Below are 115,343 nucleotides of genomic sequence, written 5' to 3'. Positions count from 1 at the left end.
AGAACAACATCTGGGGCGTGACCGCGCGCAACCGCGAGCAGAACTTCGCGCTCAACCTGCTGATGAACCCGGAGTGCGACTTCGTGACGCTGCTCGGCCAGGCCGGCACCGGCAAGACGCTGCTCGCGCTCGCGGCCGGCCTCGCGCAGTGCATGGACACGCGCCGCTACAGCGAGATCATCGTGACGCGCGCGACCGTGCCGGTGGGCGAGGACATCGGTTTCCTGCCCGGCACCGAGGAGGAAAAGATGGCGCCGTGGATGGGCGCCTTCGACGACAACATCGAGGTACTGCTCGGCGGCGGGTCGGCGGGCGGCAGCGGCGCGGGTGGCGGCTTCGGCAACACCTACAGCAGCGGTGCTGGCGGCGAATGGGGCAAGCAGACCAGCGCCGACCTGATCCGGTCGAAGATCAAGATCAAGAGCATGAACTTCATGCGCGGCCGCACCTTCGTCAGCAAGTACCTGATCATTGACGAGGCGCAGAACCTGACGCCCAAGCAGATGAAGACGCTCATCACCCGCGCCGGTCCGGGCACCAAGGTGGTCTGCCTTGGCAACATCGCGCAGATCGACACGCCCTACCTCACCGAAGGGTCGAGCGGCCTGACCTACGTGGTCGACCGCTTCAAGGGCTGGCCGCATTCGGGCCATGTGACGCTGGCGCGCGGCGAGCGTTCGCGGCTGGCGGATTACGCGAGCGACGCGCTGTGATGGCGTGCGTGGCGGCGCACGGCTTGGCGCTTCGGATGATGCGCCTGTCGAGGCGCCACCGGGCCACGCCGGGCCCGAGGCGCTGGCGCCGACGATGAGCGCATGAGCCTGCGCCGGCCAGCCCGGCGCGCATGCCGCACGAAGGGCCGACGGAGCGATCCGCCGGCCCTTCGTGCATTCAGCCCGGCAGCACGAGCCAGTCGCCGATGAAGGCAGCGTCGAGGCCGCTGTCGAGCAGGCAGTCGATGCAATCGCTTGCAGTAAGCACCATCGGCTTGCTGCGGGTGTTGAGCGAGGTGTTGAGCACGAGCGGCAGGCCGGTCAGGCGCGCAACCTCGCTGATGAGCGCGTGATAGCGCGGATTGTCGCGCGCGGTCACGGTCTGCACCCGCGCGCTGCCGTCCACGTGGACGATGGCTGGTACGGCCAGGCGCTTTTCCGGTCGCACCTTGAAGGTGAGCAGCATGTGCGGCGACGGGCGCGCATCCACGAACCAGTCGGCGGCGCATTCAGCGAGTACCGACGGCGCGAGCGGGCGCCAGGCCTCGCGCCGCTTGATCGCGTTGACGCGGTCGCGGCGGGCGGCGGTGTCGGGCAGCGCGACGATGGAGCGGTTGCCGAGCGCGCGCGGGCCGAATTCCGCCCTGCCGTGACACCAGCCGATCACCTCGCCGGCGGCGATGCGCGCGGCGGCCTCGGCGGCGGCATCGGCGACGCAGCGGGCGTGGACGCGACCCTCGCGCACGGCACGCCCGACGGCGCCGGCAATGTCGGTATCGCTCAGGTCGGGGCCGAGACGCACCTGTTCGCGCACCACAGGTGCGATCCCGCGTCGGCGCAGGAAATGCGCGGCGGCGCCCGCGGCTGTGCCCGCGTTGTTGGCGGCCGGCTGGATGTGGAGCGCTTCCAGCCCGGGCAGGGCCGCGATCGCAGCGTTGGCGTTGCAGTTGAGCGCCACGCCGCCGGCGAGGCAGAGCCGGCGCGCGCCCGTGAGCGCAAACGCACGACGCGCGGCGTCGAGCATGAAGCGCTCGATCTCGCGCTGGGCGGCGAAGGCAAGGGCACGCGAGGCTGGACCGAAAGGTTCGTGAGGTGTCGTGCTGGCCATCAGCGCCTCGGGCAGCACGGGCGGGCGGAGCGGTGCGTCTGGCACCGCAGGCGCGATGGATGCCGCATCGGACGGCTCGGCGGCCGCGTGCACGTAAGCCGCATCCACCGCTGTCCCCCAGGGGGCGAGCCCCATGAGCTTGCCTTCCTGTCCGGATCGGGTCGCAAGCCCGCAAAGCGCCGTCGCGCGCGAGTAGAAGTCGCCGGGCGACTGGGCACAGCCGAAGCCGGCCAACTGCACGACACCCCTGGCGTCGGCGTGGAAGATCGCCACCGCGTCGCCGTGCGCATGGCCGTCCGCCACCAGCACCGCCGCCGACGCAAAGCCGCTGGACGCGAACGCGCCCTCAGCATGGGCCAGCGCATGCGGCACCGGAAAAGGCTCGGGCAGCCCCAGCGCGGCGAGCGCCGCACGGTCCGCCTCGGTGATGCGGTCATCACCTACGGCCAGCCCTGCAAGCGCTTTCACATCAAGACCGGCCTGCGCCAGCACGAAGCGGACCGCGTCGGTCGGAAAGGCCGCCGAATGCCGGTCGGCATCGAAGCGCTCCTGCTCGACCGCCGCGACCAGTTCGCCATCGACGAACAGCGCCGCCGCCGCGTCCTGCCCGAGATTGAGGCCGAGTACCGCCGTGGTCATCGCGCGGCTTCGTAGAGTTCGAGCGGCAGGTCGTCCGGATCGCGGAAGAAGAAGAAACGCCGCCCGGTCAGGTCGTCGAGACGGATCGGCTCATGCGCGACGCCGGCTGCCTCAAGCGCGCTCGCCGCGCGTTCGATGTCGGCGACCGCGAATGCCAGATGCCTCAGCCCTTGTGCCTCAGGTCGGCTCGGGCGCGGCGGCGGATCGGGAAACGAAAAAAGCTCGATCTGGCAGCCGCCGGCGACGGCCAGATCGAGCTTCCACGAGTCGCGCCCGGGGCGATGGGTTTCGGCGATCACCTCGCAGCCCAGCACTTCGGTGTAGAAGCGCTTCGACCGCCCGTAGTCGGAACAGATGATCGCGATGTGATGAACCGCCTGGATGTCGAGCACCTTGCTTGGCTCCGCATTAAGATGCGGGCGATGGTACAGGCGGCCTGTTCGGTATTCGCGCGACCCTCAGTGCGAGGTGCGCGGCCGGATCTGGCCGGCGGCGGCGCGGGCGGTGTCCTCGGCGATGTGCTTGCGAACGAAGTTCACGAAGAAGCCGACGCCGAGCAGGCAAAAGGCGATGACCACCGCGCTCATCAGGCCGTAGTCGGTGGTGAGGAAATCGGTCAGGGCTTTCATGAAGGTCTCCTTGGTTGAGAGCCCTCATGTCACTCCTTGTCACAAGGCGCGGGCCTGATTTGGGTCAAACCGCGCACCTCGCTGAAGGCCCGCCGCAAGCCGGCTTGAGCGCGCTCAAGTCCGGCGTTGCGACGGGCCGGCGCAAGCTCAGTGCTTGCTTGCGGCCGCTGCGCCAAGACCGGTCTGGGCGCGCACGAACTGGTCGTCGAACGCGGCCTTCTCGGCGCGCGACCGGGCGCTGCTCTCGCTCACCGAGAAAAAGATCGCGAGGCCGAAGGCGATCGGCATCGCGAACAGCGCCGGCTGCTCGTAGGGGAAGATCGGCGCCGGATTGCCGAGCACCGTCACCCACACCGACTTCGACAGCACGACGAAGGTCACGGCGGACACGAGGCCGCCGTAGCCACCGGCGAGCGCGCCGCGCGTCGTCAGACCCTTCCAGTACATCGACAGGATCAGCACCGGGAAGTTGCCCGCCGCCGCGATGCCGAAGGCGAGGCCGACCATGAAGGCGACGTTCTGCTTCTCGAACAGGATGCCGAGCAGCACCGCGATCACGCCGAGGGCGAGCGTGGCCATGCGCGAGACCTTCATTTCTTCCTTGTCGGTCGCCGTGCCCTTCTTGATGACGCGCGCATACAGGTCATGCGAAATGGCCGAGGCGCCTGCGAGCGCGAGGCCCGACACGACCGCGAGGATGGTCGCGAAGGCCACCGCCGCCAGGAAGCCCAGCAGCAGATCGCCGCCCACGGCCTTGGCCAGATGCATCGCGACCATGTTGCCGCCGCCGGTCAGCTTGCCGCCCGTGAAGAACTGGGTGTCGGTGCCGACGATCGTGATCGCGCACAGTCCCATGATGAAGATCACGTTGAAGAAATAGCCGATGAAACCCGAGGCGTAGAGCACCGACTTGCGCGCTTCCTTGGCGTCGGTGACGGTGAAGAAGCGCATCAGGATGTGCGGCAGACCGGCGATGCCGAACATGAGGCCGAGGCAGAGCGACACCGCATTGACCGGATCAGCCATCAGCGCGCCCGGCGCCATGAGCTTGTCGTGCAGCTTGTGCGCCTCGGCCGCGCGGGCGACGAGCGTCGTGTACGAGAAGTCGAACTTCGAGAACGCCAGGATGCCGACCGCCGTGCCGCCCGCGAGCAGCAGGCAGGCCTTGATGATCTGCACCCAGGTGGTGGCGATCATGCCGCCGAAGATCACGTACACCATCATCAGCGCGCCCACCACGACGATTGCCAGTTCGTAGTCGAGGCCGAACAGCAGCTTGATGAGTTGGCCCGCGCCGACCATCTGCGCGATCAGGTAGAAGGACACGACCACCAGCGACGAGATCGCCGCCATCGTGCGCACCTTGCCCTGGTCGAGGCGATAGGAAGTGATGTCCGCGAAGGTGAAACGGCCCAGGTTGCGCAGGCGCTCCGCCATCAGGAACAGGATCATCGGCCAGCCGACGAAGAAGGCGATCGTGTAGATGTAGCCGTCATACCCCTTGTCGAACACAAGGGCGGTCAGGCCGAGCAGCGTGGCGGCCGACATGTAGTCGCCCGCGATCGCAAGGCCGTTCTGGAAGCCGGTGATGCCGCCGCCCGCCGTGTAGAAGTCGGCGGCCGATTGCGTCTTGCGCGAGGCCCAGTAGGTGATGCCCATCGTCATCAGGACGAAGAGCAGGAACATGCCGATCGCATGCAGGTTCAGCGGCTGCTTCTCGGCGGCCTCGACGGCGGGGCCGGCAAAGGCGATGGCCGGCGCGGCGATCGCGGCAGCGGCGAGCAGGGGACGGCGCGGGAGGAAGTTCATCGGCGCGGCTCCTTCGCGGCTTCGGCCAGGACTTGGGCCGTCAGGGCGTCGAATTCGCCGTTCGCGCGCTTCACGTACAGACCGGTCAGCGTCAGGAACAGCGCGAACATGAGCAATTCGGCCACCACGCCGACGGTCAGCGCGGAACCGTCGGCCACGGGCTTGCCGAGCGTCTGCGGGTCGAGCGCAACCACCAGGACGAATGCGTAGAAAACGATGGCGGTGATGCCGGCCATCGTTGCGGCGTAGCGGCCGCGCTTGGCGCACAGCTCCGCGAACTTGGGGTTCTCTCGAACCCGTGCATAGACCTTGTCGGTCATGGTCTTCCTCCCCGGTACTTCCTTGTTGTCGAATCAATTCGCCCGCACCCATTCGGCTGCGTATGGGCAAGGCTGCCCGATCATTCGTACCGAGGCTTAAGGAATGCTTACAACGCCGTACCTTTCAGTATGGGGTCAGTAGAAACCCCAGCCCAAACAGCAAGGGAACCGCGAGAGTGAGCGCCACATTCAAGGCCATCGCGGGCTGCAGGCGCTCCGGTGAATCGCAATCGGCCAGCACCATCGGCACGAACCGGAAGGCGAGGCCGAACGACAGCAAGCTCGCCAGGCAGGCGCTCGGCAATCCACCACCGAACACAGCGGCAACAACCGACAAGACGGCCAGCGCCAGCAGCGCCACGAACATTCGTGCCGATGCGCGCAGTCCGAACGCGACCGGCAGTGAACGCCGACCGACCACGCGATCCGGCTCGACATCCGGAAACTGGTTCAACAGCAGCAACCCGTTCACCAGGAAAAAGCCCGGCAGGCTCGCGAGCAGACCAGCCATCGACATCCGCCCAGCAAGCACGAGTTCGGTACCGAGCACCATCAGCGGTCCGAAGGCGAGCCCGGGCGCGATCAGGCAGAACCACGGTGAACGCGTGACGAAGCAGGTGTAGCCCACCACCAGCAGCACGCCGGCCAGACCGATCGGCAGCAGCGCCATACCACGACTCGCCACGAAGCCCAGGCCGATCGAGATGCAGGCGAGCAGGCCGAGCAGTGCGATCACCAACGCGGCCGGCGCAAGCTCAGGCCGCGCCGGCAGGCTGCCGCTACCGCCGCTGAATGGCGTGCGCCGCGTCATCCCGTCCAGCCCGCTGCGGAAGTCCCACCACTCGTTGAAGGCGTTGACGCTGACATGCGCCGCCAGCGCGCCGATCAGCACCAGCAGCGCATCGGCTCGGAAGTCCGCATCGGGAACTCGCTCCGTGACCGCAACGCCGACGCCCTGACATCCGGGTGTCGCCCGGGCTCCGGCATAGACACGGTTTGCGGCAGGTCAATCAGTCACAAGACCCTGCCACGCAGGTGGGCATGCGCGCGCGTGACACTGCATCGCTCTATCGCTCCGCATATTCCGCTTGCCGGTCAACGGCAGGGATCAGCGGCCATAAAACGACCTGCGCGAACATTCCATGAACACCGCCAACCCGGCCGACGCCGGCCCCCTGGCCTTCTTCAAGGCCCTGCACGACGCCTATTCCCAGACCATCGCCCGCTTCCGCGAAGGCCCCAAACTCGTCGATGCCCTGCTCTCGCAAGCCTTCGACAGTTTCGAGGGCAATGTGGCGATCCAGTCAGAGGGCCAACCGACCATCGCCTGCCACAAGGGCTGCGCTACCTGCTGCACCCTGCGCGTCACCGCCACCTCGCCGGAGATCCTGCTGATCGCGCGCTACATGCGCATGGCGCGTGCTGCGCTTGCGAAGATGGGCATAGACCTCGAACAGCGCGTGATCGACGCCGACAAGGCGACTCGCGGCCTGAGCGAGCAGGAGCGCGTCAAGCTTCGCCGGCGCTGTCCCTTCATCGAGAAGGGCGCCTGCCTCATCTATCCGGTGCGCCCGCTCGCCTGCCGAGGCCACGCCTCGCATGACGTCAAGGCCTGCGTCGATGCCGCCTCCGGCCGGGCCGACAGCGTGCCCTACTCCGAACCGCATCTGATCGTGCGCAGCCTCGTGCAGAACGCGATGCAGTCGGCTCTGCGCGATGCCGGCTACGTCTGGTCGATCCACGAACTCAACCACGGACTCGTGACCGCGCTGGCGGATGATCTCGAACCGGCCTGGCTAGCGGGCGGCGAGCCGCTAGCCGGGTCTGCGGTCGCGGACGATGTCGGCCAGTCCGAAATGGCGCGCACCTTCGACGCAATCAAGGCCGCCTGAATCCCCAAGTTCGCCCGCCGCCGCGCTCGGTCGCGGCGGCAGGTCGACCGACGCAGTACGCCCGGCTCCGACGCAGTGCAAAATTCCGGGGAATGCAGTCGGATTCATGCGTATAATCCGCAGCTTGCGCGAAAGTCACCGACCAGACGCGCAATTCCCATCCCCTCCGGCCTTTCCCCCCTTCCTTCGGTCCATCCACGGCGTTCGCACCATTGGCGAACCGACAAGCTCCGTGGCACAGACACCGAACCCGGGCACGCAGGTTGCAGGCGATGCCTCGCCACCACGGCTCACTTCTCTTCGTTCCGCGAGAGTTCATGTCCTTTGACACGCTGGGATTGCATCCCGCTTTGCTCAAGGCCGTTCAGGCTTTGGGTTTCACCGACCCGACCCCCGTTCAGCTGCAAACCATTCCCGTCGCCATGACCGGCGTCGACCTAATGGTTTCCTCCTCCACCGGCAGCGGCAAGACCGCCGCCTTCATGCTCCCGGCGCTGCATGCCATCGCCGAAGCCGGCAAGCCCGAAGGCCGCGACCGCCCCGAGCCGCGTGAAGACCGCCGCTTCGGCGACCGTCGCGGCAGCCGTGACGGCGACCGCGGCGAGTACCGTCCGCGTGAACCGCGCGACCGCAACTTCAAGGTGCAGACGCCGCGCATCCTGGTGATGGCACCCACCCGCGAACTTGCGCAGCAGGTCGCGCAGAGCACCTTCGAGCTCACCTCCGAGCTGCGCTGGCTGCGCATCGCCACCATCGTCGGCGGCGTGCCCTACGGCCGTCAGCTCCAGCAGCTGCGCGGCCACCTCGACATCGTGATCGGCACGCCCGGTCGCCTGCTCGACCACATCCGCAACGGCAAGCTCGACCTGAGCAACGTCAAGACGCTCGTCCTCGACGAAGCCGACCGCATGCTCGACATGGGCTTCATCGACGACATCCGCGAAGTCGCCGATGCGACCCCGGCCGATCGCCAGACGCTGCTGTTCTCGGCCACCTTCGCCGGTCCGGTCGCGCGGCTCGCCGAAGGCCTGATGCGCGAACCCCGCCGCATCGAGCTGGCCACGCACCGCGACGTGCACACCGACATCGCCCAGCGCCTGCACTGGGCCGACGACATCGAGCACAAGAACGCCCTGCTCGACCACCTCCTGCGCGGCGTGGACGTGCAGCAGGCCATCGTCTTCACCTCGACGCAGCGCGACGCCGACTGGCTCGCCGAGCGCCTCGAAGACGAAGGCCATGCCGCCGCCGCCCTGCACGGCGGCATGCCCCAAGGCATGCGCAATCGCACGCTGAGCAAGCTGCGCGAAGGCCGTCTGCGCATCCTCGTCGCAACCGACGTGGCCGCGCGTGGCATCGACGTGCCGACCATCAGCCACGTCATCAACTACGGTCTGCCCATGACCGCCGAGGACTACGTTCACCGCATCGGCCGTACCGGTCGCGCGGGCCGCTCGGGCCAGGCCGTGACGATCGTCGAGCACCGCGACGCCGGCGCGATCCGCCGCATCGAGCGCTTCACCTCGCAGCCGATCCCCGTCGAGACCATCGCCGGCCTCGAACCCAAGCGCCAGCCGCGCCGTTTCGACGGTAAGCCGGGCGAGCGCCGTCCGGGTTCAGGCGGTCCGCGCAAGCCGGGTGGCGGTGGTCGTCCGGGTGGCTCGGGCTACGGCAAGCCGCGCCGCGAGGGTGGCCATGCCAACCCGGACCGTCGCGAAGGCAGCTTCCGCCCGCGTCGTCCGGACTGAATCCGGCAGCCGGGCGATCCCTCGCCCGGCTCCGCAGACCGGCAGGCGGCCATGAGCCGCCCATGAAAAACGCCGGCCTCTCCCTTTTCGGAGAGGCCGGCGTTTTTCATGGGCGACCGGCCCGGAGGAACCGGCGCGGCAAGCACGCTCAGTGCTGCTGCACGCCGTCATGCACGCGCGCGCCGGTGGTGACGGGCGCGAGCCAGGCAAATTCCTCGGTGGCCGACGCCGGCGTGATCGACTGCTCGGCGAACAGCTTGTCGACGAGCTTGCAGAGCATCGTCTCCAGCGCGTCGTCCGGGTTGTTGTCGGCATCCTCGAACCGGTCGATCGAGATCTCGGGGCCTTCCTCGTCGTCGACCATCATGACGATGAAGATTTCTTCCTTGCCCGGACGGCCATGAACCGTCGCGCGGAAGGCTTCGCCGCGATAGGTGAATCCGCGAACCATGTGTTGCTCCTTGGCTTTGTAGATGGTGTGCAGGAACTGCGTTGACGCCGGTGGCAGCCAGCGACCGAAAACCATTTCGGCGGGGCGGATTCTAGACAAGACCCTTTTACCTGCCCGGAAATGCTTCTCATGGGAAACCCTTGATGGCCGGGGGTTTCGTGACAGGCCGACAGGCATAATCGCGGGCCGGTCGACGCAGCCACGTCACCCGCAGTCACGAACGCCTCCAAGTAGAAACATGCCCATCAGTCCCGCCCGCACGGCCGTCGTGGTCCGTGCCCGGCGCAGCGCGATCGCGGCGGCCGCCGCCGCGATCGGCTTCGGCAACGCGCTTGCCGCCCCGCCTGCCCTCCTCCCCGTCGCCGACACCGAAACCCACATCCTCACCGTCGAGCGCGGCGACACCCTCATCGGCATCGCGCGCCGTCTGCTCGCCAATCGGGGCGGCTGGCGCGAAATCGCCAGACTCAACCGCATGGCCGATCCCGACGTGCTGCCCACCGGCAGCCAGCTGCGGATTCCGCTCGACCGCATGGCCGCGCGACCCATGACGGTCGAGGTGATCGAAACCGTCGGCCACGCGAGCCTCGTGCGGCCCGACGGCAGCACCAGTCCGCTCGCGCGCGGCACCAGCCTCGGCGAAGGCGACCGCATCGACACCGGCGCCGACGGCTACGCGACCCTCAGACTCGGCGACGGATCGCTGCTGCGTGTCCAGGCCGAATCGAGCGCCGAGGTGGCGCGCGCCCGCAACTACGCCGCCGCCGATACCGCCGCCGCGTCGCTGCGACTGCTGCGCGGCCGGGTCGAGGCGCTGGTAGCGCGACTGCGTGGCGGCCAGCCGCATTTCGATGTGCGCACGCCGCAGGCGACGCTCGCGGTGCGCGGCACCGAATTCCGCGTCAGCAGCGGCGCTGAGACGCATGGCGAGGTCGTGCACGGACTCGTCGACGCGCGTGGCGGCGCCGAAGGCAAGGCGCTCGCGGCCGGCTACGGGACGGTCATCGGCGCCGACGGCCGCGTGGCCGAGCCGGTTGCGCTGCTGCCGGCGCCCGATCTGTCCGGCCTGCCCGCGGTGTTCGAACGCAAGCTGCTGCGCATCAGCCTGCCGCCGCTCGCGGGCGCCGCCGGCTGGCGCGTGCAGGTCGCGCGTGACGCCGGCTTTGGCGCGGTCGAGCATGAATCGGTCAGCGCCACGCCCGAGCTGCGCATCGCCGGCCTCGGCGACGGCAGGTGGCAGCTGCGCGTGCGCGCCATCAATGCGCAAGGGCTCGAAGGGCTCGATGCGGTCGGCAGCTTCGAGCTGCATGCCGAGCCCGAGCCGCCCTTCCTCAACGCGCCCGCGCCTAGCGGCAAGCTGCGCGCGACCGGCGTCCGCTTCGCCTGGACCGCCAATCCAGCCGCGACCGGGGGCTACCGATTCCAGCTCGCGCCCGCCGACGGCAGCTTCGACGCACCGATCGCCGAGCGCGCCGCGAACGGCAACGACGTCACGCTCGACCCGCTCGCCCCCGGCCGCTACCGCTGGCGCGTCGCCAGCCTGCCGGCCGACGGTCGTCCCGGCCCCTGGGGCGACGCGGTCGAGTTCACGCTCGCGCCGCCACCCGCTGGCGCCCAGTCCCCCGAGGTCGATGACGACGAGATGCGCTTCGCCTGGGCCGGCGAGCCGGGCCAGACCTTCGACTTCCAGCTCGGCCGCGATGCCGCGATGGCCAGCCCCGAGGTCGTCGCCCACCTCGACACGCCGCGCCTGAGTCTGCCGCGCCCCCACGCCGGCGGCCGCTTCTACCTGCGCTACCGCGCGATCGACGCCGACGGCTTCATCGGCCCCTGGACCGCGATCCAGAGCTTCGATGTCGACGGCTGCATCGAGGGCGGCGCCGACCAGTGCTGGCGCAGCGGCGCCGGCCTGCTCACCCGGCGCTGACCCGCATGCCGCACGCCGCCCAGGCCCCGCGCCTCGCCCGCGAACGCAAGCGGCTCGCGCTCGCGCTGGCCCTGTTCACCCTGGTGCTCGGCCTGAGCGGCCTGCTGCGCGGCAGTGACGACGCCCTCTACGACATCGGTCTCACGATCGACGCCCGGCCCACGCCGCCCGACGACATCGTCATCATCGCGATCGACGACGCCAGCCTCGCCGTGATGGGCCGCTGGCCCTGGTCGCGCGCGACCCACGCGCGGCTGCTCGAACGCATCGCGCCCGACCGGCCGCGCGCCGTACTGCTCGATCTGCTGCTGTCCGAACCCTCCGACCTGCCCGAGGACGATGCCGAGCTGGCCACCGCCATGGCACGGGTCGGCCCGGTCGTGCTGCCGGTCGTGCCGGTTGCCAGCATCGGCGGCGAGCGCCTGACCGAACTGCGGCCGGCCGAAAGCCTCGGCGACGCCTACCGCCTCGGCCATGCCGATGCCGAACTCGACCCCGATGGCATCCTGCGGCGCAGCTATCTGCATGCCGGCCTCGGCGCGCCGCGCCATCCGCATGTCGCGCTCGCCCTGCTAGACGCTAGCGCCGGCAGCGGCGATCCGGCGCCAGACACCACCGTCACGGCCGACGAACCCATCGCGCCCGATCTGCCCCCCCGGCCACCGCGCCGTGCCGACACCGGGCCGCAGTTCCCGAGCCAGGCCGCCGACGGCCGCTGGCGCCGCGCCGACCCGATCCTGCTGCGCCACCGCGGCGGTGCCGACCACTACGCCCACGTCAGCTATGCCGACGTGCTGCTCGGCCGCGTGCCGCCCGGCCGCTTCCACGACCGCTTCGTGCTCATCGGCGTGACCGCCACCGGCCTCGGCGACGGCTATCCCACGCCGCTGTCGGGCAGCAACCGCATCACGCCGTCCATCGACATCATCGCCACCCTGCTCGACAGCCTGCGTCGTGGCGACGCGCCCTGGACGCCGCAGCCGCTGCCCGCCGCCGCCTTCGGCGCGCTGATCGCCGGCCTGCTCACGCTCGGCATCACCCGCCTGCCGCCGCGCGCCGCGCTCGTCTTCGGTCTGGGCAGCGCGGCCGGCGCGGTCGCCCTCGCCTGGGTGCTGCTCGGCGTCGCCAGCGTCTGGCTACCGCCGGCCGGCATCGCCATCGCAGCGCTGCTCGCCTGCCCACTCTGGAGCTGGCGCCGACTCGAAGCCGCGAGCCGCTTCGTCGATGACGAACTCGACACCCTCGCCCACCGCACCGGCCCCGAACTCGGCCTCGCCGACGGCCTGCGCAGCCCGCGCGCGCTGCGCCGCGCCATTGCCGCGAGCCGCGCCGCCGGCCACGCCGCGAGCGCCCGCCCGGCCACGCCGGCACCGGGCACCGAGCCGCTCGAAGCCCGGCTCGACGCGCTCGCCGCCATCTCGCAAAGCCTGCGCGACGGCCGCGACCTGCTCGCCGAGGCGCTTGCCGCCCTGCCCGAACCGGTGTTCGTGACCGATCCGCGCGGCCTCGTGCTGCTGGCCAATCCGCCCGCGGCCCGGTTTGCCGCCCGCCTTGCCGGCGACGACGCCCTTCCGCCCGCGACCCTGGCCGGCCGCCAGCTGCCCGAGCTGCTGCGCGAACTGGCACCCGGCGGCGCAAGCGCCTGGACCGCGCTGCTCGACGAGGTGGGCCTGGACGCCCGCCCGCGCCACCTCATCGGCCGGCATCCGCGCCTCGCGCCCCAGCGCATCCATGTGAGCCCGCTCGGACGGCAGGCGCGGCCCGACGCGCTCGTGGTCTGCCTCAATTCCCTCGGTCGCGCGGTGGCCGAACCCGCATTGGCCGGCACCGACGCCGACCACACCGGCCCGCGCACCCGCCCGCTCGGCGCCTACACGCCGCCCTCCTTCGTTGACGGTCTGCTCACCACCGTCACCCAGACCGATGTGCCCGCGCCACCGCCCACCGTCCCGCGCCCCGACAGCCGACCCATGGTCAGCACCCAGCCGCTGTCCGGCGATTTCGTGCAGGCGATGCGCCTCGAAAGCGGCGGCACCGTCTCGATCGGCTTCGACCTCGCCGCGCTGCTGTCCGACGCCATCGCCGAGATCCGCGCCGAGCCCGGCGGCCAGCGCCTGCCCGTCAATGCCGACGCCCCCGCCGGCGCCGCGATGAAGGGCGACCCCGCGCTCATGCGCCGCGCGCTCGCCGGCCTGGTCGCGCATGCGGTGCGGGCCGGCGGCGACGACCCGATCGCCATCCGCCTCGCCATCGACGGCGATCACTGGCGGCTCGCGCTCGCGCCGGCCGCGCCCGGCATGCCGTCCGCCTTCGTCGAGCGCGTGGTCGAGCATCACGCCGGCCGCATGGTTTCGGCGCCGCTCGGCCCCGACCGCGCCCGGCTCGATCTGCTGCTGCCCACCGGCGCGAACTGAGCGCCAGACAGACGCCGGCTGAACGGCTTCAGCCAGCGTCGTGCATCAAATCGCACAGACTTGATGACTCCCGGTCATCAAGACATGGCGCAATCGTCGTTCCTTGCATTAGCGCGCGTCCTTACCTTGCGCATCACGCCAATTCCAACAGGACCCGCGCGATGCCCATCGTCTTCATCTCCGGCAGCCCCCAGGCCCGTTCCCGCTCCAACGCCCTGCTCGACGTCGTGCGCAACCACGTCGTCGCCCATGGCGCCACCGTCGAGGACGTGCGTGCCCGCGAACTGCCGCCCGACAGCCTGCTCAACCTCGAATTCGACGCGCCGCCGGTCAAGGCCGCGCTCGGCCGCGTCGAGCGCGCCAATGCCGTGGTCATCGCCACGCCGATCTACAAGGCGAGCTACACCGGCCTGCTCAAGAGCTTTCTCGACCTGCTGCCGCAGGATGGCCTGAAGGACAAGGTCGTGCTGCCGATCGCCACCGGCGGCTCGCCCGCGCATCTGCTCGCGATCGACTACGCGATCAAGCCGGTGCTCACCGCCCTCGGCGCGCGCTGGATCGTCGGCAGCGTGTACGCGAGCGACGCCCAGATCGCCAAGCGCGACGACGGCGGCTACCAGCCCGACGCCGAGATCGCCGCCCGCCTCGCCGAAGCCTCGTCGCTTCTGCTCGAAGCCATCGAATGGCCGCGCGCCAGGCGCGAGCGCGCCGCCGGCCTCGCGCTCGAACTGGCCGCCTGACCGGCCGCGAGCGATCGGCGGCCAGCCACCGCGAGCGCCAGCCACCACACGCCACCGCGACGGTCCGCGACGCCGGACCGTCGCCACCCACACCAACAAGAACTCATCCGGTGCCGCCGCGCGGCCGCACCGCGGGCCCGTTCACGCCCGCGCTGCCCGACCCGCGCTGCAAGCCCTTGCAAGGACCGACCGCCATGACCCGCAAGACCTCCGCCCTTCCCGCCTCGCCGCTGCGCCGCCGCGCCCTCGCCGCAGGCATCGCCGGCCTGCTCGGCACGACCGCCGCCAGCCTGCTGCCCGGCCGCGCCTTTGCCGCCGGCACGCTGCGCATCGGCTTCCAGAAGTACGGCACGCTCAACCTGCTGCGCGCCCGAGGGACGCTCGAAACCGCGCTCGCGCCGCAGGGCGTGAAGGTGACGTGGAGCGAATTTCCGGCTGGCCCGCAGATGCTCGAAGCGCTCAACGTCGGCTCGATCGACTTCGGCAACGTCGGCGAGGCACCGCCCATCTTTGCCCAGGCCGCCGGCGCCGACCTGCTCTACGTCGGCAACCAGCCCGCCGCGCCGAAGGGCGAGGCCATCGTCGTGCCGAAGGATTCGCCGCTGAAGAGCGTGAGCGAGCTGAAGGGCAAGCGCGTCGCGCTCAACAAGGGCTCGAACGTGCACTACCTGCTCGTCAAGGCGCTCGAGAAGGCCGGCGTCGCCTATGCCGACATCCAGCCCGTGTTCCTGCCGCCGGCCGACGCGCGCGCCGCCTTCGAGCGCGGCGCCGTCGATGCCTGGGCGATCTGGGACCCCTTCCTCGCCGCCGCCGAGAAGCAGCTCGGCGCCCGCGTGCTGGCCGACGGCACGGGCATCGTCTCGAACCACCAGTTCTTCCTGTCGTCGCGCGGCTATGCCGAACGCGAGCCGGTGGTGCTGCGCGCCCTGCTCGACGAGCTGGTCAAGCTCGACGTCTGGGCCGAGCGCAACGCGAAGGAAGTCGTGAGCCTGCTGCAACCGCTCACCGGCCTCGACGTGCCGACGCTCGAGCTGTCGGCCAGCCGCTACAGCTACGGCATCGCGCCGCTCACGCCCCAGGTCACGGCCGAGCAGCAGGCGATCGCAGACACCTTCAGCTCGCTCAAGCTCATCCCCAAGCCGATCCGCATCGCCGACGTGGTGTGGAAGCCGGCCGCCGCGCGCTGAATCCGGAGGCCGTCATGGACCGTCGTCACTTCCATCGGCTGCTCCTGCTGGCGGGGGCCGGTCTCGCCGGCCACGGCCTGCCGGGCGGCGCGCTCGCGGCGCCCGGCAGGCCCGAGGCCGCCGAGGCGTCGCCCGAGGCAATCCGTGTCGGCTTCCAGAAGAGCTCGGTGCATTTCGTGCTGCTGCGCCAGCGTCGCCAGCTGGAGCAGCGCTTCCCGTCGACCCGCATCACCTGGAACGAGTTCCCGGCCGGGCCGCAGCTGCTGGAAGCGCTCGCCGTCGGCAGCGTCGACATCGGCATGACCGGCGACGCGCCGCCCGTTTTCGCGCAGGCCTCGGGGCGCGACATCGTCTATGTCGGCGCCGAGCCGCCCAAGCCTCGCGCCTCGGCCATCCTCGTGCGCCAGGACTCGCCGCTGCGCGCGCTGGCCGATCTCAAGGGTCGGCGCATCGCGCTGCAGAAGGGTTCGAGTGCGCATTACCTCGTGCTGCGCGCCGTCAAGAAGGCCGGCCTCGCCTGGAGCGACATCGAGCCGATCTGGCTCGCGCCGGCCGACGGCCATGCCGCGTTCAAGCGCGGCGCGGTCGATGCCTGGGCGATCTGGGACCCGTACTACGCCGCCGCCGAACTCGATGGTGGCGACGAAAGCCGCCCACGCGTGCTGCACACCGGCGAGGGCCTGTCGAGCAACAACAGCTTCTACCTGTCGTCGAGCAGCTTCACGCAGCGCTTTCCGGCCGCCGTGCTCGCGCTGCTCGACGAACTGACGCGCGCCGACGCCTGGGCGCAGACCGACCGCAAGGCCGCCACCCAGCTCGTCGCCGACGCGACCGGCCTGCCCTTCGGCACCGCCTTCCGCTTTCTCGACCGCCGGCCGCCCGCGCCCGTGCGCCCTCTCACGCCGGAACTCGTGGCGGACCAGCAGCGCGTGGCCGACGCCTTCGCCGAACTGGGACTGATCCCGCGCCCGGTGAAGGTGGCCGACATCGTCTGGAAGCCCGCCGGCCGCGGCGCCGCCTGATTTCCGGAGCCTCCCCGGGCCGGTCTGCCAGCCGCCCCGGTCGCCCGAACCGACCGACATCACGACCCGAAAGATTCCGACCATGAACATCTTCTGGTTCATTCCCACCCACGGCGACAGCCGCTACCTCGGCACCACCGAAGGCGCCCGCGTCGCCGACTACGACTACTTCCGCCAGGTGGCGATCGCCGCCGACACCGCCGGCTACACCGGCGTGCTCATCCCCACCGGCAAGAGCTGCGAAGACCCGTGGGTGACGGCCTCCAGCCTCATCGGCGCGACGCGCCAGCTCCGCTTTCTGGTGGCGCTGCGCCCCGGTCTCATGACGCCGACGCTCGGCGCGCGCATGGCAGCCACCTTCGACCGGCTCTCGGGCGGGCGCTGCCTCGTCAACCTCGTGACCGGCGGCGACGTGGCCGAGCTGGAAGCCGACGGCCTTTTCCTCGACCACGCCGAGCGCTACGAGGCCAGCAGCGAGTTCATCCACGTCTGGCGCGAAATCCTCACCCGCAGCCACACCGGCGAGGCCTTCAGCTACGAGGGCAAGCACATCAGGGTGAAGGACGCGAAGCTGCTGTTCCCGCCGGTGCAGAAGCCGCATCCGCCGGTGTACTTCGGCGGTTCGTCGCCGGCCGCGATCGACCTCGCCGCCGAGCAGACCGAACTGTTCCTCACCTGGGGCGAGCCGCCCGCCGCCGTCGCCGAGAAGGTCGCGGCCGTGCGCGCCGCCGCCGCGAAGCACGGCCGTCAGGTGCGCTTCGGCATCCGGCTGCATGTGATCGTGCGCGAGACCGAGGCCGAAGCCTGGGCCGATGCCGAACGCCTCATCAGCAAGGTGGACGACGCCGCCGTCGAGAAGGCGCAGGCCGCGTTCTCGAAGATGGATTCGGTCGGCCAGCGCCGCATGGTCGAGCTGCGCCGTGGCAAGGGCCGCACGCGCGCCGACCTCGAAATCAGCCCCAACCTCTGGGCCGGCGTCGGCCTCGTGCGTGGCGGCGCGGGCACGGCGCTGGTCGGCTCGGCCGAGCAGGTGGCCGAGCGCATCCGCGAGTACGAGGCGCTCGGCCTCGACAGCTTCGTGCTCTCGGGCTATCCGCATCTGGAAGAAGCGCGCCGCACGGCCGAGCTGCTGTTTCCGGTGCTCGGCTTCAAGGGCAACGCGGCCGAAGGCACGGCCGCGAAGCTGAGCGGCCCGGTGGGCGAGATCATGGCCAACAACATCGTGCCGGCCGCCGCCAACGACCGCCTCGTCTCGGCGGGCTGAACCATGAGCCAAGCCTACGCAAGCCGACCGCCGGCAGGCGCGGTGGCCTCGGCCGGCAGCACGCCGGACGCGGCGGCCGCCCGCCCCGCGGAGGACGGCAACGCCGCGGCGCGCGCCGACGCGCGCTCGCGCATCGCCCTCGCGGCCGAGATCGCCGATGCCGGTCCGGCCGGCGTGCTGGCCGATCCGGCCGCCTGGCTGCCCGCCGGCGCGCCCGCCGACGACCGCTTCGACGAGGGCCTGCGCGCGCTCGGCCAGCGGCTCGCGGCGCTCAAGCCCTGGATCGTGCCGGTGCTGCTCATCGCGGTCTGGCAGTTCGCCTCGCAATCGGGCTGGCTCTCGACCCGCGTGCTGCCCGCGCCCTCGGCCGTCGCCAGGGCGGCCTGGGAACTCGCCTTCACCGGCGAACTGTGGGGTCACGTGGGCACCAGCACGCTGCGCGCGCTGAGCGGCTTTGCCGTGGGCGGCGGCATCGGCCTCGTGCTGGGCCTGCTGACCGGCTCGCTGCGCACGGCCGAGACGCTGCTCGACACCAGCATCCAGATGATCCGCAACATCCCGCCGCTGGCACTCATCCCGCTCGTGATCCTCTGGTTCGGCATCGACGAGGGCGCCAAGCTCTTTCTCGTGTCGCTCGGCGTGTTCTTCCCGGTGTACGCCAACACCTTCCACGGCATCCGCTCGGTCGATCCGCAGCTCATCGAGATGGCGCGCAGCTACGGCCTCACGCGCTGGGCGCTGTACCGGGAGGTGATCCTGCCCGGCGCGCTGCCGAGCATCCTCGTCGGCGTGCGGTTCTCGCTCGGGCTGATGTGGGTGATCCTCATCGTGGCCGAGACCATCTCGGCGCAACGCGGCATCGGCTACATGACGATGAATGCCCGCGAGTTCCTGCAGACCGACATCGTGCTCGTCGGGATCCTGCTCTACGCCCTGCTCGGCAAGCTGGCCGACCTCATCGCGCGCGCCCTCGAACGACGGCTGCTGCGCTGGAACCCGAACTACCGCAGCGCCTGACGCGCCGCCCGTTCCTTCCACCCACACGAGAACAACATGAAACGACGCGAACTCCTCAAGGGCGCGGCGGTGGCGGCGTTCGCCTCCGCCCTGCCGCAAGCCCGAGCCGCCGCCCTCGACGAACTGCGGCTCGACTACGCCTACTACTCGCCGCTAAGCCTCGTGCTGCGCCGCTTCGGCTGGCTCGAAGACGCCCTCAAGGCCGACGGCACCAAGGTGAAATGGGTGTTCAGCGCCGGCAGCAACCGCGCGCTCGAATACCTGAGCGGCAACAGCATCGACCTCGGCTCCAGCGCCGGCCTCGCCGCCCTGCTGTCGAAGGCCAACGGCAATCCGATCCGCACCGTCTACGTCGGCTCGCGGCCCGAATGGACCGGCCTGCTCGTCGCCAAGGATTCGCCCATCAGGACCGTGGCCGAGCTGCGCGGCAAGAAGGTGGCCGCGACCAAGGGCACCGATCCCTATCTCTTCCTGCTGCGCACGCTGCGCGAATTCAAGGTGCCGAAGAGCGAGGTGGAGATCGTCCACCTCCAGCATCCGGACGGCCGCGCCGCGCTGGAACAGGGCAAGGTCGATGCGTGGGCCGGCCTCGATCCGCACATGGCCGCGAGCGAGCTGGATGCCGGCTCGCGCTTCCTGTACCGCAACGTCGGCTACAACACCTACAACTTCCTGAGCGCGCGCGAAGCCTTCCTCGCCGAGCATCCGCAGGTGGTCGCCAAGGTCATCACGGCCTACGAGAAGGCGCGCGCCTGGACGCTCGCCAACCTGAGCGACGCAGCCAAGATCCTGGCCGAGGAAGCCAAGGTGAGCGTGCCCGTCGCGCTGCTGCAGGTGAAGCTGCGCACCGACTTCAGCAACCCGCTGCCCTCGGCCGAGCATGTGAACGCGCTGCGCGCCGCCGCGCCGATCCTGCGCGAGGAAGCACTGGTCAAGCCGGGCACCGATCTCGACAAGACCGTCGCGGCGCTGATCGACACCGGCTTCGCGAAGTCGGTCATCGGCGGCAAGGCGGCCTGAGGCGGATGCGATGAACACGCGAGCGATTTCAGTCGCGCCGTCGCCGGAAGGCATTCCGGCCGGCGCGCGCGCCGCGCTGGCATCGAACGCGGCGGGCCGCAACGCACAGCCGGGCGCGCCGCGCGAGCGGTCATCCGGCCCGCGCCACCTCGCCGCGCGCTGGGCGCGCCCGGCCGCCGGCCTGCTGCTGCCCGTCGCGCTGCTCGCTACGGCCGAGATCGGCGTACGCGCCGGCCTCGTCCAATCGCGCTTCCTGCCCGCGCCGAGCGAGTTGCTGCAAACGCTTGCGGAACTGGCCGGCGGCGGCGAACTCGCGCGCCACATCGGTGTCAGCCTCGCGCGCGTGCTCGCCGGCTTTGCCATCGGCAGCGCACTCGCGGTGGTGCTCGGCGCGCTCGTCGGCCTGAGCCGCCGCGCCGAGGCGCTGCTCGACCCCACGCTGCAAGCCCTGCGCGCGATTCCGTCGCTCGCCTGGGTGCCGTTGCTGCTGCTCTGGCTCGGCATCGACGAGTTGCCGAAGGTCACGCTGATCGCGATCGGCGCCTTCTTCCCCGTGTACCTCGGCGTGACCTCGGGCATCGCCGACGTCGATCGGAAGTTGGTCGAGGTGGGCACGATGGCCGGTCTCGGCCGGCTCGCGCAGGTGCGCCGCATCTTCCTGCCGGCCGCGCTGCCGGCGCTGATGACGGGCCTGCGCGGCGGCCTCGGCCTCGCGTGGATGTTCCTCGTCGCGGCCGAGCTGATTGCCTCGACGCGCGGCCTCGGCTATCTGCTGAGCGACGGCCGCGAGACCAGCCGCGTCGATGTGGTGCTAGCCGCGATCCTGCTGCTCGCCCTGCTCGGCAAGGCCGGCGATTCGGTGCTGCTGCGCATCGAGCGCCGCGCGCTCGCCTGGCGCGACACCCACGACCGCCGCGCCGATTGAGGGGATGACGATGACCACCGCCTCCCTCGCCGCAAGCGCCGCCGGCACGCATCACGCCGATGAAGCCCGGGGCCGCGCCACCCTGCTCGACGTGGACCTGCGCGCCAAGCACTACGGCCCGCGCCGCATCCTCGACGCGATCCGCTTCTCGATCGCGCCCGGCGAGGTCGTGAGCCTCGTCGGCCCGAGCGGCTGCGGCAAGAGCACGCTGCTGCGCCTCGTCGCCGGCCTCGACCGCGATTACGACGGCCGCATCGCGCTGGCCGGCAGCACGCTGCGCGGCGTCACGCGCGAGATCGGCTTCGTGTTCCAGGAGCCGCGCCTGTTCCCGTGGCTGAGCGCGGCCGACAACGTCGCCTTCGACTCGGGCCGCAAGGGCCGCGACGACGCCCACGCGCTCGGCCTGCTGCGCGAGGTCGGCCTCGACGGCCATGCCGACGCGCTGCCGCGCTCGCTCTCGGGCGGCCAGGCCCAGCGCGTGGCGATCGCGCGCGGCCTCTACACCCGGCCGCGCCTGCTGCTGCTCGACGAGCCTTTCAGCGCGGTCGATGCCTTCACGCGCATGAAGCTGCAGGACCTGCTGCTCGGCGTCGCGCGCCATCACGGCATCGCGCTGCTGCTCGTGACCCACGACCTCGACGAAGCCATCTACCTCAGCGACCGCGTGCTCGTGCTCGACGCCGATCCCGGCCGCCTGCGGCGCGAACTGCGCGTGCCGCTACCCCATCCGCGCGACCGGCGCGACCTCGCCCTCGCCGCGCTCAAGGCCGAAGCCCTGACCGAGCTTCACGCCATCCATTCCTTCTGACCCGCAAGGACACACGACCATGACCCTGGCCCAACCGGCAACGCGGCCCGCCTCCGAGACCCGCACCGAACCGGCAACGCCCGACCTCCGCGCCGTCGCCGGCAGCTCCGTCAACGCGCCGGCGAACGCCGCCGCGCCGTCCGACGCTGGCCACGCGGCCCACCCGGCCGCCCACGCCGCCGAGCTGCCCGCCCGCGCCCGCCTCATCCCGCCGGCCGATCCGCTCGCCGCCGCCGACGCCCTCGCCGCCGACCTCGCGCGCACCGCCGTCGAGCGCGACCGCGCGGGCGGCCATGCCGCCGCCGAGCGCGACCTCATCCGCGCCAGCGGCCTGCTCACGCTGTCGGTGCCCACGGCCTTCGGCGGCGCGGGCAGCGACTGGCCCACGATCTTCGACACGCTGCGCCGCGTCGCGCGCGCCGACAGCGCGCTCGGCCATGTGTACGGCTTCCACCACCTCCAGATCGCCGGCCTCTTCCTCTACGGCGACGAAGATCAGCAGGCGCTGTGGCTGCGCCGCACGATCGAGCACGGCCTGTTCTGGGGCAATGCGCTCAACCCGCTCGACAAGCGCACTGTCGCCACCGACACGCCCGAGGGCTTCACGCTCCACGGCAGCAAGACCTTCTGCTCCGGCTCGGTCGGCTCGGACGCGCTCACCCTCTCGGCCTGGCACCCGCCCACCGACTCGCTGCTCATCGGCGTGCTGCCCACGCGGCGCGCCGGCATCACCGTCAATGCCGACTGGGACGCCTTCGGCCAGAAGCAGACCGACAGCGGCACCGTCGATTTCGACCACGTCCGCATCGCGCATGACGAGGTCACGCAAAAGCCCGGCATCGTCGCCACGCCCTGGAGCACGCTGCGCTCCTGCATCGCCCAGCTCGTGATGGCCAACCTCTACACCGGCATCGCCGAGGGCGCCTTCGCCGCCGCCACCGGCTACAGCCGCGACCGCGCCCGGCCCTGGTTTGCCTCGGGCGTCGCCGCCTCGCTCGACGACCCTTTCATCCAGCGCCGCTACGGCGAGCTGTGGAGCCTGCTGCGCCCGGCCCAGGTGCTGAGCGACCTCGCCGCGCGCAAGTTGCAGGACGTGCTCGACCTCGGCCCCGCGCTCGTCACCGCCGCGCATCGCGGCGACATCGCCGTCGCCGTGGCCGAAGCCAAGGTCTGCGCCCACCGCGCCGCGCTGGAGATCGGCACCCAGATCTTCGACATCACCGGCGCCAGCGCCACCTCGGCGCGCAACGGCTTCGACCGCTACTGGCGCAACGCCCGCGTCCACACGCTGCACGACCCGCTCGACTACAAGCTGCGCGACCTCGGCCGCTACGCGACCACCGGCCGCGTGCCTGATCCGACCGCGTACTCGTGAGGCGAGCCATGCACATCTGCCAATCCGCCCCGCGCCGCGCGGCCAGCGCGCGCCACGCCCGGAGGCCCGCATGAGCGCCGCCTTCATCCACCTCGACCACGTCTCGAAAGCGTTTGCACTGCCCGGCGGCAGGCGCTTCGACGCCGTGCGCGACGTGAGCCTCGACATCGCGCGCGGCAGCGCCTTCGGCGTCATCGGCATGAGCGGCGCCGGCAAGTCCACGCTGCTGCGGCTCGTCAACCTGCTGGAGCGGCCCGACGCCGGCCGCGTCATCGTCGATGGCGTGGACCTGACCGCGCTGTCGCGCTCGCGGCTGCGCGCCGCGCGCCGTGGCATCGGGATGATCTTCCAGCAGTTCAACCTGCTGCTGAACGCGACCGTCGAGGCCAACGTCGCCTTCCCGCTGGAGATCGCCGGCGAGCCGAAGGCCGCCATCGCGCGCCGCGTGGCCGAATGCCTCGACATCGTCGGCCTGGCCGACAAGGCGCGCAGCCATCCGGCCCAGCTCTCGGGTGGGCAAAAGCAGCGCGTCGCCATCGCCCGCGCGCTCACGACGCGGCCCGGCGTGCTGCTGTGCGACGAGCCCACGTCCGCGCTCGACCCGCAAACCACGCGCTCGGTGCTCGACACCCTCGCCACCATCAACCGCGACCACGGCGTCACGCTCGTGATCGTCACCCACGAGATGGAGGTGGTGCGCCGCCTTTGCGACGAAGTGGCGGTGATGGAAGACGGCCACCTCGCCGACCGTTTCGCGCTCGACGACGACGCGCATCAGCCGGCCACCGGCCTCGCGCGCGAACTCGTCGCGAGCCTGCGCCAGCCGGCGCTCGCCTGAAGGAGCCCGCGATGAACTTCGACAACTTCATCGAGGTGCTGCCCGAGCTGTGGGTGGCCGTGGGCCAGACGGCGGCGATGCTGGCGATTGCCGTGGGCGCGGCAGTGGCGATCGGCGGGCCGCTCGGCGTGCTCATCGTGCTGACGGCGCCGGGCCAGTCGCTCGCGCAACCGGCGGTGCACGCGGTGCTGAACTGGGTCGTGAACGTCGTGCGTTCCTTCCCTTTCATCATCCTGCTGGTGGCGCTGGTGCCGGTCACGCGGGTGATCGCGGGCAGCAGCATCGGGCCGGTCGCGGCGGCGGTGCCGCTGAGCTTCGCGGCCATTCCCTACTTCGCGCGGCTGGTCGAGCAGGCGCTGCGCGAGGTGCCGCGCGGCGTGATCGAGGCCGCGCATGCGATGGGGGCGAGCGAATTGCAGATCGTGCTGCGCGTGCTGCTGGTCGAGGCCCGGCCGGCGCTGGTGCTGGCGCTGACGGTGCTGGTCGTGAGCTTCCTGTCGTACTCGGCCGTGGCCGGCGTGGTGGGCGGCGGCGGCATCGGCGACATCGCGATCCGCTACGGCTACTACCGCTTCCAGACCGACGTGATGGTCGGCACGGTCGCGCTGCTGGTGCTGATCGTCCAGCTCATCCAGTGGGGCGGCAACCGGCTCGCGCGCCGGCTCGATCACCGCTGAACGGCGGTGGGCCGGGACGCGCGGCGCGCGGCCGGGCCGCATGCCATGCGGCACGGGCCGGCGTGCCTCACCCCGCCGGCCCCATAAGTTCATTTCTCCTGAATCTTTTCCATGGATGCCACGAGCGTCCAGGCTCCCGTCTCGTCACAAGGAACACAAGCCATGAACGCGCAAACCCGCTCCTCCCGCACCGCCGTCTCGGGCCACAAGCCCGCCGCCGCGCGCCGCCGCTTCACCGCCCTGGCCGCGACGCTCGGCGCCGCGCTGGCCCTCGGCGCCTTCGCGCCGGCCGCGCACGCGGTCGATCCGCAGAAGAAGGAACTGGTGTTCGGCGCCACCGCCGGCCCCTACGCCGACCAGGTGAAGTACGGCATCAAGCCCATCCTCGAAAAGCAGGGCTACAAGGTGAAGCTGGTCGAGTTCAACGACTACATCCAGCCCAACTTCGCGCTCGCGCAAGGCTCGCTCGATGCCAACGTGTTCCAGCACGAGGTCTATCTGCGCAAGTTCTCGACCGAGAACAAGCTCGACCTCGTCGAGGTGCTCAAGGTGCCGACGGCGCCGATCGCGGTGTACAGCCGCAAGCACAGGTCCACGGGCGAGGTGAAGGAAGGCACGACGGTCGCCATCCCCAACGACCCGGCCAACGCGGCGCGCGCCCTCGTCGTGCTCGACAGGAAGCTCGGCTGGATCAGGCTGCGCGAGGGTTACGACCCGATCCGCGCGTCCGAGAAGGACATCGCCCAGAACCTCAAGGGCATCAAGCTCGTGCCGCTGGAGGCCGCGCAGCTGCCGCGCTCGCTCGACGACATCGACTTCAGCTTCATCAACGGCAACTTCGCGCTCGCCTCGGGCCTCAAGCTGACCGAGGCGCTGGTGCTGGAAGACACCACGCCCACCTACCAGAACGTCGTCGCAGTGCGCACCGCCGACAAGGACCGCGAGTACGTGAAGGACATCGCCGCCGCCTGGCAGTCGAAGGAATTCCTCGCCGTGACCAACCAGCGCTTTGCCGGCTTCGTGAAGCCCGAGTGGCAGGTCGCGCTCGAAGGCAAGACCGCCTCGGTCAAGTGAGGGGCACGCGATGAGCCGACCCGATCCCGCCCAGGCTGCAAGCGCTGTCAGCACCGGGCAGCCCGCCGCGAAGCCGATCCGCTTCAACGCCTTCGCGATGGCCTGCGCCGGCCACCAGTCGCCCGGGCTGTGGCGCCATCCGGCCGACCGCTCGCACGAGTACGTGAAGCTCGACTACTGGCTCGACCTCGCGCGCCTGCTGGAGCGCGGGCTGTTCGATGGCCTTTTTCTCGCCGATGTGACTGGCGTGTACGACGTGCACAACGGCAGCCCGGCTGCCGCGCTGCGCGGCGGCGTGCAGGTGCCGCTCGACGATCCGATGCTGCTGGTGCCCGCGATGGCGACCGTCACGAAGCACCTGGGCTTCGGCGTGACGGCCTCGACGAGCTATGAGCAGCCGGCTCTGTTCGCGCGGCGCATGACCACGCTCGACCACATCACCGAGGGGCGCGTCGGCTGGAACATCGTCACCTCCTATCTCGACAGCGCGGCGCGCAACGTCGGCCAACAGAAGCAGACCTCGCATGACGAGCGCTACGACCAGGCCGACGACTTCCTCGCCGCCGTCTACAAGCTGTGGGAAACGAGCTGGGACGACGACGCGGTGCGCCACGACCGCGCGGCCGGCGTGTACGCCGATCCGGACAAGGTGCACGCGGTCGCCCACGACGGCCGCTGGTTCCGCGTGCCGGGCATCCATCTGAGCGAGCCTTCGGTGCAGCGCACGCCGGTGCTGTTCCAGGCCGGCACCTCGCCGCGCGGGCTGAGCTTCGCCGGCAACCATGCCGAATGCGTGTTCCTCATCGCGCCGACGCAGGCCGCGCTCGCCAGGCAGGTGGCGGATGTGCGCGCCGCCGTCGCCCGCGCCGGCCGCCGGCCCGACTCGGTGCGCATCTACGCGCTCGCCACCGTCATCACCGGCGCGACCGACGCCGAGGCCGACGCCAAGCACGCCGACTACCGCGGCTATGCCGACATCGACGCCTCGCTCGCGCTGCTGTCGGGCTGGACCGGCGTGGACTTCGGCCGCGTGCCGCTCGACGCCACGATCGAATACCTCGACACCGACGCCGGCCGCACCGCGCTGGCCTCGTTCAGCAAGGCCGATCCGTCGCGCGTCTGGACCGTGCGCGAGGCCGCCGAATTCATCGCCATCGGCGGACGCGGGCCCGTCATCGTCGGCGGGCCGCGGAAGGTGGCCGACCAGTTGCAGGACTGGGTCGCCTCCACCGGCATCGACGGCTTCAACCTCGCCTACGCGGTCGCGCCCGGCAGCTGGGCCGATGTGGTCGAGCACGTGGTGCCCGAGCTGCAACGACGCGGCGCCTATGCCACGAGCTATGCCGACGGCCCGCTGCGCCAGCGCCTGTTCGGCCATGCGCGGCTCGCGCCCGACCACGCGGGCGGTCGGCTGCGCGACGCCGTGCGCGCGGCGCGCCGCGCGGCCGCCCTCCATCCCGAATCCGAACCCGAACTGGAATCGCAATGAGCCTCAAGCTGCGCGTCGTGAACGACGCATCCGCCGCCGCGCCGCGCGGCGCCGACGGTCAGGCCGGCGCCACGCCGGTCGTGGCCACGCAGGCGGCCGAAACCGGCCCGGCGACCGGCGGCGCCACCAACGGCACCGCCGTCAACCTCGCCGGCCTGGTCAAGCGCTTCGGCAGCCGCCGCGTGCTCGACGGCGTCGACCTGCACATCGCGCCGGGCGAGTTCCTCGCCATCGTCGGGCGCAGCGGCTGCGGCAAGAGCACGCTGCTGCGCGTGCTGGCCGGCCTCGAATCCTTCGAGCGCGACGCGCGCGCCGCCGGCCCGCTCGCGCCGCCGGCCGCGCTCATCGACGGCTTCGCGCCGGCCGAGCGCCGCGACTCGGTGCGCGTGATGTTCCAGGAACCGCGCCTGCTGCCGTGGAAGCGCGTCATCGACAACATCGCGCTCGGCCTCGAAGGCCCCGACGCCCGCGACCGCGCGCGCGCCCTGCTGGCCGAGGTCGGTCTGGCCGACCGCGCCGACGACTGGCCCGCCCAGCTCTCGGGCGGCCAGCGCCAGCGCGTCGCGCTCGCGCGCGCCCTCGTGCACCGGCCGCGCCTGCTGCTGCTCGACGAGCCGCTCGGCGCGCTCGACGCGCTCACCCGCATCGAGATGCAGGCGCTCATCGAGAACCTGTGGCGCACCCACGGCTTCACCGCCGTGCTCGTCACGCATGACGTGCAGGAAGCCGTGGCGCTGGCCGACCGCATCGTGCTGATCGAGGACGGCCGCATCACGCTCGACCGCGAAGTGCGTCTGGCCCGGCCGCGCTCGCGCGGCAGGCCCGAGTTCGCCGCGATCGAGGAAGCCGTGCTCGACCGCGTGCTCCAGACGCCGCGCCAGCCCGAGCAGCCCGAGCCCGAGGTGACGGCCTTCCGCTGGGCGGTCTGAGTCCGCCCGCACCCCAGACCGGCCGCCCGCCAGCGCGCGGCCACCGTGTCTGCCCCCCTTCAAGCCATTGCCCGCCGGCCTCCCGCCGGCAACCCGACCCGATGCCGCCACGAGCGGTCACACACCAAGGAGTCAGCATGTCCATCGCCGCCATCAACGCCCGCAACCAGTTCCGTGGCCGCGTGCGCGAAATCATCGAAGGGCCGGTCGTCAGCGAGGTCGATGTCGAGACCTCGACCGGCCTGATCGTCACCTCGGTCATTACCACCCGCTCGGTGAAGGAACTCGGTCTCGTGCCGGGGCGCGAGGTGATCGCGCTGGTCAAGTCCACCGAGGTGGCGATCGCGGCGCTCTGAGCCGGAGGCTCCGACCGACCACGGCCCGGCGCGGCCGGCGCCCGGCCGCCGCGACGACGGCCGCCGTCCCGCGCTCGCGCGGCGGCACCCGAGCCGTGACGGTCCGCAAGCTTCATCGCCGCGCCGCCCGGCGACGGCTAGATTGGTGCCCTCCTCCACCAAGAAGAAGGCGCCATGGGCTTTACCCACCTCATCAGCGACTGCGACGGCGTGCTCATCGACAGCGAGGCGCTGTCCTATGTCATGACCGCCGACGAACTCGCGTCGCGCTTCCCGTCGGCCGACCGCGCGCGCGACATCCTTCCCCTGCTCCAGCCCCGGCTCGGCATGCTGTTCGTGCCGATGATGGTCGAGCTGTCCACCCTGCTCGGCGCGCCGATGACGCTGACCGAGATCGAGGCCCTGCACCACCGCGTCGATGAAGCCATCGACCGCCTCGACACGCCGATGCCCGGCGTCGGCGCGGCGCTCGCCGCCACCGGCCTGCCGCTCGCCGTCGCGAGCAACTCGGAGGCGCGGCGCGTGCGCGGCGTGCTCGCGCGCACCGGCCTCGCGCCGCTGTTCCATGACCGCGTGTACAGCGGCCGCGATCTCGACCGCCCCAAGCCCGCGCCCGACGTGTATCTGGCGGCGGCGGCCGGCTTCGGCGTCGCGCCCGCGCGCTGCCTCGTCGTGGAAGACAGCACGACCGGCGTCACGGCCGCGCGCGCCGCCGGCATGACGGTGCTCGGCTTCACCGGCGGCGGCCATCTCGCGCCGGGCCACGGCGAGCGGCTGCGCGCGCTCGGCGCGGTGGCGACCTTCGGTCACATGGAGGAATTGCCGGCGCTCGTGTCCGGACTCGTCGGCATGGCCGGCAAGGCGGCCTGAGCGGGAACGCGGCAGCACGCCCGGCCTGCCGGGGCCGCACCGCGGACGGCCGGATGGCGGCGCGGAGCACGCTCGCGCCCGAACCGCTCTCAGCCTTTCGCGTCGGGCAACGTCACGACGAAGCTGGCCCCGCCGCCCTCGCGCGGCAGGCAGCGCGCCTCGCCGCCGTGGTGACGCGCGATCTTGCGCACGAGCGCGAGGCCGAGGCCCACGCCGCCCTCGCGCTCGCTGGCGCCCGGCACGCGGTAGAAGGCCTCGAACACGCGCTCGCAGTCCGATTCGGGCACGCCGGGGCCGCGATCGCGCACCTCGATCACGGCGCGGTCGCCGTCGCGTCGCAGCAGCACCTCGATGCCGCCGTCCTCGCCCGGCTTGCGCGCATAGCGCAGCGCGTTCTCGATCAGGTTGCGCACCAGGCGGCGCAGCAGGCGCGCGTCGCCGGGCAGCGTCGCGGGCACGGCCTCGACGGCCACGCCCGCGTGCGCGGCCTCCTCGGCGACGAGACCGGCCAGATCGACCGGCTCGCGCTCGCCGAAGGGCACGTCGCGCGCCGATTCGAGCCGGCTCGCGAGCAGGATTTCCTCGATGAGCTGGTCGAGCTCGCCGATGTTGCGGCGCATCTCGTCGCGCAGCGCCGGGCTGGCCGAGGCGCCGAGCATCTCGCTCGCCATGCGCAGCCGCGCGAGCGGCGAGCGCAGCTCGTGCGAGGCATTGGCGAGCAGCGAGCGCTGAGATTCGATGAGCCCCTCGATGCGGCCGGCGGCGTCGTTGAAGCTCTGCGCGACGCCCGCGACTTCGTCGCTGCCGCCAAGGCTTGCACGCGCTTGCAGATCGCCTTCGCCGAAGCGGCGCACCGTGGCGTGCAGGTCCTCGAGCTGGCGCGTGAGCCTGCGCACCACCGGGTAGGCGCCGAAGGCGACGCCGGCCGCGAGCACGCCGAGCAGGCCGATCAGGCTCATCGGCCCGAACGGTCCGTTCTTCATGTGCGGCGGTGGTGGCGGCGGCCGGCGCTCGAACTCGCGCTTGCGCTCGTTCCACCAGTCCGCCCAGTCGTCGGCGGCGACGCCGGGCGGTGGCGCGCCGGCCCAGGGCGGCGGCCCGGGGCGCTCGTGGCGGAAGAACTCGCCGCGCACCTCATCGGCATACATGCGCCAGGCGGCGCCGGCCAGCAGCGCGAACAGCAGCACCGTCGCGACGACGGCGAGCCAGATGCGCAGCCACAACCGGCGCGCGAGGCGCGGCTCAGGCGGCACGGCTGTCCTGTTCGCGCGAGAACACGTAGCCGATGCCGCGCACGGTCACGATGCGCTGGGGACGGCGGGCGTCGTCCTCGATCGCGGCGCGGATGCGCGCGATGTGCACGTCGATCGAGCGGTCGAAGGTGTCCTCGCCGTGCCAGGGCTGCACCAGCTCCATGAGCTGGTCGCGCGTGAGCACGCGGCCGGCGCGCTCGGCCATCGCGTCGAGCAGCGCGAACTGGTGCGAGGTCAGCGGCCGGATGTCGCCGTCGATGCGCACGCAGCGCCCGGCGCGGTCGATTTCCATGCGGCCGAACACCAGCACCTCGCGCTGGGCGTCGGACGGCGTGGCCTGGCGCCGACGCAGCACGGCGCGCAGGCGGGCGAGCAGTTCGCGCGGATCGAAGGGCTTGGTGACGTAGTCGTCGGCGCCGAGCTCGAGGCCGATGACGCGGTCGGTCGATTCGCCGCGCGCCGTCAGCATCACGAGGCCGACATCTGATTCGGCGCCCGCCGCCGCGCGGATCTGGCGGCAGACGTCGAGGCCGTTGCCATCGGGCAGCATCAGGTCGAGCAGCACGATGTCGAAGCGCTCGCGGCCGAGCGCCGCCAGGCCTTCGGCGATGTCGAAGGCGAGCGTGATCTCGAAGCCGTTGGGCGCGAGGTAGTCGCGCAGCATGGCGACGAGACGCTCGTCATCGTCGATGACGAGCAGGCGGTGCAGGCCGGGAGCGGTGCGCTGGTTCATGTGCGGGGCGGCTGGTCGGGTGCGGGGGGACGGCCGTCGGGGCCGGGACGGGCGCCGTCGTGGTCGGCGCCGCGGTGGCGCGGGCCGTGCTCGCGATGCTCGGCGACGAGCGTGGCGAGCTTCGCGCGCTGCTCGGGCGTGAGCACCTCGGCGGCGTCTTCGAGCGCGCCGGTCATGCGGCGCGACTGGGCATCGACGATGGCCGACTGCTCGGCGCGCAGCTTGTCGATCGCGGCGCGGTCGATGCTGGGTGCGGTGAGCAGTTCGCGCAGCTTGTCGTGGTTGGCGCGCAGCTTTTCGTGGTCGGCGCGGCTTTCGTCGCGCTTCGCCTCGACGATGGCTCGGATGCGGGCGATCTGGTCGTCGCTGGCACCGGCCTGCTTGAGCAGATGGGGAGGCGGCAGCGGCATGCCCATCTGGCCATCCGGTCCGTGCATGCCGGGGCCGCCGAGACCGCGCATCGAACCCTGGCCTGCATCGGTCATCGGGCAGGCTTCGGGCGCGCCGTGACGGGTCTTGTCGGCGGCGGCGTCGGCCAGCAGCGGCAGCGCGGCGACACCCACGGCCAGCGCGGCGGCACCGGCAAAGGCCAGCCGGCGCACGCGCTTCGATTCAGTGAACTTGAACATCTCCATCCCTTTCGCGGATCGCCGCGCCGGCCGGAAGCGCCGTCGCGGCATGGCGCCACTGTCGCCAGCCGGGTTTGCCGCCTCATGTGCCAGACGTTACGGCGCGTTACCCGAAATCTGGAAATGCAGTCGCGTCGGGAACAGATCGCCGCATCGCTGCGGCAAGGAGGAGATACGTGGCGCACGTTGCGCGCGCATTGCCGAGCCGCGCGCGCCATGAAAAAGGGGGAGCGCCCTTGCGGTGCGCTCCCCCTTTTTCATGGCCGCCGAAGCGGCCCGCGCGGGAAACGATCAGTTCTTCTTGATCTTTTCGAGCATGCGGAACACTTCGCGGTTACGACCGACGAACAGACGCTTGAAGGTCTTGCCGAGGCAGCGGCGTTCGAGGGTGTTGCGGCGGGTACGGGTGCGGTCGGCCATCTTGGGACTCCGGTTGGGTGCCGGCACTGAAGCCGGCGATGGTGGATTTCTGGCTGTTCTTGCTGAAAAACCAAAGCCCGCGATTCTAGCCCGAGCCGGGGGCTTTCCGGCGGAAGCCCTCACCCGATCGCTTATCCTCGCCGCCCTGCGGGCCGCGCGCCCGCCCCCGCCAACCCATCGGACGCCGCCTCATGACCGCCGCCAATCCCTACTGGAGCGCCCTCACCCACCGCCTCGTTCCCTACGTGCCGGGCGAGCAGCCCAAGGTGGACGGCCTCGTCAAGCTCAACACCAACGAGAACCCCTATCCGCCGTCGCCGAAGGCGATCGCCGCGATCGCCGAGGCGGCCGGCAGGCTGGCGCTCTACCCCGATCCCGAATCGACCGAGCTGCGCGCCGCCGTCGCCGAGCGCCACGGTCTCGGTATCGACAACGTGTTCGCGGGCAACGGCTCGGACGAAGTGCTGGGCTTTGCCTTCATGGCGCTGCTCAAGCACGAGCAGCCGCTGCTGTTCCCGGACATCAGCTACAGCTTCTATCCGGTGTACTGCGGCCTGTTCGGCATCGAGTACCGCACGGTGCCGCTGCGCGACGATTTCAGCCTCGCGCTCGACGACTACACCCAGTCCAACGGCGGCATCGTCTTCCCCAATCCCAACGCGCCGACCGGCCGCGCGCTGCCGCTGGCCGACATCGAGGCGCTGCTCCGGCGCAACACCGGCTCGGTCGTGCTCGTGGACGAGGCCTATGTGGACTTCGGCGCCGAAAGCGCGGCCGGCCTCGTGCGCAAGTACCCGAACCTGCTCGTGACGCAGACGCTGAGCAAGAGCCGCTCGCTCGCCGGCCTGCGCGTGGGCTTCGCGATCGGCGACGCCGGCCTGATCGAGGCGCTGCGCCGCGTGAAGGACAGCTTCAATTCCTATCCGGTCGACCGGCTCGCGGCAGCGGGCGCGGCGGCGGCGATGCGCGACGAGGACTACTTCGCGCAGACCCGCGACGCCGTCATCGCCACACGCGAGCGGCTCGTGGCCGAGCTGGCGAAGCGCGGCTTCACGAGCCTGCCATCGGCGGCCAACTTCATCTTCACGACGCATGCGAGCCGCCCGGCCGACGAACTGCTGGCCGAGCTGCGCGCGCGCAAGGTGCTGGTGCGCCGCTTCTCGGCGCCGCGCATCGCCAACTGGCTGCGCATCACCGTCGGTTCCGACGAGCAGTGCGCGGCGCTGCTCGCGGCGCTCGACGGCATCCTCGGCTGAAGGGCGGTCGGTCGGGACACACGGCGCCGGGATGGTCGGCGCCGCTCTCGGCCCGGCGGGCCGCGCGGCGATCCCGATGCCTCATTCCGGCTCGATCTGCACCCGGATGCGCGCCGCCGCGCTTGCAATCCTTTGCACCAGCTCCGGCGCCGCGCCATTGCCTTCGAGATAGCCCTGGATGCGGCCGGCCGCCTTGTCGAAGGCGGCGGTCAGCGCCTCGGCATCGGGATGGGTGCTGGCGAGCGCCATGGTCAGGGCTTCCAGCATGTAGAGGCGGATTTCGAGGTCTTCGGGCTTGAGCGACATGGGGCGCGGCTTTCTGCAAGGGTCGGGAGGATGTCCGCCGACCTTCGCGCGATCGGCGGCGCTGCGCTCATGCAATGGCTTGATCGAGCGCAAACACGGCGCAGTTTGCCCAAAGCCCTGCCCGCGTGAAGGAATCGTTCTTGCTGGACGAGTGCGGCTCAATCCTTCGCGCACGCCATGTCCAACACTTCCGACATTCAAGTGAACAACTATTGCGCGCATGCGCTCGAAAGCCTGCGCGAGCAACGCGCTGCCGCCGCCGAGAAAGCGCCGCATTCGGTCCAGGTGCTCGACGGCGTCATCACCCTGATCGAGCACGCGCTCAAGTTCCTGCTGCCCGAGCGCGGCACCCTGCTCGACGCCAACGCCGAGGCCGCCCTCACCCGCGCCGACCTGCGCCTGCCCTGGCCGATCCTCGCGCTCGAGGCGCGCTGGCCCGCCCTGCCGGCCGGCACCGACGACGCCACCGGCGGCGCCCAGCGCGATGCCTCGGCCAAGCGCATCGCGCTGTGCTGGGACGCCGACGCGGTCAACGGTCTCGTGCCCGGCGACGACGGCCTGCGCGCCGAATTCCCGGCCGGCGGCGTCTTCATCGTGCCGGTGTACTGGCTGCCCGACCTCGGCCACTGGCAGGTCGGGCTCGGCGGGCTGTTCGTGCCCTATCTGCCCGAGGGCGAGACGCCGGTCGCCAGCGGCGCGCTGATCCAGCGCTTCGGCGCCGAAGCCTTCTTCCTGTTCCCGGAAGCCTTCCAGGCGCGGCTCAAGCAGTACGGCAGCGCGGCGCCGGTGTTCCGCGAGATCGAGTTCGGCGCCTATGACGAGCTGTCGATGCTGGTGCAGACCTGCGCCGTGCTGAACGCGCATCCGGGCGCCTGCGTCGAGGTCGAGCCGCCCGAGGCGCTTAACCGCAAGCGCAGCGCCCAGGGCAAGCAGCCGTTCTTCAGCTATCGCGTGCCGGTCGTGCCCTCGCCGGCCGGCGCCTGAGCGGGCGGGTCGCGCCATGACCGTCCGCCAGTCCGCCCGCGAGCGCATCGCGCTCGGCCTGCTGCAATGCACCGAAGACGAGCACGTCGCCCATGTGCGCGCCGAGCAGGTCGAGCGGCTCTACAAGCTCAAGGGCGAGTACGACGCGCTCGTCGCCGGCAAGTACGAGCGCAGCGTGTCCGACAACATCTTCTGCCCGACCGACGACATGCTGCGCGACCGCCTGGTGGCCGGCATGCAGGACTGCATCCGGCTCATCCGCGACTGCGACAGCGGCGAATAGCGCCGCCCGGCCGGGCGCGGGGCAACCGGGGCCGCCCCGGCCGGGCGCGCATCGGTCGGCCCGCGCGCCGGCAGGCCTGGCACGCGCCGCTCAGCCTTCCACCGTCTGCCGCACCAGCGCCAGCAGGCTCGCGGCCGTGAACGGCTTGGCCAGATGGCCGCAGCCCGATTCGGCGAGGAAGGCCTCGACCGCCGGCGACAGCGTGTCGCCGGTCACGAACACCACGCGCGAGGCCAGCCTCGGATGGCGCCGCCGCAGCGCGCGGAACAGCGTCGGGCCGTCCATGCCCGGCATGCGCAGATCGCTCACCACGGCCTCGAAGCGCGCCTCGCCGAGGATCTCGAGCGCGACCTCGCCGTCCTCGGCGATGGCGATCTCGTAGCCGCCGGCCTCCAGCATGTCGCGCATCATCGCGGCGATCTCGGGCTCGTCGTCCACCACCAGCACGCGGCGGATCGCCCCGTCGTCGTCGGCCGGCCCGATCGCGGCCGACGCGGCGTCCGGGCCGAGACCCGCCGCGCCGCCCAGTCCGCCGAGCGGCAGGCTGAGCCGGAACACCGCGCCCACCACGCTCGGCTCCAGCACCAGGTCGCCGCCGTGCTGGCGCGCGATCGAGCGCGACACCGACAGCCCCACGCCCGTGCCCACGCCCTCGGGCTTGGTGGTGAAGAAGGGGTCGAAGATGCGTTCGCGCAACGCCGGCTCCACGCCCGGGCCGCTGTCGATCACGCGCAGCCAGATCTGTCCGCTGTCGCGGCTCGCGCCGGTTTCCACCGCGATCTCGCGCCGGATGTCGCGCAGCGACAGCGCCTGCTGCGAATTGACCAGCAGGTTGAGCACGAGCTGGGCGAGCTGGTCGGCGTCGGCGTCGATGAGCGGCAGGTCGGGCGCGAGCCTCAGCTCGACGCGGATGCCCGCCGTGCGCAGGCTGTAGCCGAGCAGGTCGAGCGCGCCGCGCACCAGCTGGTTGAGATCGACCTCGCCGCGCTGGCCCGGCTGCTGGCGCGCCATCGCCAGGAAGGTGCGCACGATCCGCCCGCAGCGCTCGGCCGCGCCGAGGATGCTCTGGGCGTCGCCACGCAGGTCGGGATCGGCGCAGCGCGATTCGAGCAGCGCCGCGCGGCCCATCACGATCGCCAGCGGGTTGTTGAGTTCGTGCGCGACGCAGGCCAGCAGCGAACCCATCGCCGACAGCTTCTCGGCCTGGCGCAGTGCCTCGCGCTGGCGGTCGAGCTCGTCCTCGGTGGCGCGGCGCTCGGTCAGGTCCACCAGGTTGGCGGTGTAGAAGCCCTCGCCGTCGATCTCGATGCGGGTGAGCATCATCTCGACCGGAAACTCGCGGCCGTCGCGGCGCATCGCCGACATCTCCAGCCGCTGGCCCATGAGCCGGGCCGGCCCGCCGTCCTTGAGCCGCCGCATGCCGCGCAGATGGCCTTCGCGGTGCGCGGGCGGGACCACCACGTCGCTCACGAGCCGGCCGATCGCCTCGCCGCGCCGCCAGCCGAACATCGCCTCGGCGGCCGGGTTGAACTCGACGATGTGGCCGTCGGCATCGGCGGTGATGATCGCTGCGAGCGCGTTGTCGACGATCGCGGCCTTGAAGGCCTCGCTGCGCGATTCGCGTGCCCGTGCCGCGTCCGACGCCGCGAGCACGCGCGCCACCAGCGCCCGCCACGGCTGCCACAGCGGATGCAGCCGGCGCGCGTCGCCCGCGCCGCCGCGCGACAGCTCGACCAGATCGTTGACGAGCGCGAGCGCCGGTTCGATCAGCTCTCGCCTCAGCCACCACAGGCTGAACAGGAAGACCCAGCACAGCACCACGCCCACGCCGATGAAGGGCAGCAGCCGGGGCCAGAGCCGCGATTGCAGATCGACCTCGGGCAGCGCGCGCAGATAGGCCCAGGGCGCGTGCTCGGTCCAATGCGCCACCAGCACCCAGCCGCCGGCCTCCACCAGCACGCCCGGCGTGTCGAGCGCGCGTCGGGCATCGGCCGGCGCGAGGCCGGACGGCAGGCGCCTGTCGATGTTCACCAGTTCGGGCGCGTGGACGTCGGTGCCGGCCAGCACATTGCCCTGGCGGTCGACGACCCAGGCCGAGCCGCGCCCGTCGAAGCCGTCGCGCACCAGGTCGTCGAACACCGCGAGGTTCACGTCCAGCCCGGTCATCGCGACGAAGCTGCCGTCGGCATAGACCGGCGCGGTGTGCGACACCATGAGCCCGCTGCCGCCGGCATCGACATAGGGCTCGGTCCAGCGCGCGACGCGCTCGGGATCGCGTTCGGGGGTGATGCCCGCGAACAGCTCGTAGTCGAACCAGCCCGGCAGCGTCTCGCGCAGCGAGGCGAGACCGAGCTTCTCGACGAAATCGGCGCTGTCGGCCCAGGGGCAGATCGTGACTAGGCGGCGGTCGGCCGAGAACAGATAGCTCCAGCGGTAGCGCGGCTGCACGCGCACCAGCGCGCGCCCCACCGGCAGCATCGGCGCGGCGCGGGTGAGCGTGGCGGCGGCGCGCGCCGCGTCGTCGGGGCCGAGCGCGGTGGTGATGGCGAGGCAGGCGTCGGCGCGCAGGGGCGGCGCGAGCGCGTCGGTGGTGTAGCTGTCGCCGGGGCGGCGCGGCGCGAGCGCGTCGGCCTCGGGCGGGCGCAGGTTGGGCCGGTTCCAGCCGCGCGCGGCCACGTCGGCGAGCTGGGCCACCGAATCAGCCGTGCCGCGCGCCATCACATCGACCGCCTGGGCGCGTGCCAGCGCCTCGTGCGTCAGCTCGTCGAGCAGCGCGCGCCGCTGCTCGCCGTACTGGCGCCAGGCCAGCAAGGCGACCAGCACCAGCACCGGCAGCGCCAGTAGCAGCACCACGCGGCGCGCATGCCGGCTAAGCCGGCGCGCGGCGGCCGCGGCGGCGGCACCGTCGGCATCGCGGGGCGGCGGCGCGCTCATGCGCCCGCCTTCGGATCGGGCACGAACATGTAGCCGATGCCGCGCACCGTCTTGATGACCTCGGGCTTCTCGGGATTGGTCTCGATCTTCCGGCGCAGCCGCATCACGCGCAGGTCGATGGAACGGTCGAACACTTCCCAGCCGCGCTGATGCGCGCCTTCCATGATCTGGTCGCGGTTGAGCGCGCGGCGCGGGTTCTCGGCAAACAGGCGCAGCAGGTCGAACTCGGCCGGCGACAGCGGCAGCTCGTCGCCCTCGGCGCTGTAGAGCCGCGCGGCGTTGAGGTCGAGCAGGCAGCGGCCGAAGCGCACCCGGCGGGAAGCGGGCTGACCGTCGGGCGACGGGCGCGCGCCGGTCGCGCCGGTCGGCGGGCGGGACGAAGCGCCGGCGCCGGTGACCGCGCCACCGGCGCCGGCGGCCGCGCCCGGCGGCGTCGCCGTGCCGCCGTCCGGCACCGGCGGCTTCAACCGCCGCAGCAGCGACTTGAGCCGCGCCAGCAGCTCGCGCGGGTCGAAGGGCTTGGGAATGTAGTCGTCGGCGCCGAGTTCCATGCCGACGATGCGGTCCACCACGCTCGCCGCCGTGGTGAGCAGCACGATGCCGACCGCCGGATGCGCCTCGCGCAGCCAGCGCGCGAGCGACAGCCCGTCCTCGCCCGGCATGTGGATGTCGAGGATGACCAGATCGGGCAGCGCGGCGCCGATCTGGGCGCGCGCGCCGGCCGCGTCGAAGGCCGTGCGGATGCTGTGGCCGTAACGGCCGAGATAGTCGTCGAGCAGCTCGCAGATCTGCCGCTCGTCATCGACGATGAGGATGCTCGCCATGTCGTCCTCGTGCCGTCCTGGTTCTTGTGATTGATGACGCTCGCGGCTCTCGCGGCCGCGCTTCCCGATGCCGTCATGCCCGTCGCGCTCGACGAGGCGGCGCGGATGCTACCCCAGCAAAACCACCGCGCCGGACGGCTTTACCCGACGCCGTGGCCATTTCTGTCCGCCAGAGCGGCGCGGTGAACGTCCGCTCGCGCGCAACCGACCCGAAACCCGTGAAACCAATGAAACGGAACCGCCCCGCGCCATGAAACGGCGCTGATACGCCACCGCCGAAGACTGCCGCCCATCGCGCCGGACCCCGCCGTCCCGCGCCCCTGACAACGACTTCACAGGAGATGGGCATGACAGCTCAACGCGGAATCAGCCTGCTCGACCTGCTGCCCCAGACCACGGTCTGGGCCGGCGGCCAGTCCGACCGGGTGCTCGACTGGCTCGGCGCGCTCACCGTGCTCGACCTGCGCAGCACCAGCAGCGCCGCCTTCCTCCAGTACGAGGGCGTGCTCCAGTCCTGGCGCGACGCCTACCGGCTCAACACCACCCGCTGGAGCATCGACATCCCCGGCATCACGCGCGGCCTGCCGTTCCGGCTCGCGCTCGCGCGCCAGCCGGTGCCGGCGCCCTCGGCGCCCGCCAGCATCGCGGTCGAGCCGGCGCTGTCGGCCTGGACGCTCGATCTCGTGGCCGACCGGCTCGCGGTCGACGTGCCGGGTCTGGTCGCGGCCACGCGCCTCGGCGGCAGCGGGCCGGAGCCGCTGCATCTCTCGCCGGCGCGCGGCCAGGCGGCGGTGCGCGCCATCGCCAGCGGCGTGCTGCGGCTGTGGTTCGACGGCGTGAACACGGTCGGCCTCCAGCTCGCCGACGTGCCCGATCCGTTCAACCCCGGCGCGCCCACCGGCGCCGTGCTGCGGCTCGACATGCGTCCGCCCACCTTCTGCTTCGGGCAGACGGCCTTCGGCATGACGCTCGACAACTTCACGCTCGACCTGTCGCCCGACTACACGCCGCCCGAACTCGCCGCCGCCGGCAAGCCCGCGAGCTGGACCGGCGCCGCGCTCGACGAGGCGCGGCTCTACTTCCCGCCCGGCACGCCGCTGCTGCCCAACCTCTCGGTCGGCGTGCGCGACCTCGTCGTCGGCCAGCCCGGCGGCCTGCAAGGCGAGGCCAGCCTCGAATTCGGCGAAATCGACCGCCAGACGCATGACGGCCTGGTCGCGCTCCAGACCCGCGACCTCGCCGGCGTCGATACCGACATCAGCCCGGCCCAGCTCGGCGACGACGCGCCCGACCGCTACCTGCCGCTCGGCTCGGCCGACAGCCGGCTGCTCGTGCGCGCGACATTCCCCTTCGACCCCGCCGCGACCATCGCCGGCTACGACGATCCGCCGCTCGCGGTGCGCGAGGTGCGCTGGAGCCTGCCCGACGGCAGCAGCGGCAGCGGCAAGGAATCGCCGTGGTTCGAGCTGCCGAGCGGCCAGCCGCTGCGCTACCGGCTCGGCATCGGCCGCGCCGGCGTTGCCGACCCCGGCCCGCTGAGCTGGGTCGCCGAGCGCCGCATCTGGTTCGTCGCCAAGCCCGGCGACGCGAGCGCGCTCGCCGGCCGCATCGACCTCGTGCTCGCCAATGGCGGCGTGCTGCCCGACGTGCTGCATGTGCGCGGCCCGCGCGAGGCACTGGCCGGCCTCGTGTTCAAGCACGTGACCGCCGTGCCCAACGACGAAGCGCCCGACTGGCAGCTCGGCGGCGGCACCGGCGCCGTGGTGAGCCGCTCGGCCATGAGCTTCACCCTGCCGATGCTCGACGACGACGGCGACACGCAGGACCTGGTGCTGACCGACGCCCACGGCCTGATGCGCCGCGTGCGCATCGAAACCTCGGCCGACAGCCGCCTCGTGATCGGCCATGCGGTCGTGGCCGGCGGCGCCGAGGCCCGCGTGTCGGTGCTCGCGCCGCCCTGGACCGGCGCGCCCGCCGCCGCCATTCCGGCCCGCGTCGCCGACGGCTTCCCGGCCGCGCCCTTCCACCGGCTCGGCAGCCGCGCCGGCATGGCGGCCGCCGCCAGCTTCGACGCGCTCGACGGCCGCATCACCGCGCCGACCGGCACCGCCGCCGAGGTCGAGATCCGGCTCGCGGCCGATCCGTCGGCCGGCGCCGTCGTGCCGCCGCCGGCACCGGCCGCGCCCGCCACCTCGCCCAACCTGCAACTGCGCTTCGACTGGGACAGCGACAACCCCATCGGCAGCAAGGCGCCCTGGGACGGCAGCGACGCCACGCTGGCCGGCGCGCTGCCCGAGCGCCATGCCGCCGAGGCCAAGCCGCTGCTCGGCGGCGCCGTCACCGACAACGACCATGGCATCAGCGCCGTGCGCGCCTGGGTCAAGAACATCGATCCCGAGCAGAAATCGGTGTACTGCATCGTCGGCCGCACCGACGACCTCGCCCACCTCGACGACCTGCACGGCAACTTCCTGCGCAACCGCGAGCTCGGCCGCAAGCGCGCCGAACGCGCGCGCAGCCTGCTCATCGCCGCCGGCATCCCTCCGGCGCGGATTCATGCGCGCGCCGAGTCCGAGGCCTGGCCGGCCGGCGCGCCGGTGGCCGACCTGCCGCCGCGCTTCCTGCTCGCCGGCGATCCGGCCCAGCCCGAATCCACGCTGCGCCTCGCGCTGCCGCCGGACCGGATCGAGCACGCGGCCAACACCGCCAGACCGTTCTGGAACGCCCGGTGGGTCGAGGACAGCCCCACCGGCCCGCGCGCGCCCCAAGCCGCGCGCGAAGACAGTGACCGCCTGCCCTACCGCTGCGCCGACATCCTCTGCGTCGATGCCCATCTGGCCCAGCAATCGCCCTCCCCCGCGCCGGCGCCCGCCCCCGGCGGCGCCGACGCGCTCACGGCCCTGGTGCTCGTGCCCGGCGCCGACGGCAAGCCCGCCCCGGTCGACGCGCCGCTGCCCGGCACCACCACGCCCATGCCCTACCGCGTGGCGCTGCGCGCGCGCTGGGACAGCCCCAGCCTCGTCGCCCCGGCCGACTACCTGCCGGTCGAGGCCGAGGCGCGCGTGTGCTGGCAGCCCAAGACCATCGACATCCAGGGGCCGGGCGGCACCACCACCATTCCCCAGCCCGTCGGCGGCAAGGCCTGGGAGGTCCTGCTGCAATGGCTGCATGACGCCCGCACCGGCCGCACCCGCCTGAACGGCGCGCTGTCGCTGCCCGACGGCAAGCTCGGCTGGAACAGCGACGCGCTCGCCTGGGCCATGGCGCTCGGCCCGACCGCGATGGCGACGATGAAGGACACCGACGTGGTCAAGGACCCGCTCGGCCAGTTCGTCACCGCCACCGCGATGTACCTGATCGGCGCCGGCATCGGCGGCCTCGTCAACAAGGCGCCGCAGGGCCAGCAGGCCAATCCCGGCTACGTCGAGATCGACCGCATCGCCATCGGCTGCGAATGGAACGGCGACCCCGCCGTCAGCACCACGCTCGACTACACCGTCCATCTGCGCGTCAACGTCGGCGCCAAGCCGGTCGGCGGCCTGCGCGGCGACATCCGGCTCGGCTTCCGTAACGTCGGCCTGCGCTATCGCGACGACCGCCTCTCGCTCACCTTCGACAGCATGAAGGCCGAGGTGGTGGACCCCGGCACCTGGACGCTGTCGGGGCCGCTCGGCGACCTCGTGAGCGTGGCCAACACGCGCATGGGCAACGGCTCGAAGTGGATCGAGTTCGACCTCGCCATCGCGCGCGACCTCGGCGTCGTCAAGCTCGCGAGCGCGACGCTGCGGCTCGGCATCGAGCCCGAGCAGACGCTCGAACTGCGCGGCCTGAACGTGTCGGTCAACATCCCCAACGTACTCGTCGGCCAGGGCAGCGTCAGCATCGACGACGGCTCGGTGCGCGCCGGCGTGGCGCTCGACATCCTCCCGGCCAAGCTCAAGGCCAACGGCGCGCTCGCGATCCAGCAGGACTTCGCGGCGGTGGACGTGGGCGTGAAGTTTCCGGTGCCGCTGCTGCTCGGCGGCACGGGCCTGGGCGTGTACGGCTTCTCGGGCCGCTTCGTGGCCAACGGCACGCGCAACGTGGCGGCGGCCGGCCATGCCGACGATCCGGTCGAGCGCGCGCTGGCCTGGTGGGCGATGCCGCCCGAAACCAAGTACGCGCGCAAGCCGGGCCAGTTCGCGCTCGGGCTCGGCAGCATCATCGGCACGGCGGCGGACGGCGGCTTCTCGTTCAACGCCGAGGGCGCGCTCACCGTGGGCTTTCCCGAGCTGTCGGTCGGCCTCGGCATCGACGCCGGCTTCATGCGCAGCCCCAGGTCCAATCCAAGCGCGGCGCGCCCGGCCGATGCCGGCAAGAAGGCCAACGGCTCGGTGCTCGGCATGGTGCTGGTCGAGCCGGATTCGGTCGTGATCGGCGCGCGCGCCGAGTACGTGCTGCCGAAGGTGGTGTCGATCAAGGCGCCGATCTCGGCCTATTTCCCGCTCGCCAAGGACAGCGCGAAGAAGACCGATCCGGGCTGGTATCTGCGCATCGGCAGCGACGGCGGCCAGGGCCGCCCCGGCGATCCGGTGCGCGCGGTGCTGCTGCCCGGCCTGCTCGATTTCACCGCCTGGGCCTTCCTGATGCTCGACGAGAAGGGGCTGCACGGCCTCGGCGCGCCGCTCATCAAGCAGGACCTGGTCAAGCCGATCGACCTCGACGGCTTCTCGGTCGGCATGGGCGCGGGCTTCGACCTCAAGTGGTCGGCCGGGCCGCTCACGCTCGCGGGTTCGGCCTTCATCGTGCTGGGGCTCGGCACGCGGCCGCTGGCCTTCGCGGGCGCGGCCGGGCTCAAGGCCGAGCTCGATCTGGTGATCGTCTCGGTCGGCGTGGACGGGCTGCTGCAATTCATGGTGCGCGAGACCAAGTCGGGCACCGAAACCTTCGTCGGCGGCCATCTCTGCGGCTCGGTGCAGCTGCTGTTCTTCGAGGTCAGCGGCTGCATCGACACCACGGTCGGCAAGCCGCCGGCGCCGGACGCGGGCGTCGAATCGCCGGTGGCGGGGCTGGAGCTGTGCGACCACTTCCCGGCCGTGATGGCCAGCGTCGCGCCCGACGCCGGCGGCGGCGCCCTGCCCGTGGTCTGGCCCGACACGGTGCCGGTGCTGCGCTTCGCGCACTACATCGCCGACCACTGCACCACAAAGCAGCCCGGCGACACGCCGCCCACCGCGCTGCCCACCACCCATTTCGTGCGCGCCACCGAGCCCGCCGCGCCGCAGACGCCGTGGAGCGGCCCGACCGGCCGCCGCACCGCCTACCGGCTCGACGCGGTGCAGCTGTGGAAGCTCGCCGATCCCGCCAAGCCCGACGACGCCGGCAGCTGGACGCTCGTGGACGGCCCTTTCGACTGCGAATGGTGGCTGCCGAGCCATCGCCCGGCGCTGCAATCGCCCGACGTCACGCCGCCCGGCAACGAGGAAGGCCGCGAACTCGCCCTCATGACCCAGGACGCCGCGCCCTGGGCGCGCTGGTACACGCCCGACGTGATCGACGCCGGCCTGCCGTCCAGCCCCGGCAAGGCCTACGAGCAGATGTGCGAGCCCGTGCCCGCCGCCGGCGCCGCCTGGGCCTGGGGCGCCGACTGGCATGCGATCGGCAAGTACTGGCTCGGCATGACGAGCGCCCAGCCCGCGCCCGACGCGCTGTTCCCGAGCCATTACGACGCCTACGGCAAGCTGGCCCAGCTCACGCCGCAGCAGGCCGCCGCCTGGGGCAAGGACGCCGGCTGGGACTGGCATCCGGCCAAGGTCGCGCCGCTCGCGCTGCCGGTCGTGCTCGACGGCAAGACGCGCTCCGCCGGCTGGCGCCTGCCGTGCTGGCGCAAGGCCGGCGCCTTCATGGCGAGCGCGCCGGTCGGCTTCGAGATCGAGCCGGCGCTCGCCAGCGGCGCGCTGGTGCTCGAAGTGGCCCGCGAGCGCGACGGCCGCCCGCTGGCCGATGCCGGCATCTGCGACGGCATGCCGGCGCGCGACTACCGCTTCAGCGACTTCACCGGCGTGTCGGCCACGATCTATCGCGGCGACATGACCGGCTTCGCCGACAACGGCGAGCGCGCCGTGCACGTCTTCACCACCGCCATGGCCGCCACCGCCGTCGCCGGCAAGCTGCCCGGCTCGATCACCGCCATCGGCATGCCCCGGGTGGATTCGGTCGAGATCGACCTGCGCGCGGTGAGCGGCACGGTCGCCATCACCGCCCATGACGCGGGCGGCAGGATCATCGCCAGCCGCAGTGCCAGCGGCGCCACGCGCCAGACGCTGCGCATCGAGGTCTGGGGCATCGCGCGGCTGGTGATGACGGGCGTCTACGACCTCTACCGCGTGTGCTGGGGCAAGCCGCGCCGCCGCGTGCTGCCCGACCTGCTCGGCCTGCAGGACCTGGCCGTGCCGCGCGTGTTCGCCACCGGCGCCGACGGCAAGCTGCTCGACCTCGCGGCAAGCGAGATCGCCAGCGCCGACGGCGGCACGCGCCGCGTGCTGCGCTACAAGCTGCCGGCCGGCGACTGGTCGGCGCTCGGCGTCGGCGCCTGGCCCTGGGGCGAGATCCGGCTGGTCGGCATCGAGGCGGTCACGCGCAACGCCCTCGCCGCCCAGGCCGCCGAGCAGGCCGCGCGCGACGGCCTCAGGCAGCAGGCGGCCGAAGCCGCCGAGGCGCTCGCCAGCGGCAAGCCGACCCATGCGGTCAACCTCGACGCCGACAGCACCTACGAGATCCGCGTCGAATGGAGCGCCCAGGTCTGGACGCCGCCCGCAAACAAGCCCTCGGCCCAGCCCGGTCCGCCGGCCGCCGCCGCGTGGAAGTCCGGCCCCGCCGACCGCTTCCGCTTCCGCACCGCGCCCTACGGCCTGCGGCTGCCGCAACTGCCGCCGCCCGGCGCGCCGACCCCGATCGCGCCCGAGCAGGCCGGCGTCGACGAGAGCCGCTTCGATCCGCGCGACCTCGCCCGCTACCTGCGCTGCGCCACGCCGGCCGACGACGGCGCGCCGCATTTCATCGGCGACGAGATCGGCTTCTGGTTCATGGTCGATCACCTGCCGGCGCTGGCCGCGAAGTACGGCCGCAAGCTCGTCGCCGAGGTGCTCGACACCCGGCCGCCGGCCGGCGCGCTCGACGGCAAGCCGCCCGTCAACCCCGGCGCGCGCCATCCGCTCGACCGCGCGACCGGCTTCGACTGGAAGCTCGACGCCCGCGTCTGGTTCCCGGCCGACCTGGAGATCGCCGAGGCGGTGGCCGCCGCGCCCTGCCTGCGCGACGCCAATCTCGATCCGCTCACGGTCACGCGCGGCTCGTCGCGGCTGGACGTGGCGGCCGACCTGCGCCCCGGCGGCGAGTACGACCTCGTGCTCAAGGCCATGCCCGACAACGACGGCGCCGATCCGGCCGCGCCGGCCAACGTGGTGGTGGCGCGCAGCCATTTCCGCGCCTCGCGCCACGCGACGGCGGCCGGGCTGATCGGCGCGCTCGGCTTCAGCGCCGCCGGCTACGGCCGGGGCGAGGACGCGGTGGTGGCGCAGGCGCTCGCGGCCCCGGCCAAGCCGGCGCGCGGCGATGCCGCCTTCGAGGCCGATCTCGCCAGCCTGGGCCTCGCGCCCTGGCCGGCCGCCGACGGCGCGCGCTGCACCCTGCTCTGGCTCGCGCCCGACGCCGGCCATGCCGCCTGGCGCGTCGCCGGCCTGCTGGTCGAGGCCGACGAGCCGATCCGCCGCGCCGGCTTCGCCACCGGCGCGCTCAACGAGCCGGCGCCGCCCGCGCGGCTCGACATCGCCAGCCTCGTGATCGAGGCCGACGGCAAGCAGACGCCGCTGATCGAGCGCGGCTGCAACAGCGCCGGCAGCCGGCTGCTCTACGTGCCGGCCGCGCCCTTCGCGCTCGGCACCGCGCCGGCCGGCCATGTGACGGCGCGCTTCAGCCAGCGCGGCCAGACCGGCGCGCCGCTGTCCTTCGGCATCGCCGACCGCCCCGGCTTCGTCGCCGACGAAGAAGCCTGAGCGCCCCCGCCCCCGACCGACTTCACGCATTGCGAGGAAACCCCATGAACAGCATCGAAGCCCTCGACAGCCTGATGCACGCCGAGGCGGTGGACGCCAGCGGCGACACCCATCTGCCCAAGGGCATCCACCTGCGCGTGCTGCCCGCGCCCGAGATCGGCCTGCCCTGCGCGCCGTTCGCGGTCTGGCGCGACACGCTCGCGCCCGAGCTGCTCGCCGGCCTGGCCGTGCTCAACGACGTGACCTGGCTCGACAGCGACGGCAAGCCGCTGCAACCGCCGTTCAGCGTCACGCCCGGCAAGCCGGTGACGGCGCATTTCCCGGCCGGCCCGGTGGTGTGGGCGCAGGTGGACGTGGCCACCAGCACGGCCAAGCCCGGCAGCCCGAGCAGCCTCGTGGCCGAAGCCCTCGGCCATACCGGCGCCGGCATCGGCGTGCTCCAGCGCCGCGACCGGCTGCCGCTGGTGCTGGCCGCGCGCGACATCCAGAAGGTGCGCGTGTCGGGCAGCGGCACCGTCATCGGCCTGCGCTGGGTGCAGAAGTCGCGCCTGCCCGAGCTGCCCGATCCGCGCCGCCAGCCGCCCTGGCGCTGGTGGAGCCTGCCGGTGCAGCCGAGCGACCGCTACCAGCCGCTGCCCACCGCGCTGGCCGATGCCGAGGCCCGGCTGCGCAACGGCGCGCCGACCCGCCTGCCGCTGCATCTCGCGCCCACCGCCAGCGGTCCGGCCGCCGCACCCGCCAGCACGCCGGCCGCCGCCTGGGCCCGCAGCGCCGCCGCGCGCAAGACGCTGGCCGGCTGGCTCGCCGAGCTGCTCGGCAATCACAACGCCGGCAAGGCCGTGAGCCAGATCCCGCTCACGCAGGAGATGGCCGGCCACAGCGCCGAGCTGCCGCGCAGGCTCTCGCTGCCGCTCGAACGCTTCGCGCTCACCACCGCGCTCGAACCCGACATCGGCCGCTGGCTCGGCTTCGGCGACGTCGATGTCGAAGGCGCCGCCCTGCCCGCCGGCACGCTGCTGCGCTACGTGGTGCGCGGCCTCTGGACTTGGCCCACGCCCGCCAACGAAGGCGAGCAGATGCTCTGGGCCACGCTTGGCCAGGGCCGGCGCGCCAGCCTCGCGGCGGCGGCCGCCGCCTTTCCCGAGCTGGTGCAGCAGGCCTGCCTACCCAAGCGCGAACAGGCCTATTTCGACATGCATGCCGAGTGCTACGCGCTGAGCGGCCAGCCCTCGGCCGCGCCCGGCGCGCCGGTGTTCACGCTGGCCGAGCACCGCGCCTGGATGCCGACCGGCATCGACACGCCCACGCGCTCGGTGCGGCTGCAGGCCGCCGGCTTCGTGCCCGGCGCGCTCGCCGCCTTCGCCGCCACCGACAAGAACGGCAAGCACCGCCTGCTCAACCCCTGCGCGCCGGCCGGCGAAGGCGGACAGGCGCGCGCCATCGTCGTCCAGCGTCCGCCCGAGGCCGTCACGCCCGACATCGGCCGCTTCCAGGACAGCGCCGCCGCACCCGACTCGACCACCTGGCGCCTGGCCCAGGGCGACTGGTTCGGCCGCTGGTCGGGCTGGGGCAAGACCACCGCCATCGCGCCCGCGCGCCCGCGTCCGCCCCAGGCCGCGATCGAGCTGCATGTGCTGCCGGTCGATCCCGACACGCTGATCGGCCAGACCGGCCCGCTCGCGGCGCGGCTGCGCGTCGAGATCCCGCTGCCCGCCGACGACGACCTGCCGCCCGGCGCGCGCCGCCTCAAGACGCTGAGCCTGACCGAGCAGTTCGACGGCCAGCCGGCCCAGACCCTGCTGTTCGACCTCACCACCGTGCGGCTCGCGCCGGCCGGCGCGCCCGCCTATGTGCGCCAGCCGGCCGCGCCCGCGCAGGGCGAGGCGCCGCCGCCGTCGCAGCCGCTCGTCGTCGTGCTGCGCGACGGCCCGGCGCTGCCGCCGGGCGGCAGTTCGAGCGTGAGCTATGTGGCGCGCTGGCTCGACGAGCAGAACCAGCCCTCGGCCAGCGATTCGCCGCCGTGCCGGCGCGGCCTCGTCGACCCGCGCCCCGAGGCCTCGCCCGATCTGCCGGCCAGGCTGCTGTTCACGCCCCGGCCCGATGCCGACGGCAAGGCGCGCATCGCCTTCGGCTTCAAGGCGCAGGCCGGCCGGCGCTACCGCGTGTTCGGCGCGAGCGAGCCGGTGCTGGTGGCCGGGCTGCGCCGCCTCGCCGCGCAAGGCGACAGCCGCGCCGCCACCGCGCTCGCCGCGATGGCCGACCTGCCCGCGCCGGCCGGCAGCGGCCTGCCGCCCCGGCCGCGCCCGCTGTCCGACCGAGCCAACGCGCTCGACAGCGTGGCTGACCTGCTCGGCTGGGACTTTCTGGAATCGCTCACGCCCGCGCCGCTGGAGCCGGTGGACGGCGTCGTGCGCTTCGAGCAGCGCGTGTCGGGTTCGCTGCGCGCGTTGATGGTGTTCCGCGTCGTGGCCGAGGGCGCGAGCGGGGCGCTGGCGCCGATCGGCAGCACGCCGCTGCTCAAGTTCGCGGTGACGAACTTCGGCGCGCCGGCCCGGCCGCTCGTGAGCCTGGCGCGCGACGACGCCGGCCAGCGCCGGCTGCGCGTGCGCGTGCCGCCGGGCACGGTGGCGGTCGCCGGCTGGCGGCTGCGCATGAGCAGCACGCCCACCGCCGAGCCGCGCCGCATGGCCATCGTGGCCCAGGGCACGGCGCAGATCGCGGCCGGCGCCGACGGCGATGCCGCGAGCTTCGACATCGCGCTGCCGGGCGGCCTCAAGCCTTGGCGCCGCTACCGCTTCGTGGTCGAGCTGCAGGCCGGCCCGCCGCCCGGCAGCTACGAGGCGGTGCAGCTGGACGGCTTCGGCAGCTTCACGCCGCCGGTCGGCGACTGGAGCGAGCCAGGCGCACCCGTGGTGCTCGGCACCGAGCCGGCCGACCGGCCGCTCGCGCCGACCCAGACCCAGCTCGACCTGCTGCCCGGCAGCGGCTGCCACCTGACGCTGCTGCATCCGCAGGCCGCGAGCCTGCTGCCCAACAGCTTCGGCGCCCATCGCTTCGACACCGTGCTCGACCGCGCCGGCGCCGCCGCCGAACCGCTCGCGCTCGACTGGCGCCTCGATGCCGCGAGTGGCGTCTGGTCGGCCGAGCACGCCACCGGCCTGCCTGCCGACGCCACCGGCTACGCGGTCGTCATCGTCGATCCGCTCGGTCGCCGCAGCGATCCCGTCCGCATTTCCGCCAACGCCTGAGGTCCGCCATGCCCACTCTCGATTCGCCCATCGCTCCGCTCGGAGCCGGCGCTCCGGCGCTCGCGCCCTGGTTTCCCGGCGTCAACCTCGTGCTGCCCCAGCCCAAGCCGGCCGACCGGCTCGGCCTGCCCCTGCAAATGCCGGCCGGCGCCGCGAATGTCGAATGGCATCCGCCGGCCAGCGGCACGCTCAGCCTGTTCGTCTGCGCGCCGGGCCGGCTGCCGGCGCCGCTGCGCGACCTGGAGGACAGCGAAGGCAACTCGCCCTTCGACCGCCATTGCCTGGTCGCGCTGTTCCGCCTGCTGCCCGAGGTCGAGGCGCGGCTGGAGGCGCTGCTCGCGCTGCTGCCGCCGCTCGCCGGCGCGGCCGGCGCCATCACCGGCCCGACGCGGGCGACGCCGCGCTGCTTCGCGCTCGCGCTCGACGCGCCGGCCGGCGCCAATCCGGCCGGCATCTGGACCGCCGGCGCGGCGCTGACGCTGTTCACCGACCCGGCCGGCAACATCGGCCTGCCCGGCCCGACCAATGCCGACAGGCTGCGTTCGATCGGCCTGACGGTGACGGCCGGCACGCTGGCCAACATGCCGCTGCCGGCGCACTGGCTGCGCCGGAGCGACGGCAACAACGCCGCGCGCGACCGCATCCTGCGCAACATCGAGACCGCCGCCGCGCAGACGCTCTGGTGCTTCGACAAGCGCGGCCGGCCGATCGAGCCGGGCGCGGTCGCGGCCTGGTTCAGCTGGCTGCTCGTCACGGGCGTGGGCGCGCCGGCCGGCGGCGGACCGCTCCAGCTGCTGCCCGCCAACGCCACGCCGGCCGACTACCCGGCCACGAGCGGCCAGCCGGAGGTGGTGCCGGTGCAGGCCGGGCTGAGCGTGCATCTGGTCGATGCGCATGAAGGCCCGCTCGGCCCGCCCTTCCTCACGCCCGATCCGGCCAATGCGCGGCTGCGCGTCGGCGCCGCCGCGCCCTTCGCCGCGCCGACCGACCGGCTGCTGGTCGAGACCGGCGGCCAGCCCGTCGGGCTGTCCTTCACGGCCGCGCCTGCCGCCGGCCCGGTACCCGAGAACCCCGCGCCCGACGACGCGCCGCGCCCGCGCATCGCCGTGCTGCCCGGCCTCGCCTACGCGGCCGTCGGCGCCGCGCCGCTCGTGCTGTTCGGCGCCGGCCAGCAGCCCTTCGCGCGTGATTTCGCGCGGGTCGCCGTCACCGATGAAGAGCGGCTGCTCACCGGCCTTGGCCGCCAGGACTGCTCGCTCTGGAACAGCACGCCCGAGGCGATGCGTACCGCCACGCTGCGCCGCGAAACCCATCAGAACCGGCCGAGCACGCGCATCACCGTCGCGCGCACGGCCAATGCCGCGCCGGTGCTGGTGCCCAACGCCGGCCAGACTGCCGCGCTCATGCTCGGCCTGCCGGGCGCGACGCCGCGCCGCTTCGTGCTCGGCATGGCCGATGCGTCCTGGGGCGCGCCGCCGGCCTTCGGCGTCGGCCCCTTCCCGACCCTGCCGACGGCGCTGACCGATGCCGGCGCCGCCGCGCCGGGCGCCAACCAGTACCGCGTGCGCGCCCTGCTCGGCGGCGGCGCCAGCCCGGCCGACCAGCTCGCGCTGCTGGAGGTGAACTTCACCGGCACCGGCAACGGCGCCGGCTTTGTCGGCCTGTGGCTACGCGCCTGGCCCACCACGCTCGGCGACGACGGCCACCGGCGCCGGCTCGCGGGCGGTGCCGGCCGAGTCGGCGCCGACGGCATCGCGCGGCTGGTGCTGCCGCTGCCGCCGGGCCAGATGGTGACGGCCGCGCCGCTCGGCTTCGACCTGCTGATGCTGCCGCCCGGCGCCACCCGGGCCGGCGCCGTCGAGCTGGCCGATCTGCGCTTCAACCGCCCGGCGCCGCTGGCCGGCGCGCCACGCGGCCTGCCCGGCGCGAGCGACGCCTGGCATGTGTGCGAGACCGGCCAGTCCCAGCTCGGCTGGCCGCAGCCGCCCGCGCTGCCGCCGCTCGGCGTGCTGCCGGCCGGCGGCCATCTGATCGTGGAACAGGCCGACGGCCATGCCGCGCTGGTGGCGCCGGCCGCGATCCCGAGGCTGGCCTGGTCGCTCAACACCCTGGGCGCGACCGTGCTGCCGACCGACGCGGTGAGCCTGTGCGAGCCGGCCTGGCCGCGCACGCCCGACCGGCTCGACGCCGCCGGCCGCCCGCGCCCGGCCGGCACGCCGGGCCTGCCGGCCAATGCGGAACTCGGCCGGCTCGACGTGATGGCCACCAGCGCCCAGCGCATCCACCGGCTGGAACGCGGCGCGCTGCCCGACGGCGTGGGCGGCAAGTTCGTCGAGCGGCTCGACATCGGCGCCTCGGCGCCCGGCGCGGCGGGCGGCCCGCTGGCCGTGCTCGGCAGCGCGCCGGCCATGCCCTGGGCCATGTCGCCGACCGCCGGCTTCGACCTCGGCATGGCCGGCGCGCCGGCCTCGGTCGAGGTGCACGGCACCGGCGCCAGCCTGAGCGGCCCGCCGGCGCTCGCGCTCGACGAATGCCTGCGCGACCGTACCGCCGGCCTCGTCACCACCGAGTTCTCGGGCCTGACCGGCACCGCGCGCGACGCGCTGCTGCTCGGCGAGCCGGCGCTGGCCTGGGATGTGGCGAGCCAGCCCTCGCCGGTCGTGGCCGAGGGCGCGGGCGCCGGCCCGGTGGTGGCGGTGCTGCGCACGATCGCGCCCGGCGTGACCGGCGAGCCGGGGCTGTCGGCGCTGCTGTCCAACACTGCCGCCTTTCCGATCGCGGGCCAGGTGAGCGCGCTGGAGAACTGGCTCAACGCCACCTTCACCGGCCTGCCGATGCTGCCGGCCAGTTTCGGCACCTGGCTCAAGAACCAGGCCCAGCCGGTGCTGAACGAGATCGTGCGCGCGCTCGACCGTCGCTTCGCGGCGGCGCTCGACGGCGCGCGCGAGGGCGCGGTGGCGATGCTCGCCGCCATCGACCGGGCCCAGGACTTCATCTACCTCGAGACGCCCGCGCTCGACACCCACGCGGTGACCGAGCCGGGCGGCCCGCTCGACTTCACGGGCCGGCTCGCGGCGCGGCTCCAGGCCCGGCCCCGGCTGCGGCTGGCGATCTGCGTGCCGCAACTGCTGCTGCCCGGCACGCCGCGCGCGTTGCAGGCGCTGCGCGACGACGGTCTGGCGCGCGCGCTGGCCCAGCTGCGCGCGGCCGCGCCGGGGCGGGTGGCGGTGTTCATGCCGGCGACGGCGGTCGGGCGCGGCCTGCGCTTCGCGAGCACGACGGTGGTGGTGGACGACGTGGTCGCCTTCACCGGCAGCACGCATCCGTGGCGGCGCGGGCTGGCCTGGGATTCGTCGCTGATGGCGGCGGTGTTCGACGAGCGCGTGGCCGATGGCCGGCCGGTGGATGTGGCCAACTTCCGGCGCCGGCTCATGGCCGATCGGCTCGGCATCACGGTCGGCCAGCTGCCCGGCGACGCGGCCGAGCTGGTGCGCGCCATCGTCGCGCTCGACCGGCGCGGCACGCCCGCGCTGCTGTCGACGCCGATCCGGCCGGCGGCGGTCCAGCCCGACGCGAGCCAATGGCAGCCCGATCCGCTCGCGGCCGGCGGTGGCCTCGGCGGCGCGCTGCTGGATGCGCTCAAGGGGCTGTACGCGGCGCAAACGCTGACGGAGACGGTGGACGCGGATTGAGTGCCGGGCGCTGGGCGCCCGGCGGCGGGACGGTCGGCGGTGAGCAGCGCCTGCGGCAGGTGGAGGGCGATGCGCGCCGCCTTGGGCGACTGCAGGCAAGGCCCGCACCGGCGAATTTCCCCATGCGGCAGCACGGCCGACCACGCCGGAACGGCCGCCCGCGCCACCGGTCTATCCTCGCGCCCATGGATCAAGCCCCGAATCGCCCCGCTTCCGACGCCGACCAAGGCGCCTACCTCGGCAACGCCATCCGCATCCGCGGAGCGCGCCAGAACAACCTGCGCAACCTGAGCCTCGACATCCCGACCGGCGAACTGCTGGTCGTGACCGGCGTGAGCGGCTCGGGCAAGAGCTCGCTGGTGTTCGACACGCTGTATGCCGAGGGCCAGCGCCGCTACGTCGAGACCTTCAGCGCCTATGCGCGCCAGTTTCTCGACCGCCAGGACCGGCCGCAGGTCGATCGCATCGACGGCGTGCCGCCCGCGATCGCCATCGACCAGACCAATCCGGTGCGCAACTCGCGCTCGACGGTCGGCACGATGACCGAGCTGAATGACCACCTGAAGCTGCTGTTCGCGCGCGCCGCGACGCTGTTCTGCCGCTGCTGCGCCCGCCCGGTGCGCCGCGACGGCCCCGAAAGCGTGCTCGCCGCGCTCCAGACGCAGGCGGCCGCCGCGCCGGACGCTCGCGTGCTCGTCACCTTCGACGCGCTGGTGCCGGGCAATTTCAGCGCCGACGAGGTGCGGGCCTTTCTCGAAGCCCAGGGCTATACGCGCATCCATGAGCCGGCGCCGGGCACAGCCGAGCCGCCGCTGCCGGCGCCGGTCATCGACGAAGCGCCCGCCGGCAAGAAGAAGCCCGCCAAGGCCGCCGGCGCCAAGCCCGCCGCGAAGACCGCGCGCGCCAAGGCCAAGGTCGCATCCGACGTGCCGCCGCAGCGCCTCATCGTCGTGCAGGACCGCTTCCGGGGCGCGAGCCTCGACCTCACGCGCGCCAGCGAGGCGATCGAGGCCGCCTTCGCCGCCGGCCAGGGCCATTGCGCGCTGCGCTTCATCGACGCCGACGGCGGCGAGCGCGTCGAGCGCTTCAGCACCGGCTTCCATTGCGCCAATTGCGGCATCGACTACAAGGAGCCGACGCCGGCCGGCTTCAGCTTCAACTCGCCGCTCGGCGCCTGCGAGGCCTGCCGCGGCTTCGGCCGGGTGATCGGCGTGGACTTCGGCCTGGTCATCCCCGACGAGCGCAAGAGCCTGCGCGAAGGCGCGGTCAAGCCCTGGCAGACCGAGAGCTTCAAGGAGGCGCAGGAAGAACTCATCGGCTACGCCGTGCGACGCGGCATCGCCATCGACACGCCCTGGCGCGACATGAGCGAGCGCGACCGCCACTGGGTGCTCGAAGGCGAACCGGAGTGGATCAGCTGGGACAAGAGCTTTCCGGGCGTGTGGTACGGCGTGCGGCGCTTCTTCGCCTGGCTGGAAAGCAAGGCCTACAAGATGCACATCCGCGTGCTGCTGTCGAAGTACCGCAGCTACACGCAATGCGAGGTCTGCAAGGGCTCGCGGCTCAAGCCCGATGCGCTGCTGTGGCGCGTGGGCGGACGCGAGGCGGCCGACGCGGCGCTCGCGGGCCGGGCGCGCTTCCTGCCGCCGGGCAGCGACTGGTCGCGCGAGCAGCTCGACGCCCTGCCCGGCCTGACGATCCATGACCTCATGAACGTGGCGGTGGACCGGCTGCGCGACTTCGTCGAATCGCTCGACCTGTCGCATCTCACGGCCCAGGCCGCCGAGCTGCTGATGGGCGAGCTGCGCAGCCGCTCCCGCTTTCTGTCGGAGGTGGGGCTCGGCTATCTGACGCTCGACCGCCAGAGCCGCACGCTGTCGGGCGGCGAGGTTCAGCGCATCAACCTCACGACCGCGCTCGGCACCTCGCTCGTGGGCACGCTGTTCGTGCTGGACGAGCCGAGCATCGGCCTGCATCCGCGCGACATGGACCGCGTGATCGCGGTGATGCGCCGGCTGCGCGACGCGGGCAATTCGCTGGTGGTGGTCGAGCATGATCCGCAGGTGATGCTGGCCGCCGACGAGCTGCTGGAGATCGGCCCCGGGCCGGGCGAGCGCGGCGGGGCGATCGTGTTTCGCGGCACGCCGGAGGAGGCGCGCGAGCTTGAGAGCGCCACGACGGCGCCCGACACCGCCCGCGCCGCCGACGTGTCCGGCGCGCCCGCGCGCGACGGCATGACGCCGATCGGCCGCTCGCTCACCGGCGACTGGCTCGCCGGCCGCAAGCGCATCCGGCTCGACCGCGCGGCGCTCGCGCCCGACGCGGCCACGCAATGGCTGACGCTGAGCGGCGCGCGCGAGCACAACCTGCGCGACGTGAACCTGCGCCTGCCGCTCGGCCGGCTCATCGCCGTCACGGGCGTGAGCGGCTCGGGCAAGTCCACGCTCATCACCGACGTGCTGATGGGCGCGCTCGACAAGCATTTCGGCCGGCCGGTCGAGCGTGGCGGCGAGTTCGACGCGCTCGCGGGCGCCGACTTCATCGCCGACGCGGTGATGGTCGACCAGACCGCGATCGGCCGCACCGCACGCTCCAATCCGGCGAGCTACGTCGGCGCCTTCGACGCGATCCGCGACGTGTTCGCGCGCTCGCCCGAGGCGCGCAAGCGCGGCTACACCGCCGGCACCTTCAGCTTCAACGCCGGCGACGGCCGCTGCCCGGTGTGCGGCGGCACCGGCTTCGAGCATGTGGAGATGCAGTTCCTGAGCGACGTGTATCTGCGCTGCCCCGAATGCGACGGCAAGCGCTACCGGCCCGAGACGCTGGAGGTGAAGGTCGGCAGCACCGACATCGACGGTCTCTACCGCGAGGCGAGCATCGACCAGGTGCTCGACATGACCGTCAACGAGGCGCTGCACTTCTTCCACGAGGAGATGGCGGTCAAGCTCGGCCTGTCGTCGCTGGTGGACGTGGGCCTCGACTACCTCAAGCTCGGCCAGCCGGTGCCCACGCTGTCGGGCGGCGAGGCGCAGCGGCTCAAGCTCGCCGGCCATCTCGCGGCCGCGCATGCCAAGGACGCCAAGGTCCGCAAACTGGCGACGAAGAAGAAGCTCTTCCTGTTCGACGAGCCGACGACGGGCCTGCATTTCGAGGATGTAGCGGTGCTGCTGCGCGCCTTCGAGAAGCTGCTCGCGGCCGGCCACACGCTGGTGGTGATCGAGCACAACCTCGACTTGATCCGCGCGGCCGACTGGATCATCGACCTCGGCCCGGAAGGCGGCGACGCAGGCGGCAGCATCGTGGCCGAAGGCACGCCAGCGCAGGTCGCGGCGACCGATACCTGGACGGGGCGCGCGCTCGCGGAGTACGAGCGGGCGCTGGCGGTGCCGGGCGGTGCGGTGCCCGGGACCGGAATCGAACCGGTACGCCCGGCAGTCGGCCGCGCCACCGCGCAAGCGCTTGCAAGCGATGGCAAGCCCGACGCATCGACGCCGTCCTCGGCCAACGACAGCGCCCTCCTCCGCGCCGCCGAACCCCGCGCCGGCTATCTCGTCACCCGCGAAGGCAGCGTCGCCATCGAGGGCGGCGCGCCGGTCGCCAACGATCCGCACCACCGCGCGCAGCCGCCCAGCAGCATCCGCATCCACCACGCGCGCGAGCACAACCTCAAGAACCTCGACGTCGAGATTCCGCGCGACGCCTTCACCGTCATCACCGGGCCGTCGGGCTCGGGCAAGAGCACGCTCGCCTTCGACATCCTGTTCGCCGAGGGCCAGCGCCGCTATCTCGAATCGCTCAACGCCTATGCGCGCTCCATCGTCCAGCCCCAGGGCAAGCCGGAGGTGGACGCGATCCACGGCATTCCGCCCACGGTCGCGATCGAGCAGCGCACCTCGCGCGGCGGGCGCAAGAGCACGGTCGCCACGCTCACCGAGATCTATCACTTCCTGCGCCTGCTCTACGTCAAGCTCGGCACCCAGTACTGCATCACCTGCAACGTGCCGGTCGAGGCCCAGAGCTTCGACACCATCGCCGCGCGCCTGATGCGCGACTGGCGCGGCCAGCGCGTCGGCCTGCTCGCGCCGCTCGTGATCGGCCGCAAGGGCGTGTACACCGACCTCGCCAAATGGGCCGCCGGCAAGGGCTACACCCATCTGCGCGTGGACGGCCAGTTCCTGCCGACGGACAAGTTCCCGCGCATCGACCGCTTCAAGGAACACAACATCGAGCTGCCCGTCGCCGACGTGGAAATCGCGCCCGAGAACGAGGCCCGCGTGCGGGAGGCGCTCACGACCGCGATCGACCTCGGCAAAGGCTTCGTCGTGGTGCTGAGCGGCCTCGACTCACTGGCGCAAACCTTTGCAAGCGACCCGACCGGCGGCGCGGCCAGCCTCGCGAGCACGATGTTCTCGACCAAGCGCGCCTGCCCCTGCTGCGGCCAGAGCTATGCCGATCTCGACCCGCGCCTGTTCAGCTACAACTCCAGCCACGGCTGGTGCCGCCATTGCTACGGCACCGGCCTCAGGCTGCGCGGCTTCACGCCGCCCGACGAGCGCGAGCGCAACCAGAGCGCCCAGGGCGACGCGAGCTGGCGCGACGCCGCCGAGGACGCGGCCGACGCCGCCGCCGACGCCGCGCGTTCCGCCGGCGAGATCGAGGAGCCCTGCCCCGCCTGCCACGGCGCGCGGCTCAATCCGGTCGCGCTCGCGGTGCGCTTCCGCGACCGCTCGATCGCCGAGGTGAGCGCGCAATCGGTGCTCGATTGCGCCGGCTTCGTCGATGGCCTCCAGCTTGACGGCCGCGAAGGCGCGATCGCGCGCGACGTCATCACCGAGATCCGCGCGCGGCTGAGCTTCCTCGCCGAAGTCGGTCTCGACTACCTCGCGCTCGACCGCGCCGCGCCCACGCTGTCGGGCGGCGAGGCCCAGCGCATCCGGCTCGCGGCCCAGCTCGGGTCCAGCCTGCAAGGCGTCTGCTACATCCTCGACGAGCCGACCATCGGCCTGCATCCGCGCGACAACCGCATGCTGCTCGACGTGCTCGACAAGCTGCGCGCCAACGGCAACACGCTGGTCGTGGTCGAGCACGATGAAGACACGATCCGCCGCGCCGACCATGTGATCGACATCGGCCCCGGCGCCGGCGTGCGCGGCGGCAGCATCGTCGGCCAGGGCTCGGCCGACGAACTCGACCCGGCCACCTCCATCACCGGCCGCTTCCTGCATCACCCGCTCCAGCATCCGCTGCACGAGCTGCGCCCGGTCGAGGCTGACACGCCGCGCCTGCAATTGCGCGGCGCGGCGCTGCACAACCTGCGCGGCGTCGATGCCGATTTCCCGCTCGGCCGCCTGACCGTGGTGACGGGCGTGAGCGGCTCGGGCAAATCGACGCTCGCGCGCGAGGTGCTGCACGACAACGCGCATCGCGTGGTGGTCGCGCGCAACGGCGTGCCGCCCAAGGAGCCGACGCCGCCGCAAACGCTTGCACGCGGCGGCGGCACGCTGGCCGGCCTCGACCTCATCGACCGCGTGCTGGAGGTGGACCAGACGCCGATCGGCAAGACGCCGCGCTCCTGCCCGGCCACCTACGTCGGCATCTGGGACGAGATCCGCAAGCTCTTTGCCGACAGCCAGGACGCGCGGCTGCGCGGCTACACGCCGTCGCGTTTCAGCTTCAACACCTCGGGCGGCCGCTGCGAAACCTGCGAAGGCCAGGGCGTGACCACGGTCGAGATGAGCTTCCTGCCCGACGTGAAGACGGTGTGCGAAGCCTGCGGCGGCGCGCGCTTCAACCGCGCGACGCTGGAGGTGAAGCTGCGCGGGAAGTCGATCGGCGACGTGCTCGCGATGAATATCGACGACGCCATCGGCTACTTCGAGAACCATCCCAAGCTGCTGCATGCGCTCAAGCTCATGCAGGACGTCGGCCTCGGCTATCTCACGCTCGGCCAGCCGAGCCCGACGCTGTCGGGCGGCGAGGCGCAGCGCATCAAGCTCGTGACCGAACTGGCCAAGGTGCGCGACGACATCACGCGCCGGGGCCAGCGCGCGCCGCGCACGCTCTACGTGCTCGACGAGCCGACGGTGGGCCTGCACATGAGCGACGTGGAAAAGCTCATCCATGTGCTGCACCGGCTCGTGGACGGCGGCAACACGGTGGTGGTGATCGAGCATGACCTCGACCTCATCGCCGAGGCCGACTGGCTGGTCGATCTCGGCCCCGAGGGCGGCACGCGCGGCGGCGAGGTGGTGGCCGAAGGGCCGCCGGCCGCGCTCGTGGCGGCGCCGGGGCGCTCGCACACCGCGCGCATCCTCGGCGAGTTCCTGGCGGAACGGGCAAAGCGCGCGGCGGGCTGAACGGCCTCAGGCGCTCATGAAGCCGAGATCGGCGGTGGCGAAGCGCGACAGGTTCGGGAACACCGCCGCGAGGTCGGCCTCGCCGGCGCCGAGCCAGCGCAGCAGGGTCGCGCCGTACTGATCGACCGAGGTGGTCGGAATCCAGCGGCCCTGGTACTCCCAGGTGTTGATGCCGACATCGTTCGCGCCGCCCAGCGCCAGCTCTGGAAAGCTGCCGTAGTGGGCGCCGCCGTTCGCGGCGCCGCCGAGGATGAGCTGGCTGTTGCCCCAGGCATGGTCGGTGCCGCCCGAGCTGTTGGGCTTGAAGGTGCGGCCGAAGTCCGACAGCGTGAAGGCGGTGACCGACTTGTGCAGCGCCAGCGTCTTCATCGACTTCATGAAGGCCGCCAGGGCGATGCCAAGCTCGGAGAGCAGTTCGGCATGCGCGGAAAGCTGGTCGCCGTGCGTATCGAAGCCGCCCATCTGCACGAAGTAGATGTGGCGCCCGCCGCCCACGGTCGCGCGCGAGGCGATCATCTTCGCCACCTGGTAGAGCTGACGCCCGAGCGAATACGAATAGGCGGTGGCCGTGGCCGCCTCCGCCGTCCGGTAGCTGGCGGTGAAGGCGGCATCGATCGCCGCATAGGCCGACACGGCCCTCGACGGCGTGGCGAGCAGGATGTCGCCGAGCCGATCGACCGCCGCGAAGGCCCCGGTACGCAGCCGCGCCAGCGTGGTGAACAGCGGGTCGCTGCTTGGCGCTGCGTTCATGCCGACCAGCGCGTCGCTGATGCGCCGGGTCGGCGTCCAGGTCGAGGTCGGCGCCCAGGCGCTGAGCGTGCCGCGCAGGTTGGCGCCCGGCCCCGGCAGGTTGAGCGCGTTGCCGCTCGCGCCGGCGCCGAAGCGCGAGTTGCCCGCGAAGGAGAAGCTGCTGGCCGTGATGCGCTCGGCCGCGCGGCCGCCCCAGCCGGTAGCGCGGATCGACGAACCCTCGGTGCGCGCGACGCCGTTCTGCCAGAGCTTCTGCTGGTCGCTGTGGCTGAACAGTGCCTCGGGCAGACGCTCGGGATCGGCCAGCGAGCGCCAGGCCGCGTAGTCGGCGCGCGTGGTCGGGCGCGCGAGCGGGCCGACGTTGTGCAGGAAGGCGAGCTGGTCGGTGTCGTACCAGGGCTTGAGCGCCTCCAGCCTCGGATGCAGGCCCCAGCCGCCATCGCCCAGACGCACGATCGGGCCGCGCCGGCGCGCGCTGTCGGCGGTGTTGAGCAGGGCCAGCGAGCCGCGCACGCCCTGGTAGGCGGTGTAGCGCGAGTCGAGCGGGACGATGGTGTTCAGACCGTCGTTGCCGCCGTAGAGCATGACCGCCACCAGCGCGCGATAGCCGCCGGCGGCCTCGGCCGCGGGCAGCGCGAGCATGCCGCCGCCCAGTGCCGCGAGCCGGGCCGCGTCGGCGCCATGCGCGGCCAGTGCCGCCGCGCCGGAGCGCAGGAAACCTCTTCGATCCATCGGGGTGCTCCTTCAGCGAATGACGGCGTACTGCGGCGACGCCATGACCAGGAACATCGCCACCCGCACCCGCCACAGCTTCCAGTTACTGCCGTGGGTGCTCTCGGTGATGGCGGACACGGCATCGACGATCGACTGCCGCTGCGCCGCGCTGAGCTGGCGGCTCGTGAGCAGCAGGTCGAGCCGGCTGACCAAGGCCGACGGATTGCCGGCCGAGCCGAGGTAGCGCGCATGACTGATGGCAGTGCCGGTCGAGCCGGCCACGGTCGCGTCCGCCGCCATGACCGGATCGGTGCCGGTGAAGTTGACGTAGTTGTAGAGGCCGAGCCGCTTGAAGGTGGTGTTCTCGTCCTCCAGCGCGAAGGCGGGCGCGACCACGCCGGCGCCCGCCGGGAGGTAGTCGGGCGGGTAGTGACCGAATACCGACGGCGCGCTGAACACCGTCTGCCCCAGATCGCCGCCGAAGGACCAGCCGAACCACGCGCCGTCAGTGGTCGCGTCGAGCGCGCGCATGAGGCCGGTCCAGACCTGGGCCGGCTCGCGCAGCCGTCCGTAGCCGAGGTCGCGGATGTGGCTGGCGGTGCGCGCCTCGTCATGCAGCAGCACCGCCGCGACCGTGGCCGCGAGGTCGCCGCGCTTGCCGCTGCCGAAGCCGGCATGGCTGCCGGTCTCGAAGGCCGTGGCCACGTCGCTCACGTAGGCGGGCGAGGGATTGCCGGTGACGAGATGCTGGATGAGCCGCGTCGCCACGAAGGGCGCGACGTTGTCGTGCGCCATGATCGAGTCAAGCACCCGCGACAGCGCCCAGCCCGGCGTGCGCGAGGCCGCCAGCGTCACGCCCGACAGCAGCTTGCGCACGTTCTGGTCGTGCTGGGCCGGTACCGCCACCATGCTGCCCTTGAGCCAGCGCGGGTTCTGCCACCCATTGCACTTCGTGCCGCACCAGGCCGAGACGCCGCCCGCCGGAAAGGTCCAGCCCGTGAGCGCGTAGGCGTACTCGCGCACGGTGGCGTTGTCGTAGGTCGGCTGGCAGCTGCCGCCCTTGAGCGTGCCGTCATGGTTCAGCGCGCAGGTGCCGATGCTGAACAGTTGCAGCAGCTCGCGCGCGAAGTTCTCGTTCGGGTCGGTCTTGCTGTTGTTGACGTTGTTGAGGAACACGCCCATGACCGGGCTGAGCACCACCGCGCGCAGCAGGTCGCGGTAGTTGCCGAAGGCGTTGTCGCGGAACATCTGCGCCCAGTCGCGCAGGCCGTAGGTGCCGGTCGCGTCCACGTCGCTCGCGACGATCCATTGCGACAGCGCGAAGGCCACGCGCTGGCGCAGCTGATCCTCGCCCGAGACCGCCTGGCGGTAGAAGTGCCAGGCGACCGGGGTGGAGCTGTAGTAGTCGCGCCAGCAGTAGTTGGAGGCCGGCGTGCCGGCCGTGAAATTGCCCTGGCACCACGATTTCGTCTTGCTGGTCCAGCGGTCGATGTCGACGTTGCCGAGCGCCGGATACTCGCTGGGCGTGGCCTCCATCTGGAGCGCGATCCACTTGCGCGGGCCGACCTTGGCGATGCGGTCGATCAGCGGCTCGGTCGGGCCGAAGCTGCCCTGCTGGGCGAGGCGCGCGGCATCGATGCTGGTGGTGGCGACATCGGGCAACGCGGCGGCCAGACTCGCGGCGGCGCTTGCCGTCGCCTGGGTGGTTGCTCGCGCGGCGTCGGCTGGGGCGGCCAGCCCGGCCGCATCACCGCCACCGCATCCCGCAAGCACGAGGGCCGACGCGAATGCAAGCGCATGCAAGCCGGCGCACCCCCGGTGCGTCCCTGTGATTCGGAGCATGGGCGTCTTTCTGGAAGGAGGACGCGGCGCAGTCTGGGCAGTAGTTCACGCTCTCCCATGCCAACTCCGTCACCTTCCATGGACGGCAGCCTTGCTTCTGGCGAAACAAGCACTTTGCTCAAATTCCGGGCAGATGCCCGACCTGCGCTCAGGCCTTCATGAAGCCGAGATCGCGGGTGGCGAAGTTGCCCAGGTTCGGGAACACCGTGAGCAGCGTGCTGGCGCTCAGGCCGAGCCAGCCTCCGAGCGTCGCGGCGTACTGGTCCACCGAGGTGGTCGGGATCCAGCGGCCCTGGTACTCCCAGCTGCTGATGCCGGCGTCGTCCGGGCCGCCCAGCGTCAGCTCCGGATAGCTGCCCCAGCCGCCGCCGTTCACCGCGCCGCCGAGCACGAGCTGGGTGTTGCCCCAGGCGTGATCGGTGCCGGACGAACTGTTCGGCTTGAAGGTGCGACCGAAGTCCGACATGGTGAAGCTCGTGACCGAGTCGGTCAGGCCGAGGCTGGCCATCGCCTCGTGGAAGGACGCGAGCCCGATGCCGACCTGGCTCAGCAGATCGGCATGCTGGTCGGGCTGGTTGCCGTGGGTGTCGAAGCCGCCCAGCGACACGAAGTAGATGTGGCGGCTGCCGCCCACCGTGGCATTGGCCGCGATCATCTTGGCCACCTGGTAGAGCTGCTTGCCGAGCGATTGCGAATACGCGGTGAGCGTGGCCGTGCCGCAGGCATAGCCGCGCTGGAAGGCGGTGTCGATCGCGCTGTTGCTGCCCGTGCCACCGGGCGTGGCGGCCACGATGCCGCCCAGGCGACCCACCGCGTCGAGCGCGTTGCCGCGCAGCTTGGCGAAGGCCTTGAACAGCGGATCGGTCGTGGGCGCCTTCATCGTCATGAGAAAGGCGTTGCTGAGCGCGATGTTGGGCGCCCAGGTGGCGTCGGGCTGCCAGGCGCTGAGGCCGCCCGCCATCTGGCTGCCTGGGCCGGGCAGGATCAGCGCGCTGCGCGTGGCGCCGGTGCCGAAACGCGAATTGCCCGAAAACGAATAGATGCCCGCGCCGGACTTCTCGGCCACGCGCGCGCCCCAGCCGGTGGCGCCGACGGTCGAGGCGTCGGTGCGCGCCGCGCCGTTCTGCCAGAGCTTCTGCTGGTCGCTGTGGCTGAACAGCGCCTCGGGCAGCTTGGTGGCGTCATTCAGGTAGCGCCAGGCCGCGAAGTCGCTGCGGGTGGTCGGCCGCACGATCGGCCCGACGTTGAAAACGCTTGCAAGCCGGCCCGCGTCGGCCAAGCCCTGGAGCGCGGCAAGGCGCGGATGCAGGCCCCAGCTGCCGTCGCCGATGGGCGCGATCGGGCCGCGCACATGCTCGGTGTCGGCCGTCTTGAGCAGCGCGAGCGAGCCGCGCACCGAGCAGTACTGGGCATAGCGCGTGGCGTCGAGCGGCACGACGGTGTTCATGCCGTCGTTGCCGCCGTAGAGCATGACGGCGACGAGCGCGCGGTAGCCGGTGGCGGCCTGCGCGACCGGCAGGCTGATCGGGGTGACGCCGAGGGCGCCGAGCGCGCCCGCGGCGCGCAGGAAATGTCTGCGGTCCATGTCGGCTCTCCTCAGCGGACGATCGAGAACTGCGGGGTCATCATCACGAGATAGGTCGCGACGCGGATGCGGCGGGTCTGCCAGTAGCTGCCGTAGGTGGTGGGCGTGATGCTGTCGATCGCGGCGACGATGGCCGCCTTCTGCGTGCCGGTGAGCTGGTTGGCGGTGAGGTAGAGCGTGAGCTTGCTGACCAGCGCCGCGCTGTCGGCCACGTAGGGCAGCCAGCGGTCATGGCTCACGAAGGTGCCGGTCGAATCGGCGACGGTGGGCGTGGCCGCCACCATCTGGCCGTTGGCGGCGGCGCCGAGCGTGGCGAACTGGAGCAGGCTCATGCGTTGCAGCGTCGAGCTTTCGTTCTCGATGCCCATGGCCGGCGCCACGAGGCTGGTGCCCACGAGCGGCGTGCCCGGCTCGTAGTAGCTGAACACCGAGGGCGGGCTGAAGGGCGACTGACCCAGATCCTTGCCGTAGCTCCACGCGAACCAGATGCCGTCGGTGCGCGCGTCGAGCGCGCGCATCACCGAGGTCCAGGCCTGCACCGGCTCGCGCAGACGACCGTAGCCGGGCTGCTTGATGTAGGCGGCGTCGCGCGCCTCGGGATGCAGCAGCACCGCCGCGACGGTGGCGGCGAGGTCGCCGCGCATGCCGGTGCCGATGCCCTGGTAGTCGCCGCTGTCGAAGGCGGTGGCCACCGCCTGCACATAGGCCGGCGAGGGGTTGCTCGTGACGAGATGGCGGATCAGCCGCGTCGCCACGAAGGGGCCGACGTTCGGGTGATTCATGATCGAGTCGAGCACGCGCTCGACCGCCGCCTCCGGCGTGGCGCCCGCGGCCACCGTCACGCCCGACAGCAGGCTGCGCGCGCTGGTGTCGTGCTGGGCCGGCACGGCCACCATCTGGCCCTTGAAGTAGGGCGGGTTGCGCCAGGTGCCGCACTTGACCGGGCACCAGTAGTTGTAGCCGCCGGCCGGATAGGTCCAGCCGCTCAGGGCATAGGCGTATTCGCGCACCTTGGCGTTGTCGTAGGTGGCCTGGCAGCTGCCGCCCTTGAGCGTGCCGTCGGCATTCAGTTCGCAGGTGCCGATGCTGAACAGTTGCAGCAGCTCGCGCGCGAAGTTCTCGTTCGGGTCGGTCTTGCCGTTGTCGACATTGTTCAGGTAGGCGCCCATGACCGGGCTGAGGATCACTTCGCGCAGCAGGGTGCGGTAGTTGCCGAGGGCGCGGTCGCGCAGCATCTGGTGCCAGTCGCGCAGACCGTAGGTGTTGAACACCTCCACGTCGCTCACCACCAGCCATTGCGACAGCGCGAAGGCCACGCGCTGGCGCAGCTGGTCGGGGCCGCTCACGGCCTGGCGATAGAAGTGCCATGCAATCGGCGTGGCGGTGTAGTAGTCGCGCCAGCAGTAGTTGCGCGCGCTGCTGCCGGCGGCAAAGGTCTCGGTGCACCAGTCGGCGCTGGTCGTGCGCTTGTGGATCACGTCGCTACCGAGGTCGGGATAGACGCTGCGCGTGGCGAGCATCTGGCGCGCGATCCACTTCTTCGGGCCGAGGGTGCGGATGCTGTTGGTGTCGGCCACCGTGGCGCCGAAGGTGGCCTGGTTGGCGAGGCGCACCGCGTCGAGCGTGGTCGTGACCACCGAGGCCTCCGCCGCCACGCTGCTGGTGCTCTGCGTCGTGGCGCGGACGGCGCTGGTGCCGGTGTCGGCGAGCAGCTCGGCCGGGATGGCGGCGCGCAGCTCGGCCTCGTCGGTGGCGGCGATGCCGGCGCGCGCGGCGCCACCGCTGGCCGACGGATCGCCACCGCCGCAGGCCGCGAGCGCCAGCGTGAGCGCGGCGCCGGCAAGCGCGCCGGCGCTCGGCCGGCGGTGATTCAGGTTCTTGTTGGTCATGGCGTCACCCTTCTGGGGAGGAGAAGGGATTGCAGCGCGGCATTTGCGCCGTGACCGACCTGAAAAGGCCGTGTTAGCACGCGCTTACTGCCGTTTCAAGCCATGACTACCTGAACTTCCGGGGATTTCCCCTAGCGATCGGCGCGGACCGGCCCGGCAGCGCGTCGGAACCCGCTGGGAAATCGACCGAGTCACCCTCGAACCGCTGGTACGGCCCGCCGTCCGTCGCCGCGGACCGATCGCCGCGCCCTCCCCCTGGCTGGCGCGGCGACGGACGGATCGCCGCGCCCGCGCTCAGGCGCCGAGGAAGCCCAGGTTGGCGGTGCTGAAGTTGGCCAGGTTGGGCAGCAGCGCCGCGTTCTGCGATGCGCTCAGGCCGAGCCAGCTCAGCAGCGTGGCGGCGTACTGATCGACCGAGCTGGTCGGGATCCAGCGCCCCTGCTGCTCCCAGCTATCGACGCCGGCATCGTTGCTGCCGCCGAGCGCGTATTCGGGCGCCGTGCCCCAGGTGCCACCGCCCTTCACCGCGCCGCCCGCGACGAGCTGATAGTTGCCCCAGGCGTGGTCGGTGCCGCCGCTGTTGTTCGGCTTGAAGGTGCGGCCGAAGTCCGACATGGTCGCCAGCGTCACCGCATCCGACAGGCCGAGCGAGATCATCGCCTGCAGGAAGGACGCGACGCCGATGCCCAGCTGCGACAGCAGCGCCGCCTGGGTGGCGAGCTGGTTGCCGTGGGTGTCGAAGCCCCCCAGCGACACGAAGAACAGATGCCGCGTGCCGCCGAGCTTGGCGTTGTCGGCAATCATCTTGGCCACCTGGTAGAGCTGCTTGCCGAGGTTCTGGCTGTAGGCCGTCGCGGTGCTGCTCGGCGTCGTCGCATAGGCCTTGGTGAAGGCCGAGTCGATCGCCGAGTAGCTGCCGCCCGGCACCGCCTTGATCGTCGCCGAGAGCTGATCGATGGCCGCCAGCGCCGACTTGCGCAGCGTTGCAAGCGCATTCATCTGCGCCGAGGCGCTCACCGGCGACTGCATCATCAGCTGCGACGCCGAGGTGAGCTTCTGCGCCGGTGCCCAGGGGTTGCTGGGCGTGATCGACGCGACCATGTTGGTCATGTCGGTGCCGGGTTCCGGAAGGATCAGCGCCGACGAACTCGCGCCCGTGCCGAAGCGCGAATTGCCGCCGAAGGAGTACACGCGGGTCGAGAGCTGGTCGGCCGCGCGCTGGCCCCAGCCGGTGCTGCCGACGCTGGAGGTATCGCCGAGCGCGACGCCGTTCTGCCAGAGCTTCTGCTGGTCGCTGTGGCTGAACAGCGATTCGGGCAGCAGGTTGGGCGTGCTGGAGTCGCGCCAGCTCGTGAACTGGGTGCGCGTCGTGGGCCGGGCGAGCGGGCCGACATTCAGCAGCGCGCCGACGCGGCCGGCATTGAAGTGCAATTGCAGCGCCGCGAGGCGCGGATGCAGGCCCCAGGCGCCGCCGGCCACGGGCACCAGCGGGCCGGTGGTCCAGCTGCTTTCGCTGGCTGTCTTGAGCGCGAGCGCGCCGCGCACCGAGGTGTACTGCGCGAAGCGGGTTGCATCGAGCGGCACCAGCATGTTCATGCCGTCGTTGCCGCCGTAGAGCATCACCATCACGACGGCGCGGTAGCTGCTGGCGGCCTGGGCCGGCAGCGGGATGGCGGTGACGCCGCTGCCGAGCATGACGGCGCCGGTACCGAGGCGGAGGAAGTTTCTGCGGTTCATGTGCTGGCTCCCTGAATCAGCGGATGACGGAGAACTGCGGCGCCAGGAAAGCCAGGTAGGCGGCGGTGCGCACCCGGTGGAGCTGCCATGCGGTTGGGTCGTTGGTCGAGTTCCAGGCCGAGACCGAATCGATCATCGCGCTGCGCTGGGCGCTCGTGAGCTGACTGCTGGTGGCGAGCAGCGCGAAGCGGTCGACCAGCGAAGCGGGGTCGCTCGTGAGCGACATCCACTTGCTCATCGACACATAGGTGCCCCAAGCGCCGCTCACGGTCGTGGACGGGTCGAAGCGCAGGCTGGTCGTGACCCAGGGGTTGTTGACCATCCACAGGAACAGGATGCGCTGGAGCGTGCTGCTCTCGTTCTCGATGCCGAAGGCGGGCGACACATAGCTCGTGCCGGCCAGCGCGTAGTCGGGCGGGTAGTAGTTGAAGACCGAGGGCGCGTTGAACGGCTCCTGGCTCATCGCGTCGCCGTACACCCAGTCGAACCACACGGCGTCGGTATTGGCCTCGGTGGCGCGCATGACGGCGGTGTAGAGCTGGACCGGCTCGCGCAGGCGGCCGTAGCCGCCGTTCCAGAGGTAGTCGGTCTTGCGCGCCTCGCCGTTGAGCAGCACCGCCGCGACCGTGGCCGCGAGGTCGCCGCGCTTGCCGCTGCCGAAGCCGGCATAGCTGCCGTCGGTGAAGGCCTTGCCCACCACGTACACATAGGCCGGCGAGGGGTTGCTCGTGACCAGCGCCTGGATCAGCCGGCGCGCCACGAAGGGACCGATGTTCTGGTGGTTCATGACCGAGTCGAGCACCAGCTCCAGCGCCTGGGCGGCGGAGGCGCCGGCCGGCACGGTCACGCCGTTCACCAGCGCGCGCGAGTTCTGGTCGTGGTGGGCCGCGACGTTGACCATCTGGCCGCGCAGGAAGCGCGGGTTCTGCCAGCCCGAGCAGGTCGGGTTGCACCACGAGCGCTTGCCACCGGGCGGATAGGTGTAGCCCGTAAGCGCGTAGGCGTAGTTGCGCACCGTCGCGTTGTTGTAGTTGGGCTGGCAGCTGCCGCCGCTGATCGCGCCGTTGTTGTCGAGCTTGCAGGTACCGATCGTGAACAGCTGGAGGAACTCGCGCGCGAAGTTCTCGTTCGGGTCCGACTTGTCGTTGTTGACGCTGTTGAGGAACTCGCCCATCACCGGGCTGAGGATCACCTCGCGCAGCAGGTCGCGGTAGTTGCCGAAGGCATAGTCGCGGAACAGCTGCTGGTAGTCGCGGTGGCCGTAGAGGCCGTGCACCTCGTTCTCGTTGACGACGAGGATCTGCGACAGCGCCCAGGCCACGCGCTGGCGCAGCTGGTCGGTGCCGGTGATGGCATGGCGATAGAACTGCCAGCCGAGCGGCACGACCGAGAAGTAGTCGCGGAAGCAGTTGGTGAGCGCGGTGCCGGTGAGCTTGGCGTTGCACCAGGCGGTCGACGAGTCGTAGGTATCGACCGACGACGCGCCGAGGTAGGGATAGACCGTCTCGTCGGCGTTCATCTGCGCCGCGATCCAGGCGGTCGCGCCCTGGGTCGAGATGTCGGAGATGAGCGCCTCGGTCGGGCCGAAGCTGGCCTGCTGGGCCAGGCGGGCCGCGTCGCTCGCGCTCAGCAGCGTCGCGGCCTGGGTGCTGGCGCGGGCCGAGGCGGCCTGGGGCGTGACCACGGCCGGCGCCTTGACGGTCCGGATGTCGTAGGTCGAGCTGCCGGTGGTGAGCAGGCTGGTGTCGCTGGCCGAGGCGATGCTGGCCGTCGAGGCAGTGCTGGCCGAATCGGTGGGCAGCCCGCCGCCACCGCAGGCGGCGAGGGCCAGCGAGACGAGGGCCGCGATCGCTAGCCGGGCACCTTGCGCGATGCGGCCGGCCGTCTGGCGTTCAGTCATGGAAGTCCTCCGTTGAAAGCGCGGCGGATTCCAGCAGGCCGAACCTGCACCCGAAAATCGGACGGCAACCGATGACAAGCTGCTACAGCGCGGCGCGGCCGCGACGGCACGCGCGGCCGGCTGTTACCCGAAGTCGCGGCCGATCAAGTCTCGAAACAAGCGGCAAAACTCGCCCGCGGTGGGACCGAACGGCGACCTGCCGGGCATGAGCGGTGGTTGTTTCAGGGAGGTTTCCGGCCGATCGGCAGGAGGACTAGGCGGTCCGGGCAAATCGGCGCGCGGCATGGCGCGCCGACCCCGAGAGGAAGCTAGGCGAAAGCCTGAGTCAGACGCGTTGCGTTAGCTTGCTTTCACTCGCCTGTGAAGCTGCGAAAGACGCGCATTCGCGGAAAATTTCACAGGCCTTGTCTCGATCACCGGCATGCGCAATGACGTTTCCGATCGCATAGAGCGCATCGACGCGCTTTTCGAGCCGCAGGCTGCGCTCCAGATAATCGGCCGCCTTGCCCCACAGACCTTCGAGTTCGCAGAGCTTGCCGAGCGCGAAGAACAGCGTCGAATCCTGGGGATGCGTGCTCAGCCAGGCCTCGGCGCGCTGGATCTGCTCCAGCCGGCCCTCGCGCGAGCCGACCTCGGCATAGGCGAGCAGCAGGCGGTCGTCCCAGCGGTTCTCGAGCGCCGTCTCGACGATCTGCACCGCGAGCCGGTGATCGCCGAGCGCGGCGACGGCGCGCGCGACCGGACCGGCCACCTCGACGATGGACTGGTCGTCGGTCGGCACGCTCATCCAGAAGTTGCGCAGGCCCGCCAGATCGCCGCCCCGGCGCGCGAGCAGCGCCGAATAGGCCGTGGCCTTGGTCTTGGCCGCGACCGTGGGATGGATGGCGTCGCGCTTGGTGAGCTGGCGCACGAGCCGCAGCACCTCTTCCCAGTCATCGACCTGCTGGGCGGCCTGGAGCGCGAGCCTCAGTGAGGCGACGTGGCGCGCGCCCGAGGCATGCAGCTGGCCGAGCAGCTCGCGCGCCTCGTCGGCGCGGCGTTCCTCGAGCAGCAGCTCGACCTCGGTCATGAGGCGCGCGGTGCGTACCGACGGGTCGGTCGCGGCGCGCTCGATCCAGCCGTCGCGGCGGGTGAACTCGCGCATCTTCTGCGAGGCGCGCGCGGCCACCAGCGCGGCGATGCCGCCGTAGCCCGGCACTTCCTGGGCAAGCATGGCGCTGCGCTCGGCACGCGCGAAGCGGCCCTCGAAATAGGCTTGCAGCGCGCCCTTGAGGCCGTCGAGCGCGGCCTGCTCGCGCTGGCGCTTGCGGAAGGCGGCGACGCTGGCCGGCAGCTCCAGCGTGTTGAGCACCAGCCGCATCAGCGCATAGAACAGCGCGAACAGCCCGAGCAGCGCCATCACGAACAGGTTGAGCGACACATCGACGCGCCACGGCGGCAGCAGCAGCACGACATTGCCGTTGTTGAGCCGCGCAAGCAGGCCGACGCCGATGCCGGCCGCGACCAGGATGACGAACCAGAACAGTCCCTTCATGGCGACCTCAACGCTTGCCGGCCTCGGCGCGCGGCGCCGGGGCGGTGACGGGGGCGGAGGGCCGGTAGTTGCGCACCGCGTTGAGGCTTTCGTTGAGGTTGGGCAGGTCGATGCTCACCTCGGCCGCCTGCAGCTGACGCAGCGTGCTCGCGAGCGCGAGCACCGGGCGGGCGCGGTCGTCGAAGTAGCCGTGCAGCAGCGCACTGCCCACCGCCAGGTCGGCGCGGTAGCCGGCCTCGTTGCGCGCCAGCAGGCGCAGCCGCGCGTTCAGGAGGCGCAGCTTGAGGTTCTCGCGCGCGAAATAGCTCTGCGACGGCGTGAGCAGCAGCGCGTCGGGCTGGCTCACCTGGCGGATGCGGAACAGGTCGCGCGCCTCGTTGGCGACGCGCTCGGCCAGCTGGGTCCAGTAGTCGGCGTTCGGCTTGGGCGGCTCGGCGGCGGACTTGTCGGCGGGGCGCACCTCGGCCAGCGTGGGCAGGTCGTCGACCGAGGCGATGGCCTGATCGAGCTTGAACGCGAGGCCGGTGACATCGGTGGCGGGCAGCGCCTTGAGCCGCTCGATGTCGCGCGCGACCGCCCGGCGCACCGCGAGGAACTGCGGGCGGTCGCCCTGGGCGAGCCGGGCATCCACCGTTTGCAGCGCGACCAGCGCGGCCTGCACGTTGCCGGCGAGTTCGAGCTGCTGGGCGGCGGTGGCGAGCACCTGCTCGATCTCGGCGAGCTGGATGTCGTCGCGGTTGCGCGCCAGCTCCTGATAGAGCTGTTCGAGCGCCTGCTGCTGGGCCTGGGATTCGCCCACGCGCGCCTCGATCAGCGAGAGCTTGGCCGACAGGTCGGCTACCAAGTCGGCCGACTGGCGCGCGCTCTGGGCGGCGGCGCTGGACTGGCCGCCCGCGTCATCGACACGCCGCGCGAGTTCGCGCTGGACGAGATCGATCTCGCGGTGGAGCGACCAGGTCTGCCAGCCGAGCAGGCCGACGGCGATGGCGCCAGCGACCGCGAGATTGCGCGGCGCGAGCACGCCGGCCGGCCGCGCGGCGGGCATGGCGGAAAAGGAAGGAGCCTGCGGCTCGGGCACTGCGGACGGAGCGCCGCCGATGTCGTCGGGGCCGGGGGGAGATGAATGCATGCGGGTTCAGTGACGGTGCGGGGCACCGGTTGCTAGCCAGCGAAGGATCGCATCATCGCCCGGCGGGCAATGACGCACATGGGCGATTCCGAGCGCCTGTGCCTTGGCGGCGACACGCTCGTGCGTGACGAGCACCGGCGTGCGCGCGAGCCAGGCCGCGAGCGCCGGCCAGGGCGCGAGCATCGCGTGGAAGTTGGTGATGCCTTCGCTGCTGGTGGCGACGATGAGGGCCGGGGCGGGATCGGCGGCGTCGCCGGGATCGGCGGTCGCGGTGGCATCGTCGAAGCCGCCTTCCGGCGCGTCGGCGTCGGCGAGCGCTTCGAGCGCGACGCGCTGGTCGGGCGCGAGCGACGGGCAGAGGCGCCGGTAGGTCTCGACCGCCTCGATCGTCATGCCGCGCGCCGCGAGGCCGCGCGCGAGCGCGTCGCGCCCGCCGTCGCCCTTGACGAGCAGCGCGCGCCGACCCGCCAGCGCGCCCGGAAAGTGCGCGTCGAGCGTCAGCAGCAGCGTCTCCGAATCGAGCGCGGGCGGCGCGCCGGCCAGTTCCTCGCCGGGCGTGACGAGACGCGCGCCGGCCAGCGCCGGATGGCGCAGCGCCTCGGCGCGGCTGCCCGGCCCCATCACGGCGACGATCGCGTCCGGTGCGACGGCGGGTTCGCTCGTCGCGTCACCGGGCGCGCCGAGCAGTCCGCGCATCGCGTTCACGCTGGCGAAATGGATCAGCGCGAACTCGCCGAGCCGCGTGCGCACGGCCGCGACCGCCGCCGGATCGGGCGCGGGCGCGATATCGAAGGCCGGCACTTCCAGCACGCCGAAGCCGCGCGCGCGCAACCCGGCGAGCAGCGCCGCGCCCTGCCCGCGCGGGCGGGTGAAGACGACGGTCGGCAGGCGGGAATCAGGCATCGGAGACGGCGGGGATGGAGCTGGCGAACGAAGTGGGGGACGGATGCCGGCGACTATGGCGGCGCGTGACGGGGCGAGGCCCGGCGGCCGCGACGCTGCCTGCGGTCAAGCCGCGCCGCCTTCGTCGGCGAGCGGCGGCGCGATGAAGCGGGCGGCGCCGTTCGCAAGCAGGTCGGCGGCGGCGGCGGCGCCGATCGCGGCGGCAGCGGCCTCGTCGATGCGGGCCGCGCCGGCGTCTGTGACGGCGGCCGCCGCCGGTGCGGCCACCACGGCGAGTACCGAACCCTCGCGGGCGTCCGACAGGCTTTCGCGGCCGTCGGGCGAACTCACCCACGAACGCAGCTTCAGCCGGCCGCCGTCGATCACGGCATGCGCCGCGAGCGAGGTCTGGCAGCTGCCGCCCAGCGCTCGCGCCACCTCGCGCTCGGCGCCGACGCAGGCGGCGGTCGCGGCGTGGTGCAGCGGCGCGAGCCAGGCCGCGAGCTCGGGCCGGCCGGCGCGGATCTCGATGCCGAGCGCGCCCTGCCCCGCCGCCGGCAGCGACTCGTCGGGCGACAGCACCGCGCGGATGCGCTCGCCCAGCCCCAGCCGCTTGAGCCCGGCCGCCGCCAGCACGATGGCGTCGTACTCGCCGCGATCGAGCTTGCCGAGCCGGGTGTCGAGATTGCCGCGCAGCGGCTCGATGCGCAGCCGCGGGAAGCGCGCCGAGATCGCCGCCGCGCGCCGCAGGCTGGAGGTGCCGACCACCGCGCCCGCCGGCAGTTCGGCCAGGCTCGCGTAACGAGGCGAGACGAAGGCGTCGTGCGGGTCCTCGCGCTCCATGATCGCGGTCAGCTCGAAGCCCTCGGGCAGCACCATCGGCACATCCTTGAGCGAATGCACCGCCAGATCGGCACGACCGTCGGCGAGCGCGTTCTCGAGTTCCTTCACGAACAGCCCCTTGCCACCGATCTTGCTCAGGCTGCGATCGAGAATCTGGTCACCGCGCGTGGTCATGCCGAGGATGCTCACCTCGCATTGCGGATACAGCGCTTGCAAGCGCTCCCGCACATGCTCGGCCTGCCACATGGCCAGCCGCGATTCACGCGATGCGATGACGAGACGGGCGGGCGGGACGGGCAAGGGCTGTGTCATGACGGAAACGTATCGATGGCAAAAGACGTCCGCGCATGCCGCATCGCAGGAAAAGCGACACGCGACGGCGGGCGCGGGGCGGCCGATGATAGCCCCTGGCCTCCATGCGGGGCCGATCCTTGCTAGGGTTGCCGCGGTGCGCAACGGCGCGCCGCATTACACGAGAAGAAGGGGAATGCCCGATGGCACGGGTTACCGCGCAACAGGTCGCAGAAAGCGCCGGGGTTTCGATCTCGGCCGTATCACGCACGTTCACCGAGGGCGGCAGCGTGTCGCCCGAAACCCGCGCGCGCGTCGAGGCCGCCGCCGCGAAGCTCGGCTACCGGCCCAACCAGCTTGCGCGCGGTCTCATGACCGGGCGCACGCGGCTCGTCGGCGTGCTGCTGGCGGGCACGCCGGGCGCGGCCGAGTCGCTTGCGCTCGCGCGTGTCGTCGAAGGCTTGCAAGCGCATTCACTGCATCCGCTGGTGACGCGCATCGACGCCACGCCGGGGCCGGCGGCGGCGCTCGACGTGCTGCTTCAGTACCAGGTCGACGCGGCGCTCATCGTCGGCGCCGAGCTGCCCGACGGCTTCGCGCGCGACTGCCAGCGCGCGGGCATCCCGGCGCTGCATCTGCTCGGCCGCAAGGCCGCGCGGCCGGCGGTGCCGGTCGTGGGCGCGGATGAATCCGCCGCCTCGGCGGCACTGGTCGAGAAGCTGGTGGCGGGCAAGCGCAAGCGGCTTGCCTGCATCACCGACACGCCCGATGCCGAGCGCGTCACCGCCTTCACCGAGGCCGCCGGCGCGGTCAAGGGCGTGAGCGCCGCCGTCACGACGGTAGAGGCCGCGACGGTCGAGGCCGGTCGCGCCGCCGCGGCCAGGCTGCTGGCGGCCGGCAAGGCGCCGCAGGCGCTGTTCTGCTCCGATGACCGGCTGGCGCTGGGCGCGCTCGCGGCCTGCCGGGAGGCCGGGCTCGACGTGCCGGGCGCGGTGGCGATCGCGGGCTGGGGCGCGCTCGGGCTCGATCCGGCGCTGGCCACGGTCAAGCCGCCGGTCGAGGCCATCGTCGATGACGCGATCGGCCGCCTCGTGGCCACCCTGGCCGGTGGCGGCAAGCTGGCCGGCAAGCGCTTGCAATGCGAGCTGCTGCCGGGCGCGACGCTGGGCTGAACCCGCCAGACCGCTCCCCTCCCGCCGGACATGCGCACTGAGGCTGTGCGCCGCACCGCACGAAGCCGGGCCGCGCTGCACACGCTTGCAGCGCGGCCCGGCTCTTTTCGCGGGTGGCCGCCGACGGCGGGCCTGTCAGCTCTCCAGCACCGCGTCGAGATTGGAATGCGCGAGCTGCTTGATCACGGGCAGGCGGGCGCGCACCTGGGCCCGGAGCAGCGGCAGCTTTTGCACGAAGCGGTCGAGCGCCGCGAGCGTGGCCGGCTCGTCGAACAGCTCGCGTGCCGGCACGCGCATGTCGCGGTCCAGCTCGAAGTGCTGGAGCAGCCCCTCCATCTTGGCCTTGTAGTCGAACAGGAAGACCGGCGCGCCGGCGCCCAGCGTCGCGATCGACAGGTGCATGCGTCCGGTCACGACGCCGTCGAGCTGGCCGACCGCGCGCTTGATCTCGGCCGCGCGCAGCTGGCGCGGAAAGCGCCAGACCAGCCCCGGCAGCAGCGGCCGCAACGCGTCCTCCAGGCGATCGATGCAGTGGTAGTCGGACGAACTGCCGCGAAAGTCGTGCTCCAGCAGCACGAAGGCCAGCGGCCGGATCGCCGCCAGCTGCCCGAGCACGCGCACGAAGGCGGCGCACATCTCGGGCACGCGCTCGCGCTCCTCCAGTTCGAGCAGCAGCGGATGCAGGTTGATGCCGAGCACGGTGCGGCCCGACGCCTTGCGGTCGGCGATCCAGGGTTCGTAGTCGGCAATGCCGTCGAGCAGCGCGGCCGGCTCCAGCATGAAGGCGGCATCGGCCGACAGCCGCGAACGCGCCCCGGTAAAACGCTGGAAACGCTGGAATGACACGGGATCGCGCAGATTGAAGACCACGTCGCGCGACATGCCGTCATACAGCCGCGCCAGCCCTTCATGCGGCTTGTCGGAAAAACTGAAGCCATTGACCGCGCAGCGCACGCCATTGCGCGCGAGCATGTCGGTGAGCGCCAGCAATTCTGCCGAGAACACCGGGTCATAACTGCCATCGAGCACATCGGCGCCAATCGTCACGCAATGCGTGATGCCTTGCGCGAGACAGCGCTCGAGCGTGGTTGCGAGCTTGTCGAGATGCTGGACCTCGATCGGCCGAGCATTCAATTCGCGCGCGACTTCACTCGCGCGCGAACCATGCGTGAGCATGTAGCAGCGTGCCTCCGGGAAATGCGTGCGCATTTCCCGCAGCAGCACGCAGATCATTGCCTCGTCGCCGCGCGACGACACCAACAGCAAGGGATCGGGCGGAATGAAAAGCAGCGTCGCCGGGCCCCGGCGCGACTCCGGCGGTGCAGCGATGCGCTCACGCAGCGCCTGCCACTCGTCGATGACGCGGTCGAGCCGCCAGTTCTTCCACTGCGCCTTGAGGCCCGACTTGCGCCAGACCTGACGCGCGAGATCCGCAGAACCCGCCTGTGCATTCATGAATCAACACTCCGGCGCCATCCATCGGGGCATGACGCATGAATCGCAATGGGAAACGCATGCACATCCGGCCGGAATGACTTGCGCGAATTCGTTCAATATCACTTTCCGGAAATGGTGAGCGCATGCCGAAATGGCAATTCCTCTCCACATTCCGCACCGCGGCATTGAAAACGCCTCGTCCGGAATTGCCATGACTCTCTGAATTGCCCGCACAATTCATCTGGCGAAATTGCCGGAGCAGGCATCCAATTCGAGAATGGTTTCGTTCAAGACGCTCCATCGGGCAATTGTCCACACACTCTTGGCGACAACCCGATTGGCAGCGGCATTCCGGAACCGAATTGCGGCAGATGTTATCCCGGCGCATTACCAGCGGAAGTCGGTTTTGCCGGATTGTCGCGATCCAGAAAAGGATCACCCGACGATGCGATAACAAAATGCGGATCTTTTCACGCCGCTCGATTCATCCATCATTTCGCCGACGATTTGCCGCCGATTGCCGGCGGCATTTCAGGAATGTCTCGCCGGACGAATGCCTGCGAGCAGCGCCGCGACGATCAGCAGCAGCGCCGCCAGCGCGAAACCGTCGCCGAGCGGCAGCGGCGCCGGCGCGGCGCGGCGCAGGCCGGGTGCGGCCAGCAGCGCGGCGAGTTCTCCGGGCCGGTCGAGCCGGTGGTAGCCGAAGCCGATCTCGGTGGCGAGCGCGGCGAGATGCGGCTCGTCGAGCGCCGACAGGTGCTCGCTGCCCTTGCGGTCGCGCGGCTGGGCCACTTCGCCTTCCTGCCAGAAACCGAGCGACTGGCCGAGCTTGTCCGTCTTGGGAATCGGCTGCGGCACATCGCCGCCGACGCCGACGAGCACGCCACGCGCCTCGCCCGGCTTGCCGTCGAAGCGCCGGCCCTGGCCGGGCGCGAGCGGCGGCGCCTCCTGACCGTCGGTCACGAACACGAGCGCCGGCTGGCCCGGCAGCGCCAGCACCGCCTCGCGCGCGTTGAGCACGCCCTTGCGGACCTCGCTCGCATTGGTCCACGCGAGCCGGTTGTCGAGGCGCGCGAGCAGTCCGTTGAGATCGGCATGGGCGGCGCAGGTCTCGGCCGGCGCGGTCAGCAGCAGGATGCGGTACTCGCTGAAGATGCCGAGACCGAGCCGCGAACCGCAGGGCAGCGCGTCGAGGGCGTCGCGCACCGCCGCGCGCGCGAAGGCGAGCCGGCTCGCGGCATGGCCGCCGAGGCGCATGTCGGGCACGTCCATGCTCTGGCTGATGTCGAGCACGACGACGGCATCGACCACCGGCCGGTCGAGCGTGACCGCCGGATTCCAGGCCGCGAGACCGAGGCAGGCGAGCGCGGCGCCGAGCAGGCCGAAGCGCAGGCGGGCCACGCCGCGCGGCAAGGTGCTCGGGGGGCGGCGGTCCTGCGCGCCGCGATGCGGGCGGACGGCGCTCACGGCAGCCCGAGCGAGAAGGCGCGCATGGTCGTGACCGCGCGTTCGCGCGCGGGCGCGGGCGGCAACGCGGCGCTGTCGTCATCGGCATCCGGAAACCATTGCAGCGCGCGCTGGAGGTTGTAGCGCGCCGGCCAGTGGTCGGGCTTCAGGGCGAGCGCGCGGCGGTAGGCGTCCTTGGCCAGCTCGGCCAGCGCGCCGGTGCGGTCGAGCTCGCCGCCCGACTGCCGCAGCACGCGCGCCTGGCGCAGATGCAGGTTGGCGGTGTTGAACCAGGCGTCGGCGGCGAGCGCGGCATCGGGCGCCTGGCCGGCGCGACGCCAGGCGGCGATGGCTTCGAGCGTGCGGCCGGCGCGGGCCTCGGCAATGCCGTCGGCGAAGGCGGCTTCGGGGGCAAGGTCGGGGGCTGCGTCGTCGGGCCGGCTTGCCGGGCCTGCGCCCGCCGCGAGCCGCGCCTCGATGCGCGCATTGATCCGCTCGCCCGCGACCCAGCGCCACCCGGCGAGCGCCAACCCACCGAGCAAGGCGATGACGACGACTCGCGGCGCGAGGCGACGGCGGCGCGCCGATCGGGCTGCAAGGGTTTGCAGCGCCGGTCGCGGCGGCTGGCCCGGGGACGTCGGCGGGCGCGCGGGCGAGGTGCCGCGGATCGGGATCATGAGACGTCTCCTTGTTGCTGGCGGGCGGCCCGCAGGGGCAGGCCGGACCGGGCCGCCGGGCGCGCGCCGCGCCCGGCCCTGCCCGCGAGCCAGCCCGGCAGCAGCAGCGCCCACCAGCCGAGCACGGCCGCGAACGCGAGCCAGCGCAGCCCCGGCGCGAAGGGCCGGCGCGGCTCGGTCTCGGTGTAGGCGATCGGCGCGTTCTCGCGCGCGCCGATGTCGGCGATGGCCTGGCGCAGATCGGTGGCGTTCTCGGCCTCGTAGCCGTGATAGCTCAGGCCGAGGCTGCCGAGCCAGTGGTGCAGCGCGAGTTCCGGGATCTTCGCAATGTCGTCCTCGGCCACCTGCTCGTGCAGGCCATGGCTGTTGTACGAGCGGATGTAGATGAAGTTGATCGCCACCTGGCGCCGGCGCAGCTCCCAGGCGATGCGCGCCCGCGTCTCGTCGTCGAGCTGGGCGCCGCCGTCCGACACGAGCACGAGGGTGCGCGAACCGCGCCAGGGCCGGTCGTCCCAGAGCGCGGCGCCGGCCAGCAGCGCGCGACCGATGTCGGTGTCCTGAAGGCCGCGCCCCACGTCGCCGGCGGCAATGGCGGCGTCGATCATGTCCTGGTTCTGGGTGAAGCCGAGCACGGTGATCGGCTGGCTCGAAAACACGATGTAGGCGATGAGGTCGTGCGGCCGGCCGCGCGCGAAATCGGCCAGCACCGCGCGCGCGATGCGGCCCTTGCCCTCTGCCGCGTCGCCCGAGTACAGCGCGCCCTGGCGCTTCTCCTGCCAGTAGGGATTGATGCTGCGCGGCGTCTCGACGAAGGGCTGGTCCATCGAGCGGCTGCGGTCGAGCAGCAGCACGATCTCGCTGCCGCGACCGATGCGCTCGACCGTGGTCTGCGCGCGATAGGGGCCGGCCAGGCTCGTGACGATGGCGGCGATGGCGAGGCTGCCGAGCAGCTTGCGCAGCCGCAGCAGCCAGTCGGCGGCCGGGTCGCGCGGCAGCAGCGCGGTCCACGGCAGGACGCGGGCGTCGCGCGCGCGGCTCAGCCAGGGCAGCGCGGCCAGCGGCAGGAGCAGCAGCCAGAACGGCGCGTCGAGATGCAGGCGGTCGATCACGCGGCGCGCTCCAGATCGCGCAGGCGACGGGCGAGCGCGAGCAGCGCGGCGCGCGTGGCGACCGGATCGTCGGGCGCGCGCCCGGCGAACAGCAGCAGTTGCGACTCGGCGTAGAAGGCGGCGATCGGTCCGGCGGCGGGCGCGTAGGCCGGTTGCTCGCGCAGGAAGTCGGCGAGGCCGTCGGCCAGCAGCACGCGGCCGGCGCTGGCGTTGAAGGCGGCGTGCAGCGTGGCGCAGGCGGCCGCGAGGCTTGCGCCCTTGCGCTGCTGATGACGAAGCTCGCGCAGCGCGAGCGCAAAGGGCCGGCGCGACGGACGCAGCAGCGGCCAGACATGGCGCCGGAACAGCCAGCCGGTGGCGATCAGCAGCAGCAGACTCGCGGCTGCAAGGGTTTGCAGCCGCGCCGGCCGGGTGTCGACGAAACGGGCCGGCGCGTCGTCGAGCAGCTCGGGCTCGGAATCGGGCGGCGCGACGGGAGCGACGGCGATGCGGCGGCCGTCGACGTAGAGCGCGCGTTCGCCGTCGGGCGTGCGCAGCCTGAGGTCGAGCGCGGGCAGATCGACGTAGCTGGCGACGTCGCGCACGCCCGTGACCTGCCAGGTCAGGCGCAGATGCTCGCGGCCGGCGCCGGGCTGGCTGCGCTCGATCGCGCGCAGATCGAACCAGCGGTTGGCGCGCGCGGGCTTGGGAAGCGAGTCGGGGTCGAGCGTGGCGCCGGGCGGCAGGTCGATGTCGATGTCGCGCGTGACGAGATCACCGAGCTGATGGCCGTAGGGACGCGGGTCGGTCGAGCGCCAGAGCAGCTCGGCGGCGGGCGCGGGGCGGGCGCACAGGAGCAGCGTGGTCGCGGCGGCGAGCCGGGCGAGGCGCGCGGCGACGGGTGTTGCGGGACGAAGGCGCGCCATGTCAGCCGCCCTCCGCGAGCCATTGCGTGATGTCTTCCGCAGCGAGGCTGGCGTCGGCATGCAGCGGCGTGAGTCCGTGGGCCGCGAAGCTCGCGGCGAGGCCGACGCGCCAGTCGGCCAACGCGGCCTGCCAGCGCGCGCGCTGGGACGGGCGCAGCCAGGCGGCGCGCGCCGCGCCACCCTCGGCGTCGTCAATCTCGACCAGACCGCGCCAGTCGGGCACGGCCTCGGCGGCCGCGTCGCCGAGCACGATCGGCTGCACCTGATGCGGTGCAAGCGCTGTCAGCAGCCGTTCCACATCATCGATCGGCCAGCAGAAATCGGAGGCGACGAACACGAGCCGGCGCCGGCCGGCGAGAGTGTCGGCGGCGTCGATCAGACCCGCGTGGCCGTGACCGGTCGGCACGAAGCCGTCGAGCCGGTCGGCGATCTCGGCGATCGCGCCGGGCGCGCGGCTCGGCGCGAGCCAGAGGTCATCGCGGATCGCGGTGTCGGCCGCGACGAGGCCGAAACTGTCGCCCGCGTGCCGCGCCGAATGGCCGGTGAGCCGCGCAAGCCGGGCGAGCAGCGCCATGCGCCCGGCGCCAGCGTCGGGGCTGATGCCATGACCACCGCCCGCCGCACCCTTCACGGCGCCCGCAGCGCCCGCGCCCATCGACGCCGACACATCCGCGAGCAGCACCACGCCGATGCCGCTGGTCTGCCGCGTGCGCCGGAACAGCCAGCCGCCGCCCGGCATTGCCAAGCTGGCGCGCAGGTCGAGCCGGCGTGGATCGGGCGCGCCGAGCAGGCCCACATGGCCGTGGAACTCGCTGCCCGGCCCATCGCGCAGGCCGCGATGCGCGCCCGGCAGTACCTCGGCCGAGCGCCAGCGGATGCGGTAGTCGAATTCTTCCAAGCCGGGTCTCCTCCGGTTCGGGGCGCGGAAGCCCCGGTGCGCGCGGCGCATCTGCGGCGGCCGTCGCGCGGTGTGTGCTCGGTGCGTGGCGCGGGAGGAGGCGCGCGGCGCGGATGTCGCCTCTGGCGGGCGATCGGGATGGGCCGGCCGGCGCGCTCAGGGTGCCGGCACGCGCCGCAGGATTTCGCCGATCAGCGCGCGCGACAGCTCCGCCGCGCGCGGCTGGTACACCGGCGTGAAGAACACGCGATGCGCGATCGCTTCGGCGAGCAGGCCGCGGATGTCTTCGGGCACGACGTAATCGCGCCCGTCGAGCCAGGCCGCGACGCGCGCCGCCTTGAGCAGCATGCTCATGCCGCGCGGGCTGGCGCCGGCGAGGATGAGCCGGCTCATGTCCACGCGCTCCAGCTCGATGCCGAGCGCGCCGGGCGCGTGCGTGGCGTCCCACAGGCGCAGCGCGTAATCGGCCAGCGCGTCGCTCACGCGCACCTCGCGCTGGATCGCGCCAGCCACGTCGTTGAGCCGCGCGTGATCGACGATGCCCGAGGGCAGCGCGTCGATGAGCGCGTCGGTGTCGTGGTAGCGCGGGTCGGTCATGAGACGGCGGCGCAGCGCGGGGTCGGTCGGCATCGTCACACCCACCTCGAACATGAAGCGGTCGCGCGCGGCCGACGGCAGCTCGAAGGTCTCTTCCTTCTCGACCTTGTTGCGGTCGGCGAACACGGTCAGATGCGGAAAGCGGTGCTCGCGGTTGAATGCCGACACGCTGCGCTCGGCCATCACGCGCAGCAGCAGCGAATGCACCTGGGGCCGCGCGCGGTTGATCTCGTTGAAGAAGAAGATCGCGAGGTCGTCGCCATGCACCAGCAGCGGCCCCGGCTCGATGCGCGGCTGGCCGTCGGCGTCGATGTAGGCGTGATAGACGAGGTCGTTCGGCATCAGATCGACCGTGCCCTCGATGCGCCCGAACGGCCCGCCGAGGCAGCGCGCGAAGGCGCGCAGCAGCGTCGTCTTGCCCACGCCCACGTCGCCTTCGAGCAGCACATGGCCGCGCGCGAACAGCGCGATCGTGAGCAGCCGGATGGCCGCGTCCTGGCCGATGACGGCCTCGCGCACGGCGGCTTCGAGCGCCAGCGCGCGCTCGCGCCAGCCGGGCAGGTCGGTGGCGCCGACGGGCGGCACCGAAGCCATGCGCCGGGCGCCCTCGCCCGCCGCGTTCAATGCAACCGTGTCGCCTGCCATGTGGGTATCGCCTCGTCCTTCGTGGCCGCGCATTGCGCGATGACCGCCGGCAGCGCGCCGCGCAGCGCGTTGCAGACGAGGATGGCCGTCGCGCGGCCCAGCTCGTCGCGGTGGATGCGACGCTCGACGGCCGCGAGGCCCGGGTCGTCCATGAGCACCGAGCGCATCACGCCCGGCAGCACGCCACCGTCGAGCGGCGGCGTGACCCAGTGCCCGTCGAGACAGACGAACACGTTGCTGCGCGCGCCTTCCGTCAGGAAGCCTTCGCCGTCGAAAAACAGCATGTCGAAGGCATCTTCGACCTCGGCGCGGCGGATCGCGCGGTCATAGCGGCCGCGCAGCGTGGTCTTGTGGCGCAGGAAGAGGTCGGCCCGGTCGATCGGGTCGGCGGCGAGCAGCACGCGCACCGGCCGGCCTTCGGGCAGATCGGCCAGCGGCGCGCAGGTCAGCGCGATGCGGCCGTCGCGGCTCAGTTCCAGCCGCAGGCGGCGCTTGGCGCCGGGCAGCGGCACGCCGTCGTCGAGGTCGTCGTCGTCGAGCGCGGGCTTGCTGAATTCCTCGCGCAGCTTCGCGTCGATGGCGAAGCGCACGGCTTCGAGGTCGCAGGCGAAGCCCAGCTCGGCGGCGCTCCTGGCGAGCCGCGCGAGATGGCGGTCGAGCCACATCACGCCGGCGGGCGTCGCGGCCATGGTCTCGATCAGGCCAAGGCCGCTGTCGAGCGCGGTAAGGAAGCTGCCCTTGAGCGCGCATTCGTCCCATTCGTCGCGCGCGACGCTGTCCATCACGATGCCGGCGCCCACGCCGATGCGCCCCGGCCGCAGCCCCGCGCGCGCCGCGCCGAGCGTGAGCGTGCGGATCGCGACCGACAGGCAGAAGTCGCCCACCTTCGCGCCCGGCCCCGCCGCGTCGACCCAGCCGATCGCGCCGGTGTAGAGGCCGCGCCGCGTGCTCTCGAACTCGGCGATCAGGCCCATCGTGTGGTGCTTGGGCGCGCCGGTGATCGAGCCGCAGGGGAACAGCGCGCGCAGCAGTTCGGGCATGCCCACCTCGTCGCGCAGCCGCGCCTCGATGGTGGACGTCATCTGGAACACCGTGCTGTAGGGCTCGATGCTGAACAGCGCCGGCACCTTGACGCTGCCGGTCTGCGCGATGCGGCCGATGTCGTTGCGCAGCAGGTCCACGATCATCAGGTTCTCGGCGCGGTTCTTCACGTCCTCGGCCAGCAGGCGCGCGGCCTCGCTGTCGGCCTCGGGCACCACCAGGCGCGCAGCCGTGCCCTTCATGGGCCGCGCCGTCAGCCGGTCGCCGGTCTTGCGCACGAACAGCTCGGGCGACAGCGACAGGATGTGCGTCGTCGCCTCGCCCGGCGGCAGGCCGATGAAGGCGCCGAAGGCCACCGGCTGGCGCGCGCGCAGGCGGCGGTACAGCGCCACCGGCGAGCCGAAGGCCTGGAAGTCGATGCGGTAGGTGTAGTTGACCTGGTAGGTCTCGCCGGCGCGGATGGCCGCGTGGATGCGGTCGATCGCGGCGGTGAATTCGGCCTCGTTCACGCTGGCGCGCGGTTCGAGGATGCCGGCCGGTACCGGCTCGGCGCGCTGTTCGGCGGCGGCGAGCCAGGCATCGACCTCGGGCTTGGCGAGGTGTTCGAGGCGCTCGAACATCAGCACGCGCAGGCTGCTCGCGTCATCGGGCGCGAGGTACTGCGTGCCCGCGCCGAGCAGCCTGGCGCCCCACTCGTAATCGGCCAGCAGCACCGAATGCAGGCCGTCGCGCTGATCGGCCGCGACCGCCGCCCAGGTGGCGTCGAGCGTGGCCGGATCGGTGCAGCGGTGCTCGCGCACGTAGCCGGTGTAGAGCCGGCTGGTGGGGTCGTCGGCCGTGGCTCGCGCATCGTCGAGCAGGGCAAAGATGTTCATCGCGCCTCCCTCGCCGGAGCGGTCAGCTCCAGTCGTCCATGTCGTGCTTGATGGTGTGACGGTTGGCGATCAGCTCGTCGATGCTCGGCTCGTTGTTGAGCGCGCGCTTGATGGCCAGCTTGGTCGCCTCGTAGTTGGTGCGGTACATGTCCTTCTTGTCGAGATTGGGGTCGGTGGCGCAGCGCGGGTCGATCCACATGAGGGCGATGATGCAGAGGTTGTTGACCTCGTCCTTGGGGATGATGCCCTCGGCCACGCAATCGACGATGGCGTCGGCGGTGGCCGACTGCACCACGCCGCCGAACAGCTCGATGTTGGTCATGTCGCGCAGCGTGACCTTCGGAACCATGATCGTCGCCGGACGGACGAGCTGGTTGCAGGCACGGATGGCGAACATCGCGGTGTGGCCCTTGGTCTGGGCCATCATGTTCGCGAACGCCGCGCCGACCGGGCCGTCGGTGCGGCCGATCAGGATCTCGGGCATCGCGTCGGTGGCCTGGCCTTCGGCCGCGAGGACGGTGGCTTCACCGGCGTGGAAAACGTAGTTGCTCATGAGCTGGTTTCGCTTGGGTTGAATGGGCGCACGGGGCGCTGAAAAGCTTTCGTTCGTTCAGTCGAGTCTGCCGAGGCGAGGCGAGGCGCGCCGGTCGGCTTGCGTCATCGGGCGGTGCGCGGGCGACATCGCCCTGCCCTCGCCGGCGCGCGCCGCCACATGACGGGCGCGCCGCGCGGTGGGCCCGACGCGGGCGGCGCTCACGCGGCAATCCACCATTCGCCCTTGCCGCCGGCCGCCACGTCGCCCGCATGCCGCGCGGGCTTGCGTTGCGGCAGCGTGGCGAAGCGCCCGCCGCGCTTCGCGAGGCTGCGCGCGAGCAGTTGCCAGATCACGCGATGGTCGTACTCGGCCGGCACGAAGGTGTCGGGAATCGCGGGCGCCGGGCCGGCGAACACGAGGCTGCCGCGCCGCTGGCCGTAGCCGCAATGCTCGCCCACCGCGCCCGCGAGCGCGATGGTGCCCGCGACCATGCGCGAGCCGCAGAAGGCCCCCGCGTCGCCGTGGACCGCGACCGTGCCGCGCCGCATGCGGTCGCCGAGGCGTTCGCCCGCGTTGCCGCCGATGATGATGTCGCCGCCGCGCATGCCGTCCATGCTGCCGGGCAGCGCGCCGGCCACGTAATCGCCCGCGTTGCCCGCGACGTCGATGCGCCCGCCGGCCATCTCGCAGCCGAGCAGGTCGCCGGCCGAGCCGTCCAGCTCGATGCGCCCGCCCGTCATCTGCAATCCGACGTAATCCCCGGCGTCGCCCTCGATGGCGACGCGCCCGGCCGCGAGCCCGGCGCCGATGCGGTCGAAGCGTGCCAGCTCGCCCTGGAAGACGAGCGCCGGCGCGTCGCCACTGCCGTTGATCTCGTCGATGCGGAACAGGTCGCCGAGCGCGACGGCTTCATGGCCGTGCAGCACGCGCCGGCTTGCAAGCGCTGTCACCGTCAGCTCGGCCGACGGCAGCACGCCGCCCAGGTTCACGCGCAGGCGGGGTGCCGCGCGCAGTTGCAATCGGATCGTGCTCATGCCTTGGCCTCCTCGCCCAGGAGGCGGCGCAGATGGAAGTGGAAGGGACCGAGCTTGCCGCCGTAGTTGCCGGCCGAGATGCGAGTGCAGCCCGCCCCGGCGCCGCGCTCGATCACGGCGAGCATGCCGGCGCGCATCGCATTGCCCACGTCGGTGTCGGTGAGGCCGTCGATGACGACCTCCATCACGCAGCGCGTGTCCGGGTCGAGGTCGGTGCGCTTCGTGAGGTTGGCGAGGCTCGGGCAGAAGGCATCGTTGGTGGACGCGCTCGCCGCCGGGTACTTGCTGCCGACCTTCGAGCCCGAGCGCACCACGCCGCCCGGAAACGGCATGACCACATTGGGCACGCGGCGCATCGCGTCCACGGCCGCCTCGGCCGCGCCGAGCGCCGATTCGGTATCGCGCGCCAGCAGCAGCAGGTTGCCGCCGCCCACGCCGCGCACCATGCCGGTCGTGTCCTCGGCCACGAACTCGCCGTCCATGACGGGCACGCGCCAGTAGCGGCGACCGTCGATCATCTTGCTGATCTGCCAGCCGTCGCCGAAGAAGCGCAGGTTCTTGCCGAGCGCGATCGGGTCGCCGCCGTCGATGCCGGCATAGATGGCGGTGGTCGGGCAGGTGAGGATGCACTGGCCGACGCGGGTGCCGAGCTGCTTGAGCAGATCCTTGCTCGACATCGCGAACACGAGCACCGCCACGCCGGGCCGGCCGTCGGGCGTTTCGTCGGGCGACAGCTCGCGCTCGATGCCGGCCTCGCAGCCGCAGGCGATCACGCTGGTGGCGAAGCCGGTCATGGTGGTGCCGGCGATGCGCGCCCAGTTGGCGTTGTGCGCGGTGACGATGACGCGCGTGGCGCGCATCGGGAAGGCTTCGGCAAAGCTGTCGTCGATGACGATTCCGTTGGTGTCCATGGTCTTGTCGGTCATGCGGCCACCTTGCAGGCGTGCGGCAGCAGGCTGCCGCCGTTGCCGCAGGCGCACAGCTCGTCGCGGCCGATCACGGCGTTCTTCAGGCCGGTCGAGCGGAAGCGCGTGTACTTGCCCAGATAGTTCTCGATGCCGGCATCGAACTCCGGCTCGGCGAAATGCACGCCGCCCGTGGGCGCGGCGGTGATGCGGCCGTCCTGCGCCACGACCACGCCGTCCTTCAGCACGAAGGCCGGGCGCGAGAAGGTTTCCTCGGCGTTCGCGCCCTCGCGGTAGATGGCGATGTCGGCGGCGGCGCCGATGCCGAGCTGGCCGCGGTCGGCGAGGCCGAGCAGCTTCGCGGGGCCGGCGCGCGTCATGACGGCGATGTCGTAGAGCGTGAACTCGCGCTTCAGCCCGCCGAGCTGCATGAGCGCGACGGCGTCGGCGTTGAGCCGGCCCATCTGCTCGTCGCGGAAGGGCTTGTCCATCAGCAGGCGGATCAGGTGCGGATAGCTCGTGAACGGGCCGCCGTTGGGATGGTCGGTGGTGAGCACGACGCGCCAGGGGTCGTCCATCGTGAGGAAGATCTCCAGCCCGATCGCCCATTGCAGCGCGTTGACGAAGCTCTGCTCGCGGTACTTAAAGGGCACCACGCCGCAGCCCGCGTCGCACTCCAGGTCGGCGCCGACCCACTTGCGCGGATGCGCGACGCCCGAGTTGGCGAACTGCCGCATCGTGTCGCCCGAGGCGGTGACGGTCTGGCCGAACAGGATCTGGCCCACGTCGATCGACACGTTGGGATGCTTGCGCAGCATCTCCACCAGCTGCGCCACGCCGGAGCCGAACTTCTTCGGCCCGTCCTTGGTGTAGCTGTGGAACTGGATGTGCGTGAGGTGGGCCGGCAGGCCGCCGAGCGCGTCGATGGTGGCGAGCGTGCTCTCGATGTTGCCGGGCACGCCGAGGTTGCTGCCGTGGATGTGCAGCGGATGCGGCACACCCAGTTCGTGGATGGCGCGCGCAAGCGTTTGCACGACGCTGCGCGGCGTGACGCGGTAATGCGCATGCTCCTCGTCTACATCGAGCTTGCGCTGGTTGAACTTGAAGGCCGAGATGCCGCCCGGGTTCACCACCTTCACGCCCATCGCCTTGTGCGCGTGGATGCTCCAGCCCACGTAGTCGCGGATGCGCGCGAACTCCTCGCCCTCGGCCAGCATGCTCAGGAACACGTCGTCGTTGCCGAGCATCACGTAGGCGCCGTGGTCGAGGATGGGCACGTCGCCCATCTCCATGTGGGCATGGCGCGCGTTGTGCGCGGCCATCGCCGGCTCGAAGGCGCTGGTGTAGCCCATCTCGACATAGCGGTAGCCGGTGGCGAGCGTGCCCGGCGTGCAGGTGCCGCAGCTCGCGAGCACCTCGGCGATGTCGGGGTCGGTGGCGCCGATCCGCTCCAGCGCCTTGTCGTGGCGGGCGTCGAAGCCGCCGCGATGGTCTTCGGGCAGCAGCATGCGGGCGAGGTTGACCTTGCCGCCGCCGATGTGGGTGTGCATGTCGATGCCGCCGGCCATGACGATGAGGCCGGTGGCGTCGATCTCGCGGGTGACGCGGGCGTCGGGATCGGCCGCGACGATGCGGCCGTCGCGCACGTAGATGTCGCGGACCTCGCCGTCGATGTTGTTGGCCGGGTCGTAGAGCCGGCCGCCCTTGATGCGCAGGGTGCTCATGCGGTGGCTCCGGTGGGATTGATGTTGCTGGTGGTCGCGGTGGCGCCGTCGGCGCTCGCGGCCTGCGCGGCGCCCGCGCGCGCCGGCAGCGCGGCCGCGATGCGGGCGACGATCTCGGCCACGCCCGGCAGGCCGCCGTCGCGGGCCGGCACGAGCGGGATCAGCACGCTGCCCTCGGTGCGGAACAGATGGCCGGCGCCGTCGATGCCCGGCGTGCCGACCGGGATGAACACGACGCCCGCCCGCCCTTCGAGCGCGGCACCCTGGGCCGGATGGCCGAGCACGATCGCCGGCAGCGGCTCGGCGAGGTCGTCGGGCGGCTCGGTCATGCGGGTGTCGATCACGGCGGGCGCGTCGCCGCCGGGCTTCGGCAGCGCGGGCGCGGGGCCGAAGGACGAGACCCAGAACAGCCCGTCCACCGCCCTGTCGGCCAGCAGGCGCTTGCCGGCGTGGCGCAGCGGATCGTGGTCGAAGCGGCCGGCGCGCAGCGCGGTGCGCAGCGGCAGGCCCGACATCCAGGTGAAGGCCTGCTGCACGGTGTAGCCGCCCTCGCTGCCGCCGAGCGCGAACGCGGCCGCCCTGCCCTTGGCGTTGAGCGCGGCCACGCATTGCAGGACGGCCTCGGCAACGAGCGAACCGTGGCGCGCGACGCTGCCCGGTTCCCACACGAGCGCGACATAGCGCGCGGCCTTCATGCGCCCGGCCAGCGCTTCGAGCGCCGGATCGGCCGGGCGCGACAGGCGACGGCCGGCGCACAGCGCGGCGAGCGTGGCGGCGGTGGCATGCACGTCGGCGCCGGGCAGGATCGCGTTGAACGAGACGCCGCGCGCCGCGATCTGCTGCGTGCCGCCGGCGGCGGGCGCGTCGGCGGTGGCCGGGGCGACCGTGTCGTCGGCGGGCGGGCCGCCGGTGGCATCGGTGGCGTCGGCGGCCGGCGACGCGGTGGTGTCCGCCGGCCAGGCCACGCCGATCACCTCGCGCGACTCGACGAAGGCGCCCGGCTCGCCCACGCCGCAGCGGCGGAAGAACTCGGGATAGTGATCGTCGGGCCGGCTGCCGAGGCAGACGATGAGGTCGGCGTGTGCCTTGATTTCTGCCAGCGTCGTGTAGAAGGCGCCGCGGTCCTGCATCGCGCGCAGGCCGGTGGCGAGCGCGTCGCCGTTGGCGTGGTCGGCCACGCCGCCGGTGCGGTTCATGAGGCGGTAGAGGGCGCGGGCGCCGGCCACGTCGGTGGCGAGGCCGCCGTAGAGCGGCAATGTCCAGCGCGACAGCCTCTCGGCGGCGGCGGCGATGGCCTCGTCGAGGCTGACGGGCCGCCCGTCGACAAGCGCGCTGCAAGCGATTGCAGCCGGAGAGGCGTGCTGCAGCGCGGCGAGGGCGCGCGGGCAGTCGCTGCCGCCGAGCGACCAGCTCGCGCCGTCATGGGCGGGCGCGAGCGTGAGGCCGTCGCAGAGCAGCGAGCAGAACGGGCAGGTCCAGTCGCGCGCGGCGCGATCGGGAGGAGTGGCAGGCGTGGTGTCGGTCATGGCGAGGGGGCAAAACGCAAGGCATATGCCATTGCTCGGGAACCCTGAGACGGATGCGGGTCGGCCCCGCGCCGGAGGCGTGGCGCCGCCCTCCGTCGCGCTCGCGGCGACACAGTGCGTTCCGTGCGGGGCAGAGTGTCACGGGGCGGACGCGGGTGGCGGGCCATTACGACGGCCGCGTCGGCCGACGGCCATCGGCGCATTCCGGCGGCGGACGGCGGACGGACGGCGACCGGGCCGATGCCGCCGGGCGCCCCCATCCTGCCCACTTGCCCCGCCGCCCTCATCCCCGCGCCGCGATCCGCCCGTCGTGCAGCGCCGACGCGACCAGCCAGCCGGCCGCGCCGGCCGCGCGCGCCGCGTCGAGATCGGCGCCATCGCGGATGCCGCCCGCGCCATACGGGCACAGCCCCTGCTTCGTGGCCCGCAGGCGGGCGATGGCCGCGAGATCGGGGCCGGCGTCGGCGCCGACCTGGTCGAGCGTCATCGCGATGACGCGCGCGGGCCAGAGCCCGGGCGCGTCATGCAGGCCGGCCGGATCGACGGGGCGGCCGTGGCGGCTGTCGAGCGAGAGCACGGCGCCGGGCAGCGCGAGGCAGTCGGCGGCGGCGGCGCGGCTGGCGAGCGATTCGGTGCCGAACACCGGCAGCACGCGCGGCCCGAGTCTGTGCCGCATCGCAACGGCGGCATCGGCCGAGCCGAAGCCGGCATCGAGCCAGAGCGTCACCGTCGGCGGCAGCGCCGCGAGCAGCGCCTCCAGCGCGGTCCAGTGGGGTGAACTCCGCATGATCGCGTCGAGGTCGGCCACGTAGAGTGTTGCGGCGGCGCAATGCGAAACGAGCTTGCACGCGACGGTGGCCGGATCGCTGCCGCCGCACAGCGCCGATTCGATCGGCCGATAGCGCGCACGGTCGCCGCGCACACCGCGCACGACCGCGCCTCCCATCAAATCGACGACAGGGATGAGTTCCATATGGCCTTCTGCAAACGGGTGTTCGTCTATGAATTCGTGAGCGGCGGCGGCTGCGACGCCCTCGCCGACCCGGGCGAGCTGGATGCGCTGATCCCGCTCGGTCTGTGGATGCGCGATGCGCTCGCGGCCGATGTTGCCAGCCTGGGCGGCATCGAACTGAGCATCGCCACGCGCGCGCGGCCCGGTCCGGGTCATGTCGACCGACCGCTGCCCGGCGCGAGCCACGTCGCGCCGCGCGCCGGCGAATCGGCTGCCGAGTTCGTCGCGCGCCAGTCGCGGCTGCATGACGCGACGCTGCTGGTCGCGCCCGAGACCGGCGGCGTGCTGGCCGAACTGGCCGAGGCCGTGGGCGAAGCGGCCTGGACCGGCTGCGCGCCCGCCGTCATCCGCCGCGTGAGCGACAAGCGCCGGCTCGCGCGCGAGCTGAACACGCGCGGCATCGCGGCCACCGTCGGCATGCTGGCCGGCGAGCCGCTGCCGTCCGGCCTCGCCGCCGCCGGCCGCTGGATCGTCAAGCCCAACGATGGCGCGGGCGCGCTCGACACCCGCGTGTTCGACAACCTGGCCGCCGCCCAGGCCAACCTCGCCGCGCGCACCGCGCCCGCCACGCTCGAGGCCTGGGTCACGGGCGAGCCGATCAGCCTGTCGCTGCTCGTGACCGAGGCCGGCGTCGAACTGCTGGCGGTCAATCGCCAGCACATCGGCATCGACGCCGACGGCCGGCTCGATTTCGAGCGGGTCGAGATCGACGCGATCGAGGCCGGCACGCCGGCGCACGCGGCCTGCGCCCGGCTCGCGGCGCGCGTGGCCGGTGCACTGCCGGGGCTGTTCGGCTTCGTCGGCATCGATGCGGTGCTCACGCCCTCGGGCGAGCCGGTGCTGATCGAGGTGAACCCGCGCGTGACCTGTGCCTATGGCGGGATGTCGCGGGTACTGCGGCGCAACCTCGCCGGGGCCATCCTGCTCGCCCACGCGCGCCGCCGCGCGCCCCTCGCCGACCGCGCCGGTCAGGCCGAGGACGAACTCGAATTCGCCGGAACCCAGCCATGACCGAAGTCCTGCGCGACAGCGCGCCCACCGCGCCCGATCCGATCCGCAAGCGACCGGTCGCGCCGCACGCCGAGGCGCCGTCGCAGCCGCATCCCGCCAGCCTCGCGCCGCGCGCCGTCGACACCGTTACCGCCACCCTGCCGCTGCACATGCTCGACGACGGCGAAAGCGTGGTCGGCTGGGATATCGGCGGTGCCCATGTCAAGGCCGCGCTCGCGCGTGACGGCCGGCTGCTCGATGTCGTGCAATGGCCCTGCCCGCTCTGGCAGGGGCTGGAGCATCTCGAACGCGCCATCGCCGCCACGCTGGAGCGCTGGCCGGCCGCGCGCCATGCCCGTCATGCCGTGACCATGACCGGCGAGATGGCGGACAACTTCCCGCACCGCGAGGCCGGCGTGGCGGGCATCGCCGAGCTGATGCGGCGCGCGCTCGGCAACGTCGTCGCGCTCTATGCGGGACCGGGCCGCTGGATCGCGCCCGCCGCCGCCGCCGAGCACTGGCATGCGATCGCCTCGGCCAACTGGCTCGCCAGCGCCGAACTCGTGGCGCGCAACCTGCGCGACGCACTGCTGCTCGACATCGGCTCGACCACCACCGATCTCATCGCCATCCGCGACGGCAAGCCGCAGTCGCTCGGCCGCCCGCCCGCCTCCCTTGCCGGCGCGCGCGATGCCGGACGCGACGATGTCTCGCGGCTCGCCAGCGGTGAGCTGGTCTACCTGGGCGTGGTGCGCACGCCGCTGTGCGCGCTGGCGCGGCGCATCGAGTTCGGCGGCCGCGAACTCAACGTGATGAACGAGTTCTTCGCCACCACCGCCGACGTGTTCCGCCTGACCGGCGAGCTCGACGCCGAACATGACCAGCACGCACCCGCCGACAACGGCGCGCGCACGCCCGAGGCCACGCATGCGCGGCTCGCCCGCATGATCGGCCTCGACGCGCGCGACGCGAGCGAGGACGCCTGGCTCGGCTTCGCGCGCGAATGGCGCCGCGCCTTCGTCGACGAGCTGCGCCTCAACCTCGCGCGCGTGCTCAAGGCGGCCGACCTGCCGGCCGCGGCGCCGATCGTCGCGGCCGGCTGCGGTGCCTTCCTGGCCGAGGGACTGGCGCATGCCTTCGGCCGTCCGGTGATGGGCTTCGAGCGCGTCGCGCGGCTGGAGCGCCAGCTCCTCGCCCCCGGCGACAAGCGCGCGCGCTGGGCCAGGGTCTGCGCGCCCAGCGTCGCGGTGGCGCTGCTCGCACCGGCGCGGGAATGAGCGCGATCACCGTCATCAAGCTCGGCGGCAGCCTGTGCCGCGACGCGCATGCATCGACGCTGCGCGACTGGCTCGCCGCACTCGCGCGCCGCGCCGCCGCCGACAGACATCGGCAATGGCTGGTCGTGCCCGGCGGCGGCGGCTTTGCCGACGCGGTGCGCGATGCCCAGGCGCAATGGCGCTTCGATGACCTGGCGGCCCACAACATGGCCGTGCTGGCGATGGAACAGACCGCGCGGCTGATGGTGGCCCTCGGCGCCGGGCTGGCGCTGGCCGGCGACATCGCCGCCGTCCGCGCCGCCTGGGCCGCCGGCCGGCTGCCGGTCTGGGGTGGCCGCGATGCGCTGCGCACCGTGCCCGACCGGCTCACGCGCTGGGAAGTTAGCTCGGACAGCCTCGCCGCGTGGATCGCGGGCGAGCTGCATGCCGACCGGCTGGTGCTCGTCAAGCATGGCGTCGGGGCGATCGGCGATGACGCCCGCCGCCCGGCGGTGGCCGAAGCGCCCGGCCTGGCGCCGGCCTTCGCGCGCCGGCTCGCGCATGACGGAGTGGCGGATGTGGCGCTGCCCGCCTTCGTGGCCGACGCCGGCGTGGCGCTGGCCGTATGGCCGGCCGAACGTCCCGAACTGGCGCTGGCCGGCGTGCCGCCCTCGCCGGCCAGCGCTGTCAGCGCACGGCCCCCAGCAACGCCAGCTTGGCGATCACCAGCCGCAACCGGCGCAGATGACGCCCTTCCGCCGACATCCCGATCAGCAGCCCCGACAGGCCCGCGCAGCTGATCAGCACCCACTCGTCGGGGCGCAGCCAGAACAGCGCCAGCAGCGCGATGAAGGCAACCGCCACCGCGCCGCGCAGATGGCCGCGCGCCCCGGGACGCATGAAGTCGCGCAGCAGCTTGCGTTCGGTGTCGTCGAGGATTTCAGGCATGGCCGGCCCGCAGGAAACCGAGCATGCCGCGCCGCGCCGGACGAGCCTGCGGCATCGCCACCGGCGGGCGGTCGCGCAGGTCGAGCGTGGCGATCAGCTCGCGCATGCGCTGGTTGAGATCGACGCGGCCGATCGCCTCGGCGCCGGTGACCAGCACCGGTACCAGCGGCAGATCGGTGATCTCGCGCGCCAGGAAGCCCACCGCGCAGCCCGAGGCCGTGGGACGCACGCGCACATCGCCGTCGAAACGCAGGTTGCCGTCGATCGTGGTCCAGGCGACATGGCCGGGACGCGAGAGATCGAAGCGCAGGATGCATTCGGGCTGGTAGTCGATGCCGAGCACTTCGCGCGGCGCGAAGTCGAGATGGAACAGTTGCGTGCCCACATGCAGCACGCTGCGCACGCCCTTCATGCGGCCGATGAACTTCTGCACATCGGCCATGGCTGCCAGCAGGGTGGCGGCGTGCACGTTGAATTCGATCTCACCGCGAACGAGGCATTCGATCTTCATTTCCGAGACTCCGTTGAAAGTGGGAGAACCGGGTCGAGATCGCTGTCGCCGCGCGGCGTGGCCGGAGTGGATGCGCTGTCTCCTGCCCGCCGCCGGCCGGAATGTCCCGGTCGATGGCAGGCAGTGTGGAAGCGCGGCTCTAACCGATGTCCTACAGATCAGAAGCTGTGGGTGATGCCCAGGGCGAAGCCGGTGATGGTGTCGGCGCCGGTCGTGTAGGTGCGCCACACGTCCGAGTAGATGGTGGTGCGCTTCGACAGGTCGTGCATCACGCCGAGGCTGGCCTTGTGGTCGTCGGTGCGGTTGTTGCGGCCGAAACCGGCGCGCAGCGTGTTGGCGCCGCCGAGCGATTGCGTCGCCGCCAGCACCCACGCGCGCTCCTTGCCGACGGCCTGGAGGTTCACGTCGGCATACGAGCCCATGAGCTTGGTCGCGCCGAAGTCGTACGAGGCCGCGCCCACGCGGATGTTGTCGCCGGCCGAGTTGCGCTCCCAGGACAGCATGCTGGCAAAGCCGCCGATGCCGTACTGGAGCGTGCCGCTCGCGCCGCGCTCCTTGCTGCCGTCGCGGCGCTCGGCCTCGCCGGCCACATGACCGCTGAAGCCGCCGACCGTCGGCGAGTCGTAGTACACGGCGTTGCTGAAGCGGCTGAAGTTGGCATAGCCGAGCGCCACGTCCTGCACGCCGTCGCTCGTGTAGCTGCCGGTCTGGAAGGCGGCCATCGAGCCGTTGAAGCCCGAGTTCCACCACGGCTCGAACTTCCAGATCTGCTGCCACAGCGGCGTCAGCGCGCGACCGAGGCGCAGCGTGCCGGCCTTTGTGCTCTTGAAGCCGACCGTGGTTTCGCCCTGCCACAGCGTGGTCGAGCGCTCCGAGGTGCCGGTGTCGGGATTGAAGCGGGTTTGCAGGTTGAAGATGGTCGACAGGCCGTCGCCCAGATCCTCACTGCCCTTGAAACCGAGCCAGTTGTTGTAGCCGCGATCGACCTTCCAGCCGCCCGAATTGGTCTTGACCATGCCCAGATCGATATAGCCGTAAACCGTCACGGTCGATTGCGCATTTGCCTGATTGGCAATCACGAGGCAAAGCGCGGCCCCTGCCCCGACCAGGGCATTCTTCATCAGCGTCATGTTGTTTCTTCTGGAAAGGGAAAAGGCTTAGCGCGAATCCTTGAGCCAACTTTCGACCAGCTGCGGATGGCTATCGATGTACTTCTGCGCTTCGGCGGAATAGGACGAATCCTTCGCCTTGAGCATGATCGTTTCCAGATCGGGAATCGAGATCTTCAGATTGCGAATGAAAGCCGCGGCCTTCGGCTCGTCATGATCGAGACCCTTGCGCGCCAGCGCATGAATCGATTCGGCACCGCCAAGCGATTTCTTGGGATCTTCGAGATAACGCATCTTGTATTTGGAGAACAGCCAGTGCGGATTCCAGGCCGTGGCGATGATCCAGTCGCCCTTGCGCGTGGCCTTGTCGATCGCCAGCACCATCGCGGCGTCGGAGGCGGTGACGAGCTTGTACTGGCCTTCGAGACCGTAGTCCTTGAGCGTCTGGGCCGACAGGCGCGTGATGCCGGCGCCCTGGTCGATGCCCTGCACCTTGCCGCTGAACTTGCTCGCGTATTCGGGCTTGGACAGGTCGGAAATCGACTTCACTTCCGCAGGGACGTAATCGGGAACGATCCAGCCGAGCTTGGCGTTTTCATACAGCGCGCCCATGTCGACCAGATCCGGACCGAACTTGTCCATGTAGCTCTTGTGCGTGTTGGGCAGCCAGGCCATCAGCATCGCATCGAGCTGGCCCTTGGCCACGCCCTGGTATTGCAGCGCGACATCGGTCATCACCAATTCGACCTTGTAGCCGAGTTTCTGCTCAAGCACGAGCTTGGCGATATTGGTAATCGCTTCGGCATCGGACCAGGCGGTCCAGCCGATCTTGATGCTCTTGGTTTCGGCATGGGCCGAATTGCCGATGAATGCGGGCACTGCAAGCAAGGCGGCGCAAATCGCGCGACGCTTGAAACGCGAAAGGGTCTTCATGTTTCCCGGTCTGGTTGAATGTGACGGAAGGTGACGCGACGTCATTCTGGGTTACAGAAACGCGTCACTTTGCCGAATTGCGACACGAACCTGTCTCGTGGCGACAGTGCCCGAACCGACCCGAAGCCGGTGCTTACCGCTTGCTGAATGCCGACATTCGTTGTCGCAATCGCGATGGCGAATTGCCGGAAAGCGCAATTACCGCCGTCGTTTGCGGAATGGCGGAGCGGAATTGACGGAATCGCGCGGCAAATCGGCCACATTTGTCGGCATGCGGAGCCGTGCCGCCGCCTGATCCGCACCGCTTGCCGGGTGACCGGGCCTTCAGCCGGCGAGCGCGACCGTGCCGGCGCTGCCCACGACACGCATCGCCGCGACGAGCGTGGCGAGCCTGCCCGGATCGAGCTTCCCGGCGCGATCACCGGCGCAGACCGCGCTGCGGAAGCCCGCGAAATCCGCGCCGAGCGAGGCGAGCCGAGGCAGCTCGGCGGCTCGCAGCGCGCCGGCCAGACCGACGAGCACCGGCCCGGCGCCATGCACGGCGGCCACGAAGGCGGCGAGCGCCTCGGTGCCGACACGGTCGATCAGGCTGCCGCCGCGCTTGGCGTCGGTGTCGGCCATGACGGCCGGAAAACGCAGCGCCGCCGCCCGCGCCGCGAGCGACAGGTCCAGGCCGGCGTCGGCGATGAACACCGGCACGACCGCGTAAGGCTCGCGCGCGAAGGCGTCGAGCCAGCGCGTCCGGGCCGCGCCGGGCCAGAGCCCGACCTTGACGTAATCGACGCCGGCGGCGGCCACCTCGCGGGCGCGGGCCAGCGCGGAATCGAGCGCGTCGGCCGGCCAGTCGCCGATGGTCGCGCTGACGAGTGCGCGCGGCGCGGCTGCGGCCGAGTCACCGGGGGCTGATCCCGCGCCGACGCGGCCCACGGCGCCCGATCCGGCGGGAGACGGCCGCACGGCGGCCGGAGCGGCCAGCCCGCGCAGCTCGGCGACGATGGCGGCGATGGTCGCGGGCGCGAGCCCACCCAGCGCGCCATGTGCCGGCTCCTTGCAATCGACGAAATCGACCCCGGCCGCCGCTGCCACGCGAGCCTCGGCAAGGTCACGCACGCTCACGAGCATCCTCATCGCACAGCCCCGGAGGAGGATGCGGAAATCACGGGAGTCGCGGCGGCAGCGTCCGCCGGCCGCGCACGCTCACCCGACGCGATGCGGAAGGCTGCGACCGCGTCCAGCAGCCATTGCCAAGCCTCGATCTCGTTCGGGCCGGCGGTGCGATCGATCGCGATCTGGAGGTAGGCCAGCTCGGCGTCGATCTTCTCGGACGGCAGCAGGTGCAGCCGGCTCACGAGCACCGCCCCCTCGATGACAGCCGCCTGCGCCCGGTTGTAGCCCACGAAATCGGCATGCGTGGCCTCGAACACGCGGCGCAGAGCCAGCAGCGGGCGCGACTCGTCGCCATGGATGTCGGCGAGCCCGAGTTCGACGTGCGAGATGGCCGCCTCCAGCCGCACGCCTGCCACCTCCTCGGCCGGCAGCGTCGGCCAGGTCTTGCGGCCGGTGACGCAGCCGGCAAACACGCGCACGTCGGTCACCACGTTGAGCACCGCGACCCGCGTGGCGAGGATGTTGTCGAGCGTGATCGAGGGCCGGAACGGCGCGATCAGCACCTCGTCGCCCTCGAAGCGCGCGCCCATCGGCGCGACATGCGGCAGCCCGTCGGCATCGACGGTGGTGATGACGGTCTCGTAGATCTGCGGCATTCAGTTTTCCTGCGGATTCGGGGCGGCGCGGTCGGCGGCCGGGGCGTGGCCCGGCGCGGGTCTGCCGGGCGCGGCGGCCAAGCCGCTGTCAGCCGGCGCGGCCGCGACACTGGCGGCGGCGCTCACGGCCTCGGCACGCGCGGCCAGCGCCTCGGCGCGCGCGGCGCCGGTCTTCATGGTCGTGCCGGGCGCGCACCAGGCGTCGAGGCTTTCCGCCTCGCGCTCGACGGCGCAGCCCCAGCGCAACGGCTGGTCCTGCACATAGCGCTTGCCGAGCTGGAAGGCGATCTCGGCGCGCGCCAGCTCGACGCCCATGTAGAACGCATGCGAGCCGTCGCCCTCCAGCCCGAGGCCGGGCCAGTGCGCGAAGGCGTCGGGCGCGGTTCGATGGCCGTCGCGGTTGTAGACGTGCACGCCGTCCTCGGCCACCTGCACGCGGAAGTTGGGGTCGCGCACCGACTGCGCGGTGACGGTGATCTCGGCCGGCGTGTCCGGAAACGGCCGCTTCGCATGCGTGGTGAGCAGCTCGTCGCTGATGCCCTTGGGCAGCCGGCTCTGGCTCCAGGCCGCGAACATCATGCGGCGCGCCACGTCGGCCTCCCTGATGGCGCGGCGCGCATGGCCGCTTACCTGCGTGGTGAGCACGGCGTCGATCTCCAGCTCGGCGCACATGCCGAACAGCACGGCGTTGATGCCGCTGGTGTCGGCCTCGGTCAGCTCGGTCACGTTGCCGACGCCCATCATGATCTTCACGTCGGGGTAGGCATCGCGCAGCGCCTGGTAGCGCACGACCGAGCGCGTGAAGCCGAAGGGAATCGGATCGAGGATCGGGTCGGCGATGAAGTCGCGGCCCTTCGCGCGCAGCGCGTCGATCGCCGCGTGCAGCGAGGCGGTGTCGCTCGGCTCGCGCGGGATGAGGATGGGCGTGGCCGCGACCTCGTCGGCCACCCACAGCGTGTCGATATTGAGGCTGAGCAGGTAGTCGGCGCCCGCGCGGCCGCCGCGCAGCAGCTCCTGCGGATCGAGCGAATCGACGCTCACCGTCAGCCCCTCGGCCTTGAGCGCGCGCACCGCGTCTTCCAGATGCGGGAAGTCGGTGGACGGCAGGCAGCCGAGGTCGATCACGTCGGCGCCGTCGCGCGCATGCCGCCGCGCGCGTTCGACGATGCCGGCCACGTCGAGCCGGGGCGCATCGACGATCTCGGCAAAGATGCGCGTGCGGTAGCGGCTCAGGTCGGTGGCCTGGGCGGCGTGCTTGAAGTGCTGCGGGATGTCCTTGAGGTCTTCGGGTCCGCGCTCGACCGGGATGCCGTAATGCACGGCGAGCGCATCCAGATCGCCCCGGCAGCGGCCCGGCACGATGATGCGGCTGGCCGCCACGGGCGCGGGCACGCGGCGGCGGATCATGTCGGCCGTCATGAGTGCGGCGACCTGCATGCCGATCTCGCGCACTTCCCAGGTGAAGCTCGGCGGCTGCATCGACGCCAGCACACGGCGCAGCGCCGGCTCGGCCAGCCGGCCGGTCAGGAAGACGAGGTGGTCCATGCGAGGCCGAGCTGTGCGAGCCGCGCCGCGAGCGCCGCTTCGAGTTCATCCACCGTGCCGACGACCGTCGTGTATTCGAAGCGCCGCAGCGCCTCGACGTGGGCGAGGTCGATCGCGCGCGGGCGCACCTCGAACCATTCGGTCGGGCTCTTGGTGACGACCGACGGCTCGGTATCGCAGGCGAAGACGATGCTCGGCACCGCGCGCTTGCCGGCCTGGGCGAACAGGTTGGTGGGCAGGGTATCGGCGATGCCGAGCGCGCACTTGGCCACGGTGTTGCCGGTGGCGGGCGCGATCACGCAGGTGCTGTACACGCGCTCGTACAGCAGGCCGACCGGCACGGCGCTGGCCGTCTTGTCGCGAAAGATGCGCAGGCCGCGCTTCTTCAGCTGATCGATCGGCAGGCCGTACATCGCCAGCACTTCCTCGCCGGCCGACGACACGTACACATCGACGTTGGGCAGGCGTTCGCAGAGCGCGAGCGATTCGTTGAGGTAATGGCCGCTGCCGGTGATGCACCAGGCGATGCGGCCCTCGGAGCCGCCCGCGCCGACGGGCGACGGGCATTCTTCGGTGAAATCGGGATCGAACTGCACGATGGACGGCGGCCTCGGTGGAGGTTGAAAGGGTTTGCGCCCGGGGTGCCGGCGCCGTGATCGGCCCCCGGGTTCTGCTGCGCCGGCGACTTGCCGGCGGCCTGCGAGCTTACGCCTCGGGTTCGGCCTGAAGCGGGATGCCTGCGTTGCGCATGCGCCGGTAGAGCGTGTTGCGGCTGATGTCGAGATGCTTGGCCACCGCGCTGATGTTCCAGCGATGCAACTCCAGTGCCCGCAACAGCTCGTCGCGCGGCGAGAGCTGGCGCTGGGCATCGTCGGGCACGTAGCCGCTGGGGATGCGCATCATCGCCTCGTGCATCGACGGGTCGCGCAGGTCGCCGCCGTGGGCCTCGCGTCCGGCGTCGCCGTACATGCCGCGCATCGGGCCGGTGGGCGCGGCGGGCATGCCGGTCATCGACGGCGGCGCCATGCCGAGCGTCGGCATGTGTTCGGGGCCGATCAGCCCGTCTTCCGACAGCGCGGCGGCGGTGCGCAGAACGTGCCGCAGCTGGCGCACATTGCCCGGCCAGGGATGGCGCAGCACGAGCGCCTCGGCGTCGGGCGTGAGGCGCAGCTCGGCGCCTTCGAGCGCGAGCAGGCGCCGCACGAGTTCGGCCTTGTCGGCGCGATCGCGCAGCGGCGGCAGCACCACTTCCACGCCGCAGAGGCGGTAGTACAAGTCTTCGCGGAACAGGCCGCGTCGCACGAGATCGGGCAGATGGCGGTGGCTCGCGCTCACGAGCTGGAACTCGACGCGGATCGAATCCTCGCCACCGAGCGGCGTGACCATGCGCTCGTCGAGCACGCGCAGCAGCCGCGCCTGGAGCGCGAGCGGCATGTCGCCGATCTCGTCGAGGAAGAGCGTGCCGCCGTTGGCCTGCACGATGCGGCCGCGCCGGCCGCCGCGCTGGGCGCCGGTGAAGGCGCCGGTGCTGTAGCCGAACAGCTCGCTCTCGATGAGCGTCTCGGGCAGCGAGGCGCAGTTGATGGCCACGAGCGGCCCGTGCGAACAGGGGCTGTCTTCGTGGATGGCGCGCGCGAACACCTCCTTGCCCGCGCCGGTCTCGCCGTGCAGCAGCACCGGGATGCCGCGCGCGATCGCGCGGCGCGCGACCTGGCGCTGCGATGCGAGGCGCGGCTCGCCGTAATCGACCACGGTGCGGCCGGTGGCCACGCGCGCCACCTCGGCGCCCGCGACCTGGGCCTGCGCCGAGGCCGCCGATTGCAGCGACGACAGCGCGCCCACATGCACCGGCGCACCGTTGCCGGCATCGCGCGCGGGCGCGGCCGGATAGCCGCCCGCCGCCATGCCCGCGCCGAGACCCGCGCCGATCGGCCCCATGCCGCCCACCGCGCCGCGCGCCACCGGCGTCGGCTCGACGCCGCGCTGGATCGCCCGCGCCTGCACCCGCGATGCCGGCCGCTGGGCAACCGCATGGACGGGATTGGGCGCGTTCACGCGCATGACCGGCACCGGATGGAAGGAACTCTCGACACTGGCGCGCAGCAGTTCGTCCAGCGTCGCGTGGAACACTTCGTCCAGCCGCCTGCCACACAACGCTTCGACGCTGCTCACGCCGAGCAGGCTCAGCGCCGCGCGATTGGCGGCGCAGATGCGGCCGTCCTCGCCCACCACGAGCTTGCCGCCGTTGGGGCTGTTGACGAACTCGGGCCGGACGTGAAAGTGGATCGGATAGGCGTCCTTGTGGCCGCGCTCGATCAGGCGGTTCTCGATCGTCTGCGCGGTGATGCTCAGCAGCGCGAGCGAATGCTGCTGGTGGTGGCGGCTCGTGCTCGTCACGTCGAGCACGGCCGCGAACTTGCCCGTGTGGTCGAACACCGGCACGGCGGCGCAGGTGAGTTCGGTGTAGGGCGCGAAGAAGTGCTCGTCCTGGCGGATCGCCAGCGGCGCGCGCGCCACGAGGCAGGTGCCCATGCCGTTGGTGCCAACCTGGTCCTCCGACCACAACGCGCCCTTGCGGAAACCGATGGCCGCGCCGTCGCGCGCGAACTGCGGCGACGACACCATGTGCAGGATCAGCCCGTCGGCATCGACCAGCACCACCGCTGCCTCCGGCTCTGACAGCTGCTGGTACAGCGTCGCCATCTCCAGCCGCGAGCACTGCACCAGGTCGCCCGAGCGCTCCACCCGCTCGCGGAACATTGCTGCTTCGAGGATGTCGGGCGAGCGCGGGCGCGCCGGATCGAGTCCGTACTGGTTGACGCAACGCGTCCACGAGCTGATGACGAAATCGCTGGTCGCCCCGTCGGCGCCCCGGCTCACGACATCCAGGATGTGATGGGCGTGCCCGTCGGACGCCTGCCACGAAATGCTCATCGAACTTCCTCCAACCTTGTCTGCGCCCGCGGGTTTCGGCACCGCCGGCGACTCACTCAGTGGCGCGGATGTTGCGTCATCGGGACAAAACGCACAGCTAGTGCTGACGCGTATCCGGAGACCGATCCATGCCCAACATCGCGAGCCTGCGCACCGACGCCGGCCCTCTCAACGCCGCGTCCGGAATCCCGCTCGACATCATCTACATCGAGGGTTTCACCGGCGAAACCGTCATCGGCATCCATGACGACGAGCTGCATCGTACCCAGCCCGTGCGCATCGACATCGCCGCCGGCGTCGCGCACGCGCTCGCCTGCGACACCGACCGCATCCACGACACGATCGACTACAGCGTCGTGCGTTCGGTGCTCGTCGATCTGCTGCGCGAGCACCGCTTCCAGCTGCTCGAAGCGCTGGCCGAGCGCGTCGCCCAGATCCTGCTCGTCGATTTCGGCGCGCGCTGGGTACGCGTGGGCGTGGCCAAGCCGCGCAAGTTCGACGATGTCGAGGCGGTGGGCGTGGTCATCGAGCGCAGCCGCGCCGCCGACCGGCCGCAGCCCGCTGCGGCGCGGGGGGACGGCTCGGTGCTGTCGCTGATCGGCGCCGGGCTGGTGCCAGGTCGCCCGCGCTGAAACCGGCCGCGCGGGCCGGATGCCCGCGCCGTCCGACGGGAGCGCCGGCGACCGCCCGCACGCCCTGCCGCGACATCGCCCGACCGCCTTCCCGCCCAAACAAAAAGGCCGCGCTTCGCAGTGCGGCCTTTTTGTTTGCCGGCGGTCCGGCCCACCTCGCGACGGACCGGACCGCCGCCGGGCACCGACCGCTTCCGGAGTCGGCCAGCACCCGGACGCGGCATCAGTTCGCGGCGAACGGGTGCGTGGCCGAACCCTTCTTCGCGACGACTTCGGCGGCCGTGGGCGAGCCCGAGACGGCGCGCGCGATGGCTTCCTTGGTGGCGGTGTAGTTGTATTCCTGGATCTTCTTGTCGTCTTCGGCAAGCCAGTGGATGAACACGCCGACGCTGATGAACAGGTTGTCGGCTTCATCGACCGGGATGGTGCCGTTCTCGACGCTGTCGGCAACCGCCATCGCGACGCCGCGCTGGGCCGGGCCGAACATCTGGACGGCCTGCTTGGCGCCCTTGATCGTCACCTTGTTGAACATGACGGTGGCGGGCTTGACGACGAGGTTGGGGGCAACCACGGCGAGCAGCGAGGTGAAGCCATCCTTGTTGTTGACGAGCGCGTTCGCGAAGGCGCTTTCGGCGGCGCTGCCGCGCGGTCCGATGATGAGGTCGATGTGGGCAACTTCGTTGCCGTCGCCAACGAGGGATTCGCCGACGAGCATGCGGTCGATCTTGGCCATGCGGTATCTCCGTAACTGTTTCTGGACGCACCGGAACATCCGGTGTCGGCCGCCTATGAATCACTTTCTGTGCCAAGAAGGCGCGAGACCCCGGCACCCGCCCGAGAAACCAGTTTCGGCATGACGCAGGCGGCCATGAAAGCGCTTGCAACGCTCAGATCGGCCGTGGTTCCGGGGTTGATCCCCTTGCTTTTCAGCTCGGCATCCCATCCGGCCAGCAGGGTCGCGCGATCGGCCTCGGGAGAACCCGGGCGCGGGAACCAGAGGGCCGCCGCCGTGTCCGTGACAGTCTGAGCCGCGACTGTTCCGCGCTTGCGTGCAATGTGTGAATCGGGATGCGCGGCGAGCAGCGTCATGAAGACGTCGAGCATCGCCGCCTCGGGCCGACCGTCGGACGCGGCTTGCGGGACGGTCCCGAGGGCATCGCGCAGGAAGCGCGCCGCGCCCTGCCTCACCTGGGGAAAGCCGTCGGCGTACTGGGCCGCGACGAGGTCGCGGTCGGCCGCGAGACGCATCGCGGCGCGCAGGTCGATCGTGGGCTCGGCGTGCACGCTCTGCTCGGGCGCGTCGCCGAGGCCGCCGGGGCTGGCATGGGCGATGGCGCGGTAGGCATGGCGGGCGTCGGCCACGGTCAGGGTGGCGAGCACGGCGTCGAGCTCGGCGCAGAGGCGGTCGAAGCGGAATCGAAGCCGGGCGCGCGCCGCGTCGGCGGGCGTGCCTCCGTCGGCCGGGTGTTCATCGGCAGCGCCTCCATCAGCCGCGCCGGCGTCGGACGCGCTGGCGGGCGGCGCGCCGGCCTCGGCGGCAACGCCCGCGCCGGCCGCGCGCGCCGCGAGCCGCTCGGCCGCGAGCGCGATCGGCGCGCCCAGCAGCAGGATGCCGAGATTGGTGTTGCAGCCGACCGCCGCGCGCGTGGCGATCACCGCCGCCTCGGCGCGCTCGCCCACGGCCGCGCCCGGCCGCAGCAGCCCGGGCAGCGAGGCGCGCGCGCTATCGATGAACATGCGCGCCTCCATGCCGTGACCGGCCGAATCGAGGCTCACGTTGCCGGGCTTGGCCACGGCCACGTCGAGCGCGCAGGCGAACAGGAAGGCGCGCTCGAGCCGGGCATCGCCGGTGGCAACCCGGCCGGCCGGGCGCGCCAAGGCATCCCCGAAGCCGTCGCGGCTGGCGGCGCCCATCAGCCGCGCCGGCGCGATGTCGTGCCGACGGCCTTGCGCGTGGCGGGCAACGGCATGCCTGCCGCACCCTCGGGCGCATGCACCTCGGCCTGCACCACCAGCCCGCCGAGCCGGCCCGCGAGGCGGCGGTCCAGCAGGTCATCGACGATGCGGGCGGCGATGTCGAAATCGGTCACGCGCTGGAGGCCGCGCCAGGCGGCGACGCCGTTCACCTCGATGACCTGAAGTCCGCCCGCCACCGCCGACGGCACGATGTCCACGCCCGCGTAATCGAGGCCGAGCGCGGCGCTCGCGCGCTCCGCCAGCACCGCGAGCGCTGGCGTGAGTTCGCAGCGCTGGCATTTCGCGCCGCGCGCGACGTTGTGGATCCAGTGCGCGCTCACGCGCTTCATCGCGGTGACGGCCTTGCCGCCCACCACCATCACCCGCCAGTCATGGCCCGGCGTGCGCGGCTGGGGCACGAAGCGTTGCAGATAGGCCAGCCGGCCGAAGTGCCTGAGATCGGGCATCGGCACATGCGCGCCATCGACGCGGCCCACCAGCTCGATGCCCTTGCCCTGCGAGCCGAACAGTGGCTTGACCACCACCGCATGTCCGGCCGCGCTTTCGCGCATGACGATGCGCTCGGCCTCGGCGGCGCTTTCCGTGACCCAGGTCGGCGGCGTCGGGATGGCGGCCTGATGCAGCAGCAGGCTGGTCGCCGCCTTGTCCACGGCGCGTTCGATCGCGCGCGGATCGTTGTAGACCGGCACGCCCAGCGCGACGAGCGCATGCAGCACGCCGAGCCGGTTCGTCACCGCCTCGAAGCTGCCGCCGGCGATGCCACGGATCAGCGCCGCGTCGGGCAGCTCGCGGCCGAAGCCCGGAATCACCAGCCCGTGCGCGCTGCGCGTGGTGTCGATGCGGCAGTCGGCCAGATCGACGCAGCGGCCCTCATGGCCGCGCGCACGCAATGCCTTCTGCAGCCTGGCCGTATGCCAGCCCGTCTCGTCGGTGAAGATCGCGACGCGCAGGCCACGGCCTGCAATCGCTTGCACGCCGTCGGCCTCGCCACCGCTCGGGGGCTTCGCGCCCGGGCCACGGCCGCCCTGCCCGCCTGCCTGCGTGCCCATCAACCCTCCGCGAGCCAGAGCGCGCCGAGCAGGTTCATGTCGAGCCGGCCCGCGTGCCAGGTGCGACCGCTTTCGAGGCTGCTCACCCACACCTCGGCTGGCGCGAACAGCGCGCCGTCGATCTTGTAGAAGTCGTACTCCACCGCCTTGAACACCTCGGCAAAGCTGCGGCCGTAATCGCGCGAGTTGAGCGAAGGCAGCTGGCGCGCGAGGTCGCGCGCGGCGGCGTCGTCGGCGCCCACCGTGAGGTGCACGCGACCGCCGTAGAGGATCGCGTCATTGGTGCGGCCCATCGCCTCGACGCCATCGCGGCTCGGCGGCGGCAGCGGCGCGCTCGCATTGCCCTCGACGATGAGGTCGAGCGGAAAGCCCAGCACATGCGCCTTGTGCAGCGCCACTTCCAGCACCCGTGCCACCACCTGCGTCGTGCCCGCGAGACTGGTCGTGGGCGTGAGAATGATCGTGAGCTGCTTGGGCGCGAGACCGCAGTCGCGCAGCAGCTTCTCGATGATGATCGGCGGCGGGCGACGGTCCACCTCCAGCACGATGGCGCTCGGCCCCGGCGCGTCGCGGTAGCCCAGCTCGCCGAACAGCGGCTCCTTGCACGCGAGCGCCCGCGCCGGCCCCGAGCCGAGCGCGAAGAACTTGCGCCCGCCGCCCTCCTCCTTGGTGGCCGACAGGCTCCAGCCCGCGTACTGGCTCGCGAGGCAGGCCAGCACCGGCTGGCTGCTCGACACCTCCAGCCAGCTCGACCAGCCGTGCTCGGCGCGCGAGGCGAGGCTCACCTTGCCGAGCCCGCCCATGCAGATGCGCGCCACGATCAGGCCGGCCTCGACGCTGCCGCGCACATCGATGCCGGCGTCGATGACGGTCACGCCACTGTCGAGCACATCGACCTCGATGCCGAGATCGTCGGCGTGGGTCACGAGGGTCTGCACATGGGCGGCCGCGCTCGCGTTGACGCTGCTGGCCGCGTTGGTGAAGGCGGCAAGGGATTCAGACATGGGCTTGCTCCGAAAAATTGTTGAGCGTCTTGAGAACCGCGTCGCGGCGGATGGCGAGCAGGCCGGCCACGGCATCGGCGTCGGCGGCGTCGACGCTGACGGTGCAGACCGGCTGACCGGGCAGCACGGTGGCCGCGCCGGCGGGGATGTCATGGCACCAGCCGCGCCGCTCCAGCCAGCCGATGGCCGACTCCTCGAGCGTGAGCGCGCGGTCGGCGAACACGGTCTCGCAACCGCGGATCACGGTGCGCTGGCGCGGCGCCGCGTTGGGCGGCGGCAGCCGGCGCGCGCGGCAGGCTTCCACATGCGCCTGCAGCAGCCCGCCCGGCACGGCGTCCTCGTGCAGCGCCATGCTGGCCGAGGGACGCGGGTTGATCTCCAGCACGGAGAAATCGTCGCCATCGACCATGAAGTCGAGGCTGTTGAGGCCGACGAGGCCGAACTCGGCCACGAGGGCGCGCAGCGCGTCGCCGATGCGCTCCGCGAGCCGCGCCGGCAGCGCCACCGGCCCGATCACGCCGCGATAGACGAAGGGCCGCGCCGCGTCGATGCCCACCAGCTGGCGGTTGAAACCGAGGATGCGCAGCTCGCTGCCGTTGGCGAGGAACAGCGCCGACATCGGCTGGCCCGGCACCGCGCGCTGGTAGAAGCAGCAACCGCCGTCATCGCCCAAAGCCGCGTCGAGCGGCCGCACATGCCAGCCGCCGGTGCCGGTGGCGCACTTGCGCAGCCAGCCTTCCGGCTCGGCCGGCGGATCGGCGCGCGTCTCGGGATGGGGAATGCCCAGCGCCGTCAGCCGCACGAAGAAGATCGACGGCGTCTTCACGCGCCGCCAGACCCAGTGCGGATTGCCGAGCAGCACCGCCGCCGCCGCGCCGCGCTCGACCAGCGCCGGCTCCATCTCGAAGCCGCCGCCCGGCACCCAGCCCGTGAGCCGGCCGTCGCGCCGGCCTTCGCGCAACGCCGCGACCAGCGCGTCGGCCGAGATGCGCAGCGAAGCCGCATCGCCGATGCCCTGCCAGCGGCGCGCGGCACGGCGCGTGTCGCGGTCGCCGAACAGGTCGAGCGCGAGCACCGGGATGCCCGCGCTGCGTCCCGATTCGGCGAGCATTCGGGCCGACAGCCCGGCGACGGCGATCATCTGCATTCCCTGCCCGTTGCCGTCGGACTCAGGCGCTCTCGGCCACCAGCTCGCGCGCCAGCGCCAGCGCCTCGGGGAAGCTCAGGTACTGCGGCTTGCCGGCCTCGCGCATGCGCACGAACAGGCCGTTCTGGGTCTTGTACTTGATGTTGCCGATGGCCAGCGCGCCGATGCCGACCGCGCGCGTGCCCGGCAGCAGCTTGCCGTCGTCGAACACGCCCACGCCGGCCACGCCCTCGGGCGGCACGGCATTGACGTCGGCCGCGACCAGCAGCTTCTGGCCCGCGACGGCGATGTCCTCGGCCGAGATCACCTGCACGCCTGCCGCCGCGCAGGCCAGCACGACCTCGCTCTGCGCCAGCTGCTCGCGGCGCGCCTCGGCGGTCGAGGCATCGGCACCGGCCAACTTGCCGCCGAAGCGCGCGTTGGTCGAATCGGCGCTCTCGGCCGCGTGGTCGGCGCCGCGATGGCTGCCGATGAAAACGCTTGCACCGAGCTGCTCGCACAGCAGCGCGACGATGCGCCCGACCGGCCCGGTGCCGCCCGCGACGAACACGCGCTTGCCCGTGAAATCGGTGCCGTGGGCCTTGCGCAGCTGCCGCTCGGTGGCCGCGACCATCGCCGCCGCCGTGGTGAAGGAGCCGCTCGGATCGGCGAACACCGACACCTCGAAGGGCGGGACCATCGCGGCGCGCGCGGCGTCGAGCATGTCGACGGCCTGCACGACATCGCGTCCGCCAATGAACACGCCCGTGCGCGCGACGCCCTTGGGGCCGCGCGAGAAGATCGCGTCCTGCACGAGGCCGCGCACCTGGTCGGTGGCGACATCGCAGTAGGGCACGACCACCTCGTAGCCGGCGTCCACGGCCATGTTGACGTCGAAGGGGCTCATCTGCCGGCCCGGCGTGAGCATGTGAAGGATGAAGCGGCGTTCCACGGTGTGTCTCTCTCGGCTGTGGCGGGCCGTGCGTGCGGCCCGCGTCGTGACGGATCAGGTGGCGCCGCAAAGGTTTGCAGGCCGCGTCTCGCGGCCCGCGACCCGTTCGCCGTCAGGCGGCGATGCGGGCGCCGGTGTTCCGTCCTTGCACGATCCGGACCTGCACCCCGCCCCGGATCAACCCGAGGTCGCTCGCCTCGGCCGCGATGCGCTCGGCAATCGCGCGCGATTCGACGAAGGCGAAGCCCGTCGGCCCCCAGCTGCTCTGGCCGATGCCGGCGCGCGTGCGCGTGGCGATCCACTCGACCAGCGCCGCGACGCGCGGGCTGCTGTACATCGTGCCGCCCTGGGCCGGCGCGAAGTGGTCGCCGATGGCGCGCTGCACGGCGGTGATGCCGTCGGCGAAGGCGGCGAAATCGCGCGCCATCAGGCCCGGCAGCACGCGCATCAGCACCTGGTGGCAGACGCTGGCCGCGCGGGCCTCGCCGAAGGGCGGCAGGCTGGTGATGGCCTGCTTCTCCGCCGCGCCGTGCAGGCCGGGGCCGGCATCGTCGAGCACCAGCATCACGGCCCATTCCTCGGGGAAATGGGCGCGCGCGAGGATCGGCGGCGTGCCGTCGCGCACGGCCGCGTCGCCGCCCGCGCCGGTCGAGGCGACGCCGTTGCGCATGCCCGTCGACGCGTCGCCGCTCGAACCGTCGCGCGCGCCGTCGCCCTGCCCCCCCGCCACCGCATGCCCGCCATCGACCAGGAAACCGCCCTGATCGAAGCCCGCCACGCCCACGCCCGAGCGCTGGGCGCGGCCCAGCAGCCCCGCGATCTGCGCCGTGCTCAGGGAAAGCCCGTGCAGCCGCGCGAAGGCATGCCCGATCGACAAGGCGAGCTGGGTGCCCGATCCGAAGCCCGAATGTGCGGGCAGCACCCGATGCAACCGCAGACCGACGGGCGACGCCGCGCCCGTGACGGTTCTGAGGCGCGTTACAACCTGTTCAGCGCGCGACAGTTCGCGCCGTGCCGCTTCGTCATCGGCGGCGAGGCTGTCGGCCGGCGCGCGCACCAGGGTCAGCTCGGTCGCGAAGCCGTCCACCACCAGTCCGATGCTTCCGAAGCGTCGGCCGAGCGAGGCCGAGGGATCGAGAAAGCCGAGATGCAGCCGGCCCGGCGCGCTCACTTCCACGCAATCGGGCCGGGCGACGGGACGGGGCCAGTCGCGCGCGGCCGGCGCGGTGGTGGCGAGGCGGCGGTCGGGCTGGGCATAGCCTTGGCCCAGGCGGGTGGCGAAGTCGGCGATGGCGTTCATGCGGCGTCGTACTTGAGATAGCGGAAGCGCGGGTCGGCGGGCGTGCCTTCGAGGGCGCCACCGTCGAGGGCGGGCTGCCAGTGCACGACTTCCTCGATCTTGCGGGCGAGGGCAAAGTCGCGGTCGGTGATGCCCTTGTGCGAGTGCGTCACGAGCTTGACGACGACGAAGGCGTAGCTGACGGCCAGGTCGGGATGGTGCCAGGCGGCCTCGGCCAGATGGCCGACGGTGTTGACCACCATGAGCGTGGCCTTCCAGCCCTCGGTGCGGTACTTGCGCCGGATCCAGCCGTTCTCGTAGGTCCAGTGCGGCAGCTCGGCCGCGAGCTTCTCGCGGACGGCGGCTTCGTCGTAAACGGTCAATTCCATGTCGCTCCTCCGATGGCGATGCGCGCGCGGGCGCGGCATCGGGAGCGAGGAATAGCAAGGAATCTGCCGCGCGGCCACGCGGCGGGCTCGGGGACTTCCCGGGGCCGGGCGCGTTGCACGCCCGGCCGCATTTGCGGGTCAGCCGCGCCGGCGGCGCAGCGACCAGCCGATCAGGCTGAGGCCGCCGAGCATCGCGGCGAGCGCGTCGGGCTCGGGCACGACCGAGGTCACGCTGTTGGAGGTGACATGGCCGTAGGCGACAGCCCAGTCGGTGCTGTAGGGCGCATAGCTGTGGATCTCGTCGCTGATATCGCTGCCCTGCACGCCCACCGCATGACTGCTGCCGTGGCAGAGCGTGCCGGCGAAGACGCTGTCCTGGCATTCGTCGGTGCTCCACAGCGCGCTGGCGCCGCTGCGCGAGATGTCGAAGCTGCCGTCGGCATTGCGCCAGACACCGATCGTCGTGCTGGTGACGTTGGTGATCGTGTGGTTGAGCGTGATGAACTGGCCGGGCGCGTATTCGTAGTCGGTCGAGGTGCTGCTGCTGTTGTTGCTGTAGCCGGCGCAGCCGCTGGCGGTGCTGCAGTTCCAGGCCGGGCTGGCGGCGCCGTCCACATACACGAGCAGGCTGCCGACCGCGCCGTGAAAACCTTCGCCGGCGGGCAGCAGCGCCGAGTCGAAGCTGGCGACGATGCGGAAGCTCGACGGCGGCGTGTCGGGCAGCGAGTAGTCGCTGAAGTCGATCACGCCGTCCCAGGTGAAGGTGGTGATCGCCGCATTGGCCGCCGTGGCGGCGCACAGGCCCGCGAGGCCGAGGGCCAGGCGCTTGAGGATTCTCATGTTGGTGAACTCCGCGGTATCCGGAGCCTTGCCATCGCTCGGCGACCCCGGTCAGGCCGCGTATAGCGCCGCCGCGCGCCACCGGACACAGGCCGGAAACAGCTTGTGAATGAACGGTCGCTGTCAGCCGAGGACAGGCGCGCGCGCGTCACCCGGCGTGGCGCGCGGGCGACGAACCGCAACCCGCGCGCCCGCCGGCCTCACCCCGCCGGATGAATCGTCGTGACTAGTTCGCGGCCGCGCTGGCGCCGCAGCAGCCAGCCCAGCCCGCCCGCGCCCGCCAGCATCGCCACGAGGCCGCCCGGCTCGGGCACCGGCGACAGGCTCGCGCCCACGAGATGGCCGTAGCGGTTCCAGGCCTCGGACACATACGGCGCCTGGCTCACCCGGCTGTCGGTCAGCTCGCCGCTGGCAACGCCGATGTAATGGCTTTCGAGCGTGCAGGTGCTGCCGCCCGACGCGCCGCTGTTGCACTCCCGCTCCAGCCAGCTCACCGACAGCTCGCTGCGCATGAGGTCGTAGCTGCCGTCGGTGTTGCGGTAGAGGGCGATCCCGGCACCGCTGCGGTAGTCCTGGACCGAACGCAGCGTGACGTAGCTGCCGGGCGCGACTTCCTCCTGGGTGATGGTCTCGTTGTAGTAGTTGGGATGACCGGCGCAGCCCGAGGTCGTGCAGTTCCAGTCGCTGGCGACCACGCCGTCGATGAGCAGCTGCACGCTGCCGGTCAGGAAGTGATAGCCGGGCGTCGTCGGCAGCTGCGACGAGTCGAAGCTGCCGATGAAGGTGTAGGCGGGATTGCCGCCGCCGTAGTTCGACCAGTCCACCACCGCGTCGAGGGTGAGGTTGACGATGCTGGCCTGGGCGGTCGGCAGCAGGCACAGGCCGGCGAGGCCGAGGCTGAGGCGCTTGAGTCTGTTCATCAGGATGTCTCCGCGTTTGCGTTGGCTTGCCGGCGGCTTTCAATGCCGGCCATCGGGCATATAGCCCCGGCTGCGGAAACGCGCCGCGTCTGAAACAGCTCGCGTGCGAACGGTCGATCGCGGCGGAAGACAGGCAGGCATCGCGGGCGCGACCGGCCCTCCGCGAGCGCTGGCCCACGCCGGCCCGATCGCGGCGGACTCAGCCTCCCGCCCGGCCGCCCAGCGCCTGATGCAGCGCGATGCGGTTGAGCAGCCGGTCGAGCCGGTTGGCCGCGAGCGCGGCCTCGGCGTCGCGCCGGGTGCGCTGGGCATCGAGCCAGGTGCGCAGCGCGACCGAGCCGGCGCGGTAGCGCAGCTCGT

Annotated in this window: 91 protein-coding genes (2 of these 91 cut by a window edge); 33 read left to right on the top strand and 58 right to left on the bottom strand. The window is 71.9% G+C overall.

The window, feature by feature from the left end:
* Positions 1-713, top strand: partial view of a PhoH family protein gene (locus tag H566_RS0108975; RefSeq protein WP_028311173.1) — the 3' portion only. Its footprint begins 1,228 nt before the window's first position; 713 of the gene's 1,941 nt are visible here — the last part of the coding sequence; the start codon falls outside the window, past its left edge; it ends in the stop codon at positions 711-713.
* Positions 714-891: 178 nt separating this feature from the next.
* Here the strand turns inward: H566_RS0108975 and H566_RS23985 are convergent, their stop codons facing one another.
* The 6 genes from H566_RS23985 to H566_RS0108945 form a co-directional block, all read right to left on the bottom strand.
* A complete protein-coding gene (locus H566_RS23985) occupies positions 892-2,460 on the bottom strand; it encodes a carbamoyltransferase C-terminal domain-containing protein (protein WP_051378416.1) in 1,569 nt (522 codons plus the stop codon).
* Positions 2,457-2,852: an SMU1112c/YaeR family gloxylase I-like metalloprotein gene (gene gloA2 / locus H566_RS0108965; RefSeq protein ID WP_028311172.1), complete on the bottom strand. Its 396-nt coding sequence runs from the start codon at positions 2,850-2,852 to the stop codon at positions 2,457-2,459. Before gloA2 ends, H566_RS23985 begins: the two co-directional genes overlap by 4 nt.
* Before the next feature lie 66 nt (positions 2,853-2,918).
* Positions 2,919-3,089, bottom strand: coding sequence for a DUF3149 domain-containing protein (locus H566_RS28210; RefSeq protein WP_084544910.1), 171 nt, complete (start codon positions 3,087-3,089; stop codon positions 2,919-2,921).
* A 147-nt stretch (positions 3,090-3,236) separates the two neighbouring features.
* Positions 3,237-4,898: a cation acetate symporter gene (locus tag H566_RS0108955; protein WP_051378414.1), complete on the bottom strand. Its 1,662-nt coding sequence runs from the start codon at positions 4,896-4,898 to the stop codon at positions 3,237-3,239.
* The gene (locus H566_RS0108950; RefSeq protein WP_028311170.1) at positions 4,895-5,218 is read right to left on the bottom strand and encodes a DUF485 domain-containing protein; all 324 of its coding nucleotides are present in this window, start codon (positions 5,216-5,218) and stop codon (positions 4,895-4,897) included. Before H566_RS0108950 ends, H566_RS0108955 begins: the two co-directional genes overlap by 4 nt.
* Before the next feature lie 124 nt (positions 5,219-5,342).
* Positions 5,343-6,113: a prenyltransferase gene (locus H566_RS0108945; RefSeq protein ID WP_281173121.1), complete on the bottom strand. Its 771-nt coding sequence runs from the start codon at positions 6,111-6,113 to the stop codon at positions 5,343-5,345.
* Between the two features lie 247 nt (positions 6,114-6,360).
* Here H566_RS0108945 and H566_RS0108940 point away from each other — a divergent pair, with 247 nt between their 5' ends.
* Together H566_RS0108940 and H566_RS23980 are read left to right on the top strand one after the other, a co-directional pair.
* Entirely contained in the window at positions 6,361-7,110 is a 750-nt protein-coding gene (locus H566_RS0108940) for a YkgJ family cysteine cluster protein (RefSeq protein ID WP_028311168.1), read from the top strand.
* A 272-nt stretch (positions 7,111-7,382) separates the two neighbouring features.
* Complete coding sequence (locus H566_RS23980) at positions 7,383-8,858, top strand: DEAD/DEAH box helicase (RefSeq protein WP_342668689.1); 1,476 nt, start codon at positions 7,383-7,385, stop codon at positions 8,856-8,858.
* 148 nt (positions 8,859-9,006) lie between these two features.
* Here H566_RS23980 and H566_RS0108930 read toward each other — a convergent pair whose 3' ends face one another.
* On the bottom strand, positions 9,007-9,309 hold the full coding sequence (locus H566_RS0108930; protein ID WP_028311167.1) for a hypothetical protein: 303 nt from the start codon (positions 9,307-9,309) through the stop codon (positions 9,007-9,009).
* A gap of 238 nt (positions 9,310-9,547) precedes the next feature.
* On the opposite strand from H566_RS0108930, the gene H566_RS0108925 reads away from it, so the two are divergent.
* From H566_RS0108925 to H566_RS0108840, 18 genes are all read left to right on the top strand, one after another.
* A complete protein-coding gene (locus tag H566_RS0108925; protein ID WP_028311166.1) occupies positions 9,548-11,236 on the top strand; it encodes a FecR family protein in 1,689 nt (562 codons plus the stop codon).
* Between the two features lie 5 nt (positions 11,237-11,241).
* A complete protein-coding gene (locus H566_RS0108920) occupies positions 11,242-13,650 on the top strand; it encodes a CHASE2 domain-containing protein (protein ID WP_156924345.1) in 2,409 nt (802 codons plus the stop codon).
* Positions 13,651-13,811: 161 nt separating this feature from the next.
* A complete protein-coding gene (gene ssuE, locus H566_RS23975; protein ID WP_051378410.1) occupies positions 13,812-14,390 on the top strand; it encodes an NADPH-dependent FMN reductase in 579 nt (192 codons plus the stop codon).
* Positions 14,391-14,584: 194 nt separating this feature from the next.
* Positions 14,585-15,577, top strand: a complete 993-nt coding sequence (locus tag H566_RS0108910) for a sulfonate ABC transporter substrate-binding protein (RefSeq protein ID WP_028311164.1) — start codon at positions 14,585-14,587, stop codon at positions 15,575-15,577.
* 14 nt (positions 15,578-15,591) lie between these two features.
* The gene (locus H566_RS0108905) at positions 15,592-16,599 is read left to right on the top strand and encodes an aliphatic sulfonate ABC transporter substrate-binding protein (RefSeq protein WP_028311163.1); all 1,008 of its coding nucleotides are present in this window, start codon (positions 15,592-15,594) and stop codon (positions 16,597-16,599) included.
* Positions 16,600-16,681: 82 nt separating this feature from the next.
* Positions 16,682-17,863, top strand: coding sequence for an FMNH2-dependent alkanesulfonate monooxygenase (gene ssuD, locus H566_RS0108900; RefSeq protein WP_028311162.1), 1,182 nt, complete (start codon positions 16,682-16,684; stop codon positions 17,861-17,863).
* Positions 17,864-18,061: 198 nt separating this feature from the next.
* The gene (gene ssuC, locus H566_RS0108895) at positions 18,062-18,880 is read left to right on the top strand and encodes an aliphatic sulfonate ABC transporter permease SsuC (RefSeq protein WP_211238073.1); all 819 of its coding nucleotides are present in this window, start codon (positions 18,062-18,064) and stop codon (positions 18,878-18,880) included.
* Positions 18,881-18,916: 36 nt separating this feature from the next.
* Positions 18,917-19,900, top strand: coding sequence for an aliphatic sulfonate ABC transporter substrate-binding protein (locus H566_RS0108890; protein WP_028311160.1), 984 nt, complete (start codon positions 18,917-18,919; stop codon positions 19,898-19,900).
* Positions 19,901-19,910: 10 nt separating this feature from the next.
* Positions 19,911-20,825, top strand: coding sequence for an ABC transporter permease (locus tag H566_RS0108885; RefSeq protein ID WP_028311159.1), 915 nt, complete (start codon positions 19,911-19,913; stop codon positions 20,823-20,825).
* 10 nt (positions 20,826-20,835) lie between these two features.
* Positions 20,836-21,633: an ABC transporter ATP-binding protein gene (locus H566_RS0108880; RefSeq protein ID WP_084544974.1), complete on the top strand. Its 798-nt coding sequence runs from the start codon at positions 20,836-20,838 to the stop codon at positions 21,631-21,633.
* A 19-nt stretch (positions 21,634-21,652) separates the two neighbouring features.
* On the top strand, positions 21,653-23,008 hold the full coding sequence (locus tag H566_RS0108875) for an acyl-CoA dehydrogenase family protein (protein ID WP_084544906.1): 1,356 nt from the start codon (positions 21,653-21,655) through the stop codon (positions 23,006-23,008).
* A gap of 70 nt (positions 23,009-23,078) precedes the next feature.
* Positions 23,079-23,846: a methionine ABC transporter ATP-binding protein gene (locus H566_RS23970; RefSeq protein WP_034411006.1), complete on the top strand. Its 768-nt coding sequence runs from the start codon at positions 23,079-23,081 to the stop codon at positions 23,844-23,846.
* Between the two features lie 11 nt (positions 23,847-23,857).
* A complete protein-coding gene (locus tag H566_RS0108865; RefSeq protein ID WP_028311156.1) occupies positions 23,858-24,523 on the top strand; it encodes a methionine ABC transporter permease in 666 nt (221 codons plus the stop codon).
* Between the two features lie 162 nt (positions 24,524-24,685).
* Positions 24,686-25,597, top strand: coding sequence for a MetQ/NlpA family ABC transporter substrate-binding protein (locus tag H566_RS0108860; protein ID WP_051378408.1), 912 nt, complete (start codon positions 24,686-24,688; stop codon positions 25,595-25,597).
* 10 nt (positions 25,598-25,607) lie between these two features.
* Positions 25,608-27,086 carry an LLM class flavin-dependent oxidoreductase gene (locus H566_RS23965; protein WP_084544905.1) on the top strand — a complete coding sequence of 493 codons (1,479 nt, stop codon included), beginning with the start codon at positions 25,608-25,610 and terminating at the stop codon, positions 27,084-27,086.
* Positions 27,087-27,166: 80 nt separating this feature from the next.
* On the top strand, positions 27,167-28,015 hold the full coding sequence (locus H566_RS23960; protein WP_034411283.1) for an ATP-binding cassette domain-containing protein: 849 nt from the start codon (positions 27,167-27,169) through the stop codon (positions 28,013-28,015).
* Positions 28,016-28,152: 137 nt separating this feature from the next.
* On the top strand, positions 28,153-28,371 hold the full coding sequence (locus H566_RS0108845) for a TOBE domain-containing protein (RefSeq protein ID WP_028311154.1): 219 nt from the start codon (positions 28,153-28,155) through the stop codon (positions 28,369-28,371).
* A gap of 174 nt (positions 28,372-28,545) precedes the next feature.
* A complete protein-coding gene (locus tag H566_RS0108840; protein ID WP_028311153.1) occupies positions 28,546-29,241 on the top strand; it encodes an HAD family hydrolase in 696 nt (231 codons plus the stop codon).
* An 89-nt stretch (positions 29,242-29,330) separates the two neighbouring features.
* Here the strand turns inward: H566_RS0108840 and H566_RS0108835 are convergent, their stop codons facing one another.
* The 4 genes from H566_RS0108835 to H566_RS30355 all read right to left on the bottom strand — a co-directional run bounded on the left by H566_RS0108835 (position 29,331) and on the right by H566_RS30355 (position 32,276).
* The gene (locus tag H566_RS0108835; RefSeq protein ID WP_028311152.1) at positions 29,331-30,494 is read right to left on the bottom strand and encodes a sensor histidine kinase; all 1,164 of its coding nucleotides are present in this window, start codon (positions 30,492-30,494) and stop codon (positions 29,331-29,333) included.
* Entirely contained in the window at positions 30,484-31,227 is a 744-nt protein-coding gene (locus tag H566_RS0108830) for a response regulator transcription factor (RefSeq protein ID WP_028311151.1), read from the bottom strand. The genes H566_RS0108835 and H566_RS0108830 overlap by 11 nt, the downstream gene beginning before the upstream one ends.
* Complete coding sequence (locus H566_RS27395; protein WP_211238059.1) at positions 31,224-31,856, bottom strand: Spy/CpxP family protein refolding chaperone; 633 nt, start codon at positions 31,854-31,856, stop codon at positions 31,224-31,226. The genes H566_RS0108830 and H566_RS27395 overlap by 4 nt, the downstream gene beginning before the upstream one ends.
* 291 nt (positions 31,857-32,147) lie before the next feature.
* The gene (locus tag H566_RS30355; protein WP_281173116.1) at positions 32,148-32,276 is read right to left on the bottom strand and encodes a hypothetical protein; all 129 of its coding nucleotides are present in this window, start codon (positions 32,274-32,276) and stop codon (positions 32,148-32,150) included.
* Positions 32,277-32,467: 191 nt separating this feature from the next.
* Here H566_RS30355 and hisC point away from each other — a divergent pair, with 191 nt between their 5' ends.
* Entirely contained in the window at positions 32,468-33,532 is a 1,065-nt protein-coding gene (gene hisC / locus H566_RS0108815) for a histidinol-phosphate transaminase (protein ID WP_034411004.1), read from the top strand.
* Positions 33,533-33,613: 81 nt separating this feature from the next.
* Here the strand turns inward: hisC and H566_RS0108810 are convergent, their stop codons facing one another.
* Positions 33,614-33,838 carry a hypothetical protein gene (locus H566_RS0108810; RefSeq protein ID WP_028311149.1) on the bottom strand — a complete coding sequence of 75 codons (225 nt, stop codon included), beginning with the start codon at positions 33,836-33,838 and terminating at the stop codon, positions 33,614-33,616.
* A 177-nt stretch (positions 33,839-34,015) separates the two neighbouring features.
* Between H566_RS0108810 and H566_RS0108805 the strand changes: the two genes are divergently transcribed.
* Positions 34,016-34,822: a hypothetical protein gene (locus H566_RS0108805; RefSeq protein ID WP_028311148.1), complete on the top strand. Its 807-nt coding sequence runs from the start codon at positions 34,016-34,018 to the stop codon at positions 34,820-34,822.
* A gap of 16 nt (positions 34,823-34,838) precedes the next feature.
* Positions 34,839-35,105, top strand: a complete 267-nt coding sequence (locus tag H566_RS0108800; protein ID WP_028311147.1) for a hypothetical protein — start codon at positions 34,839-34,841, stop codon at positions 35,103-35,105.
* A 90-nt stretch (positions 35,106-35,195) separates the two neighbouring features.
* Here the strand turns inward: H566_RS0108800 and H566_RS27390 are convergent, their stop codons facing one another.
* Both H566_RS27390 and H566_RS0108790 read right to left on the bottom strand, forming a co-directional pair.
* A complete protein-coding gene (locus H566_RS27390; RefSeq protein WP_051378405.1) occupies positions 35,196-38,039 on the bottom strand; it encodes a PAS domain S-box protein in 2,844 nt (947 codons plus the stop codon).
* Positions 38,036-38,863 (bottom strand): response regulator, encoded by an 828-nt coding sequence (locus H566_RS0108790; RefSeq protein WP_028311146.1) that lies wholly within the window; start codon positions 38,861-38,863, stop codon positions 38,036-38,038. The genes H566_RS27390 and H566_RS0108790 overlap by 4 nt, the downstream gene beginning before the upstream one ends.
* Before the next feature lie 347 nt (positions 38,864-39,210).
* Here H566_RS0108790 and H566_RS23945 point away from each other — a divergent pair, with 347 nt between their 5' ends.
* The 4 genes from H566_RS23945 (at position 39,211) to H566_RS0108770 (ending at position 60,192) form a co-directional block, all read left to right on the top strand.
* Positions 39,211-46,896, top strand: coding sequence for an OmpA family protein (locus H566_RS23945; RefSeq protein WP_156924344.1), 7,686 nt, complete (start codon positions 39,211-39,213; stop codon positions 46,894-46,896).
* Positions 46,897-46,940: 44 nt separating this feature from the next.
* Complete coding sequence (locus tag H566_RS27385) at positions 46,941-50,144, top strand: hypothetical protein (RefSeq protein WP_028311145.1); 3,204 nt, start codon at positions 46,941-46,943, stop codon at positions 50,142-50,144.
* Positions 50,145-50,152: 8 nt separating this feature from the next.
* On the top strand, positions 50,153-53,836 hold the full coding sequence (locus H566_RS0108775) for a phospholipase D-like domain-containing protein (RefSeq protein WP_028311144.1): 3,684 nt from the start codon (positions 50,153-50,155) through the stop codon (positions 53,834-53,836).
* Positions 53,837-54,021: 185 nt separating this feature from the next.
* Positions 54,022-60,192, top strand: coding sequence for an excinuclease ABC subunit UvrA (locus tag H566_RS0108770; protein WP_034411002.1), 6,171 nt, complete (start codon positions 54,022-54,024; stop codon positions 60,190-60,192).
* Between the two features lie 6 nt (positions 60,193-60,198).
* Here H566_RS0108770 and H566_RS0108765 read toward each other — a convergent pair whose 3' ends face one another.
* From H566_RS0108765 to hemC, 10 genes are all read right to left on the bottom strand, one after another.
* Entirely contained in the window at positions 60,199-61,674 is a 1,476-nt protein-coding gene (locus H566_RS0108765) for a DUF1501 domain-containing protein (RefSeq protein ID WP_028311142.1), read from the bottom strand.
* Positions 61,675-61,686: 12 nt separating this feature from the next.
* On the bottom strand, positions 61,687-63,498 hold the full coding sequence (locus H566_RS0108760; protein WP_028311141.1) for a DUF1800 domain-containing protein: 1,812 nt from the start codon (positions 63,496-63,498) through the stop codon (positions 61,687-61,689).
* Positions 63,499-63,646: 148 nt separating this feature from the next.
* Positions 63,647-65,083: a DUF1501 domain-containing protein gene (locus H566_RS0108755; protein ID WP_034411000.1), complete on the bottom strand. Its 1,437-nt coding sequence runs from the start codon at positions 65,081-65,083 to the stop codon at positions 63,647-63,649.
* An 11-nt stretch (positions 65,084-65,094) separates the two neighbouring features.
* Positions 65,095-66,972: a DUF1800 domain-containing protein gene (locus H566_RS23935; protein ID WP_051378402.1), complete on the bottom strand. Its 1,878-nt coding sequence runs from the start codon at positions 66,970-66,972 to the stop codon at positions 65,095-65,097.
* 294 nt (positions 66,973-67,266) lie between these two features.
* Positions 67,267-68,709: a DUF1501 domain-containing protein gene (locus tag H566_RS0108745; RefSeq protein ID WP_028311139.1), complete on the bottom strand. Its 1,443-nt coding sequence runs from the start codon at positions 68,707-68,709 to the stop codon at positions 67,267-67,269.
* 16 nt (positions 68,710-68,725) lie between these two features.
* A complete protein-coding gene (locus H566_RS0108740) occupies positions 68,726-70,609 on the bottom strand; it encodes a DUF1800 domain-containing protein (protein ID WP_028311138.1) in 1,884 nt (627 codons plus the stop codon).
* A gap of 325 nt (positions 70,610-70,934) precedes the next feature.
* Positions 70,935-72,143 (bottom strand): heme biosynthesis HemY N-terminal domain-containing protein, encoded by a 1,209-nt coding sequence (locus H566_RS23930; RefSeq protein ID WP_051378400.1) that lies wholly within the window; start codon positions 72,141-72,143, stop codon positions 70,935-70,937.
* Between the two features lie 7 nt (positions 72,144-72,150).
* Positions 72,151-73,272 carry a uroporphyrinogen-III C-methyltransferase gene (locus tag H566_RS23925; protein WP_084544902.1) on the bottom strand — a complete coding sequence of 374 codons (1,122 nt, stop codon included), beginning with the start codon at positions 73,270-73,272 and terminating at the stop codon, positions 72,151-72,153.
* A 6-nt stretch (positions 73,273-73,278) separates the two neighbouring features.
* Positions 73,279-74,175, bottom strand: a complete 897-nt coding sequence (locus H566_RS0108725) for a uroporphyrinogen-III synthase (protein ID WP_028311137.1) — start codon at positions 74,173-74,175, stop codon at positions 73,279-73,281.
* A gap of 105 nt (positions 74,176-74,280) precedes the next feature.
* Positions 74,281-75,309, bottom strand: a complete 1,029-nt coding sequence (gene hemC, locus H566_RS0108720; protein ID WP_028311136.1) for a hydroxymethylbilane synthase — start codon at positions 75,307-75,309, stop codon at positions 74,281-74,283.
* A gap of 182 nt (positions 75,310-75,491) precedes the next feature.
* Here hemC and H566_RS23920 point away from each other — a divergent pair, with 182 nt between their 5' ends.
* The gene (locus H566_RS23920; protein ID WP_051378396.1) at positions 75,492-76,460 is read left to right on the top strand and encodes a LacI family DNA-binding transcriptional regulator; all 969 of its coding nucleotides are present in this window, start codon (positions 75,492-75,494) and stop codon (positions 76,458-76,460) included.
* A 135-nt stretch (positions 76,461-76,595) separates the two neighbouring features.
* Here H566_RS23920 and H566_RS0108710 read toward each other — a convergent pair whose 3' ends face one another.
* From H566_RS0108710 to H566_RS0108645, 14 genes are all read right to left on the bottom strand, one after another.
* A complete protein-coding gene (locus H566_RS0108710) occupies positions 76,596-77,915 on the bottom strand; it encodes a polysaccharide pyruvyl transferase family protein (RefSeq protein WP_028311135.1) in 1,320 nt (439 codons plus the stop codon).
* Between the two features lie 513 nt (positions 77,916-78,428).
* The gene (locus H566_RS23915) at positions 78,429-79,364 is read right to left on the bottom strand and encodes a VWA domain-containing protein (protein ID WP_051378393.1); all 936 of its coding nucleotides are present in this window, start codon (positions 79,362-79,364) and stop codon (positions 78,429-78,431) included.
* A complete protein-coding gene (locus tag H566_RS27380; protein WP_156924343.1) occupies positions 79,361-80,020 on the bottom strand; it encodes an MxaK protein in 660 nt (219 codons plus the stop codon). The genes H566_RS23915 and H566_RS27380 overlap by 4 nt, the downstream gene beginning before the upstream one ends.
* On the bottom strand, positions 80,017-81,129 hold the full coding sequence (locus H566_RS23905; RefSeq protein WP_051378388.1) for a vWA domain-containing protein: 1,113 nt from the start codon (positions 81,127-81,129) through the stop codon (positions 80,017-80,019). Before H566_RS23905 ends, H566_RS27380 begins: the two co-directional genes overlap by 4 nt.
* Positions 81,126-82,034 (bottom strand): hypothetical protein, encoded by a 909-nt coding sequence (locus tag H566_RS0108690; protein ID WP_028311134.1) that lies wholly within the window; start codon positions 82,032-82,034, stop codon positions 81,126-81,128. Before H566_RS0108690 ends, H566_RS23905 begins: the two co-directional genes overlap by 4 nt.
* Before the next feature lies 1 nt (position 82,035).
* On the bottom strand, positions 82,036-82,932 hold the full coding sequence (locus H566_RS23900; protein WP_051378386.1) for a DUF58 domain-containing protein: 897 nt from the start codon (positions 82,930-82,932) through the stop codon (positions 82,036-82,038).
* A 156-nt stretch (positions 82,933-83,088) separates the two neighbouring features.
* Positions 83,089-84,123, bottom strand: a complete 1,035-nt coding sequence (locus H566_RS0108680; RefSeq protein WP_051378384.1) for an AAA family ATPase — start codon at positions 84,121-84,123, stop codon at positions 83,089-83,091.
* A gap of 26 nt (positions 84,124-84,149) precedes the next feature.
* Positions 84,150-86,090 carry an aminodeoxychorismate synthase component I gene (gene pabB, locus H566_RS0108675; RefSeq protein ID WP_028311132.1) on the bottom strand — a complete coding sequence of 647 codons (1,941 nt, stop codon included), beginning with the start codon at positions 86,088-86,090 and terminating at the stop codon, positions 84,150-84,152.
* A 22-nt stretch (positions 86,091-86,112) separates the two neighbouring features.
* Positions 86,113-86,643 (bottom strand): formaldehyde-activating enzyme, encoded by a 531-nt coding sequence (fae, locus tag H566_RS0108670; RefSeq protein ID WP_028311131.1) that lies wholly within the window; start codon positions 86,641-86,643, stop codon positions 86,113-86,115.
* Positions 86,644-86,843: 200 nt separating this feature from the next.
* Complete coding sequence (locus tag H566_RS0108665) at positions 86,844-87,659, bottom strand: formylmethanofuran dehydrogenase subunit C (RefSeq protein ID WP_028311130.1); 816 nt, start codon at positions 87,657-87,659, stop codon at positions 86,844-86,846.
* On the bottom strand, positions 87,656-88,585 hold the full coding sequence (gene fhcD, locus H566_RS0108660) for a formylmethanofuran--tetrahydromethanopterin N-formyltransferase (protein ID WP_028311129.1): 930 nt from the start codon (positions 88,583-88,585) through the stop codon (positions 87,656-87,658). The genes H566_RS0108665 and fhcD overlap by 4 nt, the downstream gene beginning before the upstream one ends.
* The gene (locus tag H566_RS0108655; RefSeq protein ID WP_028311128.1) at positions 88,582-90,288 is read right to left on the bottom strand and encodes a formylmethanofuran dehydrogenase subunit A; all 1,707 of its coding nucleotides are present in this window, start codon (positions 90,286-90,288) and stop codon (positions 88,582-88,584) included. The genes fhcD and H566_RS0108655 overlap by 4 nt, the downstream gene beginning before the upstream one ends.
* A complete protein-coding gene (locus tag H566_RS23895; protein ID WP_034410998.1) occupies positions 90,285-91,814 on the bottom strand; it encodes a molybdopterin-binding domain-containing protein in 1,530 nt (509 codons plus the stop codon). Before H566_RS23895 ends, H566_RS0108655 begins: the two co-directional genes overlap by 4 nt.
* 283 nt (positions 91,815-92,097) lie before the next feature.
* A complete protein-coding gene (locus H566_RS0108645; protein WP_028311127.1) occupies positions 92,098-92,787 on the bottom strand; it encodes a HisA/HisF-related TIM barrel protein in 690 nt (229 codons plus the stop codon).
* Between H566_RS0108645 and H566_RS23885 the strand changes: the two genes are divergently transcribed.
* Genes H566_RS23885 through H566_RS27375 form a run of 3 tightly spaced genes read left to right on the top strand, consistent with a single transcriptional unit; the run spans position 92,788 to position 95,872 of the window.
* Positions 92,788-93,837, top strand: a complete 1,050-nt coding sequence (locus H566_RS23885; RefSeq protein WP_051378382.1) for an ATP-grasp domain-containing protein — start codon at positions 92,788-92,790, stop codon at positions 93,835-93,837. It begins immediately after the preceding gene.
* Complete coding sequence (locus H566_RS0108635; RefSeq protein ID WP_342668687.1) at positions 93,834-95,093, top strand: hydantoinase/oxoprolinase family protein; 1,260 nt, start codon at positions 93,834-93,836, stop codon at positions 95,091-95,093. The genes H566_RS23885 and H566_RS0108635 overlap by 4 nt, the downstream gene beginning before the upstream one ends.
* Positions 95,090-95,872: an amino acid kinase family protein gene (locus H566_RS27375; protein WP_051378379.1), complete on the top strand. Its 783-nt coding sequence runs from the start codon at positions 95,090-95,092 to the stop codon at positions 95,870-95,872. The genes H566_RS0108635 and H566_RS27375 overlap by 4 nt, the downstream gene beginning before the upstream one ends.
* On the opposite strand, the gene H566_RS28200 is transcribed toward H566_RS27375, so the two are convergent.
* From H566_RS28200 to H566_RS0108585, 9 genes are all read right to left on the bottom strand, one after another.
* Positions 95,760-96,020, bottom strand: coding sequence for a hypothetical protein (locus H566_RS28200; protein ID WP_028311125.1), 261 nt, complete (start codon positions 96,018-96,020; stop codon positions 95,760-95,762). The two genes, H566_RS27375 and H566_RS28200, sit on opposite strands and share 113 nt — an antisense overlap.
* Complete coding sequence (locus H566_RS0108620; protein ID WP_028311124.1) at positions 96,013-96,531, bottom strand: hypothetical protein; 519 nt, start codon at positions 96,529-96,531, stop codon at positions 96,013-96,015. The genes H566_RS28200 and H566_RS0108620 overlap by 8 nt, the downstream gene beginning before the upstream one ends.
* A 158-nt stretch (positions 96,532-96,689) precedes the next feature.
* Positions 96,690-97,661, bottom strand: a complete 972-nt coding sequence (locus tag H566_RS0108615) for a porin (protein ID WP_245591312.1) — start codon at positions 97,659-97,661, stop codon at positions 96,690-96,692.
* 27 nt (positions 97,662-97,688) lie between these two features.
* Positions 97,689-98,573 (bottom strand): glycine betaine ABC transporter substrate-binding protein, encoded by an 885-nt coding sequence (locus H566_RS0108610; RefSeq protein ID WP_028311122.1) that lies wholly within the window; start codon positions 98,571-98,573, stop codon positions 97,689-97,691.
* A gap of 324 nt (positions 98,574-98,897) precedes the next feature.
* Positions 98,898-99,689 (bottom strand): (5-formylfuran-3-yl)methyl phosphate synthase, encoded by a 792-nt coding sequence (locus tag H566_RS0108605; protein WP_425387927.1) that lies wholly within the window; start codon positions 99,687-99,689, stop codon positions 98,898-98,900.
* A gap of 8 nt (positions 99,690-99,697) precedes the next feature.
* The gene (locus H566_RS23875) at positions 99,698-100,336 is read right to left on the bottom strand and encodes a DUF447 domain-containing protein (protein WP_051378378.1); all 639 of its coding nucleotides are present in this window, start codon (positions 100,334-100,336) and stop codon (positions 99,698-99,700) included.
* Positions 100,337-101,881 (bottom strand): DUF6513 domain-containing protein, encoded by a 1,545-nt coding sequence (locus H566_RS23870; RefSeq protein ID WP_245591311.1) that lies wholly within the window; start codon positions 101,879-101,881, stop codon positions 100,337-100,339.
* The gene (locus tag H566_RS0108590; RefSeq protein WP_028311120.1) at positions 101,860-102,477 is read right to left on the bottom strand and encodes a flavoprotein; all 618 of its coding nucleotides are present in this window, start codon (positions 102,475-102,477) and stop codon (positions 101,860-101,862) included. Before H566_RS0108590 ends, H566_RS23870 begins: the two co-directional genes overlap by 22 nt.
* A 109-nt stretch (positions 102,478-102,586) precedes the next feature.
* Positions 102,587-104,815, bottom strand: a complete 2,229-nt coding sequence (locus H566_RS0108585; RefSeq protein ID WP_028311119.1) for a sigma-54-dependent Fis family transcriptional regulator — start codon at positions 104,813-104,815, stop codon at positions 102,587-102,589.
* 128 nt (positions 104,816-104,943) lie between these two features.
* Between H566_RS0108585 and H566_RS0108580 the strand changes: the two genes are divergently transcribed.
* Positions 104,944-105,447 carry a dihydroneopterin aldolase gene (locus tag H566_RS0108580; protein ID WP_084544899.1) on the top strand — a complete coding sequence of 168 codons (504 nt, stop codon included), beginning with the start codon at positions 104,944-104,946 and terminating at the stop codon, positions 105,445-105,447.
* A 223-nt stretch (positions 105,448-105,670) separates the two neighbouring features.
* Here the strand turns inward: H566_RS0108580 and fae (H566_RS0108575) are convergent, their stop codons facing one another.
* The 11 genes from fae (H566_RS0108575) to H566_RS0108525 form a co-directional block, all read right to left on the bottom strand.
* On the bottom strand, positions 105,671-106,180 hold the full coding sequence (fae, locus tag H566_RS0108575) for a formaldehyde-activating enzyme (protein ID WP_028311117.1): 510 nt from the start codon (positions 106,178-106,180) through the stop codon (positions 105,671-105,673).
* 53 nt (positions 106,181-106,233) lie between these two features.
* Positions 106,234-107,361 carry a triphosphoribosyl-dephospho-CoA synthase gene (locus H566_RS23865; protein ID WP_051378377.1) on the bottom strand — a complete coding sequence of 376 codons (1,128 nt, stop codon included), beginning with the start codon at positions 107,359-107,361 and terminating at the stop codon, positions 106,234-106,236.
* Positions 107,361-108,389, bottom strand: coding sequence for an ATP-grasp domain-containing protein (locus H566_RS23860; RefSeq protein ID WP_245591334.1), 1,029 nt, complete (start codon positions 108,387-108,389; stop codon positions 107,361-107,363). Before H566_RS23860 ends, H566_RS23865 begins: the two co-directional genes overlap by 1 nt.
* Positions 108,390-108,472: 83 nt before the next feature.
* Complete coding sequence (mch, locus tag H566_RS0108560) at positions 108,473-109,477, bottom strand: methenyltetrahydromethanopterin cyclohydrolase (RefSeq protein ID WP_028311116.1); 1,005 nt, start codon at positions 109,475-109,477, stop codon at positions 108,473-108,475.
* Positions 109,470-110,618, bottom strand: coding sequence for an ATP-grasp domain-containing protein (locus H566_RS0108555; protein WP_156924342.1), 1,149 nt, complete (start codon positions 110,616-110,618; stop codon positions 109,470-109,472). The genes mch and H566_RS0108555 overlap by 8 nt, the downstream gene beginning before the upstream one ends.
* Before the next feature lie 28 nt (positions 110,619-110,646).
* Positions 110,647-111,555, bottom strand: coding sequence for an NAD(P)-dependent methylenetetrahydromethanopterin dehydrogenase (locus H566_RS0108550; RefSeq protein WP_028311114.1), 909 nt, complete (start codon positions 111,553-111,555; stop codon positions 110,647-110,649).
* Between the two features lie 112 nt (positions 111,556-111,667).
* Positions 111,668-112,855: a beta-ribofuranosylaminobenzene 5'-phosphate synthase family protein gene (locus tag H566_RS23855; protein ID WP_084544897.1), complete on the bottom strand. Its 1,188-nt coding sequence runs from the start codon at positions 112,853-112,855 to the stop codon at positions 111,668-111,670.
* Positions 112,852-113,223 (bottom strand): 4a-hydroxytetrahydrobiopterin dehydratase, encoded by a 372-nt coding sequence (locus H566_RS0108540; RefSeq protein WP_034410996.1) that lies wholly within the window; start codon positions 113,221-113,223, stop codon positions 112,852-112,854. Before H566_RS0108540 ends, H566_RS23855 begins: the two co-directional genes overlap by 4 nt.
* A 138-nt stretch (positions 113,224-113,361) precedes the next feature.
* Complete coding sequence (locus H566_RS0108535; protein WP_028311112.1) at positions 113,362-114,063, bottom strand: PEP-CTERM sorting domain-containing protein; 702 nt, start codon at positions 114,061-114,063, stop codon at positions 113,362-113,364.
* 200 nt (positions 114,064-114,263) lie between these two features.
* The gene (locus tag H566_RS0108530) at positions 114,264-114,983 is read right to left on the bottom strand and encodes a PEP-CTERM sorting domain-containing protein (protein ID WP_028311111.1); all 720 of its coding nucleotides are present in this window, start codon (positions 114,981-114,983) and stop codon (positions 114,264-114,266) included.
* A gap of 199 nt (positions 114,984-115,182) precedes the next feature.
* A protein-coding gene (locus tag H566_RS0108525) for an efflux transporter outer membrane subunit (protein ID WP_156924341.1) crosses the window boundary here: on the bottom strand, positions 115,183-115,343 show its 3' end. 1,474 nt of this gene lie beyond the right edge of the window; only the last 161 of its 1,635 coding nucleotides appear in the window; its start codon lies off the right edge, out of view; its stop codon occupies positions 115,183-115,185.

Source organism: Derxia gummosa DSM 723 (genome assembly GCF_000482785.1).
Taxonomy (GTDB): domain Bacteria; phylum Pseudomonadota; class Gammaproteobacteria; order Burkholderiales; family Burkholderiaceae_E; genus Derxia; species Derxia gummosa.
Note: the sequence above shows the minus strand (reverse complement) of the source record. Positions and strands in the feature narration are given on the sequence as shown.

Bases quoted from the DNA above. Each gene is read 5' to 3' on its own strand.
- H566_RS0108880 (WP_084544974.1), top strand. From the start codon at position 20,836: ATGACCACCGCCTCCCTCGCCGCAAGCGCCGCCGGCACGCATCACGCC.
- ssuD (WP_028311162.1), top strand. From the start codon at position 16,682: ATGAACATCTTCTGGTTCATTCCCACCCACGGCGACAGCCGCTACCTC.
- H566_RS23875 (WP_051378378.1), bottom strand. From the start codon at position 100,336: ATGCCGCAGATCTACGAGACCGTCATCACCACCGTCGATGCCGACGGG.
- H566_RS0108860 (WP_051378408.1), top strand. From the start codon at position 24,686: ATGAACGCGCAAACCCGCTCCTCCCGCACCGCCGTCTCGGGCCACAAG.
- H566_RS27395 (WP_211238059.1), bottom strand. From the start codon at position 31,856: ATGTTCAAGTTCACTGAATCGAAGCGCGTGCGCCGGCTGGCCTTTGCC.
- H566_RS0108710 (WP_028311135.1), bottom strand. From the start codon at position 77,915: ATGAATGCACAGGCGGGTTCTGCGGATCTCGCGCGTCAGGTCTGGCGC.
- H566_RS0108920 (WP_156924345.1), top strand. From the start codon at position 11,242: ATGCCGCACGCCGCCCAGGCCCCGCGCCTCGCCCGCGAACGCAAGCGG.
- H566_RS0108885 (WP_028311159.1), top strand. From the start codon at position 19,911: ATGAACACGCGAGCGATTTCAGTCGCGCCGTCGCCGGAAGGCATTCCG.
- H566_RS0108770 (WP_034411002.1), top strand. From the start codon at position 54,022: ATGGATCAAGCCCCGAATCGCCCCGCTTCCGACGCCGACCAAGGCGCC.
- H566_RS23920 (WP_051378396.1), top strand. From the start codon at position 75,492: ATGGCACGGGTTACCGCGCAACAGGTCGCAGAAAGCGCCGGGGTTTCG.
- hisC (WP_034411004.1), top strand. From the start codon at position 32,468: ATGACCGCCGCCAATCCCTACTGGAGCGCCCTCACCCACCGCCTCGTT.
- H566_RS23870 (WP_245591311.1), bottom strand. From the start codon at position 101,881: ATGGACCACCTCGTCTTCCTGACCGGCCGGCTGGCCGAGCCGGCGCTG.
- fae (WP_028311117.1), bottom strand. From the start codon at position 106,180: ATGGCCAAGATCGACCGCATGCTCGTCGGCGAATCCCTCGTTGGCGAC.
- H566_RS23855 (WP_084544897.1), bottom strand. From the start codon at position 112,855: ATGAACGCCATCGCCGACTTCGCCACCCGCCTGGGCCAAGGCTATGCC.
- H566_RS0108910 (WP_028311164.1), top strand. From the start codon at position 14,585: ATGACCCGCAAGACCTCCGCCCTTCCCGCCTCGCCGCTGCGCCGCCGC.
- H566_RS0108800 (WP_028311147.1), top strand. From the start codon at position 34,839: ATGACCGTCCGCCAGTCCGCCCGCGAGCGCATCGCGCTCGGCCTGCTG.
- H566_RS0108555 (WP_156924342.1), bottom strand. From the start codon at position 110,618: ATGATCGCCGTCGCCGGGCTGTCGGCCCGAATGCTCGCCGAATCGGGA.
- H566_RS0108580 (WP_084544899.1), top strand. From the start codon at position 104,944: ATGCCCAACATCGCGAGCCTGCGCACCGACGCCGGCCCTCTCAACGCC.
- H566_RS23865 (WP_051378377.1), bottom strand. From the start codon at position 107,361: ATGGGCGCCGCCAGCCGCGACGGCTTCGGGGATGCCTTGGCGCGCCCG.
- H566_RS0108655 (WP_028311128.1), bottom strand. From the start codon at position 90,288: ATGAGCACCCTGCGCATCAAGGGCGGCCGGCTCTACGACCCGGCCAAC.
- H566_RS27390 (WP_051378405.1), bottom strand. From the start codon at position 38,039: ATGAGCGCGCCGCCGCCCCGCGATGCCGACGGTGCCGCCGCCGCGGCC.
- H566_RS23970 (WP_034411006.1), top strand. From the start codon at position 23,079: ATGAGCGCCGCCTTCATCCACCTCGACCACGTCTCGAAAGCGTTTGCA.
- H566_RS0108950 (WP_028311170.1), bottom strand. From the start codon at position 5,218: ATGACCGACAAGGTCTATGCACGGGTTCGAGAGAACCCCAAGTTCGCG.
- H566_RS0108635 (WP_342668687.1), top strand. From the start codon at position 93,834: ATGACCGAAGTCCTGCGCGACAGCGCGCCCACCGCGCCCGATCCGATC.
- H566_RS0108775 (WP_028311144.1), top strand. From the start codon at position 50,153: ATGCCCACTCTCGATTCGCCCATCGCTCCGCTCGGAGCCGGCGCTCCG.
- H566_RS0108865 (WP_028311156.1), top strand. From the start codon at position 23,858: ATGAACTTCGACAACTTCATCGAGGTGCTGCCCGAGCTGTGGGTGGCC.
- H566_RS0108790 (WP_028311146.1), bottom strand. From the start codon at position 38,863: ATGGCGAGCATCCTCATCGTCGATGACGAGCGGCAGATCTGCGAGCTG.
- ssuE (WP_051378410.1), top strand. From the start codon at position 13,812: ATGCCCATCGTCTTCATCTCCGGCAGCCCCCAGGCCCGTTCCCGCTCC.
- H566_RS0108875 (WP_084544906.1), top strand. From the start codon at position 21,653: ATGACCCTGGCCCAACCGGCAACGCGGCCCGCCTCCGAGACCCGCACC.
- mch (WP_028311116.1), bottom strand. From the start codon at position 109,477: ATGTCTGAATCCCTTGCCGCCTTCACCAACGCGGCCAGCAGCGTCAAC.
- hemC (WP_028311136.1), bottom strand. From the start codon at position 75,309: ATGACACAGCCCTTGCCCGTCCCGCCCGCCCGTCTCGTCATCGCATCG.
- H566_RS27380 (WP_156924343.1), bottom strand. From the start codon at position 80,020: ATGATCCCGATCCGCGGCACCTCGCCCGCGCGCCCGCCGACGTCCCCG.
- H566_RS0108905 (WP_028311163.1), top strand. From the start codon at position 15,592: ATGGACCGTCGTCACTTCCATCGGCTGCTCCTGCTGGCGGGGGCCGGT.
- H566_RS0108615 (WP_245591312.1), bottom strand. From the start codon at position 97,661: ATGACGCTGATGAAGAATGCCCTGGTCGGGGCAGGGGCCGCGCTTTGC.
- H566_RS0108840 (WP_028311153.1), top strand. From the start codon at position 28,546: ATGGGCTTTACCCACCTCATCAGCGACTGCGACGGCGTGCTCATCGAC.
- H566_RS0108585 (WP_028311119.1), bottom strand. From the start codon at position 104,815: ATGAGCATTTCGTGGCAGGCGTCCGACGGGCACGCCCATCACATCCTG.
- H566_RS23895 (WP_034410998.1), bottom strand. From the start codon at position 91,814: ATGACCGACACCACGCCTGCCACTCCTCCCGATCGCGCCGCGCGCGAC.
- pabB (WP_028311132.1), bottom strand. From the start codon at position 86,090: ATGAACATCTTTGCCCTGCTCGACGATGCGCGAGCCACGGCCGACGAC.
- H566_RS23985 (WP_051378416.1), bottom strand. From the start codon at position 2,460: ATGACCACGGCGGTACTCGGCCTCAATCTCGGGCAGGACGCGGCGGCG.
- H566_RS0108925 (WP_028311166.1), top strand. From the start codon at position 9,548: ATGCCCATCAGTCCCGCCCGCACGGCCGTCGTGGTCCGTGCCCGGCGC.
- H566_RS23925 (WP_084544902.1), bottom strand. From the start codon at position 73,272: ATGCATTCATCTCCCCCCGGCCCCGACGACATCGGCGGCGCTCCGTCC.
- fae (WP_028311131.1), bottom strand. From the start codon at position 86,643: ATGAGCAACTACGTTTTCCACGCCGGTGAAGCCACCGTCCTCGCGGCC.
- H566_RS0108845 (WP_028311154.1), top strand. From the start codon at position 28,153: ATGTCCATCGCCGCCATCAACGCCCGCAACCAGTTCCGTGGCCGCGTG.
- H566_RS0108930 (WP_028311167.1), bottom strand. From the start codon at position 9,309: ATGGTTCGCGGATTCACCTATCGCGGCGAAGCCTTCCGCGCGACGGTT.
- H566_RS0108665 (WP_028311130.1), bottom strand. From the start codon at position 87,659: ATGAGCACGATCCGATTGCAACTGCGCGCGGCACCCCGCCTGCGCGTG.
- H566_RS23965 (WP_084544905.1), top strand. From the start codon at position 25,608: ATGAGCCGACCCGATCCCGCCCAGGCTGCAAGCGCTGTCAGCACCGGG.
- fhcD (WP_028311129.1), bottom strand. From the start codon at position 88,585: ATGACCGACAAGACCATGGACACCAACGGAATCGTCATCGACGACAGC.
- H566_RS0108830 (WP_028311151.1), bottom strand. From the start codon at position 31,227: ATGAACCAGCGCACCGCTCCCGGCCTGCACCGCCTGCTCGTCATCGAC.
- H566_RS0108530 (WP_028311111.1), bottom strand. From the start codon at position 114,983: ATGAACAGACTCAAGCGCCTCAGCCTCGGCCTCGCCGGCCTGTGCCTG.
- H566_RS23980 (WP_342668689.1), top strand. From the start codon at position 7,383: ATGCCTCGCCACCACGGCTCACTTCTCTTCGTTCCGCGAGAGTTCATG.
- H566_RS0108620 (WP_028311124.1), bottom strand. From the start codon at position 96,531: ATGAAGATCGAATGCCTCGTTCGCGGTGAGATCGAATTCAACGTGCAC.
- H566_RS0108810 (WP_028311149.1), bottom strand. From the start codon at position 33,838: ATGTCGCTCAAGCCCGAAGACCTCGAAATCCGCCTCTACATGCTGGAA.
- H566_RS0108745 (WP_028311139.1), bottom strand. From the start codon at position 68,709: ATGAACCGCAGAAACTTCCTCCGCCTCGGTACCGGCGCCGTCATGCTC.
- H566_RS0108765 (WP_028311142.1), bottom strand. From the start codon at position 61,674: ATGGATCGAAGAGGTTTCCTGCGCTCCGGCGCGGCGGCACTGGCCGCG.
- H566_RS0108610 (WP_028311122.1), bottom strand. From the start codon at position 98,573: ATGAAGACCCTTTCGCGTTTCAAGCGTCGCGCGATTTGCGCCGCCTTG.
- H566_RS23945 (WP_156924344.1), top strand. From the start codon at position 39,211: ATGACAGCTCAACGCGGAATCAGCCTGCTCGACCTGCTGCCCCAGACC.
- H566_RS28210 (WP_084544910.1), bottom strand. From the start codon at position 3,089: ATGAAAGCCCTGACCGATTTCCTCACCACCGACTACGGCCTGATGAGC.
- H566_RS30355 (WP_281173116.1), bottom strand. From the start codon at position 32,276: ATGGCCGACCGCACCCGTACCCGCCGCAACACCCTCGAACGCCGCTGC.
- H566_RS23930 (WP_051378400.1), bottom strand. From the start codon at position 72,143: ATGAAGGGACTGTTCTGGTTCGTCATCCTGGTCGCGGCCGGCATCGGC.
- H566_RS27385 (WP_028311145.1), top strand. From the start codon at position 46,941: ATGAACAGCATCGAAGCCCTCGACAGCCTGATGCACGCCGAGGCGGTG.
- H566_RS0108760 (WP_028311141.1), bottom strand. From the start codon at position 63,498: ATGCTCCGAATCACAGGGACGCACCGGGGGTGCGCCGGCTTGCATGCG.
- H566_RS0108645 (WP_028311127.1), bottom strand. From the start codon at position 92,787: ATGGAACTCATCCCTGTCGTCGATTTGATGGGAGGCGCGGTCGTGCGC.
- H566_RS0108535 (WP_028311112.1), bottom strand. From the start codon at position 114,063: ATGAGAATCCTCAAGCGCCTGGCCCTCGGCCTCGCGGGCCTGTGCGCC.
- H566_RS0108740 (WP_028311138.1), bottom strand. From the start codon at position 70,609: ATGACTGAACGCCAGACGGCCGGCCGCATCGCGCAAGGTGCCCGGCTA.
- H566_RS0108680 (WP_051378384.1), bottom strand. From the start codon at position 84,123: ATGGCTTCGGTGCCGCCCGTCGGCGCCACCGACCTGCCCGGCTGGCGC.
- H566_RS0108725 (WP_028311137.1), bottom strand. From the start codon at position 74,175: ATGCCTGATTCCCGCCTGCCGACCGTCGTCTTCACCCGCCCGCGCGGG.
- H566_RS0108755 (WP_034411000.1), bottom strand. From the start codon at position 65,083: ATGGACCGCAGACATTTCCTGCGCGCCGCGGGCGCGCTCGGCGCCCTC.
- H566_RS23935 (WP_051378402.1), bottom strand. From the start codon at position 66,972: ATGACCAACAAGAACCTGAATCACCGCCGGCCGAGCGCCGGCGCGCTT.
- H566_RS27375 (WP_051378379.1), top strand. From the start codon at position 95,090: ATGAGCGCGATCACCGTCATCAAGCTCGGCGGCAGCCTGTGCCGCGAC.
- H566_RS0108540 (WP_034410996.1), bottom strand. From the start codon at position 113,223: ATGGAATTGACCGTTTACGACGAAGCCGCCGTCCGCGAGAAGCTCGCG.
- H566_RS28200 (WP_028311125.1), bottom strand. From the start codon at position 96,020: ATGCCTGAAATCCTCGACGACACCGAACGCAAGCTGCTGCGCGACTTC.
- H566_RS0108890 (WP_028311160.1), top strand. From the start codon at position 18,917: ATGAAACGACGCGAACTCCTCAAGGGCGCGGCGGTGGCGGCGTTCGCC.
- H566_RS0108955 (WP_051378414.1), bottom strand. From the start codon at position 4,898: ATGAACTTCCTCCCGCGCCGTCCCCTGCTCGCCGCTGCCGCGATCGCC.
- H566_RS23885 (WP_051378382.1), top strand. From the start codon at position 92,788: ATGGCCTTCTGCAAACGGGTGTTCGTCTATGAATTCGTGAGCGGCGGC.
- H566_RS0108690 (WP_028311134.1), bottom strand. From the start codon at position 82,034: ATGGCGCGCCTTCGTCCCGCAACACCCGTCGCCGCGCGCCTCGCCCGG.
- H566_RS0108805 (WP_028311148.1), top strand. From the start codon at position 34,016: ATGTCCAACACTTCCGACATTCAAGTGAACAACTATTGCGCGCATGCG.
- H566_RS0108940 (WP_028311168.1), top strand. From the start codon at position 6,361: ATGAACACCGCCAACCCGGCCGACGCCGGCCCCCTGGCCTTCTTCAAG.